80 protein-coding genes, 4 tRNA genes and 2 pseudogenes (1 of these 86 cut by a window edge) are annotated in these 102,738 nt (G+C 61.2%); 47 read left to right on the top strand and 39 right to left on the bottom strand.

Annotation, left to right across the window (positions count from 1 at the left end):
• Window positions 1-4, top strand: the end of a protein-coding gene (locus EOE18_RS12260) for a PEP-CTERM sorting domain-containing protein (RefSeq protein ID WP_127709929.1). 1,049 nt of this gene lie to the left of the window's left edge; the window shows 4 of its 1,053 coding nt (coding positions 1,050-1,053); its start codon lies beyond the left edge, outside the window; it ends in the stop codon at window positions 2-4.
• A 96-nt stretch (window positions 5-100) separates the two neighbouring features.
• A complete protein-coding gene (locus EOE18_RS12265; RefSeq protein WP_127710068.1) occupies window positions 101-1,411 on the top strand; it encodes a hemolysin family protein in 1,311 nt (436 codons plus the stop codon).
• Window positions 1,412-1,467: 56 nt separating this feature from the next.
• Here EOE18_RS12265 and EOE18_RS12270 read toward each other — a convergent pair whose 3' ends face one another.
• The 9 genes from EOE18_RS12270 to EOE18_RS12310 all read right to left on the bottom strand — a co-directional run bounded on the left by EOE18_RS12270 (window position 1,468) and on the right by EOE18_RS12310 (window position 9,579).
• The gene (locus tag EOE18_RS12270; protein ID WP_127709931.1) at window positions 1,468-1,881 is read right to left on the bottom strand and encodes a DUF3035 domain-containing protein; all 414 of its coding nucleotides are present in this window, start codon (window positions 1,879-1,881) and stop codon (window positions 1,468-1,470) included.
• A gap of 6 nt (window positions 1,882-1,887) precedes the next feature.
• On the bottom strand, window positions 1,888-2,451 hold the full coding sequence (gene lspA, locus EOE18_RS12275) for a signal peptidase II (protein WP_127709933.1): 564 nt from the start codon (window positions 2,449-2,451) through the stop codon (window positions 1,888-1,890).
• A complete protein-coding gene (gene ileS, locus EOE18_RS12280) occupies window positions 2,451-5,339 on the bottom strand; it encodes an isoleucine--tRNA ligase (RefSeq protein ID WP_127709935.1) in 2,889 nt (962 codons plus the stop codon). The genes lspA and ileS overlap by 1 nt, the downstream gene beginning before the upstream one ends.
• Window positions 5,340-5,425: 86 nt before the next feature.
• On the bottom strand, window positions 5,426-6,355 hold the full coding sequence (locus tag EOE18_RS12285; RefSeq protein ID WP_127709937.1) for a bifunctional riboflavin kinase/FAD synthetase: 930 nt from the start codon (window positions 6,353-6,355) through the stop codon (window positions 5,426-5,428).
• 12 nt (window positions 6,356-6,367) lie between these two features.
• Window positions 6,368-6,853: a dihydrofolate reductase gene (locus EOE18_RS12290; RefSeq protein WP_127709939.1), complete on the bottom strand. Its 486-nt coding sequence runs from the start codon at window positions 6,851-6,853 to the stop codon at window positions 6,368-6,370.
• Window positions 6,853-7,911, bottom strand: coding sequence for a 5-(carboxyamino)imidazole ribonucleotide synthase (locus EOE18_RS12295; RefSeq protein WP_127710070.1), 1,059 nt, complete (start codon window positions 7,909-7,911; stop codon window positions 6,853-6,855). Before EOE18_RS12295 ends, EOE18_RS12290 begins: the two co-directional genes overlap by 1 nt.
• A 22-nt stretch (window positions 7,912-7,933) precedes the next feature.
• On the bottom strand, window positions 7,934-8,428 hold the full coding sequence (purE, locus tag EOE18_RS12300; RefSeq protein ID WP_127709941.1) for a 5-(carboxyamino)imidazole ribonucleotide mutase: 495 nt from the start codon (window positions 8,426-8,428) through the stop codon (window positions 7,934-7,936).
• 6 nt (window positions 8,429-8,434) lie between these two features.
• A complete protein-coding gene (gpmA, locus tag EOE18_RS12305; RefSeq protein WP_127709943.1) occupies window positions 8,435-9,121 on the bottom strand; it encodes a 2,3-diphosphoglycerate-dependent phosphoglycerate mutase in 687 nt (228 codons plus the stop codon).
• A gap of 176 nt (window positions 9,122-9,297) precedes the next feature.
• Complete coding sequence (locus tag EOE18_RS12310; protein WP_127709945.1) at window positions 9,298-9,579, bottom strand: hypothetical protein; 282 nt, start codon at window positions 9,577-9,579, stop codon at window positions 9,298-9,300.
• Between the two features lie 49 nt (window positions 9,580-9,628).
• On the opposite strand from EOE18_RS12310, the gene EOE18_RS12315 reads away from it, so the two are divergent.
• Window positions 9,629-9,703, top strand: a tRNA-Thr gene (locus EOE18_RS12315).
• A 142-nt stretch (window positions 9,704-9,845) separates the two neighbouring features.
• Here EOE18_RS12315 and EOE18_RS12320 read toward each other — a convergent pair.
• The 9 genes from EOE18_RS12320 to EOE18_RS12360 all read right to left on the bottom strand — a co-directional run bounded on the left by EOE18_RS12320 (window position 9,846) and on the right by EOE18_RS12360 (window position 21,565).
• Entirely contained in the window at window positions 9,846-10,085 is a 240-nt protein-coding gene (locus tag EOE18_RS12320; protein WP_127709947.1) for an XrtV sorting system accessory protein, read from the bottom strand.
• Window positions 10,086-10,206: 121 nt separating this feature from the next.
• On the bottom strand, window positions 10,207-11,550 hold the full coding sequence (locus EOE18_RS12325) for an HlyD family type I secretion periplasmic adaptor subunit (RefSeq protein WP_127709949.1): 1,344 nt from the start codon (window positions 11,548-11,550) through the stop codon (window positions 10,207-10,209).
• Entirely contained in the window at window positions 11,547-13,337 is a 1,791-nt protein-coding gene (locus tag EOE18_RS12330) for an ATP-binding cassette domain-containing protein (protein WP_164852744.1), read from the bottom strand. Before EOE18_RS12330 ends, EOE18_RS12325 begins: the two co-directional genes overlap by 4 nt.
• 249 nt (window positions 13,338-13,586) lie before the next feature.
• The gene (locus EOE18_RS12335; protein WP_127709953.1) at window positions 13,587-14,534 is read right to left on the bottom strand and encodes a response regulator transcription factor; all 948 of its coding nucleotides are present in this window, start codon (window positions 14,532-14,534) and stop codon (window positions 13,587-13,589) included.
• Window positions 14,531-16,297, bottom strand: a complete 1,767-nt coding sequence (locus EOE18_RS12340) for an ATP-binding response regulator (RefSeq protein ID WP_246027421.1) — start codon at window positions 16,295-16,297, stop codon at window positions 14,531-14,533. The genes EOE18_RS12335 and EOE18_RS12340 overlap by 4 nt, the downstream gene beginning before the upstream one ends.
• A 94-nt stretch (window positions 16,298-16,391) precedes the next feature.
• A complete protein-coding gene (locus EOE18_RS12345) occupies window positions 16,392-17,102 on the bottom strand; it encodes a TadE/TadG family type IV pilus assembly protein (protein ID WP_127709955.1) in 711 nt (236 codons plus the stop codon).
• Complete coding sequence (locus EOE18_RS12350) at window positions 17,093-17,677, bottom strand: TadE/TadG family type IV pilus assembly protein (protein ID WP_127709957.1); 585 nt, start codon at window positions 17,675-17,677, stop codon at window positions 17,093-17,095. Before EOE18_RS12350 ends, EOE18_RS12345 begins: the two co-directional genes overlap by 10 nt.
• On the bottom strand, window positions 17,674-19,440 hold the full coding sequence (locus tag EOE18_RS12355) for a TadE/TadG family type IV pilus assembly protein (RefSeq protein WP_246027422.1): 1,767 nt from the start codon (window positions 19,438-19,440) through the stop codon (window positions 17,674-17,676). The genes EOE18_RS12350 and EOE18_RS12355 overlap by 4 nt, the downstream gene beginning before the upstream one ends.
• A 109-nt stretch (window positions 19,441-19,549) precedes the next feature.
• Window positions 19,550-21,565 (bottom strand): putative bifunctional diguanylate cyclase/phosphodiesterase, encoded by a 2,016-nt coding sequence (locus EOE18_RS12360; protein ID WP_127709959.1) that lies wholly within the window; start codon window positions 21,563-21,565, stop codon window positions 19,550-19,552.
• Between the two features lie 480 nt (window positions 21,566-22,045).
• Between EOE18_RS12360 and rpe the strand changes: the two genes are divergently transcribed.
• The 6 genes from rpe (at window position 22,046) to EOE18_RS12385 (ending at window position 27,861) form a co-directional block, all read left to right on the top strand.
• Entirely contained in the window at window positions 22,046-22,708 is a 663-nt protein-coding gene (rpe, locus tag EOE18_RS12365) for a ribulose-phosphate 3-epimerase (RefSeq protein WP_127709961.1), read from the top strand.
• A 4-nt stretch (window positions 22,709-22,712) separates the two neighbouring features.
• The gene (locus EOE18_RS12370) at window positions 22,713-24,620 is read left to right on the top strand and encodes a heparinase II/III family protein (RefSeq protein WP_127709963.1); all 1,908 of its coding nucleotides are present in this window, start codon (window positions 22,713-22,715) and stop codon (window positions 24,618-24,620) included.
• Window positions 24,621-24,773: 153 nt separating this feature from the next.
• Window positions 24,774-26,348 (top strand): bifunctional phosphoribosylaminoimidazolecarboxamide formyltransferase/IMP cyclohydrolase, encoded by a 1,575-nt coding sequence (gene purH / locus EOE18_RS12375; protein ID WP_127709965.1) that lies wholly within the window; start codon window positions 24,774-24,776, stop codon window positions 26,346-26,348.
• Window positions 26,349-26,535: 187 nt separating this feature from the next.
• Window positions 26,536-26,682 carry a hypothetical protein gene (locus tag EOE18_RS18465; protein ID WP_164852745.1) on the top strand — a complete coding sequence of 49 codons (147 nt, stop codon included), beginning with the start codon at window positions 26,536-26,538 and terminating at the stop codon, window positions 26,680-26,682.
• Between the two features lie 7 nt (window positions 26,683-26,689).
• A complete protein-coding gene (msrA, locus tag EOE18_RS12380) occupies window positions 26,690-27,370 on the top strand; it encodes a peptide-methionine (S)-S-oxide reductase MsrA (RefSeq protein WP_127709967.1) in 681 nt (226 codons plus the stop codon).
• Between the two features lie 20 nt (window positions 27,371-27,390).
• Window positions 27,391-27,861: a Fur family transcriptional regulator gene (locus EOE18_RS12385; RefSeq protein ID WP_127709969.1), complete on the top strand. Its 471-nt coding sequence runs from the start codon at window positions 27,391-27,393 to the stop codon at window positions 27,859-27,861.
• 10 nt (window positions 27,862-27,871) lie between these two features.
• Here the strand turns inward: EOE18_RS12385 and EOE18_RS12390 are convergent, their stop codons facing one another.
• The gene (locus EOE18_RS12390) at window positions 27,872-29,635 is read right to left on the bottom strand and encodes a peptide MFS transporter (protein ID WP_127709971.1); all 1,764 of its coding nucleotides are present in this window, start codon (window positions 29,633-29,635) and stop codon (window positions 27,872-27,874) included.
• 101 nt (window positions 29,636-29,736) lie between these two features.
• On the opposite strand from EOE18_RS12390, the gene EOE18_RS12395 reads away from it, so the two are divergent.
• From EOE18_RS12395 to EOE18_RS12425, 7 genes are all read left to right on the top strand, one after another.
• On the top strand, window positions 29,737-30,090 hold the full coding sequence (locus tag EOE18_RS12395; RefSeq protein WP_127709973.1) for a GntR family transcriptional regulator: 354 nt from the start codon (window positions 29,737-29,739) through the stop codon (window positions 30,088-30,090).
• 222 nt (window positions 30,091-30,312) lie between these two features.
• Window positions 30,313-30,597: an integration host factor subunit beta gene (locus tag EOE18_RS12400; protein WP_127709975.1), complete on the top strand. Its 285-nt coding sequence runs from the start codon at window positions 30,313-30,315 to the stop codon at window positions 30,595-30,597.
• 137 nt (window positions 30,598-30,734) lie between these two features.
• Window positions 30,735-30,819, top strand: a tRNA-Leu gene (locus tag EOE18_RS12405).
• 154 nt (window positions 30,820-30,973) lie between these two features.
• Window positions 30,974-32,215 carry a glycosyltransferase family 2 protein gene (locus tag EOE18_RS12410; RefSeq protein WP_246027423.1) on the top strand — a complete coding sequence of 414 codons (1,242 nt, stop codon included), beginning with the start codon at window positions 30,974-30,976 and terminating at the stop codon, window positions 32,213-32,215.
• On the top strand, window positions 32,212-32,913 hold the full coding sequence (locus tag EOE18_RS12415) for a class I SAM-dependent methyltransferase (protein WP_127709977.1): 702 nt from the start codon (window positions 32,212-32,214) through the stop codon (window positions 32,911-32,913). Before EOE18_RS12410 ends, EOE18_RS12415 begins: the two co-directional genes overlap by 4 nt.
• Window positions 32,910-33,308, top strand: coding sequence for a GtrA family protein (locus EOE18_RS12420; RefSeq protein ID WP_127709979.1), 399 nt, complete (start codon window positions 32,910-32,912; stop codon window positions 33,306-33,308). Before EOE18_RS12415 ends, EOE18_RS12420 begins: the two co-directional genes overlap by 4 nt.
• Window positions 33,309-33,313: 5 nt before the next feature.
• Complete coding sequence (locus EOE18_RS12425; protein WP_164852746.1) at window positions 33,314-34,405, top strand: glycosyltransferase family 4 protein; 1,092 nt, start codon at window positions 33,314-33,316, stop codon at window positions 34,403-34,405.
• Here the strand turns inward: EOE18_RS12425 and EOE18_RS12430 are convergent.
• Window positions 34,402-36,108: a hypothetical protein gene (locus tag EOE18_RS12430; RefSeq protein WP_127709982.1), complete on the bottom strand. Its 1,707-nt coding sequence runs from the start codon at window positions 36,106-36,108 to the stop codon at window positions 34,402-34,404. The two genes, EOE18_RS12425 and EOE18_RS12430, sit on opposite strands and share 4 nt — an antisense overlap.
• 148 nt (window positions 36,109-36,256) lie before the next feature.
• Here EOE18_RS12430 and EOE18_RS12435 point away from each other — a divergent pair, with 148 nt between their 5' ends.
• The 3 genes from EOE18_RS12435 to EOE18_RS12445 are packed head-to-tail and all read left to right on the top strand — an operon-like array spanning window position 36,257 to window position 39,938.
• On the top strand, window positions 36,257-37,831 hold the full coding sequence (locus tag EOE18_RS12435) for an NAD(P)/FAD-dependent oxidoreductase (RefSeq protein WP_127709984.1): 1,575 nt from the start codon (window positions 36,257-36,259) through the stop codon (window positions 37,829-37,831).
• Entirely contained in the window at window positions 37,828-38,199 is a 372-nt protein-coding gene (locus tag EOE18_RS12440; protein ID WP_127709986.1) for a GtrA family protein, read from the top strand. Before EOE18_RS12435 ends, EOE18_RS12440 begins: the two co-directional genes overlap by 4 nt.
• Window positions 38,196-39,938 (top strand): hypothetical protein, encoded by a 1,743-nt coding sequence (locus tag EOE18_RS12445; protein ID WP_127709988.1) that lies wholly within the window; start codon window positions 38,196-38,198, stop codon window positions 39,936-39,938. The genes EOE18_RS12440 and EOE18_RS12445 overlap by 4 nt, the downstream gene beginning before the upstream one ends.
• Here the strand turns inward: EOE18_RS12445 and msrB are convergent.
• The gene (msrB, locus tag EOE18_RS12450; protein WP_246027426.1) at window positions 39,925-40,350 is read right to left on the bottom strand and encodes a peptide-methionine (R)-S-oxide reductase MsrB; all 426 of its coding nucleotides are present in this window, start codon (window positions 40,348-40,350) and stop codon (window positions 39,925-39,927) included. The two genes, EOE18_RS12445 and msrB, sit on opposite strands and share 14 nt — an antisense overlap.
• Before the next feature lie 169 nt (window positions 40,351-40,519).
• On the opposite strand from msrB, the gene queG reads away from it, so the two are divergent.
• A complete protein-coding gene (queG, locus tag EOE18_RS12455; RefSeq protein ID WP_127710078.1) occupies window positions 40,520-41,548 on the top strand; it encodes a tRNA epoxyqueuosine(34) reductase QueG in 1,029 nt (342 codons plus the stop codon).
• Window positions 41,549-41,604: 56 nt separating this feature from the next.
• On the opposite strand, the gene EOE18_RS12460 is transcribed toward queG, so the two are convergent.
• From EOE18_RS12460 to EOE18_RS12480, 5 genes are all read right to left on the bottom strand, one after another.
• A complete protein-coding gene (locus EOE18_RS12460; protein ID WP_127709992.1) occupies window positions 41,605-46,383 on the bottom strand; it encodes an NAD-glutamate dehydrogenase domain-containing protein in 4,779 nt (1,592 codons plus the stop codon).
• A 180-nt stretch (window positions 46,384-46,563) separates the two neighbouring features.
• Window positions 46,564-47,484, bottom strand: coding sequence for a tetratricopeptide repeat protein (locus EOE18_RS12465; RefSeq protein ID WP_127709994.1), 921 nt, complete (start codon window positions 47,482-47,484; stop codon window positions 46,564-46,566).
• Window positions 47,485-47,493: 9 nt separating this feature from the next.
• A complete protein-coding gene (locus EOE18_RS12470; protein ID WP_127709996.1) occupies window positions 47,494-48,234 on the bottom strand; it encodes an alpha/beta hydrolase in 741 nt (246 codons plus the stop codon).
• Between the two features lie 27 nt (window positions 48,235-48,261).
• Entirely contained in the window at window positions 48,262-48,453 is a 192-nt protein-coding gene (locus EOE18_RS12475) for a helix-turn-helix transcriptional regulator (protein WP_127709998.1), read from the bottom strand.
• Entirely contained in the window at window positions 48,450-48,890 is a 441-nt protein-coding gene (locus EOE18_RS12480; protein WP_127710000.1) for a hypothetical protein, read from the bottom strand. The genes EOE18_RS12475 and EOE18_RS12480 overlap by 4 nt, the downstream gene beginning before the upstream one ends.
• A 150-nt stretch (window positions 48,891-49,040) precedes the next feature.
• Between EOE18_RS12480 and thrS the strand changes: the two genes are divergently transcribed.
• From thrS to EOE18_RS12505, 5 genes are all read left to right on the top strand, one after another.
• A complete protein-coding gene (gene thrS, locus EOE18_RS12485; protein WP_127710002.1) occupies window positions 49,041-51,032 on the top strand; it encodes a threonine--tRNA ligase in 1,992 nt (663 codons plus the stop codon).
• 381 nt (window positions 51,033-51,413) lie between these two features.
• Window positions 51,414-53,372 (top strand): acyltransferase family protein, encoded by a 1,959-nt coding sequence (locus EOE18_RS12490; RefSeq protein WP_127710004.1) that lies wholly within the window; start codon window positions 51,414-51,416, stop codon window positions 53,370-53,372.
• Window positions 53,373-53,511: 139 nt separating this feature from the next.
• Window positions 53,512-54,486: a sugar phosphate isomerase/epimerase family protein gene (locus EOE18_RS12495; protein ID WP_127710006.1), complete on the top strand. Its 975-nt coding sequence runs from the start codon at window positions 53,512-53,514 to the stop codon at window positions 54,484-54,486.
• 81 nt (window positions 54,487-54,567) lie between these two features.
• Complete coding sequence (locus EOE18_RS12500) at window positions 54,568-54,768, top strand: hypothetical protein (protein ID WP_127710080.1); 201 nt, start codon at window positions 54,568-54,570, stop codon at window positions 54,766-54,768.
• A 179-nt stretch (window positions 54,769-54,947) separates the two neighbouring features.
• Window positions 54,948-55,799: a sulfite exporter TauE/SafE family protein gene (locus EOE18_RS12505; RefSeq protein WP_127710008.1), complete on the top strand. Its 852-nt coding sequence runs from the start codon at window positions 54,948-54,950 to the stop codon at window positions 55,797-55,799.
• A gap of 33 nt (window positions 55,800-55,832) precedes the next feature.
• Here EOE18_RS12505 and EOE18_RS12510 read toward each other — a convergent pair whose 3' ends face one another.
• A complete protein-coding gene (locus EOE18_RS12510) occupies window positions 55,833-56,846 on the bottom strand; it encodes a class 1 fructose-bisphosphatase (protein ID WP_127710010.1) in 1,014 nt (337 codons plus the stop codon).
• Window positions 56,847-57,079: 233 nt separating this feature from the next.
• On the opposite strand from EOE18_RS12510, the gene EOE18_RS12515 reads away from it, so the two are divergent.
• Window positions 57,080-57,772: a pentapeptide repeat-containing protein gene (locus EOE18_RS12515; protein ID WP_127710012.1), complete on the top strand. Its 693-nt coding sequence runs from the start codon at window positions 57,080-57,082 to the stop codon at window positions 57,770-57,772.
• 109 nt (window positions 57,773-57,881) lie between these two features.
• Here the strand turns inward: EOE18_RS12515 and rplL are convergent, their stop codons facing one another.
• Complete coding sequence (gene rplL, locus EOE18_RS12520) at window positions 57,882-58,259, bottom strand: 50S ribosomal protein L7/L12 (RefSeq protein WP_127710014.1); 378 nt, start codon at window positions 58,257-58,259, stop codon at window positions 57,882-57,884.
• 110 nt (window positions 58,260-58,369) lie between these two features.
• A complete protein-coding gene (rplJ, locus tag EOE18_RS12525) occupies window positions 58,370-58,885 on the bottom strand; it encodes a 50S ribosomal protein L10 (protein WP_127710016.1) in 516 nt (171 codons plus the stop codon).
• A gap of 513 nt (window positions 58,886-59,398) precedes the next feature.
• Here rplJ and EOE18_RS12530 point away from each other — a divergent pair.
• From EOE18_RS12530 to rpoC, 4 genes are all read left to right on the top strand, one after another.
• Window positions 59,399-60,079, top strand: a complete 681-nt coding sequence (locus EOE18_RS12530; RefSeq protein WP_220446008.1) for a methyltransferase family protein — start codon at window positions 59,399-59,401, stop codon at window positions 60,077-60,079.
• Window positions 60,080-60,425: 346 nt separating this feature from the next.
• On the top strand, window positions 60,426-64,577 hold the full coding sequence (gene rpoB, locus EOE18_RS12535) for a DNA-directed RNA polymerase subunit beta (protein WP_127710018.1): 4,152 nt from the start codon (window positions 60,426-60,428) through the stop codon (window positions 64,575-64,577).
• Between the two features lie 8 nt (window positions 64,578-64,585).
• Window positions 64,586-64,665 (top strand) — tRNA-OTHER (locus EOE18_RS12540).
• Window positions 64,666-64,711: 46 nt separating this feature from the next.
• A complete protein-coding gene (gene rpoC / locus EOE18_RS12545; RefSeq protein WP_127710020.1) occupies window positions 64,712-68,995 on the top strand; it encodes a DNA-directed RNA polymerase subunit beta' in 4,284 nt (1,427 codons plus the stop codon).
• 153 nt (window positions 68,996-69,148) lie between these two features.
• On the opposite strand, the gene EOE18_RS12550 is transcribed toward rpoC, so the two are convergent.
• Entirely contained in the window at window positions 69,149-70,927 is a 1,779-nt protein-coding gene (locus EOE18_RS12550) for a fatty acyl-AMP ligase (RefSeq protein ID WP_127710022.1), read from the bottom strand.
• Between the two features lie 119 nt (window positions 70,928-71,046).
• On the opposite strand from EOE18_RS12550, the gene EOE18_RS12555 reads away from it, so the two are divergent.
• The 3 genes and pseudogenes from EOE18_RS12555 to EOE18_RS12565 all read left to right on the top strand — a co-directional run.
• Entirely contained in the window at window positions 71,047-71,661 is a 615-nt protein-coding gene (locus EOE18_RS12555) for a regulatory protein RecX (protein ID WP_127710024.1), read from the top strand.
• 136 nt (window positions 71,662-71,797) lie between these two features.
• Window positions 71,798-72,193 (top strand): NADH:ubiquinone oxidoreductase subunit NDUFA12, encoded by a 396-nt coding sequence (locus tag EOE18_RS12560; protein ID WP_127710026.1) that lies wholly within the window; start codon window positions 71,798-71,800, stop codon window positions 72,191-72,193.
• A 71-nt stretch (window positions 72,194-72,264) separates the two neighbouring features.
• Window positions 72,265-72,645: pseudogene (locus EOE18_RS12565) on the top strand (DUF2155 domain-containing protein); the annotation flags it as partial.
• A gap of 35 nt (window positions 72,646-72,680) precedes the next feature.
• Here the strand turns inward: EOE18_RS12565 and aat are convergent.
• Window positions 72,681-73,427: a leucyl/phenylalanyl-tRNA--protein transferase gene (gene aat, locus EOE18_RS12570; protein WP_281278045.1), complete on the bottom strand. Its 747-nt coding sequence runs from the start codon at window positions 73,425-73,427 to the stop codon at window positions 72,681-72,683.
• A gap of 140 nt (window positions 73,428-73,567) precedes the next feature.
• On the opposite strand from aat, the gene EOE18_RS12575 reads away from it, so the two are divergent.
• The 4 genes from EOE18_RS12575 to nusG all read left to right on the top strand — a co-directional run bounded on the left by EOE18_RS12575 (window position 73,568) and on the right by nusG (window position 76,226).
• Window positions 73,568-73,643 (top strand) — tRNA-Trp (locus tag EOE18_RS12575).
• 99 nt (window positions 73,644-73,742) lie between these two features.
• On the top strand, window positions 73,743-75,239 hold the full coding sequence (locus EOE18_RS12580; protein WP_127710028.1) for a hypothetical protein: 1,497 nt from the start codon (window positions 73,743-73,745) through the stop codon (window positions 75,237-75,239).
• Between the two features lie 159 nt (window positions 75,240-75,398).
• On the top strand, window positions 75,399-75,656 hold the full coding sequence (secE, locus tag EOE18_RS12585) for a preprotein translocase subunit SecE (RefSeq protein WP_127710030.1): 258 nt from the start codon (window positions 75,399-75,401) through the stop codon (window positions 75,654-75,656).
• A 33-nt stretch (window positions 75,657-75,689) separates the two neighbouring features.
• Window positions 75,690-76,226, top strand: coding sequence for a transcription termination/antitermination protein NusG (gene nusG / locus EOE18_RS12590; RefSeq protein WP_127710032.1), 537 nt, complete (start codon window positions 75,690-75,692; stop codon window positions 76,224-76,226).
• Window positions 76,227-76,367: 141 nt separating this feature from the next.
• Here nusG and EOE18_RS12595 read toward each other — a convergent pair whose 3' ends face one another.
• The 3 genes from EOE18_RS12595 to EOE18_RS12605 form a co-directional block, all read right to left on the bottom strand.
• Window positions 76,368-76,826: a c-type cytochrome gene (locus tag EOE18_RS12595; protein WP_181953051.1), complete on the bottom strand. Its 459-nt coding sequence runs from the start codon at window positions 76,824-76,826 to the stop codon at window positions 76,368-76,370.
• A gap of 5 nt (window positions 76,827-76,831) precedes the next feature.
• Window positions 76,832-78,424 (bottom strand): flavin monoamine oxidase family protein, encoded by a 1,593-nt coding sequence (locus tag EOE18_RS12600; RefSeq protein ID WP_246027424.1) that lies wholly within the window; start codon window positions 78,422-78,424, stop codon window positions 76,832-76,834.
• Window positions 78,425-78,768: 344 nt separating this feature from the next.
• A complete protein-coding gene (locus tag EOE18_RS12605; protein ID WP_127710034.1) occupies window positions 78,769-79,878 on the bottom strand; it encodes an OmpA family protein in 1,110 nt (369 codons plus the stop codon).
• 413 nt (window positions 79,879-80,291) lie between these two features.
• Here EOE18_RS12605 and EOE18_RS12610 point away from each other — a divergent pair, with 413 nt between their 5' ends.
• Complete coding sequence (locus EOE18_RS12610) at window positions 80,292-81,356, top strand: ribonucleotide-diphosphate reductase subunit beta (RefSeq protein WP_127710036.1); 1,065 nt, start codon at window positions 80,292-80,294, stop codon at window positions 81,354-81,356.
• 148 nt (window positions 81,357-81,504) lie between these two features.
• On the opposite strand, the gene EOE18_RS12615 is transcribed toward EOE18_RS12610, so the two are convergent.
• Together EOE18_RS12615 and EOE18_RS12620 are read right to left on the bottom strand one after the other, a co-directional pair.
• Complete coding sequence (locus EOE18_RS12615; RefSeq protein ID WP_127710038.1) at window positions 81,505-82,017, bottom strand: PEPxxWA-CTERM sorting domain-containing protein; 513 nt, start codon at window positions 82,015-82,017, stop codon at window positions 81,505-81,507.
• 263 nt (window positions 82,018-82,280) lie between these two features.
• A complete protein-coding gene (locus EOE18_RS12620) occupies window positions 82,281-83,645 on the bottom strand; it encodes an AAA family ATPase (protein ID WP_127710040.1) in 1,365 nt (454 codons plus the stop codon).
• A 562-nt stretch (window positions 83,646-84,207) separates the two neighbouring features.
• On the opposite strand from EOE18_RS12620, the gene EOE18_RS12625 reads away from it, so the two are divergent.
• The 3 genes from EOE18_RS12625 to gltX all read left to right on the top strand — a co-directional run bounded on the left by EOE18_RS12625 (window position 84,208) and on the right by gltX (window position 89,964).
• Window positions 84,208-86,670 (top strand): TonB-dependent receptor, encoded by a 2,463-nt coding sequence (locus EOE18_RS12625; RefSeq protein ID WP_127710042.1) that lies wholly within the window; start codon window positions 84,208-84,210, stop codon window positions 86,668-86,670.
• 90 nt (window positions 86,671-86,760) lie between these two features.
• Window positions 86,761-88,422: an NAD+ synthase gene (locus tag EOE18_RS12630; protein ID WP_127710044.1), complete on the top strand. Its 1,662-nt coding sequence runs from the start codon at window positions 86,761-86,763 to the stop codon at window positions 88,420-88,422.
• A gap of 213 nt (window positions 88,423-88,635) precedes the next feature.
• Complete coding sequence (gltX, locus tag EOE18_RS12635) at window positions 88,636-89,964, top strand: glutamate--tRNA ligase (protein WP_127710046.1); 1,329 nt, start codon at window positions 88,636-88,638, stop codon at window positions 89,962-89,964.
• Between the two features lie 65 nt (window positions 89,965-90,029).
• Here the strand turns inward: gltX and EOE18_RS12640 are convergent, their stop codons facing one another.
• Window positions 90,030-92,333 carry a TonB-dependent receptor domain-containing protein gene (locus EOE18_RS12640; protein ID WP_127710048.1) on the bottom strand — a complete coding sequence of 768 codons (2,304 nt, stop codon included), beginning with the start codon at window positions 92,331-92,333 and terminating at the stop codon, window positions 90,030-90,032.
• A 228-nt stretch (window positions 92,334-92,561) separates the two neighbouring features.
• On the opposite strand from EOE18_RS12640, the gene EOE18_RS12645 reads away from it, so the two are divergent.
• Entirely contained in the window at window positions 92,562-93,275 is a 714-nt protein-coding gene (locus EOE18_RS12645) for a hypothetical protein (RefSeq protein WP_127710050.1), read from the top strand.
• Between the two features lie 66 nt (window positions 93,276-93,341).
• On the opposite strand, the gene EOE18_RS12650 is transcribed toward EOE18_RS12645, so the two are convergent.
• Window positions 93,342-93,584 (bottom strand): GlsB/YeaQ/YmgE family stress response membrane protein, encoded by a 243-nt coding sequence (locus tag EOE18_RS12650; RefSeq protein WP_127710052.1) that lies wholly within the window; start codon window positions 93,582-93,584, stop codon window positions 93,342-93,344.
• Window positions 93,585-94,179: 595 nt separating this feature from the next.
• On the opposite strand from EOE18_RS12650, the gene EOE18_RS12655 reads away from it, so the two are divergent.
• The 5 genes from EOE18_RS12655 (at window position 94,180) to EOE18_RS12675 (ending at window position 101,633) form a co-directional block, all read left to right on the top strand.
• Complete coding sequence (locus EOE18_RS12655) at window positions 94,180-96,216, top strand: ribonucleoside-diphosphate reductase subunit alpha (protein WP_425464294.1); 2,037 nt, start codon at window positions 94,180-94,182, stop codon at window positions 96,214-96,216.
• A gap of 154 nt (window positions 96,217-96,370) precedes the next feature.
• Window positions 96,371-97,639 carry a site-specific integrase gene (locus tag EOE18_RS12660; protein WP_127710054.1) on the top strand — a complete coding sequence of 423 codons (1,269 nt, stop codon included), beginning with the start codon at window positions 96,371-96,373 and terminating at the stop codon, window positions 97,637-97,639.
• A 9-nt stretch (window positions 97,640-97,648) separates the two neighbouring features.
• Window positions 97,649-99,082, top strand: coding sequence for a site-specific integrase (locus EOE18_RS12665; protein WP_127710056.1), 1,434 nt, complete (start codon window positions 97,649-97,651; stop codon window positions 99,080-99,082).
• Entirely contained in the window at window positions 99,079-101,217 is a 2,139-nt protein-coding gene (locus tag EOE18_RS12670) for a hypothetical protein (RefSeq protein WP_127710058.1), read from the top strand. The genes EOE18_RS12665 and EOE18_RS12670 overlap by 4 nt, the downstream gene beginning before the upstream one ends.
• A complete protein-coding gene (locus tag EOE18_RS12675; protein ID WP_127710060.1) occupies window positions 101,217-101,633 on the top strand; it encodes a hypothetical protein in 417 nt (138 codons plus the stop codon). Before EOE18_RS12670 ends, EOE18_RS12675 begins: the two co-directional genes overlap by 1 nt.
• Before the next feature lie 220 nt (window positions 101,634-101,853).
• Here EOE18_RS12675 and EOE18_RS12680 read toward each other — a convergent pair.
• Window positions 101,854-102,609: pseudogene (locus tag EOE18_RS12680) on the bottom strand (IS3 family transposase); the annotation flags it as partial.
• Window positions 102,610-102,738: the final 129 nt, after the last annotated feature.

Genomic DNA, 102,738 nt, shown 5'->3' on the forward strand with positions numbered 1-102,738 from the left:
TTGATCCTTTTGGCGGATTGACGCCAAAGCCGCGCAAAATCCTGTCCTTATCGTCGCGCGCCCCTTCGCCTTTGGCGGCAAAGCTGCTAGAGGCATGGGCGTGTCACCTTTTCCATGGACAGATCTTGTCATCATTATCGGGTTGGTCGTGCTCAATGGCATTTTTGCCATGTCAGAGCTGGCCATTGTCTCGGCGCGGCCGGCGCGTTTGCGGGTATTGGCCGATCGCGGCAATCGCGGGGCTATCGCCGCGCTGGCATTGACCGCTGATCCGGGCAAGCTGCTGTCCACCGCGCAAATCGGCATCACGCTGGTGGCGGTGGTGACGGGTGCCTTTTCCGAAGCCAGCCTGTCGAATCCGGTCGCTGAACGCATGGCGGGCATGGGCCTGCCCTTGCTCTATGCTGATCGTCTGGCCAGCGTGCTGGTGCTGGGCCTTACCACCTTTGTCAGCCTGATCGCGGGCGAATTGGTGCCCAAGCAGATTGCCCTGCGCCATGCCGAAAGGATCGCGGTGATCTCCTCGCCGCCCATGGCGCTGCTGGCGCGCTGGGCGGCGCCTTTGGTCTGGTTGCTGCAATGGTCGTCCGATGGCTTGCTGCACCTGCTGGGCGTCAAGGCGGCGGGCGAACAGCATGTGACGGCGGAGGAACTCCATCTCGTCTTTGCCGAGGCCACGCGTTCGGGCGTGATCGAGGAGGATGAGCGGGCGATTATGACCGGCATTATGCGTCTGGCCGATCGCCCCGTGCGTGAGGTGATGACCCCGCGCACCGATCTGGACTGGATCGACCGCCATGCCAGTGAGGCGGATATCCGCGCCGCGATCAAGGAAAGCCCGCATTCGCTGCTGCCGGTGGGCGATGGTTCACCCGACAATATCATCGGCGTGGTAAAGGTGCGCGAAGTGCTGGCCGCGATGGTGGCGGGCGAGGCGGTGGAGCTGGAGCCCCTGATCCGCAAGGCCGAGATCGTGCCGGACCAGTTGGACGCGATGGATGCCTTGCGCGTGTTGCAGAATTCGGGCCTGTCCATGGCGCTGGTGCATGACGAATATGGCCATCTGGAAGGCGTGGTGACCCCTGCCGATCTGCTCTCTGCGCTGGTGGGCAATTTTGCCAGCCATCAGGACGAGGGCGACCATCCGATGGTGGTGGTGCGCGAGGATGGCTCGTTGTTGATTTCGGGCGCTTTGCCAGCGGACGCTATGGCCGACCGGATCGGTATCGATCTGCCCGAAACGCGCGATTATGCGACGGTGGCGGGCTATGCCCTGTCGATCCTGAAGCGGCTGCCCAAGGAGGGCGACCATTTCCACGATCAGGGCTGGCGTTGGGAAGTGGTGGATATGGACCGGCGCAAGATCGACAAATTGCTGGCCAGCAAGGACGAGGTCGAAGCCGAAGCATAGAAAAACCCCCGCGCGGATCCGCTCCGGCGGGGGTTTTTCTATGCCTGAAAGGCGGCTTATTGCGCGGGCGTGCGGGCCTGCGCTTCGCGGCCATCGCCCTGCGGCGCGGCGATGATCGTCTTGGTCACCTCGCCCTTATCCGCAGTCTGCGTCTTGGGATCGGCCACGGTGGAGCGGATCGAGGGATCAGCGGCGCCAGCCTTGGCCACGGCGCTGCGTTCCACCGCGCTGCGGGCGGGGGCGGGGCCGAACAGGGCCTCGGTCACTTCGGCCTGGCTGTTGCGCGTGGTGGGGCGCGGGGCGCCCGGCTGCGGCGGGGTCAGCGCGAAATCTGGCGGAGCGAACAGGGGGGCCTGACGCTGCACCGCGAATTCATCGGGGCGCACGCGGTTGAACAACCCGCCCGCGCCGCAACCCGACAGCAGGATGCAGGTGGCGCTGGCCAGCAGAATGGCGGAAGATTTGCGCATTGTCGGTTACTTCTCCGGGGCGGCAACGGGGTTGATAGGGGCCGCATCCTTCATGGGGTCGGGCTGTTTCTCGCCGGAAAACAGCGATCGGGCAAGCAGAATAACCACGCCGCAGGTGATGAAGGCATCGGCGAGGTTGAAGATGTAAAAGGGGCGCCAATCGCCAAAATGCAGATCGGCATAATCGACCACATAGCCCAGCCGCACGCGGTCGAGAATATTGCCCAAAGCGCCGCCCAGCACGAGGCCCAGCGCGGCCGTGTCAAAGCGGTTGGCTTCACGCAGCAGCCAGACCAGCACGCCCAGCGCAATCGCGCCTGTCATGCCCACCAGCGCCCAGCGCTGCGCATCCGAACCGGCGGTGAGCAGGCCAAGGCTGACCCCGCGATTTTCCGCCCAGGTGAAATTGAAGAAGGGGATCACCTTCACCTGTTCGCGATAGGGCAGATCGAGCAGGCCGATCATCGCCCATTTGAGCAGTTGATCCGCCACCAGCGCCAGCGCCGCCGCCGCAAAACCCGTGGTGCGGGCGCGGGTCAGGGCAGGGGAAGAGGCAGCGGATTGGCTCATTACGCGGCGTCCATGCCCGACACTACCTGATCGCAACGTGAACAGAGATCGCCATCCTCGGTAACCTCTGGCAGGTGGCGCCAGCAGCGGCCGCATTTGTGGGCTTCGGTTGCAGCTACTGAAGTGAAGATAGCAGGGTGCTCTTTTGGAGCGGCGTGGCCTGCATCAAGGCTGACATCCACGCTGGCGACAATAGCAATCTCTGCTAGATCGGCCCCGCTAAGGCGATTGAAATCAGACAGACTTTCAGCGCGGATTTGGATGCAGGCTTGGAGACTTGAGCCGATTTCCTTCTCGCGGCGCTTTGGTTCAACGACTTGGCTAATGGTTGAGCGAATTTCCCGGAGATAGGTCCACTCAGAGGTGAGGGATTCATCCGCCCACCCAGCATCCACCACCGGCCATTCCAGCAAATGCACGCTGTCAGCCTCGGGGAAGCGGCTCTTCCACACTTCCTCAGCCGTAAACACCAGCACCGGCGCGGCATAGCGGATCAGCGCATGGAGCAAAGTGTCCAGCACGGTGCGATAGGCCATCCGCTTGGGATCGGTGGGCGCATCGCAATAGAGGCAATCCTTGCGGATATCGAAGAAGAAGGCCGAGAGGTCTTCGTTGCAGAAATCGGTCAAAGCGCGGACATAGGTGTTGAAGTCAAAGGCATCCACCGCCGCCTTCAACGTGCCGTCCAGCTTGGCCAGCAGCGCCAGCACATAGCGCTCCAGCTCCGGCATGGCCTCCACAGCCACCTTTTCGGCATCGCTGAAACCGTCCAGCGCGCCCAGCAGATAGCGGAAAGTGTTGCGCAGCTTGCGATACTGGTCGGCCACGCCTTTCAGGATTTCATCGCCAATGCGGTGGTCCTCGGTGTAATCCACCGACAGAGCCCAGAGGCGGACGATATCCGCGCCATAGGTCTCCATCACCTTGATCGGATCGACCGTGTTGCCCAAGGACTTGGACATTTTCATGCCCTTGGCGTCCATGGTGAAACCATGGGTCAACACCGCCTTGTAGGGCGCATGGCCGCGCGTGCCGCAGGCTTCCAGCAAGCTCGACTGGAACCAGCCGCGATGCTGGTCAGAGCCTTCCAGATAGAGATCGGCATGGGGGCCGGTATAACCTTCGGGGCGCAGCAGATCGGGCCAGCGGCCGCTTTCCAGCACAAAGGCATGGGTGGACCCGGAATCGAACCACACGTCCAGAATGTCGGTGACGCGCTCGTAATCCTCAAGGCGGTAATTCTCGCCCAGATAGTCCTGCGCGCGTTCCTCGTCCCATGCGTCCACGCCTTCGGCCTTGATGGCGGCGATGATGCGGGCGTTGACAGCTGCGTCGTTCAGGTAAACGCCGGTTTCACGATGCACGAAAAGCGTGATCGGCACGCCCCATGCGCGCTGGCGGCTCAGCACCCAGTCGGGGCGGCCTTCGACCATGGCGCCAATGCGGTTGCGGCCCTTTTCGGGAATGAAGCGGGTGGCGGCAATCGCGGCCTTGGCGCGTTCGCGCAGAGTATCGGGCGAGAGCAGCGAGCCGAGATCGAACAGATCATCGTCATCGCCCATCGGCTTCAGGTCCTTGTCCATCGGCACGAACCATTGCGGCGTGCAGCGATAGATAACCTTGGCCTTGGAGCGCCAGCTATGCGGATAGGAATGCTTGTAATCCGCGCTGGCCGCCACCAGACCGCCCGCCTCGCGCAGGGCGGTGCAGATCGGGCCGTCGGGCGCGTTGAACTTGGGGTTGATGACGCTGCCTTCCCCGCCCAGCCACAGCCAGTCGGCGCGGTAACGCCCGTCATTTTCCACCGCAAACACCGGCTTGATGCCATAGGATTTGCACAGGGCAAAGTCGTCTTCGCCATGGTCGGGCGCCATATGCACAAAGCCGGTGCCCGAATCGGTGGTGACGAAATCGCCCGCCAGCAAGGGGCGCGGCGTGGCGAAGAAGCCGCCCAGATGATGCATCGGGTGGCGCACCTTCGCGCCGGTCAGCGCGGGGCCCTTCACATACATCAGGAAATCATAGCCATCCTCGTCAATACGCTTGAGGAAGCTGTCGATCAGCGGCTCTGCGATGAGGTATTTTTCCTCGCCCGCCTTGATCTGCAAATAGTCGATCGGGCGGCCAAAGGCCACCGCCTGGTTGGTGGGGATGGTCCATGGCGTGGTGGTCCAGATCACCAGCTTGGTGCCGATCAGCTCGGGGATCTCGGGCGATTCGATGATTTCAAACGCCACGTCGATCTGGGTGGAGGTGATATCCTCATATTCCACCTCGGCCTCGGCCAGCGCGGTTTTTTCCACCGGCGACCACATCACCGGCTTGGCCCCGCGATAAAGCTGGCCGCTTTCGGCGAATTTCAGCAATTCGGCCACGATCGTGCCTTCGGCGGCAAAATCCATGGTCAGATAGGGATTGTCCCAATCACCATTCACGCCAAGGCGCTTCAACTGCTCGCGCTGGGCATCCACCCACTGGCGGGCATAGGCGCGGCATTCGGCGCGGAATTCCTTAGGCGGAACCTCGTCCTTGTTCTTCTTCTTCTTGCGATATTCTTCCTCGACCTTCCATTCGATGGGCAGGCCGTGGCAATCCCAACCGGGCACATAGGGCGCGTCTTTGCCCAGCAGGCTTTGCGTACGCACCACCATGTCCTTCAGGATATGGTTGACCGCATGGCCCACATGGATGTTGCCATTGGCGTAGGGCGGGCCATCGTGAAGAATGAATTTTTTGCGTCCGGCACGTGCATCGCGCAAGCGGCGGTAGAGATCCTGCTCCTGCCAGCCCTTCAGGATAGCCGGCTCCTTTTGGGGCAGGCCGGCCTTCATCGGGAAATCGGTCTTCGGCAGGAAGACGGTCGAACGGAAATCACGCTTTTCGGTCATGGTAGGGTGCCTTAGCGCTCGTTAGCCCTCTGTGCAAATCCCAGAGAGCGAAAATGCGCGCCTAGCAGCGACTCGCCAAAGTTTTGTTAAATCGCGGCGAGAATTTGCCTCGCCTTTTCGCAGTCGCGGCCAATTTGATCGACCAATTCGTCCAGCGAGCCGAATTTCTCCTCACCCCGCAGATAGGCGTGAAAGAACACCTCGATGTCCTGACCATATAGGTCGCCGGAAAAATTGAAGAAATGGGGTTCCAGCAATTCCTTGGGCGGATCAAAATGGGGGCGGATGCCAATATTAGCCGCCCCTTGTACGACACTGTTATCCGGCAGGCGGGCAGACACCGCGTAAATACCATAAGCGGGGCGCAGATAATCACCCAAGGCCAGATTGGCGGTGGGGAAGCCGATGGTACGGCCCAGCTTGTCGCCATGCTGCACCTGTGCGCGGATGGCGAAGGGGCGGGTGAGCAGGCGGGTGGCCGTGGCCATGTCGCCCGCTTGGCAGGCGCGGCGGATGCGGGTGGAGGAAACTACCTCGCCTTCCAACATCACCGGCCCGATGGCGCGGCTTTGCAGGCCCAGCGGGGCGCCCAGTTCTTTCAGGCTGGCAATCGTGCCCGAACGGCCCTTGCCAAAGGTGAAGTCCTCGCCCGTGACCACGCCAGCGGCCCGCAAATGGTCGCATAGCACGCCCTCCACCCAATCGGCGGCGCTGCTGGCGGCCATATCGGCGTCAAAGGCGAAAACCAGCATGGCGTCCGCTCCGGCCTGCGCAAACAAGTCCTGCCTTTGGTCCAGCGTGGACAGGCGGAAAGGGGGCGAGCCGGGGGCGAAATATTCCACCGGATGCGGGGCGAAAGTGGCGACAATCGCGGGCCGCCCTTCCGCCTTGGCCCAGCTTATCGCTTCGCCCACCACGGCCTGATGGCCCAGATGGAAACCGTCGAAATTGCCCAGCGCGATAATCGCGCCTTGCAGATGGGCGGGGATAGGCTGGCGGGAATCGAGGCGGATCATGATGGGCTGGGCCTATACCTGCCGGTGATAGGTGATGAAAGCCAAAGCGGGGGTGCCTTCATGGGAAGGGCTTTCGCGGCGGGCGCTTTCCACCCATTCGGGGCCAAGCGGAGGGAAGAAAGTGTCGCCCTCCAGCACGGCGTCAATACGGGTGAGTTCCACGCGATGGGCTTGGGGCAGGGCCTGGGCATAGATCTGCCCGCCGCCCACAATCGCCACTTCCGGCACATCGCCCGCCAGCGCAAGAGCCTCATCCCAATCGCGCGCGACTTCGGCACCCTTGGCGCTCCAGCCTGTGTCGCGGGTCAGCACGATATGGCGGCGACCGGGCAACAGGCCGGGTAGGGATTCAAAGGTGCGGCGGCCCATGATCATCGGCTTGCCCATGGTCATCGCCTTGAAATGGCGCAGATCCTGCGGGATATGCCAAGGCATGGTGCCATTGGCGCCGATCACGCCATTGGCCGTTACCGCCACCACGATCACCAGTTGCGGCATCAGCCGAGCGTCAGGCGGGTGACATGGCCCATCTTGCGACCGGGCCGCGCTGCCGCCTTGCCATAGAGATGCAGATGGTTGGCCGGATCGGACAGGATGGCGGGCCAGTCATGCGCGTCATCGCCGATCAGGTTTTTCATCTGCGCAGCCTTCACCGCCAGCGTGGGCAGGCCCAAAGGCAGGCCGCAAATGGCGCGGATGTGGTTTTCAAACTGGCTGGTAAGCGCGCCTTCGATCGACCAATGGCCCGAATTATGCACGCGGGGCGCCATCTCGTTGAACACTGGCCCATCTTCGGTGGCGAAGAATTCCAGCGTCAGCACGCCGACATAATCCAGCGCCTCGGCTACTTTGCGGGCCAGATCGCGCGCCTGCTCTACCTGCGCCAGCAGCGCGGGCGGGGTGGGCACGGTGGACGTGTCCAGAATGCCCGCAACATGGATATTCTCGGCGCTTTCCCAGAACTGGATGTCGCCATCGGTACCACGCGCCAGAATGACGCTGAATTCGCCGGAAAAGCGGATGAAGCCTTCATAGATCAAGGGCACATCGGGCAGGTCCAAGCCGTCTGCATCCTGCGGGGACATGATCCGCCACTGGCCCTTGCCATCATAACCATCGCGGCGGGTTTTCAGGATACCGGGCGTGCCGATTTCCGCCATGGCGCGGGCCAGATCTTCCGCATTGTCCACCGCCATGAATGGCGCGGGACGACCGCCCAAGGCTGTAACGAAATTCTTTTCGTTCAGCCGGTCCTGCGCGGTTTCCAAAGCGCGCGGGTGGGGCAGCAAGGGCGTATCGCCCACAGCCGCCAAGGGCCCCACCGGCACATTTTCAAACTCATAGGTCACCACCGCGCAATCGGCGGCAAAAGTAGCCATGGCTTGCGCATCGCCCCAATCGGCGCAGGTAAAGCGGGCGCAGACTTCTGCGGCGATGCTGTCGGGTTCTGGCGCGAAAATATGCACGCGATAGCCCAGACGGGCGGCGGCAAAGGCCATCATGCGGCCCAATTGCCCACCGCCCAGAATGCCGATCGTCTCTCCTGGAGCAACCATCTTATCAGACATCGTCAGGGCTTTATGCCTCTACCGGACGTTCGGCGACCGAATCGGTCTGCGCCACGCGATAGGCCTGCACGCGCTCGGCCAGAGCCGGATCGCTGGTGGCCAGAATCTTGGCGGCCAGCAGACCGGCATTGGTTGCGCCAGCCTCGCCAATCGCCAGCGTGCCCACCGGAACGCCAGCGGGCATCTGCACGATCGACAGCAGCGAATCCTGACCCGACAGCGCCTTGGACTGCACCGGCACGCCCAGCACGGGCAGCACGGTCATCGAGGCGACCATACCGGGCAGATGGGCAGCCCCGCCTGCACCGGCGATAATGACCTTGAAGCCCTCATCTTTCGCATTCTTGGCAAAATCGACCAGACGGTCGGGCGTGCGGTGGGCCGAGACGATGCGAACATCATGCTCCACGCCCAGATGCGTCAGAATGTCAGCCGCCTTCTTCATGGTGGCCCAATCAGACTGGGAACCCATAACGATGGAAACGAGAGCGCCGGGACGGGTCATGTTGTCTTACCTTTCCGAGAGGTAGTAGCGATCGAGCGCGTTGAGTTCCGCGTCGAGCTCGAACACGATAGGCTGACCGGTGGGGATTTCCAGATGGAGAATGTCCTCATCCGAAATTCCCGACAGATGCTTGACCAGCGCGCGCAAAGAATTGCCATGCGCGGCCACGATCACCGTGTCGCCAGCCTTCAGCGCGGGGGCGATGGCCTGCTCGTAATAGGGCAGAACGCGGGCGATCGTGTCCTTCAGGCTTTCGGTGTTGGGGATGGCGATGCCAGCATAGCGCGGGTCGGTCGACAGATCGAACGTGTCGCCCTTTTCCTGCGGCGGGGGCGGCACGTCAAAGCTGCGGCGCCAGATCAGCACCTGTTCGTCGCCATGCTTGGCGGCGGTTTCGGCCTTGTCCAGACCGGTCAGCCCGCCATAATGGCGCTCGTTCAGATGCCAGTCCTTGGTTTCGGGGATCCATGCCAGACCGGCCGCTTCCAGCGCCAGATGCAGCGTGCGGATCGCGCGGGTTTGCAGGCTGGTGAAGGCGCGGGTGGGCACAATGCCCTTTTCCTTCATCAAGGCGCCAGCGGCACGGGCCTCGCCCTCGCCCTTTTCGGTCAGATCGACATCCCACCAACCGGTGAAGCGGTTTTCAAGGTTCCATTGGCTTTGGCCGTGGCGGACAAGGATCAGACGAGGCACGGGTCGGGTTCTCCCTCTCAAGTGGCGGTCTTGGCAGCCGGAGCGGTCTGCTCTCAAGCTTTTGGCCCAAGATTTGGAAAGGGGCACTAGCCCCTTGGCGCGCATTTGGAAAGGCGGTTTCGGCCTGTGTTTTGCCAAGCGATTCTATCGGGCGGAAAAGCGGGTGCGAGGGAAGGTCAGTCCTCTTGATTGGCCTGTGCACCCTCGCCTTCATTTTGCAGCGCGCGGGCCTGTGCTTTGCGGCGACGCAGGTTTTCGCGCAGCTTGGCAGCCAATCTTTCTTCGCGCGAAAGCGGGCGCTCGGGGGCGGAAGTGGTCGATTTGTCGGTATTCTCTGGGTTGCTCATGGTGTTTTTCGCCTGTGTTGGCGGTCTTTTGGCTTGGGGGCATGGGGCGCACAAGGGGGGAATGCATTTTTTCTGAAATTGGCCGTTGACATTACCGGCAATGCCAGCCATTAGCGCGCCTCCGCTGCGGCACTGGTCGCAAGCGAAATGACCGTGGTGTGCTGCTGTAGCTCAGTGGTAGAGCGCATCCTTGGTAAGGCTGAGGTCGGGAGTTCAATCCTCCCCAGCAGCACCACGGTTCCTTCCTGACAGATTTGGTTGCCTTGACCCGCTTTTTCAGCGGGTTTTGGCATGTCCGGCTTTCGTCCTCATTCCATAAGGAAAAGGCGCGGCAGGCCTGTGCCCCCGCGCCTCTATTCCAAGCTGTAACTGGCGCTTTACCAGCGCAGCTTGGGCTTCAACACCGCGATAATATAGGTGACCACACCGGCCAGAATCAGCAGCGCGACGATTTCATAGCCGCCATTGCCCAACTGGTTGGAAATGGTGCAGCCAATCGCGGGCGGCAAATAGGCCCAGATCGAGTCCGAAGGTTCCTCTTGCGCGGAACGGTGCAGCAACAGCACGACCAGCCCCGCGAAAACCGCCATCGTCAACCAGTCATACACAGTTTCCATCTTTGACTTCCACCCATTCCTGCATGGGCCACGGGCGGTAAGCCGCCCTCATGGCTTGATAATTTCTGACAAAGGCTAACCTGTCGGCAGGCTTTAAGCCAGTTATGTGCCCTTGCCTATGCTATTCTTCGCGGAAGGCGCGGCTGAACTGGTCACGCAAAGGCTTCATCAGATAGGACAGCAGCGAACGCTCGCCGGTCTGCATGAAGACTTCGACCGGCATGCCTGGCACCAGTTTCAGATCGCCCAGACGCTTCATCTCGGCGGGGGAGACCTCCACCTTGACCTTGTAATAGGGCGCGCCCGTATGATCGTCGGTAAAGCGTTCGGAGGAGATGATCCGCACCTTGCCATTGATTTCGGGCGTGGTGCGGTTGTTGAACGCCGAAAAGCGCAGGCTGGCGGCCTGACCTACCGAGAGCTGGTCGATGTCATAGGGGCTTACGCGGGCTTCTACGGTCAGGTCATCATGGCTGGGCACGATTTCCATGATGGTTTCCATCGGCGGCACCACCCCGCCCACGGTGGAATAGCTCAGTTTCTCCACCGTGCCATCATAGGGCGCGCGCAACAATGAGCGGTTGAGCTGATCCGTGGCCGAAACCGAGCGGACCTTCTGGTCATTGAGCTGCGCTTGCGCGGTGGCCAGTTCGATACCGGCCTGCGAACGGGCGTCCTGCATCAACTGGAAACCGGACTGGCGGATCTCGGCGATCTTGGCGCGCGACTGGGCGATTTGCGCCTCGAACGAGGCCACCGCGCCTTGCAGGTCCACCGCCGAACGTTCGGTCTGGTTGATGCGGTTGATCGTCACCAGATTTTCCGCGCGCAGGCTGCGCAGACCCGCCAGTTCCGGCTCGATCAGCGCGATCTGTTGGCGCGAGGCCTGCTTTTGCGCGATCAGCGAGCTGATCTGCTGCTCGGTCTGGCGTACGCGCTCGTTGATCTGCGACAGCTGGTTGTTGCGCGCGGTGCGGCGCAGGTTGAACAGGCGCTGCGCCTCGGCCATGGCGGCCAGCTTGGCGGGCGTGGGGTTCTGCGTCAATTCGGGCGGGAAATGGATGACGGGGCTGTCATCGCGCTCGGCGGTCAGACGGGCGACCGAGGCCTGTAATTGCTCGTTGGTGCTGCCATAGGCGCTGGCGCTGGCGCTGGACACCGTGTTGTCCAGACGCAGCAAGGGATCGCCCTGCTTCACAATCTGGCCTTCGTGGACAAAGATTTCGGCAATCACCCCGCCATTGGGGTGGGCCACTTTCTTCACCCGCGATTCCACCGTTACCTCGCCCGATCCGATCACCGCCCCGCGCGTGCCGGTCAGCGCCGCCAGCGCCACCAGCAGCGCGACCAGCGCGCCAATCACCATCAGGCCCATGCGAAAGGCGCGCTTCAATCCCTCCTGCGGGTCGAGCAGTTCAAGCGCCGAGGGCTGCTCTTGCGTGGTGGCGGGCAGTTGATAGCTCATGACAATACCTTGGATTCGCCGGAGTCGGACTGGTCTGCATTCGGGGCTTGGCCATTAGCTGGGCCGGAGGCGGGCTTATCGGTGACCGAGGGCTGGCGGCGGGCCTGTGCCCTTTCCCGCACAGCATCGCGGGTGCCGTAATCAAGCACCTTGCCATTTTGCAGCACCAAAACATGGGTGGAAATGCCCACCAAGACGCCCGCCGCGCCCGCCAGCACCACCACCGCGCCTCTTTCGCGGGCGGCAGCCACGGCCATGGCCAATTGCCTTTCGCCGCCGGTATCCTGATGCGCGGTCGGTTCGTCCAGCACCAGCAGGAAGGGGCGGCCATAAAGCGCGCGGGCCAAACCGATACGCTGCGCCTGCGATTGCGAGAGGCGCCGCCCTTCGGCACCGACCCAGGTGGCATAGCCATCGGGCAGGGCGAGGATCATTTCATGGATGCCGGCATCCTGCGCCGCCTGAATAATATCCTGCGGATTGGCATCGGGATCAAAGCCGGACATATTTTCCGCCACCGTACCGTCGAGCAATTCGATGTTCTGTGGCAGATAGCCGATGTGACGCCCCAAGGCCGCCGCATCCCATTGGTCCAGCGTGGCGCCATCCAGCCGGATCTGGCCCAGCGGCGTGGTCCATCCGCCGGTCAAGGTACGCAGCAGGGCCGATTTGCCCACGCCGCCCGGCCCGACCACCGTCAGCACCTGCCCCGCTTCCAGATGGAACGAGATGCCCTGCACCAAAGGCTTGCGCGCGCCTGCGGGAGCCACGGCTAGCCCTTCGCAAGAGAAGGTGGCGCTGGGCGTGGGCAGGCCGACTTTGGGGGCAGGGGCAGGCACCGAGGCCAGCACCATATCCAGACGCGACCAGGCCTGTTCCGCGCTGGCCAAAGCCTGTGCCCTTTCCACACAGCGTAGCAAAGGCAGCAGCGCGGCAAGGCTGCAAGCGGCCGAGGCCACCACCACCGCCGCCGAGGCATGACCTGCAATCTCCAGCCATCCCCCGACCACCGTGACCGCCACCAGCGTGGCCATCATCAGGCCCCGCGCGATGGTTTGCAGGCGCGCGCCGGTCTTGTCATGCGGGATCAGCAGATCGAACAGGCGCTGGTTGGCCAGATGCCACGCCGCCCGCGCCTTGCCGCCCAGACCCAGCGCGCGAATCACATCGGCGCGTCCCATGCTGGCGGCCATCACCGCGTGGCGGCGGCCGATCAGCGGCAAGAGATCGCGGTTCTTGTCGCGTTCCAGCCTCATGGCGCGCCACAGGATAAACACCATCGTCGCCGCGCCCAGCAAAGTGGCCAGCGCCAGCGCGCCATGCATCATCAACAGCACCAGCAGGGTCAGCGGCAGCGCGGCCAGATCAAGCCAAGGCTCGACCTCGCCATGGGCCAGAAAACCGCGCAGCGAATCGACATCGCGGGCAATTTGCGTCTGGTCGGCATCGCCGCCCTTGCCCGCCTGCGCCAAGAGGGCGGTGGCTTCGTCCAGACGGGGCAGCAGGGGAGAGAGCAAAGCCTGCGCCATATGGCCCAGAGTATGCCGCCGCAGCCCCGCCAGAATGCCCCGCGCCACCAGCAAGAGCAGCGCAAGGCCCCCCATGCTCATCAGCGTGGGTACGCTGTGACCGGGAAGCGCCACATCGAACACCAGCAGCACAAACAGCGCCAGTACCACCGGACCAAAGGCCAGAAAGAAACTGGTCAGCAACAAGGCAGGCAGGCCGGACAGCGCCCCGCGACGGGCGGCAAAACCCTCGGCGCTTTGGGCGGGCAACAGAGCCATAAGAAAAACGCTTCCTTCCCCAAGGGGCCATGAGCCCGAAACAGCCGCACCCGCAAATGGATAAGCCAACCATGGTCGCTGTCTGGTTAGCATGGCTTGTGCAAGCATGCTTAACGTTGGCGCAAGTCAAAGGAAAGAGCAGGAAGGGGGCGGAATTGGAACCACAGGCCTGAAATAAAGCCGTTTCGGGCATGATGGGGTGATTTGCTGCAATATAGGCGCGGTAAACGCTCTCCTGGGGGACAACCTTTAGTTTTGCAGCGCACGCACCGCAAAGGCCGCCGCCGCCGCGCGGGTTTCCACGCCCAGCTTGATGAACACCTGCTCCAGATGCTTGTTCACCGTGCGGGGGGAGATATCGAGGATTTCGCTGATCACGCGGTTGGGCTTGCCATGGCTGATCCACAACAGCACCTCGGCCTCGCGCAGGGTCAGGCCGTGGCGGGCCTGTAACAGGGCAATGTCGGCGGCGGGATTTACATCATTGATCCGCACCAGCATCTCGGCCCCGCGCAGGCGGGTGACCAGCACCAGTTCCAGCGTGGCATGGGGCAGGTCGATCCTTATGGTCGCGCCATTCTCCTCGGCGCGGGCCAGACGGGCCAGTGCGGGGGCCAGAGCATCGGGCGCGGGGCCACTGATCCGGCGCCATGCGGGGAAATAATCCTCCAGCAGGCTGCCTGCTTGCGGGGTCCACCATTCGATGCTCTGCCCCTGCGACACCGCGATCAGATGCCGCCCGCTGGCATCCAGCGCGGCCTGGCTGTCCTGTGCCAGACGGGCATTGGCCATATGCACCCGCACCCGCGCCACCAATTCGTTGATGACCAAAGGTTTGCGCACATAATCCACGCTGCCCGCCTCCAGCGCGGCCAGCACATGCTCGCTTTCGGTCAGGCCAGTCATGAAAATGACGGGGACGCGGGCGCTGGCCGGTTGGCGTTTGAGGATGCGGGTGGCCTCGAAGCCGCCCATGCCGGGCATGACGGCATCCATCAGGATCAGATCGGGGGTGATATGGGCCAGCAAGGCCAGCGCTGCCTCGCCGCTGGTGGCGATCAGCACCCGCATGCCTTCGGCCTCCAGCGTATCGGCCAGAAAGCGCAGGGATTCGGGCGTATCATCCACCACCAGCACTGTGTCCGTATGCGCCTGCGGGCTTTGCTGGTCGGGAGCGACGGAGGACAGGGCGCTCATACCTGCAAATCCTGTGTCGCGGCGCGCACTTGCGTGGCCAGACCCGACAGGTCGAACCGGTCAAGGCAGCCCAGCAGGCTGGTTGCCAAAGGCTTGGTTTCGGGCACGGCCTGCTCCAGCGCGCGGATGCTGCGTTCGATCCCGCGCACATGGCCGATGCGCACATCATTTTCGATGTCGGACAGAAAGGGCAGCGCGGCAGCGGGCAGGCGGGTGGTATTAGGGCTGACGGGGGCTTCCTCCTCGGCGGTAGCGCCCTGCCATTGCAGCTCCAATTGGTTGCCCACGACATCGATCAGCGCGTCCAGATCGACCGGTTTGATCAGGAACTGGTCATGGGCAACAAAGCCCGCGCTGCCGGTGTGGATCTCATGCGCGTCGCCCGAAACCATTACAATGCGAATGTCGGCCCCATGCAAATCGCGCAGCCGCCGCGCCACTTCCCAGCCCGACAGGCCGGGCATGGTGACATCCAGCAGCACCAGCTCCGGCTTGTGCTGACGCGCCAGCGCCAAACCCTTGTCGCCATCATTGGCGGTCATGATGGTAAAGCCCAAAGGCTCCAGTAGCCCGCGCAACAGGCCGAGCTGGTCCGGATCATCATCGATCAGCAACACGCTGCGGCTGGGGCCGGCAAAGCCGGTGATCGCCTGCGGGCTGCGCAAGTCCTGAATCGGCGCGGCCACGGGGCCCAGCATCAGCTTGACGGTGAAGGTCGTGCCTTCGCCCTCCTCGCTTTCCACCGACAGATCGCCGCCCAGAATATGTACCAAGGCCTGACTGATGGCGAGGCCCAGCCCGATGCCCTTTTGCCTTTGCGCCTCGGGATGGCTGCCGCGTTCAAAGGGGGCGAACAGCTTGTCCAGATCCTTGGGCGGAATGCCGATCCCGCTATCGGCAATGGTAAAGGTCACCAGTTGCGCGCGATAGGCGACGCGGAAAGTGACATGGCCCGCCTTGGTGAATTTGATGGCATTGGACAAAAGGTTGATCAGGATCTGCCGCAAGCGTTTCTGGTCGGTGCCGACGAAATCGGGCAGGTGACCGCTGGTTTCATAGTTGAACACCAGCCCTTTGGACTGCGCCTGCGGGCGGAACATCTTGGCCAGTTGGTCGAGGAAGCTTTTCAGACGCACCGTGTCTTTGGACAGGCGCAAAACCCCGCTTTCGACATGGCTGATGTCCAGCAGCCCTTCGACCAGATTGGTCAGATGCTCGCTCGAACGGCGGATGATCTTGGCCGCCTCCAACGGGGCGATGTCATGCCCGCGCTCCATCAATTGCGCATAGCCATAGATGGAATTGAGCGGCGAGCGGATTTCATGGCTGACAGAGATGAGATAGCGGCTCTTGGCCAGACTGGCCGCTTCGGCCGATTCCTTGGCCTGCCGCAATTGTTCCAGCGTGGATTGGTGGGCATCCACTTCGGCGCGCAGGCTGGTGACATGGGTTTGCACCTCGCGCATGGCGGCGCGGCGGCTTTGATGTTCCTGCACCAGCACCAGCGCCAGACCCCAGCCCAGCGCCAAGAGCACTGCAAGCAAGCCTCCCAGCACCACTCGCAACACCGGCAAGGAGGTCTGCGCCACATGCGGCACCAGCACCACATAGGCCGCCCCCAGCAAAGCCACCATCGCCAGCGACAATCCGCCCAGTGCCAGTGTCGCCTGCCCCATCCGGCTGTGCAGCCAAGCCGCCAGCCTGTCCGGCAACAGCGCCAGTGCGGATCGCAGCAGGGAGCGGAGAGAGGCGGTCGCTTGCATCCCCGCCATGATGCGCCGCTGGCAGAATGCTGCCATGGGCGGTTTGACGTAGGGAAGCGTTTGAAATCTGGCCGCCCTGCGGAAGTTGTCAGAGTTAACTGCTATAAAGGTTGCAGGTCATGCGGGTAGCGGCCGGCGAGGGATTATAGATCTGCGTATAATCGCGCAGGTCGCGCACCACGAAACTGGCGGTGGTGTGGATCAGGCGGTTCTTGATATAGATGGTGCCGAACAAGGGTTGGTATTCATAATTGAGCTCGACAAAAATCGCGCCAACCCCGCTGGGGGCATTCACCTTATAGCCGGTGTCGCCCATGCCGTTGGGCATGGCGGTGCCGGCATTGGCGGCGGTGGCATCGGTGCCCGCAGTGGTGCTGGTCGTGCCATAGGAGGAATCATAGCCCGTCCCGCTTTTCAGCCCGATGCAGCGTTGCCAATGGATGCGTTGCACCACGCCGGTGTCATAGGATTGCTGCACATTTTCCAGACTGGAGATGATGACGCGCCCATGGGTGGACAGGCCCAGCCCGCTGCCTTGCAGGCGCGCGCCGGTCAGCACGTCATTCATGTCCACCTCGCGGATCTGGGTGGCGGCCAAAGCGCTGCTTAACCCTACGCGGCTGGCATTGTCGGCCAGATTGAGCGCCAATTGGCTGACCTGCAATTGCACGCGGGCGTAATTGGCATATTCGATCCCTGCCGATCCCAGAAAGAACACCAGCGGCAGCGACAGGCTGAACTCGATCAGCGAGGCGCCGCGGCGGCATCGGAACAGGTCGCGCCACAGGCTTTGCATCAACCGCATATCGTGGCGGCCGCATAAGTGGTCTGCCCCGACCATGGCTGGTTTTTCAGCGCAGTGACCGCGGTAAGCGTGACGCTACGCCCCCATCCGATCCATTGGGTAACGGGGAAAAGGCGGGGATAGGTGATCTTGACCGTATAGACCACCGTATCATCGGCATTGCCGCCGCCAGTCAGGCCCGGATCGGCGTCCCATGTTGCATTGCCATTGGTGTCGGTGAAGCATTCGCCGCTGTCATATTGGCCGTTGCCATTGGCGTCCGTAAAGCTTTCGGGCGTGATCGCGCCATAGGAGGCATAGGATTTTCGCGTGGGATAGCCGCTGACAAAGGCGGCATTGCCGTTCAGATTGCGCACCGCCTGCAAGACACCGGCGTCGATGGTGGTGGTATTGGCATTTTCGATCGTGCTGTCGCGGCCCGCTTTCTGCACCGCTCCCGTCAGCACCGCCTGAATATAGGCCTGATAGGCCAGCTCCATCATCCCCATCCCCAGCGTGAGCATGATCGGCAAGACCATGGCAAATTCGACCAAGGCCCCGCCGCGCCGGTCAAGGAACAGGCCGCGCCCGATCATTGCGCGATCCTCAATTTGGCCATTTGCGAGGCGATGGTGGAAAATTGCGTGGCCAGCCCCGCGCCGCTGGTCGAGGATAGCGCCTGGGCGGGTGTGGTGGCGCAGGCTTGCAACTGGCTGGTGGTGCCCATGCCAAGGGCCACCGTCCAGACGCTGATATTGCGCGCCTTTGCCGCCGAACAGGCCGCCAGAAAGCGGGCGTTGTGGTAATCTTTCAAGCTGCCGTAATTGCCGCCCGAAACGCGCTTGTCATAATATTCGATGCCATACATGCCATAGATGGAGGTACTGGGCGCCATATCGCCATCGGTCAGGAACACCAGCACGCGGCGGGGGGCTTCATGCCCGCTCCATGCGGCGGTGTCGGCGGCGAACAGGCCGGTGGGGGACAAGAGCCGTGTGCCCCAGATCATGCCCACATCGTGATAAGTGCCGCCCATCGGTTTGAAATCGGCGGCATTGACATAGGCCGAAATCTGGGCGCGGGTCATGGTTTGCAAACGCGCCACCGGCTTGCCGCAGGAAATTAGGCCGGATTTGAAATAGGTGGCTATGCCCAGATTGGTGTGGCTGGCGCTATCGCCGGTGGACGTGGCATTGGCGGTGCTGTTCAAATTCCATCGCGCATAGATCAGTTCGGGCCACATCGGCTTCCATTGGGTGTTGATATCATTGGTCGGCGCCAGATCGGGGTTGAGGTCATTGGGCAGGGCCGATTGGCTGAAACTGGTTGCGCCTGCGGTGGTGGAGCGCTCTTCGAGGCAGCCGGTCCATTGGCTGGTGGCGTTGGTGGTCTTGCTGGGGTCATCCACGGTGTTGCCGCGGGCAAAGCTGTTCACATTGACCGAGCTGGCCTGATATTGCCAAACCGGCTGTCCATTGTTCCAGCCCGATTGATAACGGGTCTGATAGGTCCAGCTGTTGTTGGTGCTGCTGGCGCCGCCCACCACATAGCCGGAATCAATATCCATCACCGCGCGGCCTGCATTGATGGTGGATGTATAGGTGACAAAGCCATAGCGCACATGGGTGGTGGGATCGGCCGCTGCCGTCATCGTGTCGTAAAAGCTCAGCACTGCCGAGCGTAAGGCGGATATGCGTGATCCCGACGCCTCGGGCACGGCATAGGCGGTGGTGCCCGGATAGCCTGCGACCGAAAGATTGCCGCTGCCGCTGCCATCGGCGGGGCGGGTATAGGCGGTGGCCGGATGGTTGCTGACATAGGCGCTGCAGGTGGTCGAATCGTCCGTCGGCAGGCAGGCCATCGATCCGGTGGTGTCCGGCACGAACATCACATCGACATCGCTGACCTGATATTTGCCCTCGCAACTGGCGTTGAGCGTGATGGAGGGAAAGCCGAAAATCCGCATCAGGCTCATCGGCACGGTGGCATGGGCCGCGCCCATCACCTGCGCATCGCTGCTTTTGCTGGGGGTAAAGCTGATGGCGGTAATGCCATACCAGCCCACGCGGATATTGTTGGCGAAATAGGCATTGGCCGCCGCAGTCGCGGTGGCATCCAGCGTGGTGCTGCTGGTGGTTGTATCCACCATCGCCTTGCGTCCGGCCAGCACGCCGGCATCGCAGGCCTGTTGCAGCCGGGCATTGACCATATAGAGCCGCCCGCCATCAATCGCGCATCCGACAAAGGCCAGCAACAGCGAGGTGATCAAGGCCATGATCGGCAGCGCATTGCCACCTTGTCCGCGCAGTAAGGCGCGGATCAAGGGCATGGGCGGCAGAGATGGACTTCGAATCGGCACGGGCGCGCGGTTTCCTGCGATCCGCCCTGGTCGCATGGCGGCGGTTCGGAACAGGATTATGCCCCTGTTATGGTTGCCAAGCCGCCAGCGCTCCCTAGGGGAATCTGCGTTATCCCAGATGCATGCCTTTCAAATCTTCGGCAGGGGCGGGGCGGGACAGCAGGAAGCCCTGGAAATTGTTGCAGCCACAGGCGGCCAACCGGTCGCGTTGGTGCTGGGTTTCCACCCCTTCGGCCACGATCTCCAGCTTCAACGCCTTGCCCAGACGGACGATGGCGTCGACCAGCCCTTCAGCCTCGTCATTGGCTTCCAGATTATGCACAAAGCTGCGGTCGATCTTGATCTTGTCCACCGAGAAACGCTTGAGCAGGCTGAGGCTGGAATAGCCGGTGCCGAAATCATCGAGCGCGATGGAGAAGCCTTCCTGCTTCAGCATGATGATATTGTCGCGCGTGGTGCCATCATCGCCCAGCAGCGCGGTTTCGGTGATCTCTATTTCGTAACGCGAGGGGTCGACATGGAATTCGGCCACCAATCGCGTCAATGTCCCCATGAACATCGGCGAACGTAATTGCAGGGAGGACACATTGATGGCCACCCGCGTGTTGACCCATGTGCAGGTTTCTTCAAACACGCGGCGGAAAATATATTCGCCCAGATCAAGGATCAGCCCGCTTTCCTCGCATAGCGGAACAAAGATCGAGGGCGGGATCGCCCCGCGTTCGGGATGGGTCCAGCGTACCAGCGCCTCCATCGCGTCAATATGGCCGCGTGCGTCCATCTGGGGCTGATAGACCATTTTCAACCCGCCTTCGGCCAGAGCCTGACGCAGGTCGCTCTCCAGACTGCGGCGCATGCGCAAGGCGGCATCCATATCGGGTTCAAAGAAAGTCACGCGGTTGCGGCCGCCTTCCTTCGATCCATAAAGCGCCATATCGGCCTGCCGCAGCACTTCGGCCGCGTCCAGTTCGGGGTTGGTGATCAGCGTGACGCCGATGGAGACGCCCACTTCCACCGTGCCCGCCTCCAATTGGAACGGGGTCTCGAACAATTTGAGCACGCGCTCGGCCAGATGCGAGGCACCGGCGGCGTTGGTTTCGGGCTGCAGGATGACAAATTCATCGCCGCCCAGACGCGCCACCGTATCGGAATCGCGGCACAGGTCGGTCAGGCGGCGGGCAACCTGCTGGATCAATTCATCCCCTGCATGATGGCCCAAAGTGTCATTCACTTCCTTGAACCGGTCCAGATCAAGGCAATGCACCGCGATCTCGCCATAATAGCGGCGCGACATGGCCAGCATCTGGCGCAGGCGGTCAAACATCATGGCGCGGTTGGCCAATCCGGTCAGCATGTCGTGAAAGGCCAGATGGCGCGCATGGGCCTCGGCGGCGATCAGATCGCTGGCGGCATGGGTGCTTTGCCGCATGAAGAACCACACCGCCACGCCGAAGACAGCGGTAAAGCCGATCAGGATGAAGGGCATGCGGGCGCGCAAATCGCCGATGGGATCGGCAGGCTGCCATTCCAGCAGCGCGGTGACATGGCCCTGCTTGTCGGTCAAAGGCAGGCGCGCGGGCAATTGCGGGCGGTCGCCGGGGGACAGGATGCGGGCTTGGAGCAAATGATGCTGGCGACCAAATTGCTGCACCAGCGCATCGTCCACCGCGATGACGGCTTCGGCACGGGCCAGTTTGCCAGCCTTGCCCGCCTGCGCCACCAGAATGATGCTGGGGTTGCGCGTTCCGGCATCGGCCACGACTCGCCACCCTATGGGGGCATCGGGGCTGGCTGCATGGACCTCCACCTGTCCCGAACCACTCATCGCCCGCAAGGGGGCGGCCAATTGCTGTTCGATCCATCCCTTATTGCCCGCGTTCAATTGCAGGGGCGTATCGGAAGGCGCTGTCAGGCTGGCAAAGCTGCGCTGATAGCTGTCCAGCATCTGCTGCCAGCTTTGCTCTACCACATTGCGTTCATAGGCTTTTCCGCTTTGGGCTATTTCATGGAACAGCAAGAATGAATTGAGCACCAGCATCAGCAGCGCCCCCACCACCAGCATGGCAATAGGGCGGAACAGGCCTGCCCGGCGCTGTTCCTGTGTGGGCGTTACATCCGGCTCCATTCGCCATTCCCCAAATTTTGCGGAACTGTTGGCCTTCGATACTGCCAGCGCGCCGCTTTGTTACATTATTGTAGTCTTGCATAAGGCTCTCGCCTTGCAGAAGGTTTGGCAAAAGCGCCCTGTGTTTAACCTAGGGATGGCAAAAAATTTGTTCAGCATGTCGGGCAAGGATTTGGTGAAAACTGATCCTCCACAATGGGACTCGTGACTTGGCTCCTAGGCACAATGTCCTAGGGATTGCTGCGTGGGTGACCGGTGGGAGGGTTGCGCGCTTTTTCCCCAGATTTGTTGGCAGGCCGCGCCTTTGTCGTTAAGGCGCGCGCAGCCATCAATTGTCTGGCGTTTCAACACTATTGCCATGTTTCATCGGGAAGGACGGGTGTGACCGCCGGTAATCCCACGGGAAAATGGATAAATACGTGCTTGAGCGCGGCCAAGCCTTGGCGTTAAGCCTGTCTAACTTGCAATGGAATTTCAGCCATGACCGCGCCTTTGATTTCCCCTTCGATCCTTTCCGCCGATTTTGCCCGGCTGGGCGAGGAAGTGCGCGCGATTGACGCGGCTGGCGCGGACTGGATCCATGTTGACGTGATGGACGGCCATTTCGTGCCCAATATCACCATCGGCCCGATGGTGGTAAAGGCGCTGCGCCCGCACACCAAAAAGGTGTTTGACGTCCATCTGATGATCTCGCCGGTGGATGGCTATATCGAGGCTTTCGCGCAGGCAGGGTCCGACTACATCACCTTCCACCCCGAAGCAGGCCCCCATGCCCATCGCACGGTGCAGGCCATTCATGGCGCGGGTTGCAAGGCGGGTGTCTCGCTCAATCCGGCCACGCCTGCCAAGATGCTCGACTATCTGATCGATGACATCGATCTGGTGCTGGTGATGAGCGTGAACCCCGGTTTCGGCGGACAGAAGTTCATTTCCAGCCAACTGCGCAAGATCGAGGCGATCCGCAAGATGATCGACAAGACCGGGCGCGACATCCGTCTGGAAGTGGATGGCGGGGTTGATACCACCACTGCCCCGCTTTGCGTGGCCGCTGGCGCGGATGTGCTGGTGGCGGGCACGGCCACATTCCGTGGCGGGCCGGACCAATATGCCGCCAATATCGCGGCGCTTAAGGGAATCGCCTAGGATCATGACGGAAGCCAACGGATCTGCGGAGGGTAATGCCCATATGGGGGACCATAAAGGGCATGGGGCCAAGGCGCGGGCTATTCCGTTGGCGACCAAGGGTCTGGCTGGCGAGGATGTGGTGATTGCTACGCGTGAGGACGAGCCTGCCAGCAGCCTGCCGGATACCGGTCGCGCACTGGCTTTGGTGGATTTTACCCCGCCCTCGGTCACTGCGGGCGAGCGTTTCCTGCGCATGGCCTATCGGCTGGGTCTTTCCGGCCATGCCTTGACCGCGCCTTTCCGCAAGCCCTTGCGCCCGCGCCTGTTGGCTACTGCGGTCAATCCTTTGCCGGGCGACCGCGCGGCAGGGGCGGCTTTGCGGGCAGGCCATTTTCTGGTCCATGGGCTGAAACTGCCCATCGCGCAGATCGATTTTGCCGGTGCGGGCCGTCTGGCCCCGCCGGTGGAGCGGATTGTCCATGGTTTCCATTGGCTGGCCGATCTGGAAGCTGCCGGAACGCCGGAACAGGTCTGCCCTGCGGCGGAACGTGTGCTGTCGGCATGGCTGGCCGCCAACCCCGCCCCGCCGGCCAAGCCGGGCAAGGGCGGTGCGGCATGGACGGTGGGCCATACTGGTACGCGCCTGCTCAACTGGCTGGTGCATGCGCCTCTGTTGATGTCGGGGCCGGACAAGGATCTGCGCCAGCAGACTTTGCAGCTGATCTCCGACACCGCGCGCTGGCTGGACAAACATGTGTCGCGCGGCGAAGATGGCTTGGCCGTGGTGGCGGGCTGGTGCGGGATTGTCGCCGCCGGTCTGTTGCTGCCCGAGGGCCGCGCCCGCCAATTGTATGGCGAGGCGGGGCTGATTGCCGCGCTGGGCGAGATGCTGGGCGATGATGGCGGCTGTATGGCGCGCAGCCCGCTGGCGCAGATGGAGGCGCTGGGCCTGCTGGTGCGTCTGGTGGCCTGCTATCGCGCTTGCCGCCTTGATCCGCCTTCTGCGCTGGAATCGATCATGGCGCTGATGGTGCCGCCTTTGCTGGCGCTGACCCATGGCGATGGCGCGCTGGGCAGCTGGCAGGGTGGCTGGTCGGTGGCGGCGTCCGATGTGTCGGCCTTGGTGGCGGCCACCGGCGTGCGGGCAAGGCCGCTGCGTCAGGTGCGTCAATGGGGCTATCAGCGGGTCAGCGCGGGCAAGAGCCTGTTGCAATTTGACGCCGCCCCGCCGCCTCTGGCCCGCCATGCGCGCCATGGTTGCGCTTCGACGTTGGCCTTTGAATTGAGCCATGCGGGGCAAAGGGTGATCGTCAATTGCGGCGGCGCGGCTTCTGCCGGTGGTCTGATGCCGGTGCGTCTGGAACAGGGCTTGCGCGCAACGGCTGCCCATTCGACGCTGGTGCTGGACGATGCCAATTCCACCGCCGTCTTGATCAATGGCGGGCTGGGCGCGGGCGTGACCGAGGTGGAGATTGACCGCCGCACGCTGGAAGGTGAGCGCGGCGGCAGTGCTGGCCGCACCTGGGGCGCCACGCGGTTGGAGGCCAGCCATGATGGCTATGCCGCCCGCTATGGCCTGACCCATCGCCGCATCCTGATCCTGCGCGATGATGGTACCGAATTGCGCGGCGAAGACCTGCTGGTGCCCACCAGCCGCAAGGGCAAGCGCGGGATGGTGGGCTTTGCCATCCGTTTCCACCTTGGCCCCGGCGTGGAGGTGGGCCTGTCGGAAGACAAGCAGGGCGTGGGCATGGCCCTGCCCGATGGCAGCTATTGGCAATTCCGCAGCGGCAGCGGCGAGATCAGCATCGAGGAATCGATCTGGGCCGATGGTCTGGGCCGTCCCGTTCCGGTGCAGCAATTGGTGATACAGGGCAAAGTGTCGCGCGGGGGCGGCAATTTTGCATGGCTGCTCAAGAAGATGGGGTGATGCTGGCGGCGCCTCTTATGCCGCATCTGCGTATTTTCTGGCGCTAGACCCTTCCCAAATCGCCCAAAATCCTTATGGGGCGCGGCAAAGCGGTGGCCGGAAAGGTCGCCAGCGTCTGCCGTAACGGCCCCCTTTGCGCGACAGGAAGATCCGATGACCGATATTGTCACCATCCGCCGAGCCCTGCTTTCCGTTTCCGACAAGACCGGTCTGGTCGATCTGGGCAAGGCACTGGCTGCCAAGGGTGTGGAACTGGTCTCCACCGGCGGCACGGCCAAGGCTTTGCGCGATGCGGGGCTGGACGTGAAGGATATTTCGGAGCTGACCGGCTTCCCCGAAATGATGGATGGCCGCGTGAAGACGCTGCACCCCAAGGTCCACGGCGGCCTGCTGGCGGTGCGCGACAATGCCGAGCATGTGGCATCGATGAACGAGCACGCAATCGGCGCGATCGATCTGGTGGTGGTGAACCTCTATCCTTTTGTGCAGACCGTGGCCAAGGGCGGCACGCGCGAAGAGATCATCGAAAACATCGACATTGGCGGCCCCAGCATGGTGCGCTCGGCGGCCAAGAACCATGATTTCGTGGCGATTGTTACCGATCCTGCCGATTATGCCATTGTGGCCAGCGGCGAAACCACGCTGGCCCAGCGCCGCAAATTTGCTGCCAAGGCCTATGCGCTGACCGCCAGCTATGATGGCGCGATCAGCCAGTGGTTCGCCCGCGTCGATCAGGGCGAAACCTTCCCCGAAACCTTGGCCATCACCGGCGCCCGCGTCACCGAACTGCGCTATGGCGAGAACCCGCATCAGAAGGCGGCGCTCTATCTGCCCGCAGGGGACGCCACGCAGGGTCTGGCCCAGGCCGTGCAGGTGCAGGGCAAGGAACTGTCCTACAACAATTACAATGACGCCGATGCCGCGCTGGAACTGCTGGCCGAATTCAAGCATGCCGAACCCACTGTGGTGATCGTCAAGCATGCCAACCCCTGCGGTGTGGCCACCGCCTCGACGCTGGTGGAGGCCTATGAAGCCGCGTTCCAATGCGACTCGGTCAGCGCGTTCGGCGGCATCATTGCGGTGAACCGTCCGCTCGATGGGCCCACGGCTGAGGCGATCAGCGGGATCTTCACCGAAGTGGTTGTCGCCCCCGATGCCGATGAAGCGGCCAAGGCGGTGTTCGCCAAGAAGAAGAACCTGCGCCTGTTGCTGATCGGTGAAATTCCCGATGCGAAGCGCGAAGGTCTGGTGGCCAAGCCGATCGCCGGTGGCCTGCTGGTGCAGACCCGCGACAATGGCGCGATCACGTTGGATGACCTGAAGGTCGTCACCAAGCGTCAGCCCACGAGCCAAGAATTGCAGGACGCGCTTTTCGCATGGACCGTGGCCAAGCATGTGAAGTCCAACGCCATCGTCTATGCCAAGGATGGTGTGACGGCGGGCATTGGCGCTGGCCAGATGAACCGCCGCGATTCCTCGCGTATTGCCGCCGCCAAGGCTGCCGAAGCGGCCGAAACCCATGGCTTTGCAGAAACCCGTACCAAGGGCAGCGCAGTGGCTTCCGATGCTTTCTTCCCCTTTGCCGATGGTCTGCTGGCCGCGGTTGAAGCGGGCGCCAGCATGGTGATTCAGCCCGGCGGTTCGATGCGCGATGATGAAGTGATCAAGGCTGCCGACGAGGCCGGTCTGGCCATGGTCTTCACCGGCATGCGCCATTTCCGTCATTGATGAAGACGGCGCTGGCCAAGGGCTGGCGCCCTGTCTTTCCTCCTACAAATGCTGCGCCTGCGTCATTTCGTCGCAGGTGCAGCGCATTCTGCCGCTGGCTCGGCGATTAACCGCCTCTGTTCACTGGACAGTCAGCCGCATTGGGTGAAAGACCCCTTGCGACGCCTCCTGACAGGAATCATGGCATATGGGCCTTTTCAACGCACAACTCTATCGCTCGCTCGCGCTGGGCTTTGTGCTGGGCGGATTGTTGGTGGCGGGCGTGCTGGGCACCGGCCTGCTGGGCGGGGAAAGCCTGATTGCGGCGGCCACTGCCGCTCCGGCTGACGAATAAGCCCGCGATGGCGCCCCGCAGCGCCGTTTTAGCATTCTTTCTGCTGCTGGCCGCTTGTGATTCGGCGCCCGCGGTGCAGGCTTCCGAAAGCGTAACTCTGGCCCCGCCAGCGCAAGTCAGCGCGCAGGAGCCGTCCGGACCGCAACAGGCGGTGTTTGCCGGTGGCTGTTTCTGGGGCGTGGAGGCGGTGTTCTCCCATGTCAAAGGGGTGAGCAGCGCGGTGTCGGGCTATCATGGCGGCACGGCCAACACCGCCAATTATGACAAGGTGGGCGAAGGCACGACCGGCCATGCCGAAGCGGTACGCATCACCTATGATCCCGCGCAGGTGCGCTATGATGATCTGCTGCGCATCTTTTTCTCGGTTGTGATCGACCCCACCCAGACCGACGGGCAAGGCCCCGACCATGGCCCGCAATATCGCGCCGCGCTGGTGCCGATCAATGCCGAGCAGCAGCGTGTTGCCAGTGCCTATCTGGCGCAATTGGGCGCGGCGAAATTATGGCGCGGGCGGATCACCACGCGGATCGAGCCCTATCGCGCGTTCTACGCCGCCGAGGCCTATCATCAGGACTTCATGGTCCATAACCCGACCCATCCCTACATCACCTATTGGGATGTGCCCAAAGTGGAAGCGCTGAAAAAGCTGTTCCCTGCGGCCTATAAGGCGGATTTCACCCCGCGCTGAAACCGGCTATGCAGGCGCGCATGAGTTTGCATCATCATCACGAACATTCCGGCGAAGGGCTGGTGGCGGCGGCACGCGGCGCGCTTGAAAAAGCGGGCGAGCAATGGACCGAGATGCGCAGCGATGTCTATGACGCGCTGGCCGGTCAACCCAAGCCCGCCAGCGCCTATGACATTGCCGAGGCCGTGTCCAAGGCGCGGGACAAGCGCGTGGCGGCCAACAGTGTCTATCGCATATTGGACCTGTTCGTGCGCAACAATCTGGCGCGGCGGGTGGAAAGCGCCAATGCCTATATCGCCAACCCGCATCCGGGCTGTCGGCATGACTGTATCTTCCTGATTTGCGATGGTTGCGGCAAGGCGGTGCATATTGATGACGACCGCCTGACCGGCGCCTTGATCGAGGCCGCGCGCGGGGCTGGCTTTGCCGATGTGCGCCCCGTGGTGGAATTGCGCGGCATGTGCGCCGATTGCAGTGGCGGGGGGGAGTAACTCCCTCCCCCTACATCACCCCATGCATCAACCGGCGGATCGCGCGCGATAGCACCAGCAGCACCAGCCCCACGCCAATGGTCACCAGCCCGATTTGCGTGAACACGCCCATATAGGTGGCAAGGCTGAGCTTGAGATTGGTGACCTGCCCGCCCACCGTATCCACCGTGGCCATTTGCGCCAGCAGGCCCGCACCATATTGCCCCATGGCCAGCGAGAGATACCACGCCCCCATCATCAACCCGACGATGCGCGCGATGGACAATTTGGTGATCATCGACATACCGACGGGCGAAATGCAAAGCTCGGCAATGGAATGGACCACATAGAGGCCCGCCAGCCAGCCCAGACCCACTTGCGCATCCGGCCCCGCCATGCTGCCGCCCAGCACCAGCAGCAGAAAGCCCGCGCCCACCCCGATCAGGCCAAGGCTGAATTTGACAGGGATCGAAGGCTCCCAACCGCGCTGCGCCAGCACGGCCCAGACCGCGCTCATCACTGGCGCCAATGTGACAATGGCGATGGCGTTGAATTGCTGCGTCTGGGGCGCGGACATTTCGAACAGGCCGAACACCGAACGGTCCACATTGCGGTCGGCAAACAAGGTGAGCGAGGAACCGGCCTGTTCAAACAGGCTCCAGAACACGGTGTTGAACACCATCAGGATGATGGCCGCCAGCATCATCTCGAACTCCTGACGGCTGCCCACCCGCCATGACCAGACCAGAATGGCCGGAAGGCTGATCCCAAAAGTGGCGCAGAGCAATTTGCCCATCACCGGTAGGCCCGTCAGATAGCCGATAAAGCCTTCTCCCGCCTGTGGGGCAGGGGTAGCCATCAGATTGGTGAACAGGAAATAGCAGGCCGGAATGGCCAGCAAGGCCCCGCCATAGATCCAGCCCTTGCGGTCGCCGCCTTCACGCACCGGCGTTTCGCCATAGCCCGCCAATTGCCCCTCGCCAAAGCGCAAGGCGGCCCATGCGACCACCATCACCACCCCGGCCACGCCCAGCCCCAGCGGCCAGCCATAGGCATCGGCCAGAAAAGGGCAGGCCAATTGGCCCAGCAAGGAGCCCGAATTGATGCCCATATAGAAAATGGTGAAACCGGCATCGCGGCGCTTGTCGCCATCATCATAAAGCGCGCCGACCATCGTGGCGATATTGGGTTTGAAGAAACCATTGCCCACCGCCACGGCGGACAGCGCCAGCAAGGTGATGGCCAGACGCAGCTCGTCGCGGTCGGCCCCTTCCTGCAGGGCGCCCTTGGGCAGGTGGCGCGCCACCGAGCCTTGCGCGTCAACGAGCAGGATGCTGCCATCCTCCTGCCCCTTGATGGTCAGGCTCTGGCCATGGTCGATCACTTGGCGGGTTTCATTCTTGTCGCTGGTGGGGCCATCGCGGAAATTTGTGATGGTCAACTCGTGCCTTGTCCCGTCATACTCCACCCATGGCTTGGCAGGCGCGCCCCCAAAGGCCAGCGCGAAATAGCCCGCCGCCATCACCAGCGCGCCGAATTTCACCGCGCGCTTGGACCCCAGATATTGGTCCGCCAGCAAGCCACCCACCAAAGGCGTCAGATAGACCAGCGCCGTATAGCCGCCATAGATCCCCGCCGCGACTCGGTCGCCCAGCAGGAAATGTTTGGTGAGATAGAGCACCAGCAGCGCCCGCATGCCGTAATAGCCAAAGCGTTCCCACATCTCGATGGCGAACAGGCGGGCAAGCGGGCGAGGGTGGCCGAACCATTCGGCGGAGCTTGTGGGAGCGTTCATGCGCGGCAAATTAGCGCAAGGCGTGGTTGATGCAAGGTGAGCCGCTGCCTTCGCGGGGCTACGGACTTGTCCGGTTCGCTGTATTATGGCACTAGAGCGCTATGTCCAATACCCGCCCTGTCTATCTCAAATTGCGCGACCTGATCGCTGCGGCGATTATGGATGGAACCTATCCGGAAGGCACGATGTTGCCCTCGGTGCGCAGTCTGGCGGCAGAGCAAGGCGCGAATCCCCTGACCGTGGCCAAGGCCTATCAGCAATTTCAGCTGGACGGACTGGTGGAAGTGCAGCGCGGGGTGGGCATGTTGGTGGCCAAGGGAGCCGCGCAAAAGCTGCGTCAGGCAGAGAAGCGGTTGTTTTTACAAGAAGAATGGCCAGCGGTGCGGGAGAAAATCTGCCGCCTTGGCCTGACAACCGAAGAGCTTTTGGCAGGAAGCGGCACCTCTATACAGTAATGCGAAGCTTTTGCAGAAAGCTTTTCGCGCCAAGCCTGTGTTGCCAAACGAAAAATTCGTTAACATCCGTTTCTAAATGGACCAGACTTACCCGAGGGTGCGCATTGCACAAAGGTTTGATCTTCTGTATCTATTGACATCGAGGTGAGCAAACAAGACTCTCCCAAAGTGCGATAAGGCAAAGGCGTGGGGGGGGCCGCGTCGTTTCAGGGGAAGAACATAATGATCCGATCGGAACTGATTCAGAATCTGGCCAAAGCCAATCCCGAACTGCGTGCCGATGATGTCGAACGCATCGTCGATGTCTTCTTTGACGAGATCGCCCAACGTCTGGCCAGCGGTGGCCGTGTCGAACTGCGTGGCTTTGGCGCTTTCTCCACCCGCGAACGCGATCCGCGCGTGGGCCGTAACCCGCGCACGGGCGAAGCGGTGGAAGTGCCGGGCAAGCGCGTGCCCTTCTTCAAGCCGGGCAAGGAAATGCGCGCCCGCCTGAATGTCGAGGGCTGATGTAAGTTTCAGGCTGCTGACCGCTGCCGATGCAAAGCCCCGTGGCCGTCTGGCTGCGGGGCTTTTGCTTTATGGGCCTTTTTCGCCAAGACTCTTGCCCATCACCGGCCAATCTGTCACAGGCTGCTACCTGCCTTGCGGACGTGGCGGAATGGTAGACGCCAGGGACTTAAAATCCCTTGAGCTTTGCTCGTGCGGGTTCGAGTCCCGCCGTCCGTACCAAGGCGTTTCCCCCTTGGCCATTTTACGCAAAAACCGTTGAAAAGCAGGCGCCCGTACAAAAAGGGGTGGACAGCGCCGCGCCGAACGCCATTGTCCGGCGGCGCGGGAATGCATCGCCCGCATATGGGGTTCGCAACAAGTGGATGACGGGACGGTGAGCAGCACAGATCTGGCGGGCCATCACAAGGGTGCCGGTGCCAGCGCAGGGGTGGATGTGTCGATCATCATGCCCTGCCTCAACGAGATTCAAAGCCTGCCGCATTGCATCGCCAATGCCAAGGAAGCCGCCCATCGCATCGAGGCGCAATATGGGCTGGTGTGCGAGATTGTGATTGCCGACAATGGCAGTACGGATGGGTCACAGGCCTATGCCACCGCGCAGGGGGCGCGGGTCGTGCCGGTGCCGCGTCGTGGCTATGGTGCGGCGCTGATCGGCGGCTGCGAAGGGGGCTATGGGCGCTATCTGTTGATGGGCGATGCCGATGGTTCCTATGACTTTACCGATGGCGTGGCGATGATTGGCCGCCTGATCGCGGGCGCGGATCTATGCATGGGCAGCCGCTTTGCCGGCGGCATTGCCAAGGGCGCGATGCCATGGAAGAATCGCTATATCGGCAATCCGGTACTGACCGGCATTCTCAACCTGTTTTTCCGCAGCGGGATTGAAGACGCGCATTGCGGCATCCGCGCCATCACCAAAGCGGCCTTTCTGGAATGCGGCCTGACCTCCACCGGCATGGAATTTGCCAGCGAGATGGTGGTGAAGGCCTCCTTGCGCGGGCTCAAGATTGACCAGACGCCCGCCACGCTCAGCCCCGACCTGCGCGACCGTGCGCCGCATCTGCGCCCGTGGCGCGATGGCTGGCGGCATTTGCGCTTCTTGCTGATGCTAAGCCCCACATGGGTGTTTGGCGTGCCTGCTTTGCTGACCATGCTGCTGGCGCTGGGCGTGCTGGGGTTGGGCGTGGGCTATGCCATGGGTTGGGTGGCGGGGCCGCGCATTATCGGGCCGGGCTGGACGGTGCTGGCGGGCTTTTTGCTGACTATCGGCCATTTCGCGGGGATTATGGCCATGGCCACGCATTTCTATGGCGTGCGCACCGGTTTCCGCAATTTGAACAATTGGTTCGGCAGGTTGAGCCCCGTGCTGACGCTGGAACATGCTCTGGTGGCAGGCTTGGGGCTGGTGCTGTTCTCTGGCGTGTCGCTGGCGGTGATCGGGTTCCAATGGCATCGCGGGGGCTATCTGCCCTTGCCCTCGGTGCTGCCCTTGGTGATCGCCTCGGCGGCTGGGGCGATTGGCGTGCAGACGGCTTTGGGCGGGTTCCTGCTGGCGATTATTGCGGGCCATGATGCGGCCTTTGTGCCCGATGACGGGACGGGGGGCGACCAGTGAGCCATGATCAGCGCCGCGTATCGCCCGGCCTGTGGCATACGGATTACCTCCAACTGGCGCCTTTAGCCAAATTGCTGGCGGCGCAGGCCTCGGCCCTGCCCCAAGGCGCGGTGATTGTTGACCTCGGCTGTGGCGATATGCCTTATGCTGGGCTGATGCGCGGGCTGGGGCTGGATTATCGCCCTGCCGATATTGACGCGGATGCCGTCGCCAAGGGAAAGCTGCCGATCGGCGGGGATGGCCGTGTGCCTCTGCCCGATGGCGCGGCGGATGCGGTGATGAGCGTGCAGGTGCTGGAGCACGTGCCCGATCTGGACGCCTATTGCGCGGAAATCCGCCGTTTGCTGAAACCCGATGGCACGCTCTTGCTCTCCACCCATGGCAGCTGGTTCTATCACCCCCATCCCGAAGACCACCGCCGCTGGACCCGCACCGGTCTGGCGCTGGACCTGCAAACGCGCGGGATTGTGGTGGAGGAGATGCATTCCATCTGCGGGCCTTTGGCCACCACCACGATGATTCGCCTGACGGCCTTTGCCTTTGTGCTGAAAAAATTCCCGGTGCTGGGGCCTTTGGTGGCGGGGGCGCTGTCGGTGGTGATGAACCTACGCGGCCTGCTGGAGGATGCGGTGACCCCGCGCGTCATGCGTGATGACAATGCTTGTATCTATCTGGTGCGGGCGCGGGTGGCGGCGTGAGCCTGAGAACAGGTCTGGCCTATGGGCTGGTGGCGCTGACCTGCCTTGGCCTGCATAATGGGGTGATGATTGCCACCGATACGGCCATGCGCGGGGCAGGGGCCTTGGCGATCTCCACTGTCGGTTTTGCCGCCTCTTTTGTGCTGGTCTCGCTGGTGGGCTATGCGCTGCATTCCCGCTTCACCTTCCGCGAGGCGATGAGTTTGTCCCGCTATGGCCGCTATGCCTTGGCGATGAGCACCAATACGCCGCTGGCGCTGGGCGTGACATGGGTGCTGCGCGGGCCGGTGGCTTTGCCCATGGTCTACGCCTCGCCTTTGGCTTCATGCCTGATGGTGGGGGCCAATTTCATCCTGTCGCGCTGGGCGATTGCCTCTCCCAAGCCCGAGGCGTGAGTCCGATGCGCGTTCTGATGGTCAGCCATTTTTACGAAAGCCATCTGGGCGGGATAGAGCGCGTGGCGGGCCATGTGCTGCGCCAGATGGCGGCTCTGGGCGCGCAGGTGGAATGGGCGGCCAGCGCGCAGGATGCCCCGCCGCAGGACATGGCTTGCCTGCCCTTGCCCTGCATCAACCCGACCGAGGCCTTGACCGGCCTGCCCATGCCCATCCCCGGCCCGCGCGGGATTATCGCCCTGTGGCGCGCGGTGGGGCGGGCGCAGGCGGCGGTGGTCCATGATGGGCTGTATGTCACCAGCATTCTGGCGCTGGCCATGGCGAAGCTGCGCGGGCGGCCTGTGGTGTTGATCCAGCATATTGCGGGCATTCCCTTTGCCTCGGCGCTGATGCGGGGTGTGATGGCCATGGCCAATGCTGTGGTGACGCGGCCCATGCTGGCGGCGGCGGACAGGCTGGTGTTCATTTCCGACACGGTGCGGCGCGACCTGTTGGGCGATCCGGCGCGGCGCGATTACAGCCTGTTGTTCAACGGGGTGGATGCTGCGGTCTTTACCGCTAACGGTGCGGCGGAGCGCCCAGTAGTGGCCAAGGGCAAGGTGGCCCTCTTCGTCGGCCGCTTTGTGGAGAAAAAGGGCCTGTCGATCCTGCGCGAAGTGGCAAGGCGGCGGCCCGAGGACCAGTTTCTGTTGGCGGGAGCGGGACCTTTGGCGCCGCAGGATTGGGGCCTGCCCAATGTGCATGTGCTGGGCCCGCAGACACCTGAGCAATTGGCGGCGCTGTATCGCGGGGCCGATGTGTTGCTGCTGCCCTCGGTGGGGGAAGGCTATCCTCTGGTGATTCAGGAAGCCATGGCTTGCGGCCTGCCAGTGATTTGCGGCGCGCCCACCCATCTGGCCGATCCGGATGCGGGCGCTTTCCTGCATGGCGTGCCGGTGGCGCTGGAGGATGTGGCCGGTTCAGCCGATCGCGTGGCGCAGGCCTTGGATGCACCCCTGCCCGATGCCGCGCAAAGGGCGGAGATGGCGGCATGGGCGGCGGCGCGCTATGACTGGCGCGCGATGGCGGGGCGGATACTGCAATTGGCCGCCGGTTAGTAGAGGTCGATCACCCCGCAGCCTGCCTTGCCCCATTCGCGGCGGTGCCATGCCAGACGCTTTTCAGTGGTGCGGCCCGGCATCATGTCCAGCGCATGGCCAATGCCAAAGTAAAAGCTGCGGCGAGGCAGGGCCACCGTCTCGCCATGGGCGCAAAGGCGCGGCATGATCGGCAGCAGGTCGTCGTAATTCTCCTCCATCAAACGCAAAGGCCGGTTGGAGAGATTGGCGCGGTTAAACGCCAGATCCAGCGCCAGCGGGGCATCGAATTGCCCGATCACCACATAATCGGCGGCGGTGGTGTCGATCTTGTCGCTGGCCTCGCCAAAGGCGGCGTAGAGCCGATGCGCGAACCATCCCTGCATCGGGATCAGCACCAAAAGGCTGCCCGCCGATAGCGCCAGCAAACCGCCGCGCAGTCTTGGTCGCCAGCCCCCCAGCCGCAGCCAGCCATAGCCGCCCAGCAGCGCCAGATTGCCCAGCGTTTGGTGCAGATAGCGATAGCCGAATCCATGCCCCTGATAGGGCAGGATCACCCCCATCACCACCAGCGGCAAGACCACACCCGCCGCCAGCGCTGCCACTCGCCGGTCCACTTTCGCCGCCAGCGCGCCCAGCAGCGCCAGCAGGAACAGGGCGGGATGGGTCCATGTCGCCATGCGCAGCATGTTGGCCGCCATTTGCGCGCCATTGTCCTGACTGTCGGCCAAGGCATCCATCAGGCGCGAGAGATAGGTGGCCCCGCTGGACACCAGCTTGCTGTCCGGCCCCGACACCAGCCCCAGCGTGACATGCGGCCACCACAGCCAGAACAGGCCAATCGCGCCATAGGCCAACGTATAGAGCGCCAGCCTGCCCCAGCGCTTGTCCGCCCAGAGCAGCGCCAGCCAAGGAGCGACAAACATCGGATGGAACAGAGGCTGATGCAGCCCTGTGGCCACCATGCCCACCATAATCGCCGCCACATCGGCGCGGCGCTCATCGCGCAGAAACAGCCAGAGCCAGACCAGATTGGCCGCCAGATGCAGTGGCATGGCAAAATTGCTCATCGCGGCATAAAGCGCCTGACCCGACAGGGCAAACAGGCCCAGCGCCACACCTTGCGCCTCCTTGTCCGATGGCAGCAGGCGTTGCGCCACACCCCATAGCGCCAGCACCGATACCGCCAAGGCCAGCGGCCCTGTCGCGCTGCCCAAGAAGGCATGGGCCATGGCATTGCCGGGCAGATAGGTGGAAACCCAGGCCACCGGATGGGACAAAGGCATCATGAACACGGTGTTGAGATGGTCTATATCGGCCTGCCAAGCGGGGGGAATCGGCTGGGCGAGTTGGCCGCTGCGATAGATGGCCGCGTCAAAGCTGACCATTTGTTCGTCGCGGCTGAGATCATGGCCCGCCAAAACCCCATAATGGCCCGCCCAGCCCAGCGCGAACAGCGCCCCCGCCAGCACCAAAGGCAGCCAATGGGGCAGGTCCATCGCCCGCATCCGGCGCCAGCGCCAACAGGCCAGCCCCGCCACAGTCCAAACCGCGCCCAAGGCCAGCAACAGCCAGCGATCCTGCAAATGGACATAGAAAACGGTGATTTCCGGATGCTTCTTGGGCACGCTGGCATAAAGCGCGCCAAGCAGCACCGCCCAGCCCGCCAGCAGCCCCAACAGAAAGCGCGGCGAATAGCCGCTCCACAGACCCTTTTTTCCCATGGGCCCCACTCTATCGGCCTTGCGGCAAATGGCCAGAGCTTCAGCATCTTTTACGCAAAGACCCGTAGTTCATGGCCGCGAATTAACCATTCATCAGCCATTTTCCTTCACCACTTGGCGCCAAGCAAGTTTAGCAGGAATGGACTCGATGACGGCGCAGGCCACCACCTTTCTCCCCACGGCTTTGCAAGGCCATCATGGCCCGCATGTGGATGTGGCGATCATCGGCGCGGGGCCTGCGGGGCTGACCGCAGGCTATCTGTTGACCAAGGCGGGTTACAGCGTGGCGATCATCGAACAGGACGAGCGCTATGTCGGCGGGATCAGCCGCACGGTGGAGCATGAAGGCTATCGCTTCGACATTGGCGGCCACCGCTTTTTCTCCAAATCGCAAGCCGTGGTCGATCTGTGGAACGAGATCCTGCCGGATGATTTCATCCAGCGCCCGCGCATGAGCCGCATCCATTACGAGGGAAAATTTTACGCCTATCCCCTGCGCGCCTTTGAGGCTTTGCGCAATCTGGGCCTGTGGCGCTCCACGCTCTGCATGGCCAGTTTCGCGCTGGCCAAGTGGCGCCCGCGCGCGCAGGTGCGATCCTTCGAGGATTGGACCATCAACCAGTTTGGCGAGCGGCTTTATCGCATCTTTTTCAAGACCTATACCGAGAAGGTCTGGGGCATGTCCTGCCACAGCATGAGCGCCGATTGGGCCGCGCAACGCATCAAGGGGCTCAGCCTTGGCAAGGCGGTGCTGGACGGGGTGAAGCGCAGCCTTGGCCTCAACCGCAAGCCCAATGATGGCATGGCCACCAAGACCTTGCTGGAGAGCTTCCGCTACCCTCGCCTTGGCCCCGGCATGATGTGGGAAGCCGCGCGGGACAAGATTATCGCCAGCGGGCGCGGGCAGCTGTTGATGGGCCACGCCCTGAAGCAATTGAGCCAGAGCGCCGATGGCCAATGGCGGATGAGCGCCAGCCATGCAGATGGCGAGGCGGTGATCCATGCTGCCCATGTCATCTCCAGCGCGCCCTTGCAGGAACTGGCCAAGCGCCTGCATCCCTTGCCCGCCAGCCTGCCCGCCGCTTTGGGCCTGCGCTATCGGGATTTCCTGACCGTGGCGCTGAAAATCCGGAAAGCCGACCTTTTCCCCGACAATTGGATCTATATCCATGATGACAAGGTGCAGGTGGGCCGCATCCAGAATTTCCGCTCTTGGTCGCCCGAAATGGTGCCCGAGGCCGATGTGGCCTGCGTGGGGCTGGAATATTTCTGCTTCGAAGGCGATGGCTTGTGGTCCAGCAGCGATGTGGAATTGATCGCACTGGCGACGCGCGAGCTGGCGCAATTGGGGCTGGCGCAGCCCGAAGAGGTGATCGGCGGGGCGGTGGTGCGTCAGGAAAAGGCCTATCCGGTCTATGACGAAACCTATGCCAAACACGTTGCCACGCTGCGGGCCGAATTGGAGGCGGCCTATCCCAGCCTGCATATGGTGGGGCGCAATGGCATGCACCGCTATAACAATCAGGACCATGCGATGATGACCGCCATGCTGAGCGTTGAGAACATTATCGCGGGCGCCAAAATCTACGATATCTGGGCCGTGAACGAGGATGCCGAATATCACGAGGCGGGCGCGGAAGGTGCGCAGCACGGCGTGATCAGCGCGGACCGCGCGGCGGCGCTGGGCTCTTTGCGGGCGGTGCCGGAGCGGGTCGCGGCGTGATCTTTCCGCGCTATCTGGGCGTGAGCGCGCTGGCGCTGGCGGGGGATAGCGCTTGTCTGGCGCTGTTGCTGGGGCTGGGCATGGCGCGCGGGGCTGCGGCGGCGCTGGCCTATCTGGCGGGCGTAGGTTTGCATTGGCTGCTGTCGGCCCGTTTTGTTTTCGCCAGCGCGACAGGTGCGGCGCGTTGGCGGCAGAAGGCCTTGTTTCTGGGCAGCGCTCTGGCGGGCTTGGGGATCACTACTGCGCTGGTGTCGATGCTGGGCGCGGCGGGGGTGGATGTGGCCATCGCCAAGGCGGTGGCGGTGGTGGGCAGTTTTGCGGCCACGTATATCTTACGCCGCAGTATCGTTTTCGGGCAGCCCGCATGAGAGGCGATCTGGGCGATTTCCTGCGCCGCTATCTGCTGGCCTTTGCCATGGTGGCGGTTTTGCTGCTGCTGACCCATGCAGGGGCGATTGCGGCATGGCGCTTGCCCGATCCCGATGATGCTTTGCGTTTGGTCGAATTGCGCGATTGGCTGGGCGGGCAGGGCTGGTATGATGTCACCCAGCACCGGATCGACCCCATGCATGGCGGGGTGGCGATGCATTGGTCGCGGTTGGTGGATCTGCCCTTGGCGGGTGTGGTGCTGGCTTTGCGCCCGATGTTCGGCGCTGCTGTGGCGGAAAGCGCGGCCATGCTGATCGTGCCCATGCTGACCTTGGCGATCATCCTGCTGCTGCTGGCGCGGGTGGCTTGGGAAAGGCTGGGGGCGGAGGCTTCTACGCTTTGCGCCTTGGTGCTGGCCATGTCGGTGCCGGTGGTGATGCAGGTCCGTCCTTTGCGGATTGACCACCATGGCTGGCAGATTGTGGCCGCCGTGCTGGCGATGAATGGTTTGATGACGCGCCATGCCCGTGCGGGGGGCTGGTTGTCGGGCGGAGCGATGGCGCTGGGTCTGGCGATCAGCGTGGAAGGCCTGCCGCTGACGGCTTTGTTTGGTGCGCTTGGCGCGTGGCGCTGGCTGCGCGGGGGCGAGACGAGATTGTGGCTGGTGCATTTTGCGGCTGCGCTGGCGGTGGTGTCGGTGGCCTGTTTTGTAGCGATACGATGGGGCGATGTTGCGCAGCATTGCGATGCGATTGCGCCGGTGCATCTGGCGGTTTTTGCTTGTGGCGCGGCGGGTCTGTGGCTGATGGCGCGGATGGGTTGGCGTGGGTTTGCTCTGATCGCGGGTTTTGCCCTGCTGGGCGGGGCGATGCTGGCGCTTTATTTGGGCGTGGCGCCGCAATGCCGTGCGGGCAGTTTCAACATGCTCGACCCTTTGGTGCGGCAGATGTGGTATGAAGGCGTGCCTGAAGGTCTGCCGATCTGGAAGCAGGACTGGACCACGGCGCTGCAAATTGCCGTGCCGCCTTTGGCGGGTCTGCTGGCCTGTTTCGGCCTGATGCGGGTGTCACAGGGGGAGGAACTGGTGTGGTGGCGCGAATATGCGCTGCTGCTGGGCGGGGCCTTGGTGATCGCGCTGGCTCTGGCGCGGGCAGGGGCGGTGGCGGGGGCCTATGCTGCGGTGCCGCTGGCGTGGATGGTGCAGCAGGGGCTGGCCGGATTGCGCAAGGGGCCGCTGTTGCAAAGGCTGGCGCGCGGGTTGGGGCTGGTGCTGGCCTTAATGCCTTCGGCGCCTATTGCGCTTTATGGTCTGTTGCCCGCGCAAAAACTTTCCGCCGCGCCGGTTTTGGCGCGCAGCGTGGCCGATTGCCGCGTGGCGCAGGGGGCGGCTATTCTGGCGCAGCAAAAGCGCGGTGTGGTGCTGGCGCCGCTGGATCTGGGGCCGGATCTGTTGTTGGCCACACATCATAGCGTGATGGCCACCGGCCACCATCGCGGGGCGCAGGCGATTCATGACAATCTGCTGGCCTTTATCAGCCCGCCCGATCAGGCGCGGCAGGTGATGCGCGCCTATGGCGTGACCTATGTGGCGCTGTGCCCCGCTCTGGCCACGGCGCAGAATTATGCTGCGGGTGGCTTGGCGCAGAGTCTGATCTCTGGCCGCGCTCCTGCATGGTTGGAACCATTACCCAGCGTGTCGGGCGAGGGCCTAAGCGTGTGGCGCGTTAAGCCGGAATAAAGCGCAAGGCCACGCCATTCATGCAATAGCGCAGGCCGGTGGGGCGCGGGCCATCGTCAAACACATGGCCCAGATGGCCGCCGCAACGCGCGCAATGCACTTCGGTACGGGCATAGCCCAATTCGTGATCGGTGCTGGTGCCCACCGCATTGGGTAGCGGGCGCCAGAAACTGGGCCAGCCCGTGCCGCTGTCAAATTTGGTGGCGGCGTCAAACAGGGGCAGCCCATCGGCGGCGCAGGCAAACACCCCCTTGCGATGCTCTTTGAGCAAAGGCGAGGTATAGGGATATTCGGTCTGTTTGCCGCGCAGCACGGCATATTGCTGGGGGCTTAGCCTTTTGCGCCATTCCGCATCGGGCAAGGTCAATGGGAAGGCGGCCATGGCGGGCGAGGGCATCAGCGCGCTGGCCATCAGGCCGGACAAGATCTGGCGTCTATGGAAACGCATGGGCGATTCTCCGGATGGGTTCGCCCCAGTGGACCGCAAGGCGCTTTCTATGGCAAGGGGCCAAAGGTTCCCCCCCCCAACAGAAAGCCCCCTCTTGCCCACATCTGCCGATCTTGCCCGTCTGCGCGCCGATATGGAGGTGCAGGCCCGTGCCTTGGGCTTTGTGGCCATGGGCGTGGCGGGGGCGGAGGAGGATGCCTTGCGCGCGGCGCGGCTGGAGGACTGGCTTTCGGGGGGCAACCATGGCGCGATGGGCTGGATGGCCGACCGCCTGCACCATCGTCGTTCACCCCAAGGCCTGTGGCCCGAAGCCGCCAGCGTGATCGCGCTGGGCATGAGCTATGCTCCGGCGCAGGATCCTTTGGTGTTGGCCGATCATCCCGACCGCGCCCGCATTTCGGTCTATGCCCAAGGCGCGGATTATCATGATGTGGTGAAAAAGGCGCTCAAAGCCTTGGCCCGCTGGCTGGTGGAGCAAGTGGCCAAGCGCAAATTGGGCGAGGCGGGGGTTAAAGTGTTTGTGGACACCGCCCCCGTGATGGAAAAGCCTTTGTCCGCCGCCGCCGGTTTGGGATGGCAGGGCAAACATACCAATATGGTCAGCCGCGAGCATGGCTCATGGCTGTTCCTTGGCGCGATTTACACCACCTTGCCTTTCGCGCCGGATCAGCAAGGGCGCAACCGCTGCGGCTCCTGTTCGGCCTGTCAGGATGCCTGCCCGACACAGGCTTTCCCTGCGCCCTATCAATTGGATGCGAGGCGCTGCGTGTCCTATCTGACCATCGAGCATAAGGGGCCAGTGCCGGAGGAGTTCCGCGTGGCCTTGGGCAATCGCATCTATGGCTGCGATGATTGCCTTGCCGTGTGCCCATGGAACAAATTTGCGCAGACCAGCGCCCGTATGCGCGCCTTTCTGCCTCGGGCTGAATTGGTGGCGCCGCGCTTGGCCGAATTGCTGGCGCTGGATGATGCCGGTTTCCGACAGCTCTTTTCCGGTTCGCCCATCAAACGGATCGGGCGGGACCGGTTCGTCCGCAATTGCCTTTATGCGGCGGGCAATAGCGGCGACAGGGGGTTGGTGCCTTGCATTACCGCGTTAATCGATGACCCCGACGAGGCGGTGGCCGATGCGGCGGCATGGGCTTTGGCCCGCCTGCGCTAAAGCCAGTCGGACGCGGGGGACTGAACCCCCGCGCCCGTTCCTAGACCCCCGCTGACCTAGCGCGCCAGAAGCCCGCGAGCCTGACCCGCGATTTGCGCCAGCATGGCAGGGGTGGTGGGGGCAACACGTTTTGCCCTTTCGATCATGCCGCGCAGCCGCGCCACACCAGAGGCTTGCGCCTCCAGCCAGCCTTGCGCCGCGCTTTGCGGATCGCCGGCCTGTTGCTGCGACATCCGGCGCAGGGCATCCAGTCGCATCTGCTGGAAATCGCGCGCCAGACCACCGACCAACAGGCGTTCCCACGGGTCGGACGGGGCCAGTCTTGCCGCCACGCCTTGCGCCCAATCCAGCCCCAGTGCCGCGCCCAATGCGGTAAAGGCCTTGGCCAGCGCCAGAGGGTCCGCCCCGCTGCTATGCGCCAGCGCGGCCAGACCCACCGCCCCGTCCAGATCGAACAGGCGCAGCACGCTTTCGCTTTCCTCTGCACTGGCGCCCATAATGGTCAGGTCCGAACGCAGGCGGGCGGTGGGCCCTTGCGATTCGGCCATCAACAGGTGGTCCAGCGCGCCCGCCAATTGCGCCACCGCAGGGGCCAATTGCTCCGCCATTTGCGTGGGCGAGGTTAGCGCCACTCCGCCGCGCAACAGGTCGGCCATATGGCCGCGCAGCGCCTGGGCGAGGCGATCAAACAACAGGATGCGTGCAGCCTCGCTCATCTCGGCCTGTTCGATGGCGGCCCAGATCGGGCCAAGGTCAAACAGCTTTTCCGCCGCAAGGAAGGCTGCCGTCACTTCGGCCAGCCCCACGCCCTCTTCCTCGGCCAGTTCAAACGGATGGACAAAGCCCATGCGGTTCACCAACCGGTTGGCAAGGCGGGTGGCCAGAATTTCACGGCGCAGACGGTGGTTGAGAATGTCCTCGCGATAGGTCTCGCGCATGGCGGTGGGGAAGGAGGCGATCAGATCATCCTCCAGCCCTGCATCATCGACCACCGTGGAATGTTCCAGCGCGTCTTGCACCACCAGCTTCGCGCTGGAGAGCAGCACCGCCAATTCGGGGCGGGTAAAGCCTGCCCCTTCGGCGGCGCGGCGCAGGAAGGCATCGGCATCGGCCAGCCCTTCGGTGCGGCGGTCCAGATGGCCGCCTTCCTCCAGCACCTCGATCAGCCGCACATAGCCGGGCACCGCTGCCGCCCCGCCATTTTCGGCAATCGACAGGCCCAAAGCCTGCAACCGGTTATCCTCCAGCACCAGCGCCGAGACATCATCGGTCATGGCGACAAGCAAAGCCACGCGGCCATCTTCGTCCAGACGGCCCGCGCGCTTGGCGCTGGCCAGCGCGATCTTGATATTCACCTCCTTGTCCGAACAATCGACGCCCGCCGAATTGTCGATAAAGTCGGTGTTGCCGCGCCCGCCAACCCCTTGCGTGCCATGCAGCGCGTAATCGATACGCCCCGCCTGTGTGCAGCCCAGATTGGCCCCTTCGCCAATCACGCGGGCGCGCACATCGCGGCCGTTGATGCGGATGGCATCATTGGCCGGATCGCCCACCTGCGCATGGGCCTCTTCGGGTGCCTTGATATAGGTGCCGATCCCGCCAAACCACAGCAGGTCCGCCGGAGCCTTGAGGATGGCGGTCATCAGACTGTCGGGGTCGATCGTGTCGACTTCCAGCCCTAGTATGCTTTGCGCCTCGGGCGAGAGGGGGATCGATTTTTGCGTGCGGGGGAACACGCCGCCGCCTGCCGAAATCAGGCTCTTGTCATAATCATCCCAGCTCGATCGCGGGAGGGCGAACAGGCGGTTGCGCTCTTCCCAAGCCTTGGCCGCATCGGGGGTGGGGTCGATGAAAATATGGCGATGGTCAAACGCGGCTTGAAGCAGGATCGACTTGGACAAGAGCATGCCATTGCCGAACACATCGCCCGACATATCGCCCACGCCCACCACGCGCACGGGATCGCTCTGTACGTCGATGCCCAGTTCGCGGAAATGGCGCTGGACCGAGATCCACGCGCCTTTCGCGGTAATGCCCATCGCCTTGTGGTCATAGCCTTTCGACCCGCCGCTGGCGAAAGCATCATCGAGCCAGAACAGCTTTTCCTCCGCCAGCGCGTTGGCCGTGTCGGAGAAGGTTGCCGTGCCCTTGTCGGCGGCGACCACGAAATAGGGGTCTTCGCCATCGCGGATCACCATGCCTTCGGGATGGGCCACGGCATTATCGACAATATTGTCGGTCAGCGAGAGCAGGGCGCGGATGAACACCTGATAGGAGGCGCGGCCCTCGGCGGCCCATGCCTCGCGGTTCTTGGCCGGATCGGGCAATTGCTTGGGATAGAAGCCGCCCTTCGCGCCGGTGGGCACGATGACGGCATTCTTCACGCGCTGCGCCTTCATCAGGCCCAACACTTCGGTGCGGAAATCGTCGCGTCGGTCGGACCAGCGCAGGCCGCCGCGCGCCACAGGGCCGCTGCGCAGATGGATGCCTTCTACCCGCCGCGAATAGACGAAGATTTCGCGCCATGGCAGCGGCTTGGGCAAGCCGGGTACCAGAGCGGAATCGAATTTGAAGGCCAGTGCCTCTTGCCCCGCAGGCACAAAGGCATTGGTGCGCAAAATGGCCAGCACAGCGGCGCGGAAGGCGCGCAGCAGGCGGTCATCATTGATGCCCGACACATTGGACAGGCCATTGCGGATCACGCTTTCGGCCTCGGCCTCCACCGCCTCGCGCTTGTCGATGCCCGGTTGATGGCGCGCGCGCAGCAGATCGACCAGACCCAGCGTGACGAAACTGGCCCCGCGCAGCGCATCCACCGCGGTGTCTATGCCAAAGCCAAGGCCGGTCTGGCGCAGATAGCGATAGAGCGCGCGCAGCCAATTGGCTTCACGGGCGGACAGGCCCACTTCCACGATCAGCCGGTTGAAAGCATCATTCTCGCCCGCGCCATTGAGCATGGCGGTCAGCGCATCCTCGATAATCGGCGCATGGTTGAGCACGCTGGGCAGGCTTTGCCCCGCAGGCAGCGCCAGCACGATATCATGGATCGAGCCTAGGCTTTCGGGCATGCCATCCTCGTTCACGCTGGTGAGCGGGGTGGGGATGGTGTCGATCACGCGGAAGCCGAAATTTTCCAGCGCGGGCACGACATCGGACAGTTCCAGCGCGCCTTCCTGTTGATAAAGTTTCAGGCGCAGGCGGCCCGCCACATCGCCTTCCAGACGATAGAGGCGCACGGTGCGGCGGTGGAGCGGATCATCGGGCGTTTGCGCCATGCGGCGCAGGCGGGCAATGTCGATCGCCGCCTCGGCAGGGCCGTAAAGGTTGCGATAGGGGATCGGGAAGGCCTCGGCATAGCGCGCGGCCATGGCGGCGGCATCGGCGGGGTCCTCATGGGCGGCAATTTCCGCCTCCACCGCATCGCCCCATCCGCGCAGCATGGCGCGCAAGGCAGCATCCAGCGCGGCCTCGTCGGGCAGCGTGGCGCGCTCGGTGGTGCCCGCATCCGGCCCGCCCGTATCGGGCATGGCCAAAAGGAAGCGCAGCTGGGCCAGATTGGAGCCTTCCAGCTCAAGGCTCCAGTCGATGATCTCGGCCCCTGCCGCGCTGGTCAGCATGTCGGAAATGGCCATGCGCACCTCGGTCGCCACCGCATCGCGCGGCAGCCAGACAAAGGCGAAAACATGCCGGTCGAGCGGGGCGGCCACCACCGCCAATTTGGGGCGCGGACGGTCGATCAGGCTCATCATGGTCAGCGCCACGCGTTCCAGATCGGCATCGGCAAAGGCGATCAACTGGTCATGCGGCAGGCTGGTCAGCGCATGGGTCAGCACCTTGCCCGCATGGCCTTGGGGCGTGAATTCAAACTTGTCCATCAATTGCGCCAATTGCGAACGCATCACCGGCACATGGGTGGGCGGCGAGGCGAGCGAGGCGCTGGTCCAGACGCCGGCATGGATCGACAGGGCCACCACTTGCCCGCCTTCGACCACCGGCATGATGAACAGGTCCAGCGGCACGCGGCGATGGACATGGGCGATGCGGTTGGATTTGAGGATCAGCGGCAGCCGTCCTGCCCCTCCACGCGCCAGCGCATCGTCAAACCAGGCAAAGGTGCGGGCAAAGCTGGCGGGCGACAGCACATCCCATGTGCTCTTGCGGCAAATGCCCAGAGCCAGCGCCTGCGATCCGTCGCGGCGGCGCACCACATGGCCCAATTGCGTCAACATGCCATCGTTGAACCAGCGCAGCAAAGCCGCGCCCTCGGGCCGCTCCATCGCGTTGAGCGTGGCGGCATCCTCCTCCATCGCGCGCTGCATCGCGGGCCAATCGGCCACGGCGGCGCGGACATCGCCCAAGGTGACCGCCAAAGCCGCCGACAGCGCGTTGCGGGTGCGATCGTCGGCGCGGCTGGTTTCGACATAGATCATCGATTCGCGCGGAACGCCCGGCGCCTCGTCATCGGGCAGGTCGGTGATCTTGCCCTTGCCATCGCGCAAAACCCGCACCACCGGATGCAGCAGGCGGTCGATCACCAGCCCATGGGCCGAAATCGTGGTGCAGATCGAATCGACGAGGAAGGGCATATCCTCGTTGACGATGGCGATGCGCATGATCCGCCCCGTTTCCCCCGCCACGGTTTCCAGCGCCATGGCCGTTTTGGCCCTTTCGCGGGTTTGCGATGTGGCCAGCAGGAAACGCGCCGCTTCCAGCAATTGTTCAGGCGGCATTTCGCCATCGCCGGGCAATTGCGCCTCGGCCAATTGGGTGGTCAGCCTTGCCTCCAGCGGGGTGGCTTCGGGCATGTCAGGGGCGGTGTCGGCTGGATTGCTCATATGCGCTCGCTCTCCTCCCGATGGGTTCGGGAACAGGCCGTTGCAGCCAGCGCGGGACGATATTCCCGGCTGTCCGGGGCCTTTTTATCATGACGTCTGAATTGGGTGTTTACTCTCCAACTCTTACCACTTGGTGATGCCATGCCCCTGCGTTTGTAGACAGGGGGCGTGACGAGTTATTCACCGTGTTGTTGACACTGGTGAAAGTTGCGCGAGATAGGCGGCGGCGCGATCGGCAAAGGGAGTGTCGGGCGCGGCCTTCAGCACCGATTCCCAGCTTTTGCGCGCGGCATCCTCATGGCCCGACAGGATGGCGATCACGCCCGCCTCCACGCCGATTTCGGGGTCTTGCGGAGCAAGGCGGGCGGCGGTTTCGATCTGCACCTGCGCATTGGGCAAATTGCCCATCCGGCGGGACAAGGTGGCCGACAGCAGCCAGACCTGCGGCTCATCGGGCAGATAGGTGCGGGCGCTGGACAGGGCTTTTTCGGCCTCCGTGCTCTGGTTCAAGGCTACCAAGGCCCGCGACCGGTCCAGCGCGATGCCACCGGCCAAAGTGGTCTTGCCCGCGGCCAGCGCGTCGCCTTGCGCGGTGTCGAGCAGGCCCAGCGCGCGGCGGGCATGGGTCTCGCTGATCCCTTGGGCCAGCACGGCATTGCCCGCCATGCCCGCCAGTTGGGAACGCAGCACCATATCGCTGGCCGCCGCATCGCGCCCTGCGGTGAAGGCGGCTTCGGCCTTGGCCCATTGGCCCTGTGCGGCCAGCGCGCTGCCAAGGCAGAGCTGGGGTTGTGCTGTGGCGGAAACCGAGGCGGTGGGCGTGCCGCTGGCGGATGGTCCGGCGGCGGGGGTAGGATGCGCCGCTTCTTCCAGCCAGACGCGGGCGGTGTTGGCCGCCTCGGCCGGATCGCCATCGACCATGTCAAGGCAGGCTTTCAACCGGCTGGGCGGGGTGGGAATGTCAAAGATCACCCCTTTGGGGCGGCGCGGATTGGGCGCTTTGGCGGGGCGGTCCAATTGGGGCAGGTTGAGACCGGCAATGCCTTGGCCCAGCGCGCTGGCCTGGGCAACAAGGGGGAGCAGGATAAGGGCAAGGGGCATGAGGGGCCTTTAGACGAGCGAGCCGATAGTGGTCAGCAGCAAGGCAATATCGCTCTCGCGGCTGAGCCGGTGATCGCCTGCTTTGACCAGAATCGTCTGAACATCATCCGAACGCAGTATGGCCATCAGGCGCTGGCTGATCTGTGGCGGGACGACATCATCCTCCATGCCATGCAACAGGCGGACGGGACAGGTGAGGTCAATGGGCGCTTCGAGTAGGCGGACATTCTGCCCGTCGGCCCAGAATTTGGCGTAGGTGGGCGTGGGTTCCGGCCCATAGGGATTGGGGCGGAAATGGGTCAGGCCGCTGGAGAGCAGGGCCTTGGCATCATCGGGGAAGCCCCATTGGGTAAAGTCCGGCGCGGCGGCAATGCCGACCATGGCCTGCACACGCTGCGGTATGGCCAGCGCCACCAGCAGCATGATCCAGCCCCCCATGCTGGACCCCACCAGCACCAGCGGGCCTTGCGTCAGCGCCTCGATCAAGGCCAGCGTATCATCGCGCCAGCGGGAAAGGCTGCCTTGCGCAAATTCCCCGTCCGAGCGGCCACAGCCCGAATAATCAAGGCAGAGGCAGCCAAGTCCTTGATCCTTGGCCCAGTCATAGGTCGCCAGCGCCTTGGACCCTTGCATGTCGGACATATAGCCCGAGAGGAACACCAGCGTGGGCCGGTCGGCCGTGGCGGGGGGCGTGTGGCGATAGGCAAGGCGCAGGCCATCGGGCAGCGCGTGGAATTGGGCGTCAGTCATGGCTGTCTTTTGGCGCGATGTTTCCTGTCAGTCACGCAGGAAAATGCTTTCGATCGGCAGGCCAAACACATCGGCAAGGCGGAAGGCCAGTGGCAGGGATGGATCATATTTGCCGGTTTCAATCGCATTGACCGACTGGCGTGAAACCTCCAGCCTGTCGGCCAGATCCTGCTGGCTCCAGCCTTTTTCGGCGCGCAGCACGCGCAGGCGGTTGTTCATGACGCTTCATCCGCAGCGGCATTCTGTTCCATGCGGCGAAGCTCAAACCCGTTCCAGATTGCGCCCACGCCCAGCCCCATGAACCAGAAAAAGGCCGCGCCAAAGCCGTGATGCCCAGCGGGCAAGACATCGAAATTCTGCAAAAAGTCCCAGATGGTGGTGACGCCCAGACAGAAGCCGGTGGCGATCAAGGCCTGTCGCACAAACAACATGCGCCAGAACTCGTCCTGCTCCTCCACCAACAGGCGCATCACTGTCCACACCACCCCCAGCACCGGCAGCGCGGGCAGAATGGCAAGCGCGATGTTCCAAGGGGCGGGCGGGGGCGCATGGCGGAACAGCCAGCCCATGGCCAGCATCAGTACCATAAAGCTGCCCATAAACAGGGTGAGGCGGCGGGCATAGCGACGGATGGCGGGGGAATGGGGTTGCGCCATGGAAAGCTCCTTTGTCTGAATGACAAGCTCGCTTTACATCAATGGCGTTGAATTTGTCAAGCGTCCTTTCCATATCTCGCTCTGCCCTCTGCCGCATGGCCTGCTTTTACAAGGTTGAGCCTTGCGCCTTGGCCCGCTAAGGCAGGCTCCATGTCGAACATGCTCAAGATCACCCTGCCCGATGGTTCCATCCGTGAAATGGCGGAAGGCTCCACCCCCTATGATGTCGCCGCCGCGATTGGGCCTGGCCTCGCCAAGGCCGCGATTGCCGCGCGGATTGATGGCGAATTGGTGGATCTCACCCGCCCCTTCACAGGTGATGCGGCGCTGGCGCTGGTGACCGGCAAGGATGAAAAGGACGCGCTGGAACTGGCGCGGCACGATTTTGCCCATGTGCTGGCCGAGGCGGTGCAGGCTTTGTTCCCCGGCACGCAGATCACCTTTGGTCCGGCCACGGATGATGGCTTCTATTACGATTTCGCGCCTGCGGAACGTCCGTTTACCGACGAAGACCTGCCCGCGATTGAGGCGGAGATGCGCAAGATCATCGCCGCCAACAAGCCCCTGCGCCGCGAGGTATGGAGCCGCGAACAGCTGATCAGCCGCTGGAAGCAGCAGGGCGAATCGTTCAAGGCCGAATGGGCCGCCGAATTGCCCGAGGATGAAGAGCTGACGGTTTACTGGTCGGGCGATGACTGGCTGGATATGTGCAAGGGGCCGCATCTGCCCTCCACCGGCAAGCTGGACCCCAATGCCTTCAAGCTGACCCGCGTGTCGGGTGCCTATTGGCGCGGCGACCAGAAGAATGCGATGCTCAGCCGCATCTATGGCACGGGCTGGCTGAACAAGAAGCAACTCGACGCGCATATGCTGCGCCTTGAGGAAGCGGCCAAGCGCGACCATCGCAAGCTGGGTCAGGAAATGGACCTGTTCCACCTGCAAGCCGAGGCCCATGGCAGTGTGTTCTGGCACCCCAAGGGCTATATGATCTGGCGCGAGCTGGAAGCCTATATGCGTCGTGCGATTGATGGCACGGGGTACAAGGAAGTGAAGACGCCGCAGGTGATGGACGCCCGCCAGTGGGAACAGTCCGGCCACTGGGGCAAATATCGCGAAAACATGTTCGTCATCCCCGACGAGGCGCCCAACACCGAGGAAGAAGGCCCGCTGGTATCCGATGATGCCGAGTGGATGGCCTTGAAGCCGATGAACTGCCCCGCGCATGTGCTGATCTTCCGTCAGGGCATCAAGTCCTATCGCGAGCTGCCCCTGCGTCTGGCCGAAATGGGCTGTTGCCACCGCAACGAGCCGCATGGCGCGCTGCATGGCATCATGCGCGTGCGCCAGTTCACGCAGGACGATGGCCATATCTTCTGCCGCGAAGACCAGATCGTGGAGGAGGTGAAGGCCTTCTGCGAGCTGGCCGACCGCGTGTATAAGGATTTCGGTTTCAAATATGAGATCAAGCTGGCGCTGCGCCCCGAAAAGCGTTTCGGCAGCGAGGAAATGTGGGATCTGGCCGAGACGGAGCTGCGCAATGCGGTGGTCAATGCCGGTTTGGCCACGGAAGAATATGGCTGGGAAGAATTGCCGGGCGAAGGCGCGTTTTACGCTCCCAAGCTGGAATGGCATTTGACCGACGCGATTGGCCGGACGTGGCAATGCGGCACGATCCAGTCGGACCGCGTGCTGCCCGAACGTCTGGACGCCAGCTATATTGCCGAGGATGGCGAGAAGCACCGCCCCGTGATGCTGCACCGTGCGATTCTGGGTTCCTATGAACGTTTCATCGGCATTCTGATCGAGCATTTCGCGGGCAAGCTGCCGGTATGGCTGGCCCCTGTTCAGGCGGTGGTGGCCACCATCGTGTCGGATGCCGATGACTATGCCCATGACGCCGTGGCGCAATTGCGCGCCGCGGGCATCCGTGTGGAATCCGACATCCGCAACGAGAAGATCAACTACAAGGTGCGCGAGCACTCGCTGCAAAAGGTCCCCTATCTGCTGGTGGTGGGCAAGCGCGAGGCCGAGGAAGGTACCGTGGCGATCCGCCGTCTGGGCGAACAGGCGCAGAAGGTTGTGCCCTTGGCCGAGGCGATCGCTTTGCTGAAGGGTGAGGCTCTGGCGCCTGACCTGCGCTAAAATCTTTATCGCGCGAACAGGAAGCGGCGGCCTTTGCATAAAAGGCCGCCGTTTTGTTTGGGCCTATTGCGGCTTTCTTAAAGCCTCGTCCCGGATGCGCGTCGCAGGTCCGCTCAGTGTGAGGTTGAACTGGCTGGCGCGGCACTGGCACCCTGAATTGTCGATTATGCTGGCTCGTACCCCCTGATGGCGCTCTGCTGGTAATTCGATCCAGTGTCCACTTTTTCGATCCTCGTCCGAAGCAGATGCGGTGATGGTATGCGTGCTTGGTGTTAAAAATGCCAAGCATAATCATGACTTTATGCCATTATTGCGCTTTTCAGAAGGCGGCTGCCTCGGCTACTATACCCCGGAATCAGGGAGCGGGGGTGCTGCCTGTCTGTGAAATATCGCAAGATGGGGCATGCTTCAGTGGATTTTATCAAATCTGTGATGTCGAAAACGCTGTCTTCTATTGAGCATCGCAAGGATATTGATGGTTTGCGGTGTGTCGCGGTGATGGCGGTTTTGCTTAACCACTTTACCTTTGGTCCTACCGGTGGCGGTTTTGTTGGCGTGGATATTTTCTACGTCATATCAGGGTACTTGATTACTGGAATTCTTCAAAAAGAAATTGACAGGTCGGGAACGGTTTCCATCATCGGCTTTTACGAGCGGCGTGCTCGACGTATTATGCCGGCATTTTTTGCTACGGTCATGATTTGCCTTCTCTACGGCTATGCGGTTCTCATGCCTTCGGAATATTTTTTGCTGGGTAAGCAGGCAATATTCTCGACCATGTTTGTTTCAAATATATTCCTGTATTTAACGACTGACTATTTTTCCGATCTCAGCGTAACTCTTCCGCTTCTTCATACGTGGTCACTGGCTGTTGAAGAGCAGTTTTACATATTTTTCCCGATAGTTTTCTTAATGATGAAACGGAGCTGCGGGAAGACGACGCCATTAATCCTATGGCTCTTGGCCATCTTGTCTTTGGCTCTGTCGCAATGGCAGGTCCTTAATGATAAGGATGCCGCTTTCTATCTCCTTCCAGCGCGCGCGTGGGAGTTGCTGGTTGGCTCGTTATTAGCCGTCGGTGCTGTTCCGCTGGTAGCGGCCCGAATCTGGCGCGAAATGGCGTCGGCCACCGGTTTTATTCTGATCGCTATTGGTGTGTTGATGTATGATCGCAATACCCCCTTTCCAGGCGTGACGGCGCTTCTGCCCTGCCTTGGTACGGGGTTGATCATATGGAGCGGCAGTTTACGCGAAACGACACCTACCTTGGTCGCCCGCGCCCTCTCCGTTGCTCCCGTGCAGTTTGTTGGCCTGATTTCTTATTCTCTTTATATAATTCATTGGCCAATTGTGGTTTTTTATCGAATGCAGGTGCATTATTCATTGAATTTGATGGATAAATGCATTTTGCTGATCTCGTCAATTACGCTGGCGACCCTATTGTGGCGCTGGGTTGAAACACCGTTCCGCAACAAGCTATTGGCTGGAGACCGGCGAGGAATCTTTCGGTTTTCTTGCGCTGGAATGGCCGTGACGGCGGCAATTTCCGGCGCCGTTCTGCTAACCAAAGGCGCTGAGTCCCGCTTGACCCCTGAACAAGTCCGAATCGCATCCTATCTAGACTATGATGATACCGAGCAATTTCGTCGCGGGCGCTGCTTTATCACCTATCGTGAACAGTTCGCGAAGGATTACGACCGGGCGCATTGTTTACAACCTGAGCCTGACCGGCCGAATTATGTCATTTTTGGTGATAGTCACGCCGCAGATTTATGGACTGGCCTCAATCAGGTATTTCCCGACAAGCATTTCATGCAAGCGACCGTCGCTGGTTGCTCGTGGAACGTGTATGGCGTCGACAGAAATTGCAGGGAACTGTTCGACTTTTTTGAAAAGCAATGGCATCCTGATCAGCGCATCGATGGTGTCATCTTGTCATTTCGCTGGAATCCTAAGCTGAAGGACCAGATCCCCCGCTATGTTGCCTTGGCGCGTCGGTTGTCCGGTAAAGTTTATTATGTGGGGCCGAGCGTGGAATATAATTTCTCGCTGCCTCGGGTGTTGGTCAAGTCGGCAATGAAGAACGCCCCCGAATTGGTGGCACGAGATCGCGCCTTTATGGGAGCTTTGGGGCCAAGGGAGCGCGATGAACAGATAAAGTCGGCCGTGTTGACGGCGGGGGCATCCTATGTATCGGCTTATGATGCCTTATGCCCTCGAGATCAATGCGCCACCCTGACCTCCGATCGGGTGCCGGTGCAATTTGATTATGGCCATCTTACCAGCGGTGGGGCGATTCTGGTGGCCAAGGCGTGGAAGGACGGGGGCACTTTCCCCTGATCGACGGGGCTGAAATTGGACGACAAGGATCGATATTGCTTTTTGATCCTTCGTGTACCTGCCGCATTCCCGCTTGACCTCGGCCCTGCATGCCAGCACCTATGGAATGGTTTACATAGAACAGGCTGGAGAGGCAGATATGATCAATCGTCGTGGGTTTATCGGGCAGGCGGGCGCATTGGTTTTGGCCGGTGGGGCGCTGTCGGGCGGTGCTGCTGCATGGGCAAAGGGGGCGGGCAAAGTCCGGCCTTTCGGTATCCAGCTGTGGTCGGTGGCCAAAATGCTGGCCGAGGATTTTGAAGGGACGATTGGTTGGCTGGCCAGCCTTGGCTATCGCGAGCTGGAAACCTATGGCCCCTATCCTTTCAGCGACGAGCGCAATCAGGCCAGTTGGAAAGCGGTCACGCCGGGGCTGGGCTTTTCGGGTAGCGGTTTCTTTGGCCGCAGCGTCACGCAGGTTGGCGCCTTGTTCCGGCAGCATGGCATGCGCGCCCGCTCGATGCATACCGACCTCTATACGCTGCAAACCAACATGGGCGCTTTGGCCGAGGCAGCCCATGCGCTGGGGGCCAGCTATGTGACGCTGCCCAGTCTGGCGGCTGAATTGCCCAAGACGATTGATGATTATAAAAAGGCGGCCGATCTGCTCAACCGGATCGGCGCCGATGCCACGCGCCATGGCGTGCGCTTTGCCTATCACAACCACGGCTATGGCCTGTCGGCGATCAATGGGCAGGTGCCGCTCGATGTGCTGCTGTCCGCGACCGATCCGGCGCATGTGTTCTTTGAACTGGACACCTATTGGACCTTGGCGGGCGGCGCGGATCCGGTCGATTATCTGACCCGTTACAAGGGCCGCTACAAGATGGTCCATCTCAAAGACATGAAGGGCCATCACCGTTTTTCCGGCGATGGTGGCACGTCGAATCAATGGATCGAGATGTTCCAGTATCTGACCTATCTGGGCGATGGTTCGGCCGATATGAAGGGGATTATCGCGGCGGCGGAAAAGTCGGGCGTGGAACATTTCTTTGTCGAGCAGGACCGCGCGGAGGATCTGAAACTGGCGGTGCGGTCGAGCGCGGCCTATCTTAAAGGGCTTGGTTTCCGTTAAAATTCAGGCGGGCGGGGAAACTGTTGGCAAGTGCCCCGCCCCCGCTTGTGGCGTGAAGCCGCGCCCCTCTATCGGGCGGGCATGAGTATCATCGCCACGATCATGAATTCGGCCACCGGCCAGCCCATCCAGAAAATGACTTTCCAGCGCATGCCCAAGCCATGGGTCTCGATCCATCTGGCCAGTGGCGAGATGGTGACCGCCGACCGCGTCCATGTGGGCAAGCCCGCACCGGGCAAATTTGCCGCGCCGGTCGAAGTCTGGGTGACGCCCAAGCGATAGGCTTGCTGCGGGCTTGCGGCGCCCACAAGTTCTCCTTGGCCCGTGCAAACGAAGGCTTGGAGGACAGATTTCAACTTGATCGGTAGATATTCCCCCGTCTGGCGCCCCGCGCCATAAAAAGATACCACAGCGGGCGGTAGGGCTGCATCTGGCCATGCCAAGGCGCGATCGGGGGAATAATGCAGTTCTTCGAGCATTTTGACGGTCTGCACGCCATTGCGGGCCTGTTGGTCGGCCTGTTGGTCGGCCTGACCGGCGTGGGCGGCGGGTCTTTGATGACGCCGCTGCTGGTTTTGATGTTTGGTGTCAATCCGCAAACGGCGGTTGGCACGGACCTGCTTTACGCCTCGATCACCAAGACCACCGGTTCGGCCGTGCATGGCTGGCGCGAGACGGTGGACTGGAAAATCGTGCGCCGTCTGGCCTATGGCAGCGTGCCCGCTGCCCTGATCACGCTGGCGGTGCTGGCGCAGACCGGCAAGGTCAATCCCGCGACTCAGCAGGTGATTCTGGTGGCGCTGGCGGTGCTGCTGGGCCTGACGGCGGTTACGGTGCTGTTCCGCGATTCGCTGCTGCGCTTTGCCGGCGAGATTGACCCCATGCGCCCCCGTTCCAAAGTGGTGGCGGCCACCATCCTGCTGGGCGCGGTGATGGGGGTGACGGTGACCGTGTCCTCAGTGGGTGCGGGGGCGATTGGCGTGACCGTGCTGTTGATGCTCTATCCGCGCCTGCCGGTGGTGAAGGTGGTGGGGTCCGATATCGCCCATGCCGTGCCGCTGACCTTGGTGGCGGGGCTGGGCCATTGGATGATCGGGGATGTGAATGGCGTTCTGCTGGCCAATCTGTTGGTTGGCTCGATCCCCGGTGTGATCGTTGGCAGCCTGCTGTCCACCCATGCGCCTGACAAGGTGCTGCGCCCCTTGCTGGCGGCGGTGCTGGTGGTGTCGGCTTGGCAGCTTTATCTCAAAACGCAAAAGGCTGAAGGCGCAAAGCCCAAGCCTGTCGCTACGGCCAGCGCTTTGGCCAAGTAGGCGGCAAGCGGTGAAGCCTGCCGCCTTATCGGTTTAGGCGCAGGGCTCCATTACCTCGGCCACGGCGGCCACTTCGGCGCGGTCGCCAAGAACCAAGCCGACCCGCTGGTGCAGGCTGGTGGGTTGCAGGTCCAGAATGCGGGTTTGCGCATCGGTGGCCGCGCCGCCCGCCTGTTCGATCAGCATGGCCATCGGATTGGCTTCATACATCAAACGTAGCCGCGCCTTGCCCGCCTTGCGCGCATCGGCGGGATAGAGGAACACGCCGCCGCGTTTCAGGATGCGATGGACATCGGCCACCATCGATCCGGTCCAGCGCATATTGTAATCCTCGCCCAGCGGGCCGTCGCTGCCAGCAATGCGTTCCTCGACATAGCGGGCGATGCCGGGCGTCCATTGGCAACGGCGCGCCATGTTGATGGCAAATTCGCGGTTACCCTGCGGCATTTGCAACGGGCCATCGGTCATGCGCCATGCGCCCACTTCGCGGTCCAGCGTAAATTCATAGACGCCTGTGCCAAGGGTGAGCACCAGCAGCGTCTGCGGCCCATACATGGCATAGCCAGCAGCCACCTGCGTCACGCCGGGCTGGAGGAAGTCTTCCTCGGTGATCTCGCGGCCTTCTGCCTGTGGCGGGGCTTTGAGGACCGAGAAGATCGTGCCCACCGACAGGCCAACGTCAATATTGCTGGAGCCGTCGATCGGATCGAACAGCAGCAGATATTCGCCCTTGGGGTAACGGTTGGGGATGAGGTGGATCGTCTCCATTTCCTCCGACGCCATGGCCGCCAGATGGCCGCCCCATTCATTGGCATCGAGCAGCAATTCATTGGCGATCACGTCCAGCTTTTTCTGGACCTCGCCTTGCACGTTCTCTTGCCCCAGACTGCCCAGCACTTCGCCCAGCGCGCCTTTGGAAATGGCGTGGCCGATGGTCTTGCAGGCGCGGGCGACCGTTTCGATCAGCAGGCGCAATTCGGCCGGAAGGATGTTTTCCTGCCTTTGTTGTTCGATCAGAAACCTTGTCAGGGTCGGGCGTTGGGTCATCTTGAGCGCATTCCTCTTTGGGCTGGCTGCCGTCGGTCGGACTGTGGGACGCGGTTGCAAAAGAGTGCTTTTTCAAGCCTTGCATAGGTATGCATGGCAGAGGCGTTGCTGCATTGCAACAGCTTAGTTGGCCCGTGGGCGATGAATTCGCTTGCGTGAATTTTACGCTTTGTCCGGTGATGACGCAGGGGCTGTCGGTTGCCTTGGGCGCGCGGGTTGTTAGGGTTCGGCCCATGGAACAAAACAGCCTTGCCCGTCAGATCACTGGCGAAACGATCAGTCTGAAACAGATCACCGACCTGCTGCGCGAAGGCACGCCGGTGGCTTTGGTGGAATGCGATCTGGATGAACTGGAACTGGGGCGACTCGATCTCGCCGGATGGCGCTTTGAACGGTGCTGTCTGCGCCGCGCCGATCTGGGCGGGGCAAGGCTGGAGCGCACGCAATGGCGGTCCTGTCGTGGGGCCATGGCCAGCTTTCTGGGTGCGGATTTGACTGATGCGGTTTTCACATCCTGCGACATCAACAATGCGGTTTTGCGCAGCGCCCGCCTGTCCGGCGCTTCCTTCACCGGTTGCAAGCTGACCGGCGCGGACCTGACCGAGGCCAAGACGGTGGAGACACATTTCGAGGAAACCCTGCTCTGCGGGGCCAAGTTGACCGGCTTCTCCTTCCGCCGCCAGACTTTGCGGCGGGTGGACATGTCGCAGGCCGATCTGCGCAAGGCCGATTTCCGCGAGACGGCGTTCGAGGCTTGCAGCCTGCGCGATGCGATGTTGATGGGCGCGCGTTTTGACAAGGCCGATTTGCGCGGGGCCGATCTGGGCGGCCTGCGTCTGGTGGATGCCAGCCTTTATCGCGGCGCCACCATTTCGCGCGATCAGGCGGCCGGTTTGCTGGCCGAACTGGGTTTCAAGCTGGGGTAAGGGCCGGCGGCGCCAATCTCTAAACGCCAAAAGAAAAGGGCGAGACCGAAGCCTCGCCCTTTCCTTCGAAAACCGGTCGGAAAGATCCGACCAGCAGCTTCGCGAAATCTTACTTGATTTCGACGGTGCCGCCGGCTTCTTCGATCTTCTTCTTGATGTCTTCGGCTTCAGCCTTCGACACGCCTTCCTTGATCGCCTTGGGAGCGGCTTCCACCAGGGCCTTGGCTTCGGTCAGGCCCAGGTTGGTGATGGCGCGCACTTCCTTGATGACCTGGATCTTCTTGCCACCGTCGCCGGTCAGCACCACGTCGAATTCGGTCTTTTCTTCAGCGGCTTCAGCAGCAGCGCCGCCAGCAGCAGGAGCCGCAACGGCAACAGCGGCAGCAGCCGACACGCCCCATGCTTCTTCCAGAGCCTTGGCGAGGTCAGCGGCTTCCAGGACGGTCAGAGCCGACAGTTCTTCAACGAGCTTGGCGATATCAGCCATGATTTATACTCCAAATTTGGTTTTGACGGGCGCCTTGCGAAATTGCGGTTGGCGGCCCGAGAAAAGGTTTGCCCGCCAAGGGAACAGCCCCCTGGCGAAACTCGAATGTCTTACGCAGCGTCCTTGTCGGCATAGGCGGCGAACACGCGGGCCAGCTTGGCCGCCGGAGCGGTCGAGAGCTGAGCCAGCTTGGTTGCCGGTGCCTGGACAAGGCCGATAAGCTTGGCGCGCAGTTCGTCCAGCGAGGGCATGGAGGCCAGAGCCTTCACACCGTCAGCGTTCAGAACAACGTTGCCCAATCCGCCACCAACGATCTCGATCTTGTCGGTCGTCTTGGCGAATTCCACCACTGCCTTGGCAGCGGCCACCGGATCCACCGACCATGCAAGGGCGGTAGGGCCGGTGAGGAAATCGCCGAGACCATCGTAGGGCGTTTCCTGGGCGGCAAGCTTGGCAAGACGGTTCTTCGCTACCTTATAGGTACCGCCGGCTTCACGGATCTTGTTACGCAGCGTCGTGGACTGCGCAACGGTCAGACCGAGGTTGCGGGTGACAACCACCACGCCAACTTCGTTGAAGATCGCGTTCAGGCTGGCGACCGATTCGGCTTTCTGCGAACGATCCATGCCTAACTCCTTCATCGTGTTCCGTTTGAGGGCAAGCCCCAAGCGGAGGTCACATTTGGCACGGAGGAGACCCCCGTACCGGCTACTGTTGTCTTGGGTCCGGCGACGCAAAAGCGCGGCCCGCCCAAGGCGAGAAGTCCGTTGACGAAGGGAAGGAGGCGGGTTCGGCAGGCGCGATGCGCCGGATCGAACACCCAAAAGCCGCAAAAGTCCAAAAGTGGAGCCAAGCTGCTAAAAATTCTCGTTTCCCCGCCTAGGTTGGAGATTAAGCAAGAGAGTATCCCTTGCGCCAACTGTCTCGGACGGATGAAACCGACGGGACAAGCCCGCCAGAGTCGAGCGCGCCATTACGCAGATGGGCGCCCGGAGTCAAGCGTCGTGCAAGCGTCGTGCAAGCGGCGCGAAGGCGGGGCGGGCAATCGCAAACGGGCAACTAGGCCAACCTCCTTAGGGTTTCGCTAAGCATATTTGTGCCAGAACAGGCCCGCGCCGCAAGCTGGCGGTGCAGAACACATGATCGAGGCCTTTATGATTCCCGCGTCCAGCCCCCAACTGGCCCTGCATGACCAAGGTTGGGCCGATAAGGTTTTTGCCCGCGTGCCGCCGCGCGTGCTGGACCGGATCGAGCAGGTGCTGATTCTGGCGCTCTGGCTGGTGCTGCTGCGCCGTGTGCTGACGTCGGGCAATGGTTATGCGCCGCTGGCGCTGATTTCGGAATCGGTGATCGTGCTGTTCGTGCTGATCCGCCGCCCGACTCAGGCGATATCCATGCGTCTGGGCGACTGGCTGCTGGCGATGGTGGCCACCGCCGCGCCTTTGATGGTGCAGCCGGTGGCGGATGGCTGGCCAATGGTTGCCCCCTATGCGGTGGGTGTGGTTTTGGCGGGCAATCTGGTACAGGCGGGGGCCAAATTGTCGCTGCGTCGCAGTTTCGGCATTGCTCCGGCCAATCGCGGAGTAAAAAGCGATGGCCTCTACCGCTTTGTGCGCCACCCGATGTATGCGGGCTATCTTTTCGTCCATATCGGCATTTTCGCCCTGATGCCCAGCGCGATGAACCTTGTGATCTATGCGCTGGGTTGGTGGGCGCAAATCCTGCGCTTGCTGGCGGAAGAAGCCCTGCTGGGGCGGGACGAGGCCTATGCTGCCTACATGGGCAAGGTGCGTTGGCGTTTGGTGCCGGGGGTGTTTTGAAACCTCGGATCGGGTGCCCAAATGTGGCGCAAACACATTGACTCACCCCACCCCACCGCCTAAAGGCAGCGGGTTCTATCGCTTCGAGCAAGATTGACCCAGCGCGGGGGTTGGTCGCGGAATGGAAGCGGTGGTTTGCATCTGACGCAAAGGGCTGCTGGCCAAGGATCTTACGGGATTATCCGGTAAGGTGTGGTGCCAAGCGGCCTTTTTGTATTTGGACCTTCGGGTTTGAAAATCAGATGTCGCCATTACCGCGCATGGCAGTTTCACGGGGCCTTGGCCGTCTTTTTTCCGCGAAAAAGATGGGTTTGGCCCGCAATGTAAAGAGGCAAAGTACAGCCCTATGGCAACCCAGCCCATCTCGCGCGCTTCGTCAAAGCGTCGCATCCGCAAGATTTTTGGTGACATTCACGAAGTCGTGCCGATGCCGAACCTGATCGAGGTTCAGCGCGAATCCTATGAGCAGTTCCTGCGCTCCAATCCGGCGATCGGCTATGTGTCGGGTCTGGAAAAGACCCTGCGCAGCGTGTTCCCGATTCGCGACTTTGCTGGCACCAGCGAACTCGATTTCGTGCATTATGAGCTGGAAGAGCCCAAGTACGACATTACCGAGTGCCGTCAGCGTGGCATCACCTATGCCGCCCCGATGAAGGTGACGCTGCGCCTGATCGTGTTCGAGGTGGACGCCGAAACCGAAACCCGCTCCGTGCTCGATATCAAGGAGCAGGACGTGTATATGGGCGACATGCCGCTCATGACCGAGAACGGCACTTTCGTCGTGAACGGCACCGAGCGCGTGATCGTGTCGCAGATGCACCGTTCGCCCGGCGTTCTGTTCGATCATGACCGTGGCAAGACCCATTCGTCCGGCAAGTTCCTGTTCGCCGCCCGCGTGATCCCCTATCGCGGTAGCTGGCTGGACTTTGAATTTGACGCCAAGGACATCGTCAACGTCCGTATCGACCGCAAGCGCAAGCTGCCCGTCACGGCGCTGCTGCATGCTCTGGGTCTGAACGACGAGGAAATCCTCCAGCACTTCTACAACACGCTGGTGTGGAACCGCGCTGCCGGTGGCTGGAAGATCCCCTATACCGCCGAAGCATGGCGCGGTGCGAAGCCCAGCTTCGACATCGTCGACGCCGCCAGCGGTGAGGTGGTGTTTGCCGCCGGTACCAAGATCAGCCCCCGTGCCGCCAACAAGGCGGAAAAGGATGGTCTGAAGGATCTGCTGATCCCCACCGACGAAATCTTTGGTCGCTACAGCGCCAATGACGTGATCAACGAAGCCACCGGCCGCATCTATATCGAAGCGGGCGAGGAAGTGACCGCCGAGAATCTGGCCGCGCTGGACGCTGCCGGTATCGATGTGATCGACCTGCTGGATATTGACCACACCTCGACCGGTCCGTGGATCCGCAACACGCTGCAGGCTGATAAGGCTGCTGATCGCGATCACGCTCTGGCCGACATCTATCGCGTGATGCGCCCTGGCGAACCGCCGACGCGCGAAACCGCTGAAGCGCTGTTTGCCGGCCTGTTCTTCGACGCTGACCGCTATGACCTGTCCGCCGTGGGCCGCGTCAAGCTGAACATGCGCCTTGGTCTGGAATGCGACGACACGATCACCACCCTGCGCACCGAGGATATCCTCGCCGTGGTCAAGGAGCTGGTGAACCTGAAGGATGGCAAGGGCGAAGTCGATGACATCGACAACCTTGGCAACCGTCGCGTGCGTTCGGTGGGCGAGCTGCTGGAAAACCAGTATCGCGTCGGCCTGCTGCGCATGGAACGCGCCGTCAAGGAACGCATGAGCTCGGTTGATGTGTCGACCGTGATGCCGAACGACCTGATCAACGCCAAGCCCGCTGTGGCTGCTGTGCGTGAATTCTTCGGCTCCTCGCAGCTCTCGCAGTTCATGGACCAGACCAACCCGCTGTCCGAAGTGACCCACAAGCGCCGCGTTTCGGCCCTTGGGCCGGGCGGTCTGACGCGTGAACGCGCAGGCTTTGAAGTCCGCGACGTTCACCCTACGCACTATGGCCGTATCTGCCCGATTGAAACGCCTGAAGGCCCGAACATCGGTCTGATCAACTCGCTGTCGACCTTCGCCCGCGTGAACAAATATGGCTTCATCGAAACGCCCTATCGCAAGGTGATCGACGGTAAGGTGACCAAGGATGTGGTCTACCTCTCCGCTATGGAAGAGCAGAAGCACACGGTGGCGCAGGCTTCGGCTGAAACCAACGCTGATGGGTCTTTCGTCGAAGAACTGGTCAGCGCCCGTCAGAACGGCGAATTCGTGATGGCGCCGCGTGAAACCGTGACGCTGATGGACGTCAGCCCCAAGCAGCTCGTCTCGGTTGCCGCCTCGCTCATTCCCTTCCTGGAAAATGACGACGCCAACCGCGCGCTGATGGGCTCGAACATGCAGCGTCAGGCTGTGCCGCTGGTGAAGGCCGATGCGCCTTTCGTCGGCACCGGCATGGAAGAAACCGTGGCGCGCGATTCGGGCGCCGCGATTGCGGCAAGCCGCGCAGGCATCGTCGATCAGGTCGACGCTGCCCGTATCGTGGTGCGCGTTTCGGGCGATATCGAGCCGGGCAAGTCGGGCGTGGACATTTACACGCTGCAGAAGTTCGAACGTTCGAACCAGTCGACCTGCATCAACCAGCGCCCGCTGGTGAAGGTGGGCGATGTGGTCGAAAAGGGCGACATTCTGGCCGATGGTCCCTCGACCGAGCTGGGCGAACTGGCGCTGGGCCGCAACGTGCTGGTCGCGTTCATGCCCTGGAATGGCTACAATTACGAAGACTCCATCCTGATCAGCGAACGCATCGTGAAGGAAGACGTCTTCACCTCGATCCATATCGAGGAATTTGAAGTCATGGCCCGCGACACCAAGCTTGGGCCAGAAGACATCACCCGCGACATCCCGAATGTGGGCGAAGAATCGCTCCGCAACCTCGACGAAGCGGGCATTGTCTACATCGGCGCCGAAGTGCACCCCGGTGACATTCTGGTGGGCAAGATCACGCCCAAGGGCGAAAGCCCGATGACGCCGGAAGAAAAGCTGCTGCGCGCCATCTTCGGTGAAAAGGCCAGCGACGTGCGCGACACCTCGCTGCGTCTGCCCCCCGGTGTGGCCGGCACGATTGTCGACGTGCGCGTCTTCAACCGTCACGGTATCGAAATCGACGACCGTACCCGCGCGATCCAGAACGAGGAAATCGAACGCCTCGCCAAGGACCGTGAGGACGAGCGCGCCATTCTGAACCGCGCCACTTTCAACCGCCTGAAGGACATGCTGATCGGTCAGGTGGCCGCAGCAACGCCCAAGGGTCTGAAGAAGGGCGTGGACATCACCGAGGAACTGCTGGCAGAAGTCGAGCGTCACGAGTGGTGGAAGTTTGCCGTGGCCGACGATGCCCGTCAGGTTCAGCTGGAAGCCGCCAAGGCCCAGTATGATGCCGCGATCAAGGCGATCGTCGAAAAGTTCGAAGACCGTAAGGAAAAGCTGGAGCGCGGCGACGAGCTGGCTCCGGGCGTGCTGAAGATGGTCAAGGTGTTCGTGGCGGTGAAGCGCAAGCTGCAGCCGGGCGACAAGATGGCCGGTCGCCATGGTAACAAGGGGATCATCAGCCGCATCCTGCCGCAGGAAGACATGCCCTTCCTCGAAGACGGTACGCCGGTAGACTTCGTGCTGAACCCGCTGGGTGTGCCTTCGCGTATGAACGTGGGGCAGATCTTTGAAACCCATCTGGGTTGGGCGGCGCGCGGCCTTGGTCGCAAGATCGGGGATGCGCTGGATGCATGGCGTGAAGCCAATCCGAACCCCGAAGCCGGTCAGCCGCCGGAAGCTCTGCGTGAGCTGATGATGGACATCTATGGCGAGAGCTATCACGATGAACTGTCGGGCCGCAGCGATGCCGAACTGGTCGAGCTGGCCCAGAACGTGCGCAAGGGCGTTCCCATGGGTTCGCCGGTGTTCGACGGCGCGGTGGAAGCCGACGTGTCGGCCATGCTGCGCAAGGCGGGGCTGGATGAATCGGGTCAGGTGACCCTGTTCGACGGCCGCACCGGCGAGGCGTTTGACCGCAAGGTGACGGTGGGCATGAAATATGTGCTCAAGCTGCACCACTTGGTCGACGACAAGATCCACGCCCGTTCGATCGGCCCCTACAGCCTTGTTACCCAGCAGCCGCTGGGCGGTAAGGCCCAGTTCGGTGGTCAGCGCTTTGGTGAAATGGAAGTGTGGGCGCTGCAGGCCTATGGCGCGGCTTACACGCTTCAGGAAATGCTCACCGTCAAGTCGGACGACGTGGTGGGCCGCACCAAGGTGTATGAAGCCATCGTCAAGGGCGACGATACGTTTGAAGCCGGTATCCCCGAAAGCTTCAACGTGTTGGTGAAGGAAATGCGCTCGCTGGGTCTGAACGTCGAACTCTCGTCGATGACCGACGAAGATGGCGACGATCTGGCCGAGGCGGCGGAGTAACAGTCAGGGCCGGTGTGGCGGAACGGTAGACGCACCACTCCAGTGGTCCCTCGCAAGAGGGTGCGGGTTCAACTCCCAGCCACCGGCAACTGATTGAGCGCTTTTCGAATTTCCCTCCCAGTGAGGATTACAAAATGAACGACTTGACTAAGTTTACCAACCAGATGGCGAAGCCGGAAACCTTCGATCAGATCCAGATCGGTCTCGCTTCCCCTGAGCGCATCCGCAGCTGGTCTTTCGGCGAGATCAAGAAGCCGGAAACCATCAACTACCGCACGTTCAAGCCCGAGCGTGATGGCCTGTTCTGCGCGCGCATCTTCGGCCCCGTGAAGGACTATGAGTGCCTTTGCGGTAAGTATAAGCGCATGAAGTACAAGGGCGTCGTTTGCGAAAAATGCGGCGTCGAAGTCACCGTGACCAAGGTGCGCCGCGAGCGCATGGGCCATATCGAACTGGCCGCTCCGGTTGCGCATATCTGGTTCCTGAAGTCGCTGCCCTCGCGCATCGGCCTGCTGCTCGACATGCAGTTGAAGCAGCTGGAACGCATCCTCTATTTCGAAGCTTATGTGGTGATCGAGCCGGGCCTGACCCCGCTTGAAAAGTACCAGTTGCTGACCGAAGACGAGCTGCTCGACTATCAGGACGAGTATGGCGAAGACAGCTTCTCGGCCGGTATCGGCGCCGAAGCGGTCAAGCATATGCTGATGAACCTCGACATGGTTCAGGAGCGCGAGGACCTGCTGCAGGAACTGGCGACCACCAAGTCGGAACTGAAGCCCAAGAAGATCATCAAGCGCCTGAAGGTCGTGGAAAGCTTCATCGATTCGGGCAACCGTCCCGAATGGATGATCCTCGATGTGGTGCCGGTTATTCCGCCAGATCTGCGCCCGCTGGTGCCGCTGGACGGTGGCCGTTTCGCCACCTCGGACTTGAACGACCTCTATCGTCGCGTCATCAACCGTAACAACCGTCTGAAGCGCCTCATTGAACTGCGCGCGCCCGACATCATCGTGCGCAACGAAAAGCGCATGTTGCAGGAAGCCGTTGACGCCCTGTTCGACAATGGCCGCCGTGGCCGCGTCATCACCGGTGCCAACAAGCGTCCGCTTAAGTCGCTGTCCGACATGCTCAAGGGCAAGCAGGGCCGCTTCCGTCAGAACCTGCTGGGTAAGCGCGTGGACTATTCGGGCCGTTCGGTCATCGTGACCGGCCCCGAACTGAAGCTGCACCAGTGCGGCCTGCCCAAGAAGATGGCGCTCGAACTGTTCAAGCCCTTCATCTACGCCCGTCTGGACGCCAAGGGTCTTTCCATGACCCTGAAGCAGGCCAAGAAGTGGGTGGAAAAGGAGCGCAAGGAAGTTTGGGACATCCTCGACGAGGTGATCCGCGAACATCCCGTGATGCTCAACCGCGCGCCTACGCTGCACCGTCTGGGCATTCAGGCGTTCGAACCCGTGCTGATCGAGGGTAAGGCGATCCAGCTGCACCCGCTCGTCTGCTCGGCCTTTAACGCCGACTTCGACGGTGACCAGATGGCCGTCCACGTGCCGCTCAGCCTCGAAGCCCAGCTCGAAGCGCGCGTGCTGATGATGTCGACCAACAACATCCTCAGCCCCGCCAACGGCAAGCCGATCATCGTGCCTTCGCAGGACATGGTCTTGGGTATCTATTACCTGTCGATGGATCGCATTGGCGAACCGGGCGAAGGCATGCTGCTGGGCGATATGGCCGAAGTGCATCATGCGCTGGAATCCAAGGCGGTGACGCTGCACTCGAAGATCGTGGCCCGCGTGCCGCAGACCGACGAGAACGGCAAGACCTACCTCAAGCGCTTTGAAACGACGCCGGGCCGCATGCTGATCGGCGAATGCCTGCCCAAGAGCCACAAGGTGCCCTTCGAAATCGTCAACCGTCTTCTGACCAAGAAGGAAATCGGTGACGTGATCGATCAGGTCTATCGTCACACCGGCCAGAAGGACACGGTGCTGTTTGCCGACGCCATCATGGCGCTGGGCTTCCGCAACGCGTTCAAGGCGGGCATTTCCTTCGGCAAGAATGACATGATCATTCCGGATTCGAAGGATGCTCTGGTGGGCGAGACCAAGGAACTGGTGGCTGACTATGAGCAGCAGTATCAGGACGGTCTGATCACGCAGCAGGAAAAGTACAACAAGGTCATCGACGCCTGGAGCCGTTGCGGCGATCAGGTGGCTGCGGCCATGATGGAAGAGCTCAAGGCCTCGCCTGTGGATGCCGAGACCGGCCGTCAAAAGCCGATCAACGCCATCTATATGATGAGCCACTCGGGCGCCCGTGGTAGCCCAACCCAGATGAAGCAGCTGGCCGGTATGCGCGGTCTGATGGCCAAGCCTTCGGGCGAAATCATCGAAACGCCGATCATCTCGAACTTCAAGGAAGGTCTGACCGTTCTTGAATACTTTAACTCGACCCACGGCGCTCGTAAGGGCCTGGCGGATACCGCGTTGAAGACGGCTAACTCGGGTTACCTGACGCGTCGTCTGGTCGACGTTTCGCAGGACTGCGTGGTCATCGTGCAGGATTGCGGCACCGAACGTGCGCTGGAAATGCGCGCGATCGTGCAGGGTGGTTCGACCATCGCCTCGCTGGGCGAGCGTATTCTGGGCCGTACCTTGGCCGAGGATATGGTGCTCAAGGACGGTTCGGTTGTCGCTGCCAAGGGCGAGTTGCTGGACGAAGCGGCTGTGGCCAAGATCGAAGCGGCCGGTATCCAGTCCGCCCGCATCCGTTCGCCGCTGGTTTGCGAAGCCGAGCAGGGCGTTTGCGCCACCTGCTATGGCCGTGACCTTGCCCGCGGTACGCCGGTGAACATCGGTGAAGCGGTTGGCGTTATCGCCGCCCAGTCGATCGGTGAACCCGGCACGCAGCTGACTATGCGTACCTTCCACATCGGTGGCGCCGCGCAGGTGAACGAAACCTCGAACCTCGAAGCGCTCTGCGATGGTCATGTCGAATATCGCGACATCCCCACCATCGTCGACAAGCGCAACCGTCTGCTGAGCCTTGCCCGTAATGGCGAGATCGTGCTGATCGACACCGATGGCCGCGAACGCGCGGTGCACCGTGTGCCCTATGGTACGCATCTGCTGCATAAGACCGGCGCAAGCGTGAAGCAGGGTGAACGTCTGGCTGAATGGGATCCGTTCACCACGCCGATCATCACCGAAAAGTCGGGTATCGTGAAGTATCAGGACTTGATCGACGGCCGCACGCTGACCGAGCAGGTGGACGAAGCAACGGGTATGACCCAGCGCATCATCACCGAAAACCGCTCGACCAGCCGTGGCAAGAAGGAAGACCTGCGTCCTCGCCTGACCCTGCTGGATGAAACCAGCGGCGAAGCGGCGCGCTATATGCTGGCTCCGGGCACCACCCTGTCGGTGGAAGATGGCCAGATGGTGGAATCGGGTGACGTGATCGCCCGTGCATCGCGCGAAGCTGCCAAGACCCGCGACATCACCGGCGGTCTGCCGCGCGTGGCCGAGCTGTTTGAAGCCCGCATCCCCAAGGACAATTCGGTTATCGCCAAGGTTTCCGGCCGTATCGAATTCGTCCGCGACTATAAGGCCAAGCGCAAGATCGCGATTGTGCCGGAGGAAGGGGAACCCGTCGAATATCTCATCCCGAAGTCGAAGGTTATCGACGTTCAGGAAGGCGACTGGGTGAAGAAGGGCGACAACCTGATCTCGGGCTCGCCGAACCCGCATGACATTCTGGAAGTGATGGGTGTTGAGGCTCTGGCCGAATATCTCGTTGCCGAAATTCAGGAAGTCTATCGCTTGCAGGGTGTGAAGATCAACGACAAGCACATCGAGGTGATCGTTCGCCAGATGCTGCAGAAGGTTGAGATCACCAATGGTGGCGACACCACCCTGTTGCCGGGTGAAGAAGTCGATCTGGAAGAAATGAACGAATATAACGCCAAGCTGTCCGAAGGGCAGGTCAAGGCGGAAGGCAAGCCGGTGCTGCTGGGCATCACCAAGGCTTCGCTGCAAACCCGTTCGTTCATCTCGGCGGCCTCGTTCCAGGAAACCACCCGCGTGCTGACGCAGGCGGCGGTTGAAGGGAAGAAGGACAGCCTGATCGGTCTGAAGGAAAACGTCATCGTGGGTCGTTTGATCCCCGCCGGTACCGGCGCGGGTATGAACCGCATCCGCGTGGCCGCCAGCAGCCGTGACGCCGCGCTGCGCGCTTCCTATCGCAAGCTGCAGGAGCATCTGATTGCCCCTACCAGCGCTGCGGAAGAACGCGCTGCTGAACTGGCTCAGGGTGCGGAAGCTGCGGTGTTGACCGATCCTTTGGCGCCGATCGAGGGTGAAACCCACGGGACCGACGCCGATGCCGGTGATTACCTCATCAAGGGTGACGAGGCTGAATAAGCCCCCCGCCTGAGACGGGCCAAGACAGAAACCCCGCCGAGGCGTCACGCTTCGGCGGGGTTTTCTTTTACCCTTAATCGCCGCGTATAGTGCGCAAAAGAAAACGCCCCGCGGATTAGGCGGGGCGTTTGGTAAAGCTCGGAAGGCCTTAAATCAGGCTGCCAGCGAGAAGGGTTCAATCTCGCCGGAGAGATACAGCTTCTTGGCCTTGGCGCGGCTCAGCTTGCCCGAGGAGGTGCGCGGCAGCGTGCGCGGCGGCACCAGTTCCACCACAGCGGGATGGCCCAGAATGCCGCGCACCTTTTCGGCGACGGCATTGCGCAGCTTCAAACGTTCAGCAGGGTCAGACGTGCGGCAATGCACCAGCACGGCGGCGGTTTCCTCGCCTGTCTCGGTCTGCAGGCTGAAAGCGGCAATATCGCCCTGATGGAAGCCGGGCAGCTGTTCCACCGCCCATTCAATATCCTGCGGCCAGTGGTTCTTGCCGTTGATGATGATCATGTCCTTGGCGCGGCCAACGATGAACAGATAGCCTTCGGCATTGACATAGCCCATGTCGCCCGTGTCCAGCCAGCCATCGACCATGCAGGCCTGCGTGGCTTCCTCGTCGCGGTAATAGGAGTGCATGACCGAGGGGCCCTTGCACCATACTTTGCCGATCTGGTGGTCGCCCAGCACAGCGCCCGCGCCATCGCGGATTTCCAGCGCCATATCCAGCACCGGCTTGCCGCAATTGACGATGGCGCGATAGCGGGCAGGGCGCGACAGGTCGCGGGGCTGGCCCGACAGGCGTTCTTCTTCCACCAGTTCGACGCGGATGCCTTCACCCGGCGGCATGATGGTGACGGCCAGAGTCGCCTCGGCCAGACCATAGGAGGGCAGGAAGGCATTGGCCTTGAAACCGGCGGGGGCAAAGGCTTTGACAAAGCCCTGCATCACATCGGGGCGAATCATATCCGCGCCATTGCCCGCCAGACGCCAGCGTGACAGGTCGAAACGCTCGGCCACATTGCTCTGGCTGGAAATGCGGCGGGCGCAAATGTCATAGCCAAAGGTGGGCGAATAGGAGATCGAATTGCCCGGATTGCGGCTGATCATATCCAGCCATGCCAACGGGCGGCGGGCGAAGTCCTCGGTTTTGAGGTAATCGGTCGAAACCTGATTGGCGATGACCGACAGGAAGCAGCCGACCAGACCCATATCGTGATACCAAGGCAGCCAGCTGATGCAGCGGTCATCCTCGCCCACTTCCATGCCCAGCGAATGGCCGCGCAGATTGTTGAGCAGGGCGGCGTGCGTCACCGCCACGCCATGCGGGAAGCGCGTCGAGCCCGAGGAATATTGCAGATAGCAGATGTCATCCGTGCCGGTGGCGGGCAGGGCGCATTCCACCGCGGCTTCGGCGGCCAGCACATCCCAGCCCGAGCCGAGGCAGTTGCCGCCCTTGGCATTATGCGCCGCGGTGGCTGCATCGCCCATATGGGCAATTTCGGGTGGGTAGAAGAACAGGGTCGGGTCGCTGCTGGCCAATTGCACGGCCAGTTGGTCGATATAATTGTCCTTGCCGCCAAAGCTGGTGGGCAAGGGCAGCGGCACCGGCCATGCGCCGGCATAGATCACGCCGCAGAACAGGGCGGCGAAATCGGCGCCGGTTTCGGCCACCAGCGCGATACGGTCACCCTTCTGCACGCCGCGCGCGATCAGGCGAAAGGCAAAGTCCAGCGCGTCAGCGCGCAATTCGCGGAAAGTATAGGCGCGGGCCAGATTGCCGCGCGGATCGTGGAAATTCAGCCCGCGCGTGCCTTGGGCGGCATAGTCCAGCGCCTCGCCAAAAGTGGCGAAATCCGCGAAGCGGCGCGGTAGGGCGCAGGCGTTGGGCGTTGGCACGGGGCCAGCGGCAACGGGGGCTTCAAGCGTGGCGGTCTCGGTCATGGCGTCTTGGACTTTCTAACGGGTCTTGTCGTGATCGGGCTGAGCACAGCCTTCCGGCTCCGCATCACGCGGATAATCGCATTGTCCTTTGGGCCGCGACTGTGGCACGAATATGGCCGATGGATGACAAGAGCCGCCCCGATCGTCGCGAAAAGCGCCCGCCTCGCCCCCTGAATGGGGCAAGGCTGGAGGAAATGGCGCTGGCCTATGTGGCGCGTTTCGCGGTCAGCGAATCCAAGCTGCAATCCTATCTGGCGCGCAAATTTCGTGAACGGGGCTGGGAAGAGGAAGGCGCGGATGTGCCCGCCTTGATCGATGCGCTGGTCGCCCGTTTTGTCAGCGCAGGCTATGTGGATGATGCCAGCTACGCGCGGATGAAAAGCGGCAGCCTGTTGCGGCGCGGCTATGGCCAGCGGCGCATCGGTCAGGCCTTGGGGCAGGACGGGATTGACGAGACGATCCGCGCCGAGGTGACCCCCGACCAAGGCGCGGCGCGGGCGGCGGCTCTGGCCTATGCGCGCAAGAAACGGCTTGGGCCTTATGCGCGGGAAGGGGCTTTGGCCGATCCGGCGATCCGGCAAAAGCAATTGGGGGCCATGTTGCGGGCGGGGCATGATATGGGCGTGGCGCGGGCCATTCTGGATTTTGCGGAGGTGGAAAGCGCAGAGGAATGGGTGGCGCAGGCACAGGATGCCGCGGCCCGAGAAGCGGGGCGGACCGTCTGGGATTGGTAGGGCGCAGGCGTCTTTCGCGCTTTTCCGCTGGCTTACGCGCATCATCGCTTGCCCTTGGCCCCATGCTTGCGCTAGGCGATTGCCCAAATCTCGGGCGCTTTGCCGTGCCCGTAGCGAATCAAGGGAAACGCAAGAGATGATCTTCACCTGGTGGAAAAGCACCACTTTTGGCACATGGCTTGATACCAAGTTCGGTGGCGAGCTGGTTGGAGAGGATCATCAGGGCAATAAATATTATCGCTCCAAGAAGGTGATTCCCGCCGGTGCCAACAGCGCCTTTGCCGGCCGTGAACGCCGCTGGGTGATCTATAACGGCGAAAACGATTCGAGCCGCGTGCCCGCCGAATGGCATGGCTGGCTGCACAATTCCTATGATGCCGTGCCGCAGAGCCATCTGCCCCCGCCGCGCATCTGGGAAGCCGATTACACCCCCAATGCCACTGGCACGGCCAAGGCGCACCGCCCCCACGCGCAGGATCGCCAGAATCCTGCCAAGCGTGCGGGTTATGAAGCCTGGACTCCGGAAGGCTGAACAAAACCATGGCGCAAGCGCGCAAAGCTGGTGCTGCCGCGCTGGCGCTGCCTGTTTTGTTGGGGTCTGTTATGTTGACTTTGGCCGCCTGCAAGGGCGACCAGAGCCAGCCTGACCCCAGCGCTACCGCCACCTCTGTGCCGCAGGGTGTAGCGGCCAGTGGTGCTGTGCCCAATGCGCAGCAGGCGGCCTTGGGCACGCCTTTGGCCGAGCGCGTGGCCGTGATCGGCCTGCTGAACAAGCGCAACAATGAAGCCCATGACTTCGTGCTGAAAGTGGGCGAGGCCAAGCGCTTCGGCAATGTGGTGGTCAAGCTGTCCAGCTGTGAACGCACTGCGCCTTGGGAAACGACTCAGGAAGTGGGCGCCTTCGTTCAGGTGTTTATTGAGGAACGTCTGGGCCTGTCCGACCCTTTGCGTTGGCGGAAAGCCTTTTCAGGCTGGCTGTTCCGCAATTCGCCGGGCCTTAATGTGATGCAGCATCCGGTCTATGATGTCTGGGTCAAGGATTGCGCGATGAAATTCCCCGGCGAGGAAGAAAATCCCGCCGATTTCGCCGCTGCCAAAGCCGCGCCAAAGCCGGTGGCCAGCGAGGCTGCCCCTGCCGAGGAAGCGCCTGCCCCCACTCTGGCCGAAGACACCGAGAACTGAGCCGCGTCGAGCCGCGCCATATAGTCCTTTTGCGTAATCTCTATCGCGCCCAGGGATGCCAAATGGGGCGTGATGAACTGGCAGTCGAGCAATTCGACCCCGCCCATGCGCAAGGCGACCACCAGCCATGCCAGCGCCACTTTTGACGCATTGCTGACGCGGGAAAACATGCTTTCCCCGCAGAATACGCGGTCAAAACCCACGCCATAAAGCCCGCCCACCAATTCATCGCCACGCCAGACCTCGATAGAATGGGCAAGGCCTACCTCATGCAGCGCGCAATAGGAGGCGGCGATGCGGTGGCTGATCCATGTCTGCCCCGATTCGCTGGGGCGCGGGGCGGCGCATTCCTGCACCACGCGGGCAAAGGCGGCGTTGCAGGTGACGGTAAAGCCCCCCTTTCGCAGCGAACGCGCCAGCGAATGCGAGCAGTGGAACCCGTCGAGTGGCAGAATTCCGCGCCTTTTGGGTTCGACCCAGAAAATTTCCGGATCATCGCGCGCATCGGCCATGGGGAACACGCCGCTGCGATAGGCCAGCAGCAGCAGCGAAGGCTCGATCAAAGGCAAATTGGCGCAATCCACAGATAAAATGCTTAGCAGACACGGGGGCTTGGCGAAAAGCGCAGATTGGTCCGCCCATCGGCACTACAGGAATTTTACGCAAATTCTGCGATGAGCGCTTGCCAAGTGGGAAACACCTCCTTAAAGGCCGCCCAACGTGCAGGAGCGTAGCTCAGTTGGTAGAGCATCGGTCTCCAAAACCGAGGGCCGTGGGTTCGAGTCCCTCCGCTCCTGCCAAACTCTTTCCCAACCAACTGAAGCCTTTTACCAAGCCTTGCCAATTACGGCATCGGGCTTAGGGACGTTTGCGTGAATGCAAGCAAACAGGGCTTCTCGATGCAATCCACCTCCGTTCCGACCCTTGCCGATCGCCGCCTGACATGGGCGGCCTTGGCGCTGGCGGTCTTGTCATGCCTGCCGGTGCTGGTGGCGCGCTATCCGCAGATGAGCGATTATCCGGCGCATCTGGCGCGTTATGCGGTGATGCTGGACGGCGGGCGTAGCGCGGATCTGGCGCGTTATTACAGTTTCCAATGGGCATGGACCGGCAATCTGGGCGTGGACATCTTGATCCGCCCCTTTGCCGCGATTTTCGGGCTGGAAGGCGGCGGGCGGGTGATCACCGGCCTGATCCCCGTGTTGACGGGGGCGGGGCTGGTGGCGGTCGATTATGCCCTGCGCCGCCGCGTGACGCTGTCCAGCCTGCTGTCCATGCCCTTTGTCTGGTCGCCGATGATGCTGATCGGCTTGCTCAATTATGCGTTGGGGCAGGCGGGGGCGCTTTGGGCCTTTGCTTTATGGGTGGAAATGGACCGGCGCAAAACGGGTACGCTGACCCGCGCCTTGTGGTTTGTGCCGATTGGCTTGCTGGTCTGGCTGGGGCATATTTCGGCATGGGGCGTGCTGGGCGTGCTGGTGCTGGGCTATGAGCTGGCTATGCGGCGCCATTGGATCGCTTTGCTGGCCCCTTGGCCTTTGCTGGGGCCTGTGGTGGTGATGAAGCTGCTGCCGGGCACCACCAGCGCCTTTTCCTATGGCGCCTATTGGTGGATCTATAAGCAGGCGATCTGGCTGAAAGCCATGCGCGATGTCTACCACGGGCTGGATTACACCTCGCTGATCCTTGTGCTGTTCATCTTCATCGTCGCGCTGCTGATCCGGCGGGTGGATGCCAGGCTGGGTCTGGCCGCGGGCCTGTTGCTGGTGCTGACCATTGCCGTGCCGCGCCATATTTCGGGCGGCGATTATGCCGATTACCGGCTGATCACCACCGGCCTGATGGTCTGTATGCTGGCGGTGGACTGGCGCTTGCCCGCGCATATGCAGAAAGGTGCTCTGGCATTGGCGGCAGGTTTTGAACTGCTGCGCCTGATGGTCACCACGGTGAACTGGCATCAGGATTCCTCGCGGATGGAAGAGATGTTGGTGGCGCTGGACCACATCCCCCAAGGCGCGCGTGTGGCCAGCGCGGTGCTGGTGGAGCGTGAGCATTGGCCACTCAACCATTTCGAACATATTGGCGCCTACGCCGTGGTGCGCCGCCATGCGCTGACCAATGCCAATTTTGCCGTGCCCCATGTGCATATGCTGCAGATGAAACAGGGCGGCCCCAATTTCGACGACCCTTCCCAGCGCCTGCTGCTGACGCATAAGCAGCCGGTGGATCTGGCCAATTTCGCCCCTGCGCATGAGGCCGATTATCTTTGGTATGTGGGCGCGCGCGAACCTGACAGCCTGCCGGCCGGAGCCGTGGTGATCTGGCGCGGGCGCGAGTCGCTGGTGGCGCGATTGGTGCGTTGGAACGCTGCCCCGCCGGAAACGGCAGGAAACTAGGCCCTTTCTACCGCCGCCCTTGCAAAATGGCGCGAACAGGACTAGATCAGCCAGCATCTTCCGACATCGGAGTTCTGCACAGCCCCTCCCGGACCTGATCCGGGGCGGCGCGGAGCCCTAGGCGGAACACAGAGCGCATGCGCGAAGGACGAAACGCAGATGAGTGATCGCAAGCCGGCCAGCCCCGCAGCCCAAGGGAATGCGGATAAAGCTGCCAATGACAAGCCTCGGATCAGCCCCGGCGAGTTTTTCCGTCAGGTGCGTGTCGAGGCGAACAAGGTGGCATGGCCCAGCCGTCAGGAAACGGTGCAGACCGCTATCTTTGTCGGCATTCTGATGACCATTCTGGCGCTTTTCTTCCTTGGCGTGGATTCGCTTTTCGGCTTTGTCGTGCGCAGCCTGCTGTCGCTGGCCTGACGTTTCATACATTTCAAGCATTAGAGGCAGATCATGGCCCGCTGGTATATCATTCACGCCTACTCCGGCTTTGAAAACAAGGTGAAGGAAGCGATCCTGCTGGAGGCTGAACGCCTTGGCCTGTCGCAGCTGGTCGAGCAGGTCGAAGTGCCTGCCGAACAGGTCACCGAAGTCAAGCGCGGCAAGAAGGTTCAGGTCGAACGCAAGACCATGCCCGGCTATGTGCTGGCCAAGCTGACCATGAACGACGATGTGTATCACCTCGTCAAGAACACCGCCAAGGTGACCGGCTTCCTGGGCCATAATGGCAAGCCGCAGGCGATTTCCGAAAAGGATGCTGCGCGCTATTTCGGCCATCGCGAAACCGTGGCCACCACGGTCAAGAAGCATGTGTCGGTCGATTTCGAAATCGGCGATTCGGTTAAGGTGCTGGACGGTCCGTTCAACAGCTTCACCGGCATTGTGGAAGAGCTGGATTTCGACAAGAACCGCGTCAAGGTTTCGGTGTCGATCTTTGGCCGCGCCACGCCGGTCGATCTGGACTTCGAACACGTCGAACTGGCCAAGTAAGCCAGAGCGAAGCGTTTTCAAAAAGGCGCGGGCGGGGGCAACCCTTCCCGCGCCTTTTTGCGTCTGGACGGCGGATCTGCCGCGCCCAAAGAAAAGCGCGGGAGAGTTGCCCCTCCCGCGCATCATGACGTTCAAACAGGTTTAGCGCGCGGCCTTGGCGTCCGCAGCCGTCACCTTGTCCTTATACTTGTTGCCCAGATTGGAGCGGATGTAATTCACCACATCGGCAACCTGCTGGTCGCTCATCATGCGGCCCACGGCGGGCATGCCATGCTTGCCATGCAGCACGATGGACAAAGGATAGAGGCTGGTGGCCAGATTGCTGTTCTTGGCCAGCGCGGGATATTTGCCCGCGCCCTGTGCGCCCTGACCCTGCGGCATGTGGCAACCGGCGCAAACGCGCTTGTAGATCAACTCGCCAGTCGGCTCGCTGAACTTGCCAAGGCTGATAAAGGCGCCGTCGGCATCGCCCTTGCCGCCATCGGTCGGCTTGGCGATCAGGGTGGAAGGCGCGGCATCGGGACGCTGCGCCAGAGCGGGAGAAGCCATGGCAGCCAGCGCCACGGCGGGAACGAGAAGCGAGAGAAGTGTCTTGGTCATGAGGCTTACCCCGCCACTACGCGTTGGTGCAGACGCCCGATAGCATCGAGCGCGGAGGTGATGCCGCCTTCCTGCCAGGCGGGAATATAGGAGGCATGTTCGCCCGCCAGCAGGATGCGACCATCCATCTGGCACAGATTCTTGTAATGCTCCTTGCGCAGATCGTCGGTCCAGCTGCCGAAACAACCCATGGTCCATGGCACGCGGTGCCAGCCCACAGCCACGCCGTTCAGGAATTCATCCTTATATTGCGGGTGGATTTTTGAGCCCCATTCCACGGCGCGCGCCACGCGTTCTTCGGGTGGCAGCGAGGTGAATTCATAGGCAAAGGCACCGAAAGTATAGCCGCCCAGCAGGGTGGAGGGGCCTTGCATGCCATAACGGGTGGAAGGATAGGAGATCTGCGTGATCGGCAGGTCGGTATAGGAAATACCGCCATAGATCTGCTCGTCCTGCTCCCAGAAGCGGCGCTTGAATTCCAGACCCACCTTGAAGCCAGCCTCGTAAGGCACGGCCTGAATAGCGGCCGACATCGAGTCGCTGACATTCATCTCGATCTGGCTGAGCACGGAAAGCGGGATGGTGCAGATGCAATAATCGGCCTTGGCCTGCATGCGCGCGCCGGTCTTGGTGTCCTCATAGGTGACGACCACGCCCTTGGCATCCTGCTGGATCGAGACGACCTTGCTGTTGAGGCGCACGATATCGCCCACATGCTTTTCAAAGCCCTTGGCGACGTTTTCCATGCCGCCTACCGGCTGGAAGATCGCGCTCTGGTGGTCGATGCCCATGCCCGCGGCAATGCCGCTCCACAGGCCCGATTGCAGCACGGTGGACAAAGACATGGGTTCCGAAGCGATCGGCTCGGCGGTCAGGCCGCCACCGGGATTCTTGGCCCAGCCGCGGCGTTCGGCGGAATTATGGCCCTTGCTATAGCTGAGGTCTTTATCGAGCGCGCCAAAGCTGCGGAGCGATTCGATCAGCTTTTCGGCATCATCCTTGGTTACCGCATCGCCCAGTGCGTTCTTGTTCACCGCCTTGGCCAGCAGTTCGGAGATATGGCCCTGATAATCGGCGCTGATCTCACGGAAACGCTGCGGCTTGCCGTCAAACGCCTTGGTGTTATGCAGATAGGCGTTGGTGTTGACCTGCATGAAAGGTTCAAGCTGCACACCCAGCGTGGTGCAATAATGCATCAGGCCATGGTGGTGATAGGGAATGCGCCATGGGCCCGGATTGATGTAATTGCCCGGCGCAAATTGCACATGCTGCGTGGCGCCGCCCAGTTCGGTGAAAGTGTCGCCACCCTTCAACGTCCAGCTGCGCCCGCCGATGCGGTTGTTATATTCCAGCACTTGCACATTATAGCCCGCGCGGCGCAGTTCCAGCGCCGAAACCAGCCCCGCCACGCCCGCGCCCAGCACCAGCACCGAAGCGCCTTTGACATCGCCTTCCAGCTTCACCGGTTTGGTGAAAGTGGTTTCATGGGCTTCGCCCATACTGGACATGGCAAGATACATGGCCGAGGCGCCTGCTGTCTTGCCGATCATGGTCAGCAGGTCGCGCTTGGTCATCTTCGCGACGGGAAAATCGGTCATCGGGTTGTCCCTATTCAAAGACTGGCTTGGTTCACGCAAACGGGCCGGTTCACCGCTATGGGATAGCGGGAATGGACTGCATCGTGCCAAGCGGCGTTGAGGCTGGCAAGCTGCCCGTATTTAACCATAGGTCTTATAGTCGGGCGGCGAGTTGGCCTTATGAAACCCTTCGGCCCCGTTATGAGTTTTGTTGATACGCCAATGTGCTTATTCCGACCCATCGGGCACCCTGTTCATGCAGGAAAGCAACAAAAGCACCTCGCGCCGCGCCGGTAAACATCGCGCGCACGAAAAAGGGGGCAGGTTTCCCCGCCCCCTTCACGCTATCCCGAAGGATAGTGGGATCAGTTACCCGAACCCGGACCGTAGGTGATTTCCACGCGACGGTTCTGCAGTTCACGCACGCCATCGGCGGTCGGAACGCGGGGGTTGGCTTCACCGAAGGCCTGGCTCGAGATCGAACCATCGGCAATGCCCTTGGTGCCCAGATACTGACGCACCGCAGCGTTACGACGGGCCGAGAGGGCCACGTTATACTTGGGCGTGCCCGAACGGTCGGCATAACCGGCCAGAACCACCGGAACCGAGGCGCAATTGCCATAGGCCTGCACCGCGCTGTCCAGAATCGAGGCCGCTTCAGGCGTGATGTCCGACTTATCAAAGTCGAAGAACACGATGTAGGGGCCCTTGTTGCACACCGGAGCCGGAGGCGGCGGAGGCGGCGGAGGGGGCGGCGGAGGCGGAGGGGGCGGCGGAGGCGGCGGCGGCGGGGGAGGCGGCGGCGGAGCCACCGGCTCTGCGCCGAAGTTGTAGGTCAGCGTCGCCAGCAGCGAGTGCGAGCGGAACTTGGCCGTTTCGGCAATGCCGGTCACGCCCACAAAGTCATCGGCGCCATCAGCGCGGAAGTAGCGATACTTCAGGCCGAGGTCGAGATTCTTGGTGATGGGCGCGCGGATGCCAGCCAGCATCTGCCAGGCAAAGCCGGTCGAGCTGTCGCTGACGCTGGCTGCCGGAACGCGGGTCAGGATCGAGGTCTTGACGCGAGCCACACCGGCGCCGGCGCCCAGGAAGCCCTGAAGGCCATTGTCGGGACCGAAGTCGAGCAGGCCATTGACCATGAAGGACAGGGCTTCGGTGCCGCCGCCCAGCTTGCCATTGCCATTGCTGGACGTGCCGGCAGGCGTGGTGAAGCGGAGTTCTTCAGCGCGGCGATAGCTGGCTTCGGATTCCAGACGGAAAGCGCCGAAGTCATAACCGACGATGCCGCCGACGTCGAAACCCTTCTTGGATTCGAACGAACCGATGGTGGTCGCAGCAGCCTTGTTCTTCAGTTCCTGCTTTTCAACGATGGTGGCACCGAGGTCACCTTCGACATACCAGGCCTTGTCCTTGGCCAGAGCCGGAGTTGCCAGGGCCGAGGTGGCCAGCGCCACGCCCAGGGCGAGTTTGCGCATTATAATTCCCCTTATGCGAACGGGTGCAGAGTTACTTTGGTGAAAACACCTTTAACTTGTGCACTGCGTCATGGTTTACCGGCAGGAATGTAAGCTGGCAAGCTTGGATATATCGGGAACAGTTGCGGATTTGTCACATGTTGCAGCGGCTCAGGCGGAGCTGAATTTAGCCCATTCCGGCCGAGGTTATTGCGCCGTAGCGGTGATGAATCTGTGCAAAAGCCCAAAGGGCATCTCGTCGGTTTCGCACAAATCGCTATCCTCGGGAATCGGGTAGGTATGGGTAATGCGCTACAAGATAGTGTGTGCCCGATCCTGCCAAACCATCTAGGTATTGATAGCGGGCCGTGGCAGGAGTAAGCCCACGCCCGCTGGCGATGCCGAGCCTATATCGCCTTACCGGAGTACCATCCATGTCGCTTCTAGAAGCCCGCAAGACTTACAAGCCGTTTGAATATCCCTGGGCTTACGACTTCTGGAAGCTGCAACAGCAAGTGCATTGGCTGCCCGAGGAAGTTCCTCTGGGCGAGGATTGCCGCGATTGGGCGCAGAAATTGTCGGATCACGAACGCAATTTGCTGACGCAGATCTTCCGATTCTTTACGCAGGCCGACGTGGAAGTGCAGGATTGCTACCACGAGAAATATGGCCGCGTGTTCAAGCCGACCGAAGTGAAGATGATGCTGGCCGCTTTCAGCAATATGGAGACGATCCATATCGCGGCCTATTCGCATCTGCTCGACACGATCGGGATGCCGGAAAGCGAATATGGCATGTTCCTCGAATATGAGGAAATGAAGGCCAAGCATGACTATCTGGCCCAGTTCGGGGTGGATACGGACGAGGATATCGCCCGCACTTTGGCCATGTTCGGCGGCTTTACCGAAGGGCTCCAGCTTTTCGCTTCCTTCGCCATGCTGATGAACTTTCCCCGCTTCAACAAGATGAAGGGCATGGGGCAGATCGTGAGCTGGTCGGTGCGCGATGAATCATTGCATTGCGAAGGCATCACCAAGCTGTTCCACGCCTTTGTGCAGGAACGCGGCTGTCTGACCAAAGCGGTGAAGGAAGACATTATCGACTGCTGTCAGAAGACGGTGCGTCTGGAAGATGCCTTTATCGATCTGGCCTTTGAGCAGGGCCCTGTGCCCGGCATGAATGCCAAGGATATCAAGCGCTATATCCGCTTCATTGCCGACTGGCGTCTGGGGCAACTGGGCTTCCAGCCGATCTATATGATCGAGGAGCATCCGCTGCCTTGGTTGCAGCCGCTGCTCAATGGTGTGGAACATGCCAATTTCTTTGAAACCCGCGCGACCGAATATTCCAAGGGGGCCACGCGTGGCGATTGGAACACGGTGTGGAGCAGCTTTGACGCGCGCCGTCGGGCCAAGAATTCCGATGTGGCGGTGGCGTTGGAGGGTATCGACACCGAAACCGCCGATATGTTCAAGGCGGCGGGTATCGCTGCCGAATAAGCTTTTGATGCATTGGAAAGGGTGGTCAGGCTTCGGCTTGGCCGCCCTTTTTGTTGCCTGCTGTAGGCGTCATACGCGTGTTGCGCGGACAAAGAAAAACGGCCACCCTAAAGGATGGCCGTCTTCTTGAATGCTTTTTCGCGTAAGCTTAGGCAGCGACCAGCGCGCCAGCGTTACGACGACGCATTGCATAGGCAACCGCGCCAAAGCCCAGGATCATCAGGGCCCAGGTGGCGGGTTCAGGAACGGCGAAGCTCAGCGTGAACGAACCCAGCGAAGCCGACGAATACTTGGTGGCGAGGGTGAAGGTGTCACCCGCGGCCACAGCCAGAACCAGCGACTGCAGTTCGGTTGCACCCGAGGACAGCACGTTCAGGTAGGTGTAGGCACCGGTAGCCGTGGCGCCGTTATACAGGCGCACGCCATTGGTGGCGAAGTTCACATTGGTGTCGGCACCAGTGATCGACGAGAACAGCTTGATCGTCAGGGTGCCGGCATAGGGCGCCACATAGGTGAAGGTCGGGGTTTCGGAAACGGCCGTGCCCGACACGGTATAGGTCGAGCCCGTCTGTACGATCGAGGCAGCGTTAGCGGCCGAGGGGGCAGCTGCCACAGTGGCGGCAGCGAGAGCGCCAAGCAGCGCCTTCTTACCCAAGTTCATGAGGAATTCCTTTCAAATCTGCTGACCGAGGGCGTCCCTAACTGGGCCTCCCGAGTAATTGCGTACAAAATTTGATGACGCAGTGCAACAGGTGCTTTTATCGCCCGATGACCAGATTGGGACGATTTGAAAGGAATTCCTTTGGAACACAAAGAGATGACTTGATTTGAAAAACCGCAGTCCAGGTTTAGGGTTAATCCATATTAAAAAGTAGCGCTCTGGACTATTCTGTAAACCTTGCGGGGTGTTAACTATAAAAGCACTTAAGTATTTTTACCTGATTCCTTGCGGCAAATTTCATGATCTGCATAGCGAAGCCACAAGTAAGTGGGCGATCCTTCGTCAGAGAACTGGTAAGAATCCGTAGGGTCGCCAGGTATTTTCGACACGAGATTGTATTTCTTGTCCAAATTGTCCAAGAATCCATCCTGCCAACCTTCGGTCGCTGCCAATTCTTTTACCGTGGATGGCTGCAGTGTCCCGCCCGCATTCAAGGCGGTGCAGGCCAGCAGGCCCAACATCGGTCCCAGACCATCGACATAGGCCTGATCGATTCGGTAATGCAGCGTCGGTTGCAGGCGGGAACGGATTTCGTCCAGCGACTGGCGAATCGCCTGCACAACATCGGCGCGGGTCACCAGCTTGCTTTCACGATCCACCGCGATGATGCCGGCATATTGGCTGATCAGGCTGGCCAGATAGGGGGAGCCGCAAGACAGCGAGGTGATGAAGCGCATCACATCGGGGCCGAATTCCAACCCGCTCACGCTTTGCCCATTCTGGATCAGGTTGGCGATTTCCTCATCGCTCATATTAGGGATCTGCATTCCGTAAATATTACGGCGGATCGAAGGAATACGGTCGATCAATTCGGTCAGGCTGGCGGCCACACCGCCAATCACCAATTGCACACGGATCGAACGGTCCGACAGGCTCTTGATCAATTCGGCGATCGAGGCGCGGAAGGCGGGGTTGAGCGCGCGGTCAAATTCATCGAGGATGATGACCACGCGGGTGTTGGACAGGCGGGCCAGAATGTCGGTGGCGCGGGCCACGGTCAAAGTCTCGCTGCCAGCCAGATCCTCCAGCGTCTTGCCCTGCTCGGCCTCGTCCGAGGTGGGCGTGTAGTCGCGGTGGTAAAGCAATGGAATGTCGCGCAAAATGGCACGGAACGTGTTTTCGAACTCCGCGCCTTCGCTGCAGGAGACATAGCGCACCAGATATTTGGCATTCTGCGCCAGATCGGCCAGAATATTGAGCAGCGAGGTCTTGCCGATGCCGCGCTCGCCATAGATCACCACATGCAGGTGCTGCTCCTCGATCGCGCGGATCAGAGAGCGCAGGATATGCGTGCGACCAGCAAACATTTGCGGGCGGGTGATCGGGCGCGAAGGGGTGAAAGCATCGCGCAAGCGGAAGCGCACCTGATCGAGCGGGCCGCGATGGCCTTCGCGCAACTGGTCGCTGGCCGTGCCCTGAAAGGTGGGCAGGCTATGCTTGGGGCCTGCACCAGCCTGCCGGTTAAAGCGGTTGAAGCCATCGTCCTGAGCGGTGGCATTGTCCTGAAAGGGCGTGTCGGTTTGTTCGTCTGCATGCTTTTTGGAGAACAGACCTTTGAACCAAGTCATTGCAATCAACCTTCTGATCTGGCGCTGGCATCTGGTTGGAAAATAACCACTTAGGTTTTCTGCATTAGATGATTTTCAACCTAGCAGCCGCAGTCCGCTACGCAAGCTTTCGTAAATCCACAACCGAAAAAGCGACCTAAGTGCTAGACCGGAAGTTTGCTTAGTTCTCGTTACCGATGGTGCCCGAATATAGCGATAAAGGGTAAATTTTTTCAATGCTTGGCCCCTTGGTGGCGGGTTGCATTGGTATTGGATGATTATGGACAGCGGCTCGATAGGCGCTCTTGTCCTTCCCGTCGCGTTTGCCCGCCTTGCGCCTTTGATGCAGCAAAGGGCTAAAGCCCAACTTGGGCGAGCAACAGAAATGCTAAAATGTCTACTTCCTCTGTTGAGATTATGCATGGGGCAACAGGGAGTTTCGTTCAAACCAGAGTCAAAGTGCAGGAAAAGGCGCGATTTTGCGCCCGATGCCCCCTGCCTGAAAGACATGGTTTGTGCGGGCGCCCTTCGTCATTTTTCCGCCGGTCCAGCCTGACCGGCCTTTGGTGCAAGGAAATTATCGATGCGCAAGCGTCCCGTTCTGCTCGCTGGTGTGGCCAGCCTTTTGCTCACCACCTCGCCCGCCGTTGCGGCGGAGAGAGTGGCCGAAGATAATGCCGCTGCCGAGGATGGCTCGGCCCAGTCCGACATCACCGTCACCGCCCGCCGCCGCGCCGAAACCGCGCAGAGCGTGCCTCTGGCCATTTCCGTCATCGGCGGCGATGCTATCGAGCGCACCGGTGCCTTCAACGTCAATCGCCTGACGCAATTGGCGCCGACCTTGCAATTCTATTCGTCCAACCCGCGCAATTCTGCCGCCAATATCCGCGGCCTTGGCGCGCCGTTCGGCCTCACCAATGATGGTATCGAACAGGGCGTGGGCATCTATGTGGATGATGTCTATTACAGCCGCGCCGCCAGCAGCACGTTTGACTTTCTGGACGTAAAGCAGTTGGAAGTGCTGCGCGGTCCACAGGGTACGCTGTATGGCAAGAACACCACCGCTGGCGCCATCAATATCACCAGCCGCGCGCCCACCTTCGAACTCGAAGGTCGCGGCGAGGTTTCTTTCGGCAATTATGGCTTCAAACAGGCCAAGCTGGCGGTTTCCGGCCCGCTGTCCGAAAATGTCGCGGCGCGTTTGGCGGTTTCCACCACCGGCCGTAATGGCACGGTCTATAACACCAATTCCAAGGTCTGGACCCAGTCGCAGGACAATATCGGCCTGCGCGGTCAGTTGCTGTGGCGCGCCTCCAGCCTTGTCGATGTGACGCTGGCGGGTGATTACAACACCCAGAACCCGATCTGCTGCGGCACGGTCTATTATGGCTATGGCGCCACCCAGCGCGCCACCGCCCGCCAGTTCCCCGCTTTGGCCGCTGCGCTCAATTACAAGCCCGCCTCCACCAATCCCTATGACCGCGTGACCGATCTGGACACCGAATTGCGCGCCAAGAACAGCACCGGCGGCGCCTCGGCCAAGGTGAAGTGGCAAGTGGGCAAGGGCACGGTGACCAGCATCACCGCATGGCGCTTCTGGAACTGGGACCCGTCGAACGACCGCGATTTCACCGGCCTGCCGATCACCTCGCTCAGCCAGAATCCCAGCAAGCAGAACCAGTTCACGCAGGAACTGCGTTATGGCCTGTCGAGCCGCAATCTCGATCTGCAGATCGGGGCCTTTGCTTTCAACCAGTCGGTGCATACCACCGGCACCCAACAGCAAGGCGCAGCCGCCAGCGTGTTTCTGCTGTCCAGCGCGCAGATTACTGCGGCCTGCAATGCCAGCCCCGCCACTTGCGCCAATGGTTCCAGCGGCATTCTCAATGGCCTGACCGCCAAGAATGACATCCGCCTCAACAACACCAGCCTTGCGCTTTATTCGCAGGCCAGCTGGAAAGTGACCGACCGCTTCACCGTGCAGCCCGGCGTCCGCCTGAACTATGACCAGAAAAAGGGCTGGTACAATTCGGTTGTGACCAATGGCGCGGGCACGCAGGTTTTCACCAGCTCCACCAACAATGCGCTGCTTTCCGCGCAGGCGGGCGTGCTGGCATCACAGCAATTCGCGCCCAAATTCTCCGACTGGAACTTCAGCTACGATCTGACCCTGTCCTATCGTCTGGCCGATGATATCCGCGCCTATGCCACCTATTCCAAGACCTTCAAATCGGGCGGCATCAATCTCAATGGCGTGCCTTCCGATGCCAATGGCAACCCGCTGTTGGCGGCGGCCACGGTGAAGCCGGAATCGGTGCAGCATCTGGAAGCGGGCGTGAAGAGCCAGTTCTTCAACCGCAAGCTGACGCTGAACCTGTCGGCTTTCCGCACCGATATCGACAATTATCAGGCGCAGGTCACCAATGGCGCGCTGGGCGTGCTGCGCGGCTATCTGGCCAATGCCGAAAAGGTGCGCACCGAAGGCGTGGAAATCGACTCCTCCTTCCGCCTGAACGACCGGTTTAACGTCTATGGCAATGCTGCCTATACCGACGCCAAATATCGCCAGTTCACCACCGCGCCTTGCCCGCCGGAACTGTCGGGCGGCACCACGGTGACCGGCACCCAGACCCCGGGTGTGGCTGGCGTGGCCGGCGCGCTCAGCCCCGCCTCCTGCAACATTTCGGGCCAGCGCCTGCCGGGCGTATCGCGCTGGGCCTATAGCTGGGGCGGGGAATATAATCTGCCTGCCCATCTGCTGGGCAAGGATGGTGAGGTCTATGTCGGCTATGACGGTTCCTACCGTTCGGCCTTCTCCTCCAACCCCTCGCTCTCGGCCTATACGTGGATCCATGGCTATGCACTGCATAACATCCGCGCGGGCTATCGCGTGGATCAGGGGATCGACGTCTTCGGCTGGGTCCGCAATCTGACCGGCACGAATTATATCGAACTGCTGACCGTAGCCAGCGGCAACACCGGCCTGATCGCCGCACAATTGGGCGATCCGCGCACCTATGGCGCGACGGTGAAGTTCCAGTTCTAAAGCGAGGAGGGCGGGGGAGGCTTCGTGCTTTTTCCGCCCTTTGGCCCATGGGTGATTGCCCAAGCGGCAATCGCCTCCTAAACAGGCCCTATGCCCGATACGCTCAAGATCACGCTCGCCCAATTGAACCAGTCTGTGGGCGATCTGTCCGGTAATGCCGCCGCCATGCTGGCCGCACGCGAACGTGCCGCCGCCGCAGGGGCAGACCTGATTGCTTTCCCCGAATTGCAGCTGATCGGCTATCCGCCCGAGGATCTGGTGCTGAAACCCAGTCTGGTGGAACGCGCCGCTGCCGAATTGCAGAAGCTGGCGCAGGCCACCGCGCATAAAGGCCCCGCCATGCTGGTGGGCAGCGTGTTTGTGCAGGATGGCGCGCTGCATAATGGCGTTGCGCTGCTGGATCAGGGCAAGGTGCAGGCCACCCGTTTCAAGCATGAGTTGCCCAATTACGGCACGTTTGATGAAATGCGCCTGTTCGCGCCCGGTCCACTGCCCGAACCGATCATCTTCCGTGGCACCATGCTGGGCGTGCCGATTTGCGAAGACATCTGGCACCCCAATGTCTGCCGCCATCTGGCCGATTTCGGCGCGGAAATTTTCCTCTGCCCCAATGGCAGCCCCTATGAGATCGACAAGGATGCCCTGCGTATCGATGGCGTGGCCAAGCGCCGCGCCTCGGCCACGGGGGTTCCGCTGGCCTATGTCAACCGCGTGGGCGGGCAGGACGAGCTGGTGTTCGACGGGGCCAGCTTTGTCGTCAATGGCGATGGCGGCCTTGCGGTGCAGATGAAGGATTGGGAGGAGCAGGAAGTGCTCACCCGCTGGACCAAGACCGCCACCGGCTGGCGTTGCGACCGTGGCGAGATCGAGCAGCAGTCCGAGCAATATGAGGGCATTTACAGCGCGATGGTGCTGGCTTTGCGCGATTATGTGGGGCGCAACCGCTTCCCCGGCGTGGTGCTGGGCCTGTCGGGCGGCATCGATTCGGCACTGGTGGCGGCGATTGCGGTGGACGCTTTGGGCGCGGATAAAGTGTGGTGCGTGATGCTGCCCAGCCGCTACACCAGCACCGAAAGTCTGGTGGATGCTACCGAATGCGCGCAAATGCTGGGCGTGCGTTATGACACCGTGCCGATTGTGCCTGCGGTAAATGCCTATGACGAGATGCTGGGGCCGGTGTTTGCTGGCCGCGCACCGGATCTGACCGAGGAAAATATCCAGAGCCGCATCCGTGGCGTGACGCTGATGGCGCTGTCGAACAAATTCGGCCCGATGTTGCTGACCACCGGCAACAAGAGCGAGATGAGCGTGGGCTATGCCACGATCTATGGCGATATGAACGGCGGCTATAATCCGCTGAAGGACGCCTATAAGCAGACCGTCTTTGCCCTGTCCGCATGGCGCAACCGCCATTTCCCCCGCATCGGCCTTGGCCCCAAGGGGCCGGTGATGCCGGAAAACATCATCTCCAAGCCGCCCTCGGCCGAGCTGCGCCCCGACCAGAAGGACAGCGATTCCCTGCCGCCCTATGACGTGCTGGACCCGATCCTGATGGGGCTGGTCGAGCATGAAAAGTCGGTCGAGCAGCTGGTGGCCGAAGGGTTTGACCGCGATGTGGTGGCCCGCATCGAGCGCCTGCTGCATCTGGCCGAATACAAGCGCCGCCAAGCGCCTCCGGGCGTAAAGCTGGGCAGCCGCAATTTCGGGCGGGATAGAAGGTATCCGATTACGCAGGCGTTTCGAACGGCTTGAGGTTGAGGGTTGAGGTGCCTCCGGCGGGTTAAGGGCGGGGGCCCTTAACAATCCCGATTTTAATATTCATCCGCGAAGCGGCTTTAAATATTAGCCTCCGGCGGTTTGGCCTTGCGCCATACTATTGAAGGGATTGCAAAGGGCCCCCGCCCTTTGCCCGCCGGAGGCAGCTTGTCTTGCCTCCCCCAGCCAATCCGGCCTATAGCGCGCGCCATGACCACCGTAACCCGCTTCGCGCCCAGCCCTACCGGCCTGCTCCACATCGGCAATATCCGCACTGCGCTGCATAACTGGATGCTGGCGCAAAAGGCGGGAGGCAAATTCCTGCTGCGCATTGATGATACCGACACCGCCCGCAGCCGCGAGGATTATGTGGAGGGCATCCGCGCCGATCTGGCCTGGCTGGGCCTGACCTATGCGGGCGAGGAGCGGCAGTCGGCCCGCTTTGCGATCTATGAGCGCCAATTTGCCAAGCTGGTCGAGGCTGGCCGCGTCTATCGCTGCTATGAAACCGCGCAGGAGCTGGACCTGAAGCGCAAGGTGCTGCTCAGCCGTGGCCTGCCCCCGATCTATGATCGCGCGGCTTTGGCGCTGACCGAGGCTGAGCATGAGGCCAAGGCGGCAGCGGGCGAGGCACCGCATTGGCGCTTCCTGCTGGACCGTGACGAGCCGATCACGTGGGACGATGGCGTGCGCGGGGCGCAGAATTTTGATCCGGCCACCATGTCCGATCCGGTGATCCGCCGCGCGGATGGCTCTTGGCTTTATATGCTGCCATCCGTGATCGACGATATCGACATGGGCGTCACGCAAATCCTGCGCGGGGAAGACCATGTGTCCAACACCGCCACGCAGGTGCAGATGTTCACCGCTTTGGGCGCTCCCGTGCCTGCCTTTGCGCATAGCGCGCTGCTGACCGGCACCGAGGGCAAACTGTCGAAGCGCCTCGGTTCGCTGGGCGTGGCCGAATTGCGCGAACAGGGGATCGAGCCGCAGGCGATCATCAGCCTGCTGGCCCGCCTTGGCACCAGCGATCCGGTGGATCCTGCGCTGAGCGTGGAAGAACTGTGCGAGAGTTTCAACCTCTCCCGCTTTGGCCGTGCTCCGGCACGTTTTGACGAGGCCGAACTGGCGCGCGTCAATGCTGGCATCATCCACCGCCTGCCCTTTGCCGCCGTGGCCGATCGCCTGCCCGAAGGTTTGGGCGAGGCGGCATGGGATGCGATCCGTCCCAATCTCAACACCGTGGCCGAAGCTGCCGATTGGTGGGGCGTGATCGAGGGCCCGATCACCGCGCCCGAAGCGGACGAAGAAACGCGCGCCTTCCTGACCCAAGCCGCCGATGTGGCCGAAGGGCTGGACTGGGCCAATGGTCCATGGGCGGCACTGACCGGCGCTTTGAAGGAAGCCACCGGCCGCAAGGGCAAGGCTTTGTTCCTGCCGCTGCGTCTGGCCATCACCGGCATGGAGCATGGGCCGGATATGGGCGCGCTCTTGCCCTTGATCGGGCGTGATGCGGTGGTGGCGCGGTTGCGGGGCTAAAACCTGCCCCGAAAATATAAGCCGCGCCAATCCTCATGCAAAAGGGATTGGCGCGGCGATTTTATTTAGAAACCAGCCTTGATCGTGGCGAAGACCGCGCGCGGTGCGCCGACCATGAAGGTCTGGTTGTCGCCCATATTGCCAAAGCCATTGGTGCCGATCGACGAGATATATTTCACGTCGAACAGGTTGGTGGCGTTGATCTGCAACTCAACCGGCTTAGCGGTGAAGCTGTTGTCCCAGCGATAGCCGATGGTGGCATCGACCATGGTGCGCCCGCCGACATAGCCCAGACCATCGCTGTCGGTTTTCAGGCCGTTGGTATAGGTGAAATAGCGTTTGGACATATAGTTCACAGCCAGACGGCCAAACACCACCTTGTTGTCATAGGCCAGTTCGGCGCGGGCCAGATTCTTGGGCGCGTCCACGGTGGTCTTTCCAGCGGTTTTGACCACCGTGCCGGTGTTGGTCACCACATCGTTGCGATAGGTGCTGTCATTATAGCTGTAGGACAAGGTGCCGGTGAAGCCATGGCCCAGCTTGGCATTGATCAGCGCCTCGATCCCTGCCGAACGCACGCCGCCCACATTGGCCAGCGTGCTGGCGGTGCCCAGAATGCCAACCGAGGTGGAAACCGCCAGCAGGCGGTTGTGGAAGTTGGTCAGATAAGCGCCCAGCGTGGCGTTGATCTTGCTGTCGGCATAGCGATAGCCCGCCTCATACGTGTCCGAGCTTTCCGGCTTCAGCTTGTCCTTGATATAGTCAAAGCCGATCTGCGTGGTGGAGAATGGACCCGACGTGGTGGCCGACTGATAGGCGCGGGTCGATTGGGCGAAACCGGCATAGACTTCGCCGTTCTGGCCCAGCTTATAGGCGGCGCCAATGGTCGGCTGGAACCAGTCACGCGCGGCGATGCGACCCGAAGCGCGTCCACCCGAAATCAGCGGGGTAGCCTTGTTGATGACATTGAAGCCCTTCCAGCCCAGATTGATGGTCAGGGCGTCGAGCTTGATCGTGTCCTGCACGTGATATTGCAGGGTTTCGGTGGCGAATTTGAATTCCCACTGGGTATAGAACGGGTTCACCGGCCAATCGAGCAGGCCCTGGCCTGCATCGGTCCGGCTGGCCACAGCGTAATAGCGGCGGGCCTGGTTAAAGCCATTATGCTCCCACCAACCGCCAAGGGCGACGTGGTGATTGCCCAGATCGCCCGACAGATTGGCGAAATAGCCGGTGCGGTTGATGCCATATTCAGTGGTGCGCAGCGAGAGCGGCACGCCATTGGGGCTGTTGACATAGGGTGTCCACCATAGGCCACGGCCCTTGTTATTGTGGTAATAGGCCTTGGATTCCAGCGTGAAATTGCTGCCGATCGCGCTCTTGGAACCCAGCCACAGCAACGTATCCTTGCGCAGGCCGCCGCCCGAATAATAGGCGTCATCCGCGCTGGTCATGGGCGAGGGCCATGCGGTGCCAGCAGCAGCATTGGTGGCCGTGGCGCCCGAATAGCCATTGTTGGCGGCCACATCGGCCACCTTTACCGCCAGAGCGTAATTGTTCGACAGATTGTCCCAATTATAGCCCAGACGGCCCAGCATTTCGAGGCTCATGTCCTGATAGTCCACCTCGCGGCGGTCCGAATAGCTGGCATAGGCCGACAGGTCGGTCTTGCCGAGGGGCAGCACGGCCTTGGCATTGACCATGTGCTGGCGCTGCTGGCCATAGCCCTTCCACTTGTCGGTGCCGTTGTAGGCATAGGAGACATAGGTGCGAAGGCCATTGGCCGAACCGGCATTGACGCGGATAAAGCCGCGAACCGCGTTGAAGCTGCCATAGGTGCCGCCCAGATCGACCGCGAAATGGTCCACCGGATCAAGGCTGGCAAATTCCACCGTGCCGCCCAGATTGTTGGTGGCCTGCGTGCCCACCGCGCCCGCGCCCTGCGTCACGCGGGTGGAGGCGAGGTTTTCGGTGATGGCGGCGCGGCTGATATGCATACCGTTCAGATTGCCATAGGAAGCATCGCCCAGCGGAATGCCGTCCAGCGTGAAGCCCAGCTGGTTCTGGTTAAAGCCGCGGATCGACACGCGCTGCGCCCATTCATAGGAACCGAAAGGGTCGGCCGACTGGAAATTGACGCTGGGCAGGTTTTCAATCGCCTTCAACGGGCTGGTGCCCGGCGCCAGCACCGCCAGATCGCGGGTGGAAAGCGTTTGGGCCTGACGCACCTCGCCCTTGCCGACCACGACAATGGCTTCGGTTTCCATCGCGGCTTCTGCCACGGGGGCCTCGGCGGTGGTGTCGGCCGCCTGTGCGGCGATAGGCGCAAGGCTGGTGGTGGCAAGCAGAACGAGACTGAAGCGACGCATGGGACCCCCTGTTGGTCGTCTTTGGATATCGGGGGCGGCCTAGCGGGGCTGTGTGACGGCGTGGCGGCGGTTTGAAGGCGCTTTTTTGACAAGGATGACGGTATGATGACCTATGCGTCAGGCAAAATCCCGTGGTCATTACGCAATGGGCGGTAAGCGCTGTATTTACCACGTTTCGTCATAAGCGCCCTGGGTGCGACGCCTGTCCTGTAAGGTTAGGAGTCGCTTATGTCGTCTTTGTCTATTTCTTCCAATGCCCATCATTCGCCCCGCGCGGATATGAACCAGCGTATCGCTTCGGCGGTGACGTCGGGTTCGATCAGCGAGGAGGATGCCAGCGCTTTTTCCACCGCGCTGGATTCGATTGATGCTTCCTTGTCGGACTCGGCCTCGTCGGGCACCGGCAACCGCCTGTCGCCTTCGGATATGAAGACGCGGGTGGATTCGCTGATCGATGAACAGGTCAGCAATGGCACTTTGACCGAGGATCAGGCCTCCGAACTGGAAGCTTTGTTCGCGCAGGGACCCGGGGGGGCTTCCGGCAGCGGATCGAGTGGCAGTGAGGCCGCCAGTTCGGATGCATCGACCAGCACCGATAGCACCAGTACGATCGACGCGCTGGAGGCTTGGGGGGCTGCCGGTATGCAGGGGCCGATGGGGCCGCCTCCTCCGCCGCCGCCATCGGATTCGGATGGTGATTCCGATGATTCGGTCTCGGCAACCAGCAGTTCGTCCAGCAGCACCGCGTCATCGAGCAGCACTTCTGGCACCAGCGGCAGCACGGCGGCTGACGAAATGGCATCCTTGCTCGCCGCGCTGAAAAAGCTGCGCGAAGGCTTGGCGAAGAACAATGGCACCTATTCGGTCAGCGACAGCGCCGCCGCCACCGCAACCAGCCAGAGCGCCAGCACCAACGGGCTGATCATCGACCAGATGGCCTGATCGGGCCAACAGCCATGGAGCATCGGGGCAGGGCGCGCACTCTCACAGGCGCCTTGCCCCTTTGTGTTACCAGCCCAGATGGCGCCCGATAAAGATCAGCGCCAGCGCCCCCACCACCGAGGCAAGGCAGCCCGCAGGGCGCGGCGGGCCATAGACGCCGCGATTGGCGACCATTTCGGCAAAGAGCGATCCGCCCATGCCCAGCAAAATGGTCATGCCCACGCCCATCGGCACAAAGCCGGGATAGAGCCAGCGCGCGACGAGGCCGATGAACAGGCCGGACATCAATGTGCCAAGAATGCGGAACATAGGCGTGGTTTCCGGTTGCAGGTGTTTTATCAGGATAAGACACGTTGGCGCGGTGGGCAAGAGGGCGCGGGAGGGAATCACCGGCCTGTCGAAACATCCGATCCGGTGCCCAATTCCAGAACACAGATGTGGAGAAATATTTCCCGCCTTTGCCCATTTAGCCCCTTGCGCGACCCGCGACCCAAGCATTTCTGGCGCGTCGCGCGGGCTTGGCGCGCTCAGGGTGAAAAGTCCAAAACTGTGGCTTCCGCACAAACGCCTACTTGCGTGATCACGGCGCATTGCGCACAAGGGGTAGTGGTCAGCGCAACCCTCTGCCACCAATACCTAGCTTTTCCGGTTCGGCGCGATTATAGTGCCAGGGCCGGTTCATGGTGGCGGTGGCGCGGGACTGGCCAAGGAATTTCGGGGCATTTGCAAAGGGAAACGGGCGCCAATCGGCGCTGTGGCGATGGGTCACGCAAGGGGCGTGGAGATTGCCGGTTTCCCTTGGCGCGATGCCCGGGGTGAAGCCTTTGTGCCTGTCCGTCCCGCCTTTGGCGCAAGTCGGGCCGGTGTGGAGGAGGCATTTGGGGCGGACAAAGGTGGGCGCGAAATGGATTTGAACGATTCTGATGGGCAAAGGCCGATGGAAACCTTGTTGACGACCGGCGCGCAAGGCGCAGCTGGCCAAGAGGATGCCGCAGCCATGGCTCAAACGGACCAGACCAAGGAGGCGGGCCAACGCCCGGCTATGCCGATGAATGACAAGAGTGATACCGCGCTGGCCGACCTGTTGGTGGCCGCAACTGTAACCGCCGCGCCCGAGGCGCCGGTTTCCGATTCCAAGAAGATCAACCCGCGCCGGTTCAAGATCGTCACCGATCCCGCGCGCGATGCGCTTCTGACCGATTTCGGCAAGGAAACGCTGGACGACCGCTATCTGCTGCCCGACGAGACCTATCAGGATCTCTTCGCCCGCGTGGCCGATGCCTATGCCGACGATCAGGCCCATGCCCAGCGCCTGTATGATTACATCAGCCGCCTGTGGTTCATGCCCGCGACGCCGGTGCTGTCCAATGGCGGCACGGGTCGCGGCCTGCCGATCTCCTGCTATCTCAACACGGTGGAAGACAGCCTGGAAGGCATCGTCAACACCTGGAACGAGAATGTGTGGCTGGCCTCGCGCGGCGGCGGCATCGGCACCTATTGGGGCAAGGTGCGCGGCATTGGCGAGGCGGTGGGCCTCAACGGCAAGACCAGCGGCATTATCCCCTTCGTGCGCGTGATGGACTCGCTGACACTGGCGATCAGCCAGGGCTCGCTGCGCCGTGGTTCGGCGGCGGTCTATCTGGACGTGTCGCATCCCGAAATCGAGGAATTCCTAGAAATCCGCAAGACCAGCGGCGACTTCAACCGCAAGGCGCTGAACCTGCACCATGGCGTGTTGATCACCGACGAATTCATGCAGGCCGTGCGCGATGGCCGCGAGTTCGAGCTGAAGAGCCCCAAGGATGGCAGCGTGCGCGGCAAGGTCGATGCGCGCAGCCTGTTCCAGAAGCTGGTCGAAGTGCGTCTGGCCACGGGCGAGCCCTATCTGGTCTTCTCCGACACGGTGAACCGCATGATGCCGCAGCATCACCGCGATCTCGGCCTGAAGGTTTACACCTCGAACTTGTGCAGCGAAATCACCCTGCCCACCGGCCGTGACCATCTGGGCAATGATCGCACTGCCGTGTGCTGCCTGTCCTCGCTCAATCTGGAAACCTGGGACCAGTGGAACGGCGACAAGCGCTTTATCGAGGACGTTTTGCGCTTCCTCGACAATGTGCTGCAGGACTATATCGACCGCGCGCCCAATGAAATGTCGCGCGCCAAATATGCCGCCATGCGCGAACGCAGCGTGGGCATGGGCGTGATGGGCTTCCACTCGTTCCTGCAATTGAAGGGCATTCCCTTTGAAAGCGCGATGGCCAAGGCGTGGAACCTCAAGATGTTCAAGCATGTCGCCAGCAAGGCGGACGAGGCGAGCATCCTGTTGGCGCAAGAGCGCGGGGCATGCCCCGATGCGGCGGAAATGGGCGTGATGCAGCGTTTCAGCTGCAAGATGGCGATTGCGCCCACCGCCTCGATTTCCATCATCTGCGGCGGCACCAGCGCCTGTATCGAGCCTATTCCGGCCAATATCTACACCCATAAGACGCTTTCGGGCAGCTTTGTGATCAAGAATCCCTATCTGAAGAAGCTGCTGGCGGAAAAGAGCAAGGATTCCACCAATGTGTGGAACTCGATTCTGGAGCATGGCGGCTCGGTCCAGCATCTGGATTTCCTGTCGCCCGATGAAAAGGCTACCTACAAGACCAGCTTTGAAATCGACCAGCGCTGGCTGCTCGAATTCGCCGCCGATCGCACACCCTTCATCGATCAGGCCCAGTCGCTGAACCTCTATATCCCTGCGGACGTGGACAAGTGGGATCTGATGATGCTGCATTTCCAGGCATGGGAAAAGGGCATCAAGTCGCTCTATTACCTGCGTTCCAAGTCGATCCAGCGCGCCGGTTTCGCTGGCGGGGTGGAGGCGGATAACACCGCTGTTGCGCCCAAGATCGAACTGGCCACCACAGATTACGAGGAATGCCTCGCTTGCCAATAGACGGACATCCCGCGGAGACGTAAACTTTTGAGCAAGAGATACGGGCTAGGATCGCAGGATTCCCAGCCCGTTTTCGTGGCGCGCGGTGCAAAGGAGGAGTAACTTAGTCCGCCCAGCAAGGTGCCGTTACGTGGACACGTTAAGAACCGTAAACATGCCCGCATTTCGCATCCGCAAATTTCGAAACTCAACGGGTGACGGCAAGGCTTGGGTTGTAGTCATCACCGATTCCAATGGGTCACCAGCACCGCACTACTATCCCAACCTGTACGCGACCATAAATTACGACCTGATGGGCCGGTCCGCTCACACCATCGACAAGGTCCTTCGTGCCATCGGAATGGCAAAAATGTGGGCTGAAACAGTTGGTAAAGATTTGGACGTTGAGTTGTCCGAAGGCCTATTTCTCAACACCTCAGATGTCATCGACCTCGTGCGCTTCCTTGGCCTCAACGCGGCGCGGCAAAACGCCGAGTACCAAGCGTCGATTGCCGGAGTGACCCGCAATGTTGTTTCGAGCGGAAAGAGGTTTGGCCTGGGTTCTCCCGACAACGAAAAGACGGCGACCGCTACTGCGATTGAAATGGGTAACAGAATCCGCTGGCTTGCAAATTATGCAGAATGGCATCGTCGGCGCCGGTTCGACAACCGGAAGCTGTCTGCGGTCGAATCGCACCTGAACGAGTCGGCGAAAGCTTCGATTGCCGAACTTCGCGCGAAGGCGCCTTCGTCATCATTTCGATGGCACGACGACGAATTGCTCGAAGCTCCCGACATCGAAATCCTCAGGCGCATCGAAGGGGTTTTGCATCCAGATTCGGCAGACAATCCTTTCTCAGCGTCTTTCGTTCGGTGGAGGAATTATCTAGCATGGCGCCTACTATTCGACACGGGCGCGCGTCGCGGAGAAGTATCTTCGGCGGCTACTGATAGCATTTCTGTATCGAAATATAGATTTTCTATTTTTCAATCAAAGACTGTTGCGAGAACTGTTCCAATTATTAGAGATACGGCTGACGCATTTGATCATTTCTTTAATGAATACTGGCTAAATTTGCCTGAAGGTTGCGATGCCCATCGCAATGGTGCGCTGTTTACTGATGTGAAAGGGCAGGCGCTTACTAGCGGAAAATTCCTCAACCGCATCTTTTTGGCCGTTCGCAAGATCATAGGACCACAGCCTTGGAATGTCACTCCACACACGATGCGGCGTGCGTGGAACCATATTCTAAGCGTGAAAATCGACCGTCTCCCAGAAGAAAAGCGCTACTCGCCTGAGCAGGAAGCTCAAATTCGAATTCGTCTTATGGGATGGTCTGAGAATTCTAGGCAAGCAGCTCGGTATAATCGCCGCCACATAAGGGAGCGCTCCGATCGTCTAGCACAAGAGATGATGAATGAAATAAATATGAATAACGAGTAAAATACGCGCATGAGAACGTTGATTGATCTATTAGAAACTCGAAAAATCCGCCTGATGGACGGAAGAATGGTTACTATCGACCTGTGCGGTGTTAATTTTTTAGATAGTGATCAGGGTAGGCATCGATTTGACTATTCTTGGCGTATTCCGGGATTCGAGTGGCACGACTCGTTAGCTGAGGTTCTCATCAGCCTATTGTCGACGCACTCCCTGGCGTACGCGAGCGAGTGTCTGCGGAACTTTAGTTTCATTGTGGAGCACCTTGCAAAAAGTTCTAAGGGCCTACCCTGCACCCTCAATCTTGATCATTTCGAGGATTACCCACAGCATCGCCCAGTTTCCACTTGGCCCTTCATTCAAGCAGTCTTGAACCACTGGGTCCAACGCCGCTTACCCGGGCTCGATCCCCAAATAGCCAGTTTCCTGTCGCAGCCTGAAAAATGGGAGGACAAAGGCAACGGCTGGTATTTTTCGCTTATTGCAAACGACCCTAAGCGTGGTGCATTCACGGAGCAGGAATTGCATAGCGTATATCAAGCGCTCAACCGCGCATACGCGACTGGAGAAATCTCCACGAAGCAATGGGCACTCTGCTTCTTCCTGATCGCCACTGGTGTTCGTCCCATCCAAATTGCGCGGATGAAAGTGAAGGATGTAGTCAGCATCGTTGGTCCTGAAGGCATTGAAATGACTCTTCTGATCACCATAGCGAAGACAAGGGAGGCAACGAAAAGCACTCGGTGGCGGAGGAAGTGTCCGACTCAACTCGCTGAAGTTCTCATTAACTATTTGAAAACGCCTATAATGGCTAATGCATCCCCTGATTCGCCTCTCTTTTTCAGCACGTCAGCAAAGGTAAGCAGCGCCCTTGGTGCTGTATTTCAAATTCTGCAGACGTATTCCGATCGATTGAAGGGACCTATTCCGCTCTTCCCTTACCGTTTCCGCTACACGTTGGGGACAAGGGCAATTGCGTTCGGGGCCCGAGACGAGGAAGTTGCGCGCCTGCTTACCCATACGTCTCTTCACTGTGTCCGCTACTACCGAGCGGCGATGCCGTCCTTGCAGGCTCCTATCGGCGAAGCAATCGGCGGCGAAATGACGATTTTTGCCCGCGCTTTCCAAGGCCGGTTGATCGAAAGTCTCGAGGATGCCACGCGAAAGGGGGATGAAGACGCATTAATCACTGCGTATGAGCATCTAAATGGCCAGGATCTTGGGGCCTGCGGCACGCGCGCGAAATGCCATCAAGACGCGCCGAGGGGTTGTCTGACTTGCAACAAATTCGAACCGTTCAGGGAAGCGCCTTGGGAGGCGCTGCGCGCAGTTTTGGTGAAGGATCGCGACACAGAGAAAAGCGATCGCATTCGAAATATCACACAGGAACAGATTGATGCCGTCGATGACATCATCGCCGAGCGGAAGGATTCGGTGGTATTATGACAGCTATGATCATTCCATTCGTAGGGCGGCAGGAGTTTGGCGCAGATCGGAACCTAGTAGAGTTCATCGCCCATGCTCGCACTTACAAATTTTTTCATGGACCAAATGCTGTCAACTGGGATGAAAACTCTTGGGACCTTCGTCCATTTTTCTCCAAAGCAAGCTCAAACCCGCCAGGCCTTGTCGTTCATTTTACTAATTTTGATACGGCACGGCGAGGAAACCGTTCTGCCGATGCGGTTGATCTAAGGGAGCCATATTTGAGCGCGGCAAAGGCAATGCTTGTAGAGCATCTTCGAATAAATAAAGAAAATGGACCAGGCTCAATGGTTAGTGCTTTGCGAGTTATTGAGAAGGCTTTCTGTGATCTTGGCATAATGCCGAATGTGGGAGATATAACCCCATGTATAATTGACCGAGCTCAGGCCATATTGATTGAGCATTACAGGGATGCTTGGAAGTATGGACGACTGATCGAACGGCTTATTGTTAATGTCATTGCGCCCGCCCAGATTACTAAGCTACCAATCTCATGGAAAACTTCTATCGCATACAAAGCACCGGTCAGAAATGATCGGGTGAACAGCGATGGTGCACGAGGACGCGTAGACAAACTTCCCAACCTAAAGGCGGTTTTCGACCTGGCATCGGTGTTTCATGGCAGTGACTATATTCCTGACCAAATCGTAACTGGGTGGTTCGCACTTGCTATGTTCGCGCCTTCACGTGTGACAGAAGTCCTAGGACTGCCCGTCAATTGTGAAACTGAGATGGACGGGGTCTATGGGTTGAGTTGGCGTCCTCTCAAAGATGGCGCAGCGATGACTAAGTTTGCTGTTACACCTGAAAACGCTCAGATTGCGAAAATAGCGATCAGTCGCCTCAAATCTATAGGAGAGAAGAGCCGTATCGCCCACAAATGGTATGAAGAAAATCCAGGTCAGCTTTATCTGCCGCCGGGATTTGAACATCTTCGCGGTCAACCGCTAACTTTGTGGGAAGCCGCTCAGATCATGGGTCGCAGTATGCCGATCCAGCAGTGTTCGAGTGCAGATCGTGCGCTAATTAGGTGCGGATGGACTGTCGATGAGCGCCGTGCTCACCCTGAGCGCCGCCTCGGCAGAAAATATGTGCTGGTGACGTTCGCGTCGCTTCAGGATTACGCTCTTCGGGAACTACCTGACTCGTTTCCCTTCATCGATCCGCGAAATGGCTTGAAGGGAAGTGACGCTCTATTTTGTCTTCCCGATGAGGTGATGCGTCAAGGCGCGTGCACGAACCATTACATTCCAAGATATTTCACTTACTCACAGATAAAACACGAACTTGGTTCAAAGCCGAGCGGTATCACCGTATTCTCAAGAAATAGGCTCGTGGATCCAGAAACTGAAGAGCCATGGCGTATGAATACGCACCAGCCCAGACACTTGCTGAATACTTTAGTGCAATCGAAATATTTGTCGCAGGAACTTATCGCGTTTTGGTCTGGTCGAAAGAGCGTCAAGCAAAATTCCTCGTACAATCATGTTCCTCAGGAGGCCTTCATTGAGGCGTTTCTCATCTTGGACGATGCTGCGCCGCAGGACATCAAGGTTGTAGGGCCGCTGGCGGAAAAGATTGAAGGCCGCATGAGGAAAGAGTCAATATCTCGAAATACGGCACTTCGGTTGGAAGTAGGGTCTACGATCACCACCCGATATGGGCTTTGTCGCCATGATTACTCATTGATGCCTTGCCCGAAGGATAAAGACTGTATTCGGTGTGGTGAGAACACGTTTATTAAGGGTAATGCAGCCCACTTGAAAGAGGCGGAGCTGCAGCTGGCGGTCGTGCGAAATGCAGCGAAGTTAGCGCAGAACGCAGTGGAGGGCGGGCGCTATGGCGCCAAGCGCTGGGTGGACTTACACAATGAGAAAGCAAGCCGCTGGCAAATGGCAATTGATCGTATGACAGATCCGGCCATTGAAGATGGCACATTGATCACATTGCCACCGACGTTGAAACCCCAAACAAAGGCCGGCCTGTCTGCTGCTATCCGCGCACAAGAAGCTTCAGCCGATGCGGAGGTGGCGGAAAACAACGATTTTGAAGATGATGATTTGCTGGACTTGTGGCCGGACGGAGAGCTGAACTGATGGCTGGAGCTCCTCATTTGAAGCCAAATGACGTTGATTTAGCAGTAATTATCCTTGCAGGTTGGACCACCAAACTAACCTGGGACCTGTTTCTGCGTCAGTTGGCACTCGAACTTGGGCATGGCCACGTCTACTCGAAGGTGGCGATTCTGAAGCACGCGAGAATAAAGGAAGCCTGGAACCAAGCGCGTCGTCGTTTGGCGCAGGAAGTGAAAGAAGTAGGCGAGCGCGGGCAAGGGCGATCGATTGTTGCGCAACTTCGACGGAAGCTTGATGAGGCTCGTGATCAACTTGCGGTGGAACGGGAGCGGAACAATAACCTCATTGAGCAGTTCAAGCGTTGGCAGTACAATGCTGAACGCCATGGCCTCAAGCGTTCCCAGCTCGAAGCAAAGTTGAGTAGACCGTCCAAGTAGGGCCTCTGTATTTCCTGCTGATGGCATCGCTTTTGACCATGCTTGGCGTGAGAGAGTGGTCGGGCTTGGCACGCATGGACAGTCTTGGCGCTTGGATTACGCCCGCCCGCTAAAACCTTGTCAACACTGTCAACTGTCGCGATTGGTGCTCAATGGTTTATGAAGATGCAGGATCAGCGTGGAGCTATTCAAGCTGACCTGCCCCCCGATGATCCCTCAGTCATAACGAGAGCCTAGCGGTTAAATACGATGTGCCCTGCGCCTGCGCAAGCGCGTCGGGCGTGATGGCTTCGTCCTGCTCGAACGCTCGACGCGCTTGTGCAGGCGTCCGATTTCCTAACGACGAGTGGGGCCGGACATGGTTGTAATCGTAGCGCCAGATGGCCAGCTTCCGGCGAGCATCGGCCAGGCTGTCGAACAGCTCCTCATTGAGCAACTCATCGCGTAGCGAGCCGTTGAAGGACTCGATGAACCCGTTCTGCTGGGGCTTACCGGGGTCGATGTAGTGCCATTCTATCTGGTTCTTGGCCGCCCATTCCAGGATGGCCCGACTGGTGAACTCGGTCCCATTGTCGCTGACAATGCAGGCCGGTTTGCCATAGAGCCGCACCAGCGTGTCGAGTTCGCGCGCAACGCGCGCACCGGATATGCTGGTATCGGCTACCAGGCACAGATTTTCCCGGCAGCAGTCATCATTGATGGCCAGAATCCGGAACTTGCGTGAGGCGCCGAAGGTATCGGACACAAAGTCCATCGACCAGCGCGCGCCAGGAGCCAGCGGCACAGGCATCGGTGTGCGGCTGCCCCGCGCCCGTTTGCGGCCACGGCGCCGGCGCACCGACAAGCCTTCCTCCCGATAAAGCCGGTAGAGCTTCTTGTGGTTCATAATCATCCCCTGGCGTTCAAGCATCACGCCGATCCGCCGGTAGCCGAAGCGACGACGCCTGCCCGCGACCTCCTTCATGGCGTCGCGGATGGTGGACTTGTAACGGCTTTGTGCCGGTCACCTATCTCACTATGCCACCTTGGCCTCGAATGCGAGGGGGCTGATGCCGCCCAGATATGAATGGCGCCTACGTGGGTTGTAGAAGCCGTTGATGTACTG

The organism is Novosphingobium umbonatum (assembly GCF_004005905.1).
Lineage (GTDB): Bacteria > Pseudomonadota > Alphaproteobacteria > Sphingomonadales > Sphingomonadaceae > Novosphingobium > Novosphingobium umbonatum.

What these genes read in the sequence shown, in the direction of transcription:
- EOE18_RS12270 (WP_127709931.1), bottom strand. Translation starts at nt 1,881, where the DNA reads ATGCGCAAATCTTCCGCCATTCTGCTGGCCAGCGCCACCTGCATCCTG.
- lspA (WP_127709933.1), bottom strand. Translation starts at nt 2,451, where the DNA reads ATGAGCCAATCCGCTGCCTCTTCCCCTGCCCTGACCCGCGCCCGCACC.
- ileS (WP_127709935.1), bottom strand. Translation starts at nt 5,339, where the DNA reads ATGACCGAAAAGCGTGATTTCCGTTCGACCGTCTTCCTGCCGAAGACC.
- EOE18_RS12285 (WP_127709937.1), bottom strand. Translation starts at nt 6,355, where the DNA reads ATGATCCGCCTCGATTCCCGCCAGCCTATCCCCGCCCATCTGCAAGGC.
- EOE18_RS12290 (WP_127709939.1), bottom strand. Translation starts at nt 6,853, where the DNA reads ATGCCGCAACTGGTGATCGTGGTGGCGGTAACGGCCAATGGCGTGATC.
- EOE18_RS12295 (WP_127710070.1), bottom strand. Translation starts at nt 7,911, where the DNA reads ATGGTTGCTCCAGGAGAGACGATCGGCATTCTGGGCGGTGGGCAATTG.
- purE (WP_127709941.1), bottom strand. Translation starts at nt 8,428, where the DNA reads ATGACCCGTCCCGGCGCTCTCGTTTCCATCGTTATGGGTTCCCAGTCT.
- EOE18_RS12310 (WP_127709945.1), bottom strand. Translation starts at nt 9,579, where the DNA reads ATGGCTGGCATTGCCGGTAATGTCAACGGCCAATTTCAGAAAAAATGC.
- EOE18_RS12320 (WP_127709947.1), bottom strand. Translation starts at nt 10,085, where the DNA reads ATGGAAACTGTGTATGACTGGTTGACGATGGCGGTTTTCGCGGGGCTG.
- EOE18_RS12325 (WP_127709949.1), bottom strand. Translation starts at nt 11,550, where the DNA reads ATGAGCTATCAACTGCCCGCCACCACGCAAGAGCAGCCCTCGGCGCTT.
- EOE18_RS12330 (WP_164852744.1), bottom strand. Translation starts at nt 13,337, where the DNA reads ATGGCTCTGTTGCCCGCCCAAAGCGCCGAGGGTTTTGCCGCCCGTCGC.
- EOE18_RS12335 (WP_127709953.1), bottom strand. Translation starts at nt 14,534, where the DNA reads ATGAGCGCCCTGTCCTCCGTCGCTCCCGACCAGCAAAGCCCGCAGGCG.
- EOE18_RS12340 (WP_246027421.1), bottom strand. Translation starts at nt 16,297, where the DNA reads ATGCAAGCGACCGCCTCTCTCCGCTCCCTGCTGCGATCCGCACTGGCG.
- EOE18_RS12345 (WP_127709955.1), bottom strand. Translation starts at nt 17,102, where the DNA reads ATGCGGTTGATGCAAAGCCTGTGGCGCGACCTGTTCCGATGCCGCCGC.
- EOE18_RS12350 (WP_127709957.1), bottom strand. Translation starts at nt 17,677, where the DNA reads ATGATCGGGCGCGGCCTGTTCCTTGACCGGCGCGGCGGGGCCTTGGTC.
- EOE18_RS12360 (WP_127709959.1), bottom strand. Translation starts at nt 21,565, where the DNA reads ATGGAGCCGGATGTAACGCCCACACAGGAACAGCGCCGGGCAGGCCTG.
- rpe (WP_127709961.1), top strand. Translation starts at nt 22,046, where the DNA reads ATGACCGCGCCTTTGATTTCCCCTTCGATCCTTTCCGCCGATTTTGCC.
- EOE18_RS12370 (WP_127709963.1), top strand. Translation starts at nt 22,713, where the DNA reads ATGACGGAAGCCAACGGATCTGCGGAGGGTAATGCCCATATGGGGGAC.
- purH (WP_127709965.1), top strand. Translation starts at nt 24,774, where the DNA reads ATGACCGATATTGTCACCATCCGCCGAGCCCTGCTTTCCGTTTCCGAC.
- EOE18_RS18465 (WP_164852745.1), top strand. Translation starts at nt 26,536, where the DNA reads ATGGGCCTTTTCAACGCACAACTCTATCGCTCGCTCGCGCTGGGCTTT.
- msrA (WP_127709967.1), top strand. Translation starts at nt 26,690, where the DNA reads ATGGCGCCCCGCAGCGCCGTTTTAGCATTCTTTCTGCTGCTGGCCGCT.
- EOE18_RS12385 (WP_127709969.1), top strand. Translation starts at nt 27,391, where the DNA reads ATGAGTTTGCATCATCATCACGAACATTCCGGCGAAGGGCTGGTGGCG.
- EOE18_RS12390 (WP_127709971.1), bottom strand. Translation starts at nt 29,635, where the DNA reads ATGAACGCTCCCACAAGCTCCGCCGAATGGTTCGGCCACCCTCGCCCG.
- EOE18_RS12395 (WP_127709973.1), top strand. Translation starts at nt 29,737, where the DNA reads ATGTCCAATACCCGCCCTGTCTATCTCAAATTGCGCGACCTGATCGCT.
- EOE18_RS12400 (WP_127709975.1), top strand. Translation starts at nt 30,313, where the DNA reads ATGATCCGATCGGAACTGATTCAGAATCTGGCCAAAGCCAATCCCGAA.
- EOE18_RS12425 (WP_164852746.1), top strand. Translation starts at nt 33,314, where the DNA reads ATGCGCGTTCTGATGGTCAGCCATTTTTACGAAAGCCATCTGGGCGGG.
- EOE18_RS12430 (WP_127709982.1), bottom strand. Translation starts at nt 36,108, where the DNA reads ATGGGAAAAAAGGGTCTGTGGAGCGGCTATTCGCCGCGCTTTCTGTTG.
- EOE18_RS12435 (WP_127709984.1), top strand. Translation starts at nt 36,257, where the DNA reads ATGACGGCGCAGGCCACCACCTTTCTCCCCACGGCTTTGCAAGGCCAT.
- EOE18_RS12445 (WP_127709988.1), top strand. Translation starts at nt 38,196, where the DNA reads ATGAGAGGCGATCTGGGCGATTTCCTGCGCCGCTATCTGCTGGCCTTT.
- msrB (WP_246027426.1), bottom strand. Translation starts at nt 40,350, where the DNA reads ATGGCCAGCGCGCTGATGCCCTCGCCCGCCATGGCCGCCTTCCCATTG.
- queG (WP_127710078.1), top strand. Translation starts at nt 40,520, where the DNA reads ATGGAGGTGCAGGCCCGTGCCTTGGGCTTTGTGGCCATGGGCGTGGCG.
- EOE18_RS12460 (WP_127709992.1), bottom strand. Translation starts at nt 46,383, where the DNA reads ATGAGCAATCCAGCCGACACCGCCCCTGACATGCCCGAAGCCACCCCG.
- EOE18_RS12465 (WP_127709994.1), bottom strand. Translation starts at nt 47,484, where the DNA reads ATGCCCCTTGCCCTTATCCTGCTCCCCCTTGTTGCCCAGGCCAGCGCG.
- EOE18_RS12470 (WP_127709996.1), bottom strand. Translation starts at nt 48,234, where the DNA reads ATGACTGACGCCCAATTCCACGCGCTGCCCGATGGCCTGCGCCTTGCC.
- EOE18_RS12475 (WP_127709998.1), bottom strand. Translation starts at nt 48,453, where the DNA reads ATGAACAACCGCCTGCGCGTGCTGCGCGCCGAAAAAGGCTGGAGCCAG.
- EOE18_RS12480 (WP_127710000.1), bottom strand. Translation starts at nt 48,890, where the DNA reads ATGGCGCAACCCCATTCCCCCGCCATCCGTCGCTATGCCCGCCGCCTC.
- thrS (WP_127710002.1), top strand. Translation starts at nt 49,041, where the DNA reads ATGTCGAACATGCTCAAGATCACCCTGCCCGATGGTTCCATCCGTGAA.
- EOE18_RS12495 (WP_127710006.1), top strand. Translation starts at nt 53,512, where the DNA reads ATGATCAATCGTCGTGGGTTTATCGGGCAGGCGGGCGCATTGGTTTTG.
- EOE18_RS12500 (WP_127710080.1), top strand. Translation starts at nt 54,568, where the DNA reads ATGAGTATCATCGCCACGATCATGAATTCGGCCACCGGCCAGCCCATC.
- EOE18_RS12505 (WP_127710008.1), top strand. Translation starts at nt 54,948, where the DNA reads ATGCAGTTCTTCGAGCATTTTGACGGTCTGCACGCCATTGCGGGCCTG.
- EOE18_RS12510 (WP_127710010.1), bottom strand. Translation starts at nt 56,846, where the DNA reads ATGACCCAACGCCCGACCCTGACAAGGTTTCTGATCGAACAACAAAGG.
- EOE18_RS12515 (WP_127710012.1), top strand. Translation starts at nt 57,080, where the DNA reads ATGGAACAAAACAGCCTTGCCCGTCAGATCACTGGCGAAACGATCAGT.
- rplL (WP_127710014.1), bottom strand. Translation starts at nt 58,259, where the DNA reads ATGGCTGATATCGCCAAGCTCGTTGAAGAACTGTCGGCTCTGACCGTC.
- rplJ (WP_127710016.1), bottom strand. Translation starts at nt 58,885, where the DNA reads ATGGATCGTTCGCAGAAAGCCGAATCGGTCGCCAGCCTGAACGCGATC.
- EOE18_RS12530 (WP_220446008.1), top strand. Translation starts at nt 59,399, where the DNA reads ATGATCGAGGCCTTTATGATTCCCGCGTCCAGCCCCCAACTGGCCCTG.
- rpoB (WP_127710018.1), top strand. Translation starts at nt 60,426, where the DNA reads ATGGCAACCCAGCCCATCTCGCGCGCTTCGTCAAAGCGTCGCATCCGC.
- rpoC (WP_127710020.1), top strand. Translation starts at nt 64,712, where the DNA reads ATGAACGACTTGACTAAGTTTACCAACCAGATGGCGAAGCCGGAAACC.
- EOE18_RS12550 (WP_127710022.1), bottom strand. Translation starts at nt 70,927, where the DNA reads ATGACCGAGACCGCCACGCTTGAAGCCCCCGTTGCCGCTGGCCCCGTG.
- EOE18_RS12555 (WP_127710024.1), top strand. Translation starts at nt 71,047, where the DNA reads ATGGATGACAAGAGCCGCCCCGATCGTCGCGAAAAGCGCCCGCCTCGC.
- EOE18_RS12560 (WP_127710026.1), top strand. Translation starts at nt 71,798, where the DNA reads ATGATCTTCACCTGGTGGAAAAGCACCACTTTTGGCACATGGCTTGAT.
- EOE18_RS12580 (WP_127710028.1), top strand. Translation starts at nt 73,743, where the DNA reads ATGCAATCCACCTCCGTTCCGACCCTTGCCGATCGCCGCCTGACATGG.
- secE (WP_127710030.1), top strand. Translation starts at nt 75,399, where the DNA reads ATGAGTGATCGCAAGCCGGCCAGCCCCGCAGCCCAAGGGAATGCGGAT.
- nusG (WP_127710032.1), top strand. Translation starts at nt 75,690, where the DNA reads ATGGCCCGCTGGTATATCATTCACGCCTACTCCGGCTTTGAAAACAAG.
- EOE18_RS12595 (WP_181953051.1), bottom strand. Translation starts at nt 76,826, where the DNA reads ATGACCAAGACACTTCTCTCGCTTCTCGTTCCCGCCGTGGCGCTGGCT.
- EOE18_RS12600 (WP_246027424.1), bottom strand. Translation starts at nt 78,424, where the DNA reads ATGACCGATTTTCCCGTCGCGAAGATGACCAAGCGCGACCTGCTGACC.
- EOE18_RS12605 (WP_127710034.1), bottom strand. Translation starts at nt 79,878, where the DNA reads ATGCGCAAACTCGCCCTGGGCGTGGCGCTGGCCACCTCGGCCCTGGCA.
- EOE18_RS12610 (WP_127710036.1), top strand. Translation starts at nt 80,292, where the DNA reads ATGTCGCTTCTAGAAGCCCGCAAGACTTACAAGCCGTTTGAATATCCC.
- EOE18_RS12615 (WP_127710038.1), bottom strand. Translation starts at nt 82,017, where the DNA reads ATGAACTTGGGTAAGAAGGCGCTGCTTGGCGCTCTCGCTGCCGCCACT.
- EOE18_RS12620 (WP_127710040.1), bottom strand. Translation starts at nt 83,645, where the DNA reads ATGACTTGGTTCAAAGGTCTGTTCTCCAAAAAGCATGCAGACGAACAA.
- EOE18_RS12625 (WP_127710042.1), top strand. Translation starts at nt 84,208, where the DNA reads ATGCGCAAGCGTCCCGTTCTGCTCGCTGGTGTGGCCAGCCTTTTGCTC.
- EOE18_RS12630 (WP_127710044.1), top strand. Translation starts at nt 86,761, where the DNA reads ATGCCCGATACGCTCAAGATCACGCTCGCCCAATTGAACCAGTCTGTG.
- gltX (WP_127710046.1), top strand. Translation starts at nt 88,636, where the DNA reads ATGACCACCGTAACCCGCTTCGCGCCCAGCCCTACCGGCCTGCTCCAC.
- EOE18_RS12640 (WP_127710048.1), bottom strand. Translation starts at nt 92,333, where the DNA reads ATGCGTCGCTTCAGTCTCGTTCTGCTTGCCACCACCAGCCTTGCGCCT.
- EOE18_RS12645 (WP_127710050.1), top strand. Translation starts at nt 92,562, where the DNA reads ATGTCGTCTTTGTCTATTTCTTCCAATGCCCATCATTCGCCCCGCGCG.
- EOE18_RS12650 (WP_127710052.1), bottom strand. Translation starts at nt 93,584, where the DNA reads ATGTTCCGCATTCTTGGCACATTGATGTCCGGCCTGTTCATCGGCCTC.
- EOE18_RS12655 (WP_425464294.1), top strand. Translation starts at nt 94,180, where the DNA reads ATGGATTTGAACGATTCTGATGGGCAAAGGCCGATGGAAACCTTGTTG.
- EOE18_RS12660 (WP_127710054.1), top strand. Translation starts at nt 96,371, where the DNA reads ATGCCCGCATTTCGCATCCGCAAATTTCGAAACTCAACGGGTGACGGC.
- EOE18_RS12665 (WP_127710056.1), top strand. Translation starts at nt 97,649, where the DNA reads ATGAGAACGTTGATTGATCTATTAGAAACTCGAAAAATCCGCCTGATG.
- EOE18_RS12670 (WP_127710058.1), top strand. Translation starts at nt 99,079, where the DNA reads ATGACAGCTATGATCATTCCATTCGTAGGGCGGCAGGAGTTTGGCGCA.
- EOE18_RS12675 (WP_127710060.1), top strand. Translation starts at nt 101,217, where the DNA reads ATGGCTGGAGCTCCTCATTTGAAGCCAAATGACGTTGATTTAGCAGTA.